The sequence below is a fragment of the Shewanella sp. VB17 genome, from assembly GCF_013248905.1.
In the GTDB taxonomy this organism is placed as follows: Bacteria; Pseudomonadota; Gammaproteobacteria; order Enterobacterales; family Shewanellaceae; genus Shewanella.
On sequence record NZ_JABRVS010000001.1, the window covers coordinates 4322824 to 4438166 of the forward strand.

Annotated in this window: 86 protein-coding genes and 2 pseudogenes (2 of these 88 only partly in view); 37 read left to right on the forward strand and 51 right to left on the reverse strand. The window is 39.2% G+C overall.

The window, feature by feature from the left end:
* Both HQQ94_RS18725 and HQQ94_RS18730 read left to right on the forward strand, forming a co-directional pair.
* Window positions 1–2106: the 3' portion of an acyl-CoA reductase gene (locus tag HQQ94_RS18725; protein ID WP_173295848.1), read on the forward strand. The gene continues 399 nt to the left of window position 1, outside the view; 2106 of the gene's 2505 nt are visible here — the last part of the coding sequence; the start codon falls outside the window, past its left edge; the stop codon is at window positions 2104–2106.
* Window positions 2103–3347 (forward strand): phenylacetate--CoA ligase family protein, encoded by a 1245-nt coding sequence (locus HQQ94_RS18730; RefSeq protein ID WP_173295849.1) that lies wholly within the window; start codon window positions 2103–2105, stop codon window positions 3345–3347. The genes HQQ94_RS18725 and HQQ94_RS18730 overlap by 4 nt, the downstream gene beginning before the upstream one ends.
* Window positions 3348–3358: 11 nt before the next feature.
* Here HQQ94_RS18730 and HQQ94_RS22705 read toward each other — a convergent pair whose 3' ends face one another.
* Window positions 3359–3901 (reverse strand): hypothetical protein, encoded by a 543-nt coding sequence (locus HQQ94_RS22705; RefSeq protein ID WP_254304101.1) that lies wholly within the window; start codon window positions 3899–3901, stop codon window positions 3359–3361.
* A 339-nt stretch (window positions 3902–4240) separates the two neighbouring features.
* On the opposite strand from HQQ94_RS22705, the gene HQQ94_RS18745 reads away from it, so the two are divergent.
* Window positions 4241–4750, forward strand: a complete 510-nt coding sequence (locus HQQ94_RS18745; RefSeq protein ID WP_173295850.1) for a GNAT family N-acetyltransferase — start codon at window positions 4241–4243, stop codon at window positions 4748–4750.
* A gap of 724 nt (window positions 4751–5474) precedes the next feature.
* On the opposite strand, the gene HQQ94_RS18750 is transcribed toward HQQ94_RS18745, so the two are convergent.
* The 6 genes from HQQ94_RS18750 to HQQ94_RS18775 form a co-directional block, all read right to left on the reverse strand.
* Entirely contained in the window at window positions 5475–7631 is a 2157-nt protein-coding gene (locus HQQ94_RS18750) for a S46 family peptidase (protein WP_173295851.1), read from the reverse strand.
* Between the two features lie 218 nt (window positions 7632–7849).
* The gene (locus HQQ94_RS18755; RefSeq protein WP_173295852.1) at window positions 7850–9049 is read right to left on the reverse strand and encodes an aromatic amino acid transport family protein; all 1200 of its coding nucleotides are present in this window, start codon (window positions 9047–9049) and stop codon (window positions 7850–7852) included.
* A gap of 660 nt (window positions 9050–9709) precedes the next feature.
* Window positions 9710–11152, reverse strand: coding sequence for a catalase (locus HQQ94_RS18760; protein WP_173295853.1), 1443 nt, complete (start codon window positions 11150–11152; stop codon window positions 9710–9712).
* Window positions 11153–12087: 935 nt separating this feature from the next.
* Window positions 12088–12525 carry a PaaI family thioesterase gene (locus HQQ94_RS18765; protein WP_173295854.1) on the reverse strand — a complete coding sequence of 146 codons (438 nt, stop codon included), beginning with the start codon at window positions 12523–12525 and terminating at the stop codon, window positions 12088–12090.
* Window positions 12526–13023: 498 nt separating this feature from the next.
* The gene (locus HQQ94_RS18770; protein ID WP_173295855.1) at window positions 13024–13689 is read right to left on the reverse strand and encodes a response regulator transcription factor; all 666 of its coding nucleotides are present in this window, start codon (window positions 13687–13689) and stop codon (window positions 13024–13026) included.
* 233 nt (window positions 13690–13922) lie between these two features.
* Complete coding sequence (locus HQQ94_RS18775; protein WP_375335703.1) at window positions 13923–14534, reverse strand: DUF2238 domain-containing protein; 612 nt, start codon at window positions 14532–14534, stop codon at window positions 13923–13925.
* A 158-nt stretch (window positions 14535–14692) separates the two neighbouring features.
* On the opposite strand from HQQ94_RS18775, the gene serA reads away from it, so the two are divergent.
* The 5 genes from serA (at window position 14693) to treC (ending at window position 21375) form a co-directional block, all read left to right on the forward strand.
* Complete coding sequence (gene serA / locus HQQ94_RS18780) at window positions 14693–15922, forward strand: phosphoglycerate dehydrogenase (protein WP_173295857.1); 1230 nt, start codon at window positions 14693–14695, stop codon at window positions 15920–15922.
* A gap of 122 nt (window positions 15923–16044) precedes the next feature.
* Window positions 16045–17010, forward strand: coding sequence for a tRNA-modifying protein YgfZ (gene ygfZ / locus HQQ94_RS18785; RefSeq protein ID WP_173295858.1), 966 nt, complete (start codon window positions 16045–16047; stop codon window positions 17008–17010).
* 116 nt (window positions 17011–17126) lie between these two features.
* Entirely contained in the window at window positions 17127–18077 is a 951-nt protein-coding gene (gene treR / locus HQQ94_RS18790; RefSeq protein ID WP_173295859.1) for a trehalose operon repressor TreR, read from the forward strand.
* Window positions 18078–18217: 140 nt separating this feature from the next.
* The gene (gene treB, locus HQQ94_RS18795; RefSeq protein WP_173295860.1) at window positions 18218–19660 is read left to right on the forward strand and encodes a PTS trehalose transporter subunit IIBC; all 1443 of its coding nucleotides are present in this window, start codon (window positions 18218–18220) and stop codon (window positions 19658–19660) included.
* Between the two features lie 41 nt (window positions 19661–19701).
* Window positions 19702–21375, forward strand: a complete 1674-nt coding sequence (gene treC, locus HQQ94_RS18800; RefSeq protein WP_173295861.1) for an alpha,alpha-phosphotrehalase — start codon at window positions 19702–19704, stop codon at window positions 21373–21375.
* Between the two features lie 51 nt (window positions 21376–21426).
* On the opposite strand, the gene HQQ94_RS22905 is transcribed toward treC, so the two are convergent.
* The gene (locus HQQ94_RS22905) at window positions 21427–21813 is read right to left on the reverse strand and encodes an L-tyrosine/L-tryptophan isonitrile synthase family protein (protein WP_302051856.1); all 387 of its coding nucleotides are present in this window, start codon (window positions 21811–21813) and stop codon (window positions 21427–21429) included.
* A 475-nt stretch (window positions 21814–22288) separates the two neighbouring features.
* Between HQQ94_RS22905 and HQQ94_RS18810 the strand changes: the two genes are divergently transcribed.
* The 3 genes from HQQ94_RS18810 to HQQ94_RS18820 all read left to right on the forward strand — a co-directional run bounded on the left by HQQ94_RS18810 (window position 22289) and on the right by HQQ94_RS18820 (window position 25161).
* Window positions 22289–23218, forward strand: coding sequence for a LysR family transcriptional regulator (locus HQQ94_RS18810; RefSeq protein WP_173295862.1), 930 nt, complete (start codon window positions 22289–22291; stop codon window positions 23216–23218).
* Between the two features lie 212 nt (window positions 23219–23430).
* Entirely contained in the window at window positions 23431–24210 is a 780-nt protein-coding gene (locus HQQ94_RS18815) for a hypothetical protein (protein ID WP_173295863.1), read from the forward strand.
* Between the two features lie 207 nt (window positions 24211–24417).
* A complete protein-coding gene (locus HQQ94_RS18820; protein ID WP_173295864.1) occupies window positions 24418–25161 on the forward strand; it encodes a copper homeostasis protein CutC in 744 nt (247 codons plus the stop codon).
* A gap of 60 nt (window positions 25162–25221) precedes the next feature.
* On the opposite strand, the gene HQQ94_RS18825 is transcribed toward HQQ94_RS18820, so the two are convergent.
* Window positions 25222–25581, reverse strand: a complete 360-nt coding sequence (locus HQQ94_RS18825) for a YgiW/YdeI family stress tolerance OB fold protein (RefSeq protein WP_173295865.1) — start codon at window positions 25579–25581, stop codon at window positions 25222–25224.
* Between the two features lie 198 nt (window positions 25582–25779).
* Between HQQ94_RS18825 and HQQ94_RS18830 the strand changes: the two genes are divergently transcribed.
* A complete protein-coding gene (locus HQQ94_RS18830; protein WP_173295866.1) occupies window positions 25780–26133 on the forward strand; it encodes a GFA family protein in 354 nt (117 codons plus the stop codon).
* A 130-nt stretch (window positions 26134–26263) separates the two neighbouring features.
* Here HQQ94_RS18830 and dbpA read toward each other — a convergent pair whose 3' ends face one another.
* Window positions 26264–27640 (reverse strand): ATP-dependent RNA helicase DbpA, encoded by a 1377-nt coding sequence (gene dbpA / locus HQQ94_RS18835; RefSeq protein WP_173296722.1) that lies wholly within the window; start codon window positions 27638–27640, stop codon window positions 26264–26266.
* A gap of 376 nt (window positions 27641–28016) precedes the next feature.
* Complete coding sequence (locus tag HQQ94_RS18840; protein ID WP_173295867.1) at window positions 28017–28685, reverse strand: tail fiber domain-containing protein; 669 nt, start codon at window positions 28683–28685, stop codon at window positions 28017–28019.
* Window positions 28686–28868: 183 nt separating this feature from the next.
* Between HQQ94_RS18840 and HQQ94_RS18845 the strand changes: the two genes are divergently transcribed.
* The 3 genes from HQQ94_RS18845 to HQQ94_RS18855 all read left to right on the forward strand — a co-directional run bounded on the left by HQQ94_RS18845 (window position 28869) and on the right by HQQ94_RS18855 (window position 33616).
* On the forward strand, window positions 28869–30716 hold the full coding sequence (locus HQQ94_RS18845) for a carotenoid oxygenase family protein (protein ID WP_173295868.1): 1848 nt from the start codon (window positions 28869–28871) through the stop codon (window positions 30714–30716).
* 89 nt (window positions 30717–30805) lie between these two features.
* On the forward strand, window positions 30806–32419 hold the full coding sequence (locus HQQ94_RS18850; RefSeq protein ID WP_173295869.1) for an FAD-binding protein: 1614 nt from the start codon (window positions 30806–30808) through the stop codon (window positions 32417–32419).
* 165 nt (window positions 32420–32584) lie between these two features.
* On the forward strand, window positions 32585–33616 hold the full coding sequence (locus HQQ94_RS18855) for a hypothetical protein (RefSeq protein ID WP_173295870.1): 1032 nt from the start codon (window positions 32585–32587) through the stop codon (window positions 33614–33616).
* Window positions 33617–33769: 153 nt separating this feature from the next.
* On the opposite strand, the gene HQQ94_RS18860 is transcribed toward HQQ94_RS18855, so the two are convergent.
* On the reverse strand, window positions 33770–34312 hold the full coding sequence (locus HQQ94_RS18860) for a tail fiber domain-containing protein (RefSeq protein WP_173295871.1): 543 nt from the start codon (window positions 34310–34312) through the stop codon (window positions 33770–33772).
* 723 nt (window positions 34313–35035) lie between these two features.
* Between HQQ94_RS18860 and HQQ94_RS22910 the strand changes: the two genes are divergently transcribed.
* Entirely contained in the window at window positions 35036–35164 is a 129-nt protein-coding gene (locus HQQ94_RS22910; RefSeq protein ID WP_302051857.1) for a hypothetical protein, read from the forward strand.
* Window positions 35165–35290: 126 nt separating this feature from the next.
* The gene (locus tag HQQ94_RS22915) at window positions 35291–35422 is read left to right on the forward strand and encodes a hypothetical protein (protein ID WP_302051858.1); all 132 of its coding nucleotides are present in this window, start codon (window positions 35291–35293) and stop codon (window positions 35420–35422) included.
* Between the two features lie 32 nt (window positions 35423–35454).
* Here HQQ94_RS22915 and HQQ94_RS18865 read toward each other — a convergent pair whose 3' ends face one another.
* Window positions 35455–36216, reverse strand: coding sequence for an ABC transporter substrate-binding protein (locus HQQ94_RS18865; RefSeq protein ID WP_173295872.1), 762 nt, complete (start codon window positions 36214–36216; stop codon window positions 35455–35457).
* Between the two features lie 230 nt (window positions 36217–36446).
* On the opposite strand from HQQ94_RS18865, the gene HQQ94_RS18870 reads away from it, so the two are divergent.
* The gene (locus HQQ94_RS18870) at window positions 36447–37256 is read left to right on the forward strand and encodes an ABC transporter substrate-binding protein (RefSeq protein ID WP_254304102.1); all 810 of its coding nucleotides are present in this window, start codon (window positions 36447–36449) and stop codon (window positions 37254–37256) included.
* Between the two features lie 61 nt (window positions 37257–37317).
* Here HQQ94_RS18870 and HQQ94_RS18875 read toward each other — a convergent pair whose 3' ends face one another.
* Together HQQ94_RS18875 and HQQ94_RS18880 are read right to left on the reverse strand one after the other, a co-directional pair.
* A complete protein-coding gene (locus HQQ94_RS18875) occupies window positions 37318–37551 on the reverse strand; it encodes a hypothetical protein (RefSeq protein WP_173295873.1) in 234 nt (77 codons plus the stop codon).
* A 145-nt stretch (window positions 37552–37696) separates the two neighbouring features.
* On the reverse strand, window positions 37697–38728 hold the full coding sequence (locus HQQ94_RS18880; protein ID WP_173295874.1) for a lysozyme inhibitor LprI family protein: 1032 nt from the start codon (window positions 38726–38728) through the stop codon (window positions 37697–37699).
* 164 nt (window positions 38729–38892) lie between these two features.
* On the opposite strand from HQQ94_RS18880, the pseudogene HQQ94_RS23140 reads away from it, so the two are divergent.
* The 3 genes and pseudogenes from HQQ94_RS23140 to HQQ94_RS18890 all read left to right on the forward strand — a co-directional run bounded on the left by HQQ94_RS23140 (window position 38893) and on the right by HQQ94_RS18890 (window position 40299).
* A pseudogene (locus HQQ94_RS23140) lies at window positions 38893–39166 on the forward strand (transposase family protein).
* Window positions 39167–39570: 404 nt separating this feature from the next.
* On the forward strand, window positions 39571–39723 hold the full coding sequence (locus tag HQQ94_RS23145) for a hypothetical protein (protein WP_375335704.1): 153 nt from the start codon (window positions 39571–39573) through the stop codon (window positions 39721–39723).
* Window positions 39724–40014: 291 nt separating this feature from the next.
* Window positions 40015–40299 (forward strand): transposase, encoded by a 285-nt coding sequence (locus tag HQQ94_RS18890; RefSeq protein ID WP_173295875.1) that lies wholly within the window; start codon window positions 40015–40017, stop codon window positions 40297–40299.
* Window positions 40300–40508: 209 nt separating this feature from the next.
* Here HQQ94_RS18890 and HQQ94_RS18895 read toward each other — a convergent pair whose 3' ends face one another.
* The 5 genes from HQQ94_RS18895 to HQQ94_RS18915 form a co-directional block, all read right to left on the reverse strand.
* A complete protein-coding gene (locus HQQ94_RS18895) occupies window positions 40509–42383 on the reverse strand; it encodes a metallophosphoesterase (RefSeq protein ID WP_173295876.1) in 1875 nt (624 codons plus the stop codon).
* 246 nt (window positions 42384–42629) lie between these two features.
* Complete coding sequence (locus HQQ94_RS18900; RefSeq protein WP_173295877.1) at window positions 42630–44138, reverse strand: ricin-type beta-trefoil lectin domain protein; 1509 nt, start codon at window positions 44136–44138, stop codon at window positions 42630–42632.
* 456 nt (window positions 44139–44594) lie between these two features.
* Window positions 44595–45719, reverse strand: a complete 1125-nt coding sequence (locus HQQ94_RS18905; protein ID WP_173295878.1) for an RHS repeat-associated core domain-containing protein — start codon at window positions 45717–45719, stop codon at window positions 44595–44597.
* 112 nt (window positions 45720–45831) lie between these two features.
* Window positions 45832–47139 (reverse strand): hypothetical protein, encoded by a 1308-nt coding sequence (locus HQQ94_RS18910; RefSeq protein WP_173295879.1) that lies wholly within the window; start codon window positions 47137–47139, stop codon window positions 45832–45834.
* The gene (locus HQQ94_RS18915; protein WP_173295880.1) at window positions 47136–51044 is read right to left on the reverse strand and encodes an RHS repeat domain-containing protein; all 3909 of its coding nucleotides are present in this window, start codon (window positions 51042–51044) and stop codon (window positions 47136–47138) included. Before HQQ94_RS18915 ends, HQQ94_RS18910 begins: the two co-directional genes overlap by 4 nt.
* A 208-nt stretch (window positions 51045–51252) precedes the next feature.
* Between HQQ94_RS18915 and HQQ94_RS18920 the strand changes: the two genes are divergently transcribed.
* Complete coding sequence (locus tag HQQ94_RS18920; protein WP_173295881.1) at window positions 51253–52179, forward strand: LysR family transcriptional regulator; 927 nt, start codon at window positions 51253–51255, stop codon at window positions 52177–52179.
* Between the two features lie 42 nt (window positions 52180–52221).
* Here the strand turns inward: HQQ94_RS18920 and bla are convergent, their stop codons facing one another.
* The 6 genes from bla to HQQ94_RS18950 form a co-directional block, all read right to left on the reverse strand.
* Window positions 52222–53043, reverse strand: a complete 822-nt coding sequence (gene bla / locus HQQ94_RS18925) for a subclass B1 metallo-beta-lactamase (protein ID WP_309247260.1) — start codon at window positions 53041–53043, stop codon at window positions 52222–52224.
* Between the two features lie 105 nt (window positions 53044–53148).
* Complete coding sequence (locus HQQ94_RS18930; protein WP_173295882.1) at window positions 53149–54174, reverse strand: nitronate monooxygenase family protein; 1026 nt, start codon at window positions 54172–54174, stop codon at window positions 53149–53151.
* 95 nt (window positions 54175–54269) lie between these two features.
* Window positions 54270–55544, reverse strand: a complete 1275-nt coding sequence (locus tag HQQ94_RS18935; RefSeq protein WP_173295883.1) for a glutamate-5-semialdehyde dehydrogenase — start codon at window positions 55542–55544, stop codon at window positions 54270–54272.
* Window positions 55545–55670: 126 nt separating this feature from the next.
* Window positions 55671–56789: a glutamate 5-kinase gene (gene proB, locus HQQ94_RS18940; RefSeq protein ID WP_173295884.1), complete on the reverse strand. Its 1119-nt coding sequence runs from the start codon at window positions 56787–56789 to the stop codon at window positions 55671–55673.
* A 154-nt stretch (window positions 56790–56943) separates the two neighbouring features.
* Entirely contained in the window at window positions 56944–58233 is a 1290-nt protein-coding gene (locus tag HQQ94_RS18945; RefSeq protein ID WP_173295885.1) for an NCS2 family permease, read from the reverse strand.
* Between the two features lie 713 nt (window positions 58234–58946).
* Entirely contained in the window at window positions 58947–60029 is a 1083-nt protein-coding gene (locus HQQ94_RS18950; protein ID WP_173295886.1) for a hypothetical protein, read from the reverse strand.
* A gap of 830 nt (window positions 60030–60859) precedes the next feature.
* Here HQQ94_RS18950 and HQQ94_RS22715 point away from each other — a divergent pair.
* Window positions 60860–61115: pseudogene (locus tag HQQ94_RS22715) on the forward strand (transposase); the annotation flags it as partial.
* Between the two features lie 166 nt (window positions 61116–61281).
* On the opposite strand, the gene HQQ94_RS18960 reads toward HQQ94_RS22715, so the two are convergent.
* On the reverse strand, window positions 61282–62820 hold the full coding sequence (locus HQQ94_RS18960) for a leucyl aminopeptidase family protein (protein ID WP_173296725.1): 1539 nt from the start codon (window positions 62818–62820) through the stop codon (window positions 61282–61284).
* Between the two features lie 252 nt (window positions 62821–63072).
* On the opposite strand from HQQ94_RS18960, the gene HQQ94_RS18965 reads away from it, so the two are divergent.
* Window positions 63073–64533, forward strand: a complete 1461-nt coding sequence (locus HQQ94_RS18965; protein ID WP_173295888.1) for an aminoacyl-histidine dipeptidase — start codon at window positions 63073–63075, stop codon at window positions 64531–64533.
* 79 nt (window positions 64534–64612) lie between these two features.
* Here the strand turns inward: HQQ94_RS18965 and dinB are convergent, their stop codons facing one another.
* Both dinB and HQQ94_RS18975 read right to left on the reverse strand, forming a co-directional pair.
* On the reverse strand, window positions 64613–65689 hold the full coding sequence (gene dinB, locus HQQ94_RS18970) for a DNA polymerase IV (protein ID WP_173295889.1): 1077 nt from the start codon (window positions 65687–65689) through the stop codon (window positions 64613–64615).
* A gap of 204 nt (window positions 65690–65893) precedes the next feature.
* Window positions 65894–66082 (reverse strand): hypothetical protein, encoded by a 189-nt coding sequence (locus HQQ94_RS18975; RefSeq protein WP_173295890.1) that lies wholly within the window; start codon window positions 66080–66082, stop codon window positions 65894–65896.
* 550 nt (window positions 66083–66632) lie between these two features.
* Here HQQ94_RS18975 and HQQ94_RS18980 point away from each other — a divergent pair.
* Window positions 66633–68207: an ATP-binding cassette domain-containing protein gene (locus HQQ94_RS18980; RefSeq protein WP_173295891.1), complete on the forward strand. Its 1575-nt coding sequence runs from the start codon at window positions 66633–66635 to the stop codon at window positions 68205–68207.
* A gap of 321 nt (window positions 68208–68528) precedes the next feature.
* Window positions 68529–71147: a [protein-PII] uridylyltransferase gene (gene glnD, locus HQQ94_RS18985; RefSeq protein WP_173295892.1), complete on the forward strand. Its 2619-nt coding sequence runs from the start codon at window positions 68529–68531 to the stop codon at window positions 71145–71147.
* Between the two features lie 75 nt (window positions 71148–71222).
* On the opposite strand, the gene HQQ94_RS18990 is transcribed toward glnD, so the two are convergent.
* From HQQ94_RS18990 to HQQ94_RS19000, 3 genes are all read right to left on the reverse strand, one after another.
* Entirely contained in the window at window positions 71223–71690 is a 468-nt protein-coding gene (locus HQQ94_RS18990) for an OsmC family protein (RefSeq protein ID WP_173295893.1), read from the reverse strand.
* A 73-nt stretch (window positions 71691–71763) separates the two neighbouring features.
* Entirely contained in the window at window positions 71764–72384 is a 621-nt protein-coding gene (locus HQQ94_RS18995) for a LysE family translocator (RefSeq protein ID WP_173295894.1), read from the reverse strand.
* A 166-nt stretch (window positions 72385–72550) separates the two neighbouring features.
* Window positions 72551–73069: a hypothetical protein gene (locus tag HQQ94_RS19000; RefSeq protein WP_173295895.1), complete on the reverse strand. Its 519-nt coding sequence runs from the start codon at window positions 73067–73069 to the stop codon at window positions 72551–72553.
* A 474-nt stretch (window positions 73070–73543) separates the two neighbouring features.
* Here HQQ94_RS19000 and HQQ94_RS19005 point away from each other — a divergent pair.
* Window positions 73544–74552 (forward strand): IS630 family transposase gene (locus HQQ94_RS19005; protein WP_173295896.1). Its coding sequence is split into 2 segments (ribosomal slippage): window positions 73544–73924 and window positions 73926–74552, totalling 1008 coding nucleotides; the frame shifts between segments, so codons are not numbered across the junction.
* Here HQQ94_RS19005 and HQQ94_RS19010 read toward each other — a convergent pair.
* Together HQQ94_RS19010 and HQQ94_RS19015 are read right to left on the reverse strand one after the other, a co-directional pair.
* Window positions 74487–75932, reverse strand: a complete 1446-nt coding sequence (locus HQQ94_RS19010) for a hypothetical protein (RefSeq protein WP_173295897.1) — start codon at window positions 75930–75932, stop codon at window positions 74487–74489. The two genes, HQQ94_RS19005 and HQQ94_RS19010, sit on opposite strands and share 66 nt — an antisense overlap.
* A complete protein-coding gene (locus HQQ94_RS19015) occupies window positions 75901–76290 on the reverse strand; it encodes a hypothetical protein (RefSeq protein WP_173295898.1) in 390 nt (129 codons plus the stop codon). The genes HQQ94_RS19010 and HQQ94_RS19015 overlap by 32 nt, the downstream gene beginning before the upstream one ends.
* A 363-nt stretch (window positions 76291–76653) precedes the next feature.
* Between HQQ94_RS19015 and HQQ94_RS19020 the strand changes: the two genes are divergently transcribed.
* Entirely contained in the window at window positions 76654–77820 is a 1167-nt protein-coding gene (locus HQQ94_RS19020; protein WP_173295899.1) for a membrane dipeptidase, read from the forward strand.
* Window positions 77821–78238: 418 nt separating this feature from the next.
* On the opposite strand, the gene HQQ94_RS19025 is transcribed toward HQQ94_RS19020, so the two are convergent.
* The 4 genes from HQQ94_RS19025 to HQQ94_RS19040 form a co-directional block, all read right to left on the reverse strand.
* Entirely contained in the window at window positions 78239–81463 is a 3225-nt protein-coding gene (locus tag HQQ94_RS19025) for a S41 family peptidase (protein WP_173295900.1), read from the reverse strand.
* Window positions 81464–81848: 385 nt separating this feature from the next.
* The gene (locus tag HQQ94_RS19030) at window positions 81849–84443 is read right to left on the reverse strand and encodes a serine hydrolase (protein ID WP_173295901.1); all 2595 of its coding nucleotides are present in this window, start codon (window positions 84441–84443) and stop codon (window positions 81849–81851) included.
* Window positions 84436–84729: a PD40 domain-containing protein gene (locus HQQ94_RS19035; RefSeq protein ID WP_173295902.1), complete on the reverse strand. Its 294-nt coding sequence runs from the start codon at window positions 84727–84729 to the stop codon at window positions 84436–84438. The genes HQQ94_RS19030 and HQQ94_RS19035 overlap by 8 nt, the downstream gene beginning before the upstream one ends.
* Window positions 84730–85330: 601 nt before the next feature.
* Window positions 85331–85882 carry a hemerythrin domain-containing protein gene (locus HQQ94_RS19040; protein ID WP_254304103.1) on the reverse strand — a complete coding sequence of 184 codons (552 nt, stop codon included), beginning with the start codon at window positions 85880–85882 and terminating at the stop codon, window positions 85331–85333.
* Window positions 85883–86599: 717 nt separating this feature from the next.
* Here HQQ94_RS19040 and HQQ94_RS19045 point away from each other — a divergent pair.
* Entirely contained in the window at window positions 86600–88348 is a 1749-nt protein-coding gene (locus HQQ94_RS19045) for a Hint domain-containing protein (RefSeq protein ID WP_173295904.1), read from the forward strand.
* Window positions 88349–88459: 111 nt separating this feature from the next.
* Here HQQ94_RS19045 and HQQ94_RS19050 read toward each other — a convergent pair whose 3' ends face one another.
* A complete protein-coding gene (locus HQQ94_RS19050; RefSeq protein ID WP_173295905.1) occupies window positions 88460–88852 on the reverse strand; it encodes a hypothetical protein in 393 nt (130 codons plus the stop codon).
* Window positions 88853–89051: 199 nt separating this feature from the next.
* Window positions 89052–89885: a PepSY domain-containing protein gene (locus tag HQQ94_RS19055; RefSeq protein WP_173295906.1), complete on the reverse strand. Its 834-nt coding sequence runs from the start codon at window positions 89883–89885 to the stop codon at window positions 89052–89054.
* 571 nt (window positions 89886–90456) lie between these two features.
* Here HQQ94_RS19055 and HQQ94_RS19060 point away from each other — a divergent pair.
* The gene (locus tag HQQ94_RS19060; protein WP_173295907.1) at window positions 90457–91047 is read left to right on the forward strand and encodes a nitrogen fixation protein NifQ; all 591 of its coding nucleotides are present in this window, start codon (window positions 90457–90459) and stop codon (window positions 91045–91047) included.
* Between the two features lie 155 nt (window positions 91048–91202).
* On the opposite strand, the gene HQQ94_RS19065 is transcribed toward HQQ94_RS19060, so the two are convergent.
* The 5 genes from HQQ94_RS19065 to HQQ94_RS19085 all read right to left on the reverse strand — a co-directional run bounded on the left by HQQ94_RS19065 (window position 91203) and on the right by HQQ94_RS19085 (window position 95362).
* Window positions 91203–92201, reverse strand: a complete 999-nt coding sequence (locus tag HQQ94_RS19065; protein WP_173295908.1) for a hypothetical protein — start codon at window positions 92199–92201, stop codon at window positions 91203–91205.
* 351 nt (window positions 92202–92552) lie between these two features.
* Window positions 92553–92948 (reverse strand): hypothetical protein, encoded by a 396-nt coding sequence (locus HQQ94_RS19070; protein WP_173295909.1) that lies wholly within the window; start codon window positions 92946–92948, stop codon window positions 92553–92555.
* Between the two features lie 270 nt (window positions 92949–93218).
* Window positions 93219–93944 (reverse strand): amino acid ABC transporter ATP-binding protein, encoded by a 726-nt coding sequence (locus HQQ94_RS19075; RefSeq protein WP_173295910.1) that lies wholly within the window; start codon window positions 93942–93944, stop codon window positions 93219–93221.
* Entirely contained in the window at window positions 93937–94617 is a 681-nt protein-coding gene (locus tag HQQ94_RS19080; protein WP_173295911.1) for an amino acid ABC transporter permease, read from the reverse strand. The genes HQQ94_RS19075 and HQQ94_RS19080 overlap by 8 nt, the downstream gene beginning before the upstream one ends.
* 7 nt (window positions 94618–94624) lie before the next feature.
* Window positions 94625–95362: a basic amino acid ABC transporter substrate-binding protein gene (locus tag HQQ94_RS19085; RefSeq protein ID WP_173295912.1), complete on the reverse strand. Its 738-nt coding sequence runs from the start codon at window positions 95360–95362 to the stop codon at window positions 94625–94627.
* Between the two features lie 1004 nt (window positions 95363–96366).
* Here HQQ94_RS19085 and HQQ94_RS19090 point away from each other — a divergent pair.
* Window positions 96367–97854, forward strand: coding sequence for a peptidase (locus HQQ94_RS19090; RefSeq protein ID WP_173295913.1), 1488 nt, complete (start codon window positions 96367–96369; stop codon window positions 97852–97854).
* A 90-nt stretch (window positions 97855–97944) separates the two neighbouring features.
* Here the strand turns inward: HQQ94_RS19090 and lgt are convergent, their stop codons facing one another.
* The 4 genes from lgt to HQQ94_RS19110 form a co-directional block, all read right to left on the reverse strand.
* On the reverse strand, window positions 97945–98736 hold the full coding sequence (gene lgt / locus HQQ94_RS19095; protein WP_173295914.1) for a prolipoprotein diacylglyceryl transferase: 792 nt from the start codon (window positions 98734–98736) through the stop codon (window positions 97945–97947).
* A gap of 126 nt (window positions 98737–98862) precedes the next feature.
* A complete protein-coding gene (locus HQQ94_RS19100; RefSeq protein ID WP_173295915.1) occupies window positions 98863–99033 on the reverse strand; it encodes a hypothetical protein in 171 nt (56 codons plus the stop codon).
* A gap of 134 nt (window positions 99034–99167) precedes the next feature.
* Window positions 99168–100625 (reverse strand): NAD-dependent succinate-semialdehyde dehydrogenase, encoded by a 1458-nt coding sequence (locus HQQ94_RS19105; RefSeq protein ID WP_173295916.1) that lies wholly within the window; start codon window positions 100623–100625, stop codon window positions 99168–99170.
* Window positions 100626–101191: 566 nt separating this feature from the next.
* Window positions 101192–101974 (reverse strand): ABC transporter substrate-binding protein, encoded by a 783-nt coding sequence (locus HQQ94_RS19110; RefSeq protein WP_173295917.1) that lies wholly within the window; start codon window positions 101972–101974, stop codon window positions 101192–101194.
* Between the two features lie 195 nt (window positions 101975–102169).
* Between HQQ94_RS19110 and zapE the strand changes: the two genes are divergently transcribed.
* The 3 genes from zapE to HQQ94_RS19125 all read left to right on the forward strand — a co-directional run bounded on the left by zapE (window position 102170) and on the right by HQQ94_RS19125 (window position 107768).
* On the forward strand, window positions 102170–103288 hold the full coding sequence (gene zapE / locus HQQ94_RS19115; RefSeq protein ID WP_173295918.1) for a cell division protein ZapE: 1119 nt from the start codon (window positions 102170–102172) through the stop codon (window positions 103286–103288).
* 240 nt (window positions 103289–103528) lie between these two features.
* The gene (locus HQQ94_RS19120) at window positions 103529–105772 is read left to right on the forward strand and encodes a DUF6351 family protein (protein WP_173295919.1); all 2244 of its coding nucleotides are present in this window, start codon (window positions 103529–103531) and stop codon (window positions 105770–105772) included.
* A gap of 328 nt (window positions 105773–106100) precedes the next feature.
* Window positions 106101–107768 (forward strand): methyl-accepting chemotaxis protein, encoded by a 1668-nt coding sequence (locus HQQ94_RS19125; protein ID WP_173295920.1) that lies wholly within the window; start codon window positions 106101–106103, stop codon window positions 107766–107768.
* A 67-nt stretch (window positions 107769–107835) separates the two neighbouring features.
* Here HQQ94_RS19125 and HQQ94_RS19130 read toward each other — a convergent pair whose 3' ends face one another.
* Both HQQ94_RS19130 and glnE read right to left on the reverse strand, forming a co-directional pair.
* Window positions 107836–108579, reverse strand: coding sequence for an outer membrane beta-barrel protein (locus HQQ94_RS19130; RefSeq protein WP_173295921.1), 744 nt, complete (start codon window positions 108577–108579; stop codon window positions 107836–107838).
* Between the two features lie 185 nt (window positions 108580–108764).
* Window positions 108765–111629 (reverse strand): bifunctional [glutamate--ammonia ligase]-adenylyl-L-tyrosine phosphorylase/[glutamate--ammonia-ligase] adenylyltransferase, encoded by a 2865-nt coding sequence (gene glnE / locus HQQ94_RS19135; RefSeq protein WP_217274072.1) that lies wholly within the window; start codon window positions 111627–111629, stop codon window positions 108765–108767.
* A gap of 245 nt (window positions 111630–111874) precedes the next feature.
* Between glnE and HQQ94_RS19140 the strand changes: the two genes are divergently transcribed.
* The 3 genes from HQQ94_RS19140 to HQQ94_RS19150 all read left to right on the forward strand — a co-directional run.
* Entirely contained in the window at window positions 111875–112834 is a 960-nt protein-coding gene (locus HQQ94_RS19140) for a hypothetical protein (protein WP_173295922.1), read from the forward strand.
* Between the two features lie 13 nt (window positions 112835–112847).
* Entirely contained in the window at window positions 112848–113747 is a 900-nt protein-coding gene (locus HQQ94_RS19145) for a DUF350 domain-containing protein (RefSeq protein ID WP_173295923.1), read from the forward strand.
* A 92-nt stretch (window positions 113748–113839) separates the two neighbouring features.
* A protein-coding gene (locus HQQ94_RS19150) for a polyamine aminopropyltransferase (protein WP_173295924.1) crosses the window boundary here: on the forward strand, window positions 113840–115343 show its 5' portion. It continues 233 nt past the right edge of the window; 1504 of the gene's 1737 nt are visible here — the first part of the coding sequence; its start codon is at window positions 113840–113842; its stop codon lies off the right edge, out of view.

Consider the following 115343-nt stretch of genomic DNA (forward strand, 5'->3'; position numbering starts at 1 on the left):
GCAATAGAAGGCTTACTGACGGGGAATATTAATCTAATTAAAATCAGTCATTCAGACCTACCTTTTGCGGCAAAATTTTTCGAACAAATGATTGAGTTTGATACCGATAATATGATTCGTGATCGCGTCCATGTGCTTCATTTAAGTTCACAGAGCAAAATACTGGACAAAATTCTTAATATGAGTGATGGGATATGTGTTTGGGGTGGAGAAGCCAGTGTGGCTGGGGTTAAAGCCAAAGTCTCAGCGGTTAAAAAAATCATCGATTGGGGCCCTAAAATTTCCTTAGCTTTTGTCTCAAAGGCAAAATACACACAAATAGAGTCAGTTGAACTTAAAGCTCTGGCTAAAGATATCTGCCTATTTGATCAAAAGGCCTGTTCTAGCCCACAAACCCTTTACCTTGAAGTAGACGATTATCAACAGCTACAAGACTTTGGCCAGCGCCTTTTGCCTTATTTAGTTGAAGTTTCCCAGAGCATCCCCTCAACCTTGCCCGATGAGGCAGAGCAGGCAGAAATTACCAATACAGTAGAATTACATGCACTAGAATCCTTACTAACAAATAAAGTCTTATTAAATGATAAAGCCACGGCTGTAAGTCTGTTGTTAGAGCAAGAATCCAGCCTAAGAACGTCACCTCTGTATCGTAATATTTGGCTTAAGCCGTTATTAAGAAAAAATATTCATCAGGAGTTATCTCCTTTTCGAGATTACTTACAAACCGTTGGACTTTGTTGTGATGATAACGAATACAGTGATTTAATGGGATTATTTTTGGATGCTGGAGTGACGCGAATTCGTCGACCCGGTGAGATGTTAGCATCCTATATGGGAGAGCCTCATGATGGGCGTTATGCCTTATTAGCCTACATGCAACGGGTCTCTGTGGCACCGCCAATATCCTTAGGGCATTTGAATCACTTATCAGAACTTGAGCACAAAAATCAGCAAATCTTCCATGACCCTAAATTGCCTGTTATGAGTAAAGACAATTATCAACAATTATCTGACCAAGATATTGCGAAAGATCTGTATTTTAAAAGTGGTGGCAGCAGTGGTAAGACAGCATATAGTTTTTTTACCTATGATGACTATTATACCCAAATGCAAGTGGCTGCTGATGGGCTGCGTGCAGCTGGGCTTGATTGTGAAAATGACCTCTGTATGAATCTATTTTTTTCAGGTGGACTGTATGGTGGATTTCTCAGTTTCTTTACTATCTTAGAATTCTTAAAGACAAAACATTTGCCTATGGCAGCCTATCCAGATTTAGCTTTTGTCAGTCAAAGTATCGTGCAATTTAAAGTAACAACGCTACTGGGTATGCCGTCATATCTGATGCAATTATTTCGTGAAAATGAAGGGATACTGAAAGCCTATGGTGGTATTAAAAAGGTTTTCTATGGTGGTGAGGCTTTTAGCGATGGGCAACGCCGTTATTTACAGCAAACTTTTGGCATAGATATTATCCGCTCAGCCAGTTACGGCTCTGTCGATGCCGGTCCTCTTGGGTTTCAGTGTGAACACTGTGATAACGGAGAACATCACCTTAATCAGGAGTTACAACACCTAGAGATCTTATGTCAAGATGCTGATAGAGCCATTTCGGGCCAAGAGGTTGGTCGTTTAGTCTTTAGCTCAAAAGTCAGAGAAGGTCAGGCAATTCACCGCTATGATGTAGGAGATTTAGGTCATTGGGTATTTGGTAACTGTCCGTGTTTGCGCCAGTCGCCAAAGTTCAAATTATTAGGCCGCAGTGGTGACGTATTTAAAATTTCCGGTAGTTTTTTTAATTATAATAAATTTGTTTCTTTATTTTCGCAATATGGTGAATATCAAGGGGAGTTGCAACTGATGCTGAAAAAGTCCTTGAAAAAAGATCATATTGAACTTCGAGTTGACCAGCAGAATATTGTTCAGGCGAATGTATCGACACAGCAACTAGAGAAAATACTCCTGGAACGATACGCTGATATCAATGAATGCGTTAATGTTGATCAAACCTTAACTGTTTCAGTCAAACCTATTCCGGCTAGCGAGATGATACGCACGACTGCGAGTGGAAAGTTATGTCATATTGTAACTGAGGATTTAGTCGTATGATAGTCAAATATCCACTCAGTTATTTAGCTCAATATGCTAAGGAACATTCTCCTTTTTATCGTGAACAATATAAAGGAATAGTAATAGATGAAAACCTTCTTACCAGAGAGTTACCCCTGATTGATTTAGATAAATTTTGGCAGGCCAATACGTTTGACAATAACCAGTTGCTTACCGGAAGTATGAATAAAGGTGTATTCTTTAAAAGCGGCGGTACATCGGGTAAACCTAAATTTTCTGTTTTTAGCCAAGCTGAATGGGAAAATTTTACCCATTGTTTTGGACTGGGAATGGAATCTATCGGGTTAACGTCAGGGGATCGAGTTGCTAACCTGTTTTACGTTGGTGATTTATACGCTTCTTTCGTGTTTATTATGAAATCTCTCGAATATTGTTCTACCGAAATCATGCATTTTCCTATTACTGGTTTGTGCACTATTGAAGACATGATTTCCAATATAGAAGAATACCAATTAAATGTACTCGCCGGCGTGCCCACCACCTTAATTCAATTACTGGAAGAGCTGTTTAACCGCGGTCAAGGCCAACACATAGAGACATTGCTTTTTGGTGGTGAGTCCTTTTATCCCGATCAACGGCAAAAAATTACCGATATGTTTCCTAATATTCGAATATCTTCTATTGGTTATGCCAGCGTCGATGCAGGACATTTAGGTTACGTTAATCCGAACTTAGGATACAATGAGCATCTTGTTTTTGATAACACCATCATGGAAATCATTGATGATGAGACTGGTGCGGTGATTGTAGAACCTGGACGCCCAGGCGCTCTGTATTATACTAATTTATCTAGAAAATTAATGCCGATCATTCGTTACCCTGTTGGTGATCGAGGAATGTGGCTTGATGTTAACCAACGTTTTAGAATTCTAGGAAGATCCGAGCAAGGGGCAAGAGTAGGCGTTGTTACTCTATATAGACAAGATCTAGAACATTTTGTGGCAAGTCTTGATAGGTCATTAGGTATCATTAGCTTTCAACTTATTATTACTCGGAAGCAATGTTTGGATACCTGTTGTCTAAATTTAGCAACTCTATTTGATCATGATGATAGTATCATACCAGCAGTTAGAGAGCTGTTTTATCAGGCAAGGCCTTTATATCTTAAGGAGGTTGAAAAGGGACATATTTTACCTATTGATATTAAGCTGGTGCCTTTAGAAGGCTTAGAAACAAATTCCCGCACCGGCAAGCTTAAACAAATTATCGATCGGCGTTGAAAAGTAATCGTTTACCACTTTTCGTTTTTGAGATTATTTACACATTTAAGCGAAGAGTCCGATACTAACCTAAAGCGAACACGCGGAATGCCGTCACCATTATCATCTAGCCTCATGTGACCAAAGTGAGGCGCTACAATTGTATTACCTGCTTCATCAGTCAGTTCGTGAAATTGAAAATCAGCTTCAATCCAAAGGGGGCGCTCTTCGGGAATTTCAGTTTCATTATATGGAACGTGGAAGTCAGATTTTTTAATACGACGTAATGAAGGGTCAAGAGCAAACATACGACAAAGAGCCTGCAACCCCGCTGTTTTCCCTGAACCATTCGGGCTGATAAGAAAGTTAAATCGTCGAGAAGGAGTTCTGTTAAAGTGGGTCCAAAACTTTAGAAGTTGGATAGCCACGTTCAACCTAGAAGTGCACAACCTATACTTTTTTAAAATATTAGGAGGTGCTTGTGGGAAAACAATACAACCATTTAACTCAGTGGGAACGGCAAAGGTTGTTTGAGTGGTATCACTACCAAAAGAAGTCAATGCGAGAAATAGCATATGCTATTATCGTGGACTGCCTCACTGATTCAGCACAGACATTCTATATAAAATTTGGCTTTGAAGTATTGTGTGAACATAATGGATGCGTCGCATGCTTCTACCAATGAAAACGGTAGAAAAGCTAATGTGAACAAAGAGGAGTTAGAAAGGCAAAAGATATGGTATTTTAAATGCTGCTCAATAGCATCGTGAGCACTACAGCATATGATAACCAATTGATTCAATGTGATTGTTAATATAAAGTGACAGACAATAAAATTATAGGTGGAAATAATGCATTGAAGAAAAAGTGTGTTTCTCCTCCTAATAAACTGTTAGGCAGCAAAGGTGAGTAGGTTGAATATAAGAGTCATAAATAAGGAAGATTGGGCAATATATAGAGATCTCCGCCTCATGTCTCTTCAAGACTCCCCTGATTCGTTTGGTAGTCGTTTTGAACAAGAGTCTTTATTTTCGAGGGATGAGTGGGTCACTCGTCTTAATCCCGATAATAGGGCGAAATATGCACTGCCACTTATTGCTGAGCTAAATGGTGTCGCAATTGGCCTAGCTTGGGGACTGCTTCATAATCCCCAAGATAAAACTGCTCATATCTATCAAATGTGGGTTTCACCCGATGTTCGCGGTCAGGGAGTTGGTAGTTTATTACTTAAAAATATCATAGCATGGGCAAAAGACTCTGATTTAGATTATATTTCTTTAGCAGTAACAACGATCAATAAACAGGCTGTAAAATTATATGAATCTTATGGATTTGAGCCTTATGGCCCTTTGGAAAAGCTTCGAGAAGCATCAATGATTTCTGTTCAGCCAATGAAATTAAAGCTGTGTGCTACTGCTGCCTAATCAGGTAGCCGGAGGTGTCTAGCCTCTAGCCCCCACACCACCCTACATGCGGCTCCGCACATGACTAAAGAAAAGATAGAGAAAAGATAGAGAAAAGATAGAGAAAAGATAGGCACATCTTTAGTATGCTGGGTACTCCCTCACACATATTGTTGGTGAAAGCAACGTTTGGTCTCTGCGATTCATGGTTAACCCTACGATGATAAAGGGGACGGATCAAATTTGGTTCTACAAAGAATCTAAGATACTTTTTCTAATCTGAACCATCCGCTTTAGAGACAATTAGCTATCTGATTTCTGCCCAAAACCGCGTTAGCAATCACTAAAGCTAAATCGAAGAGATAAATAATCAGGTGTCAGTGAGCTCAAGGACTTGGGTTTAAGGGCGAAGTTCGACATAGTAGAACTCTCTGAGCGAGAGATAGAGATATCGAGCTGGCTATTAACAGGGAATGTTATTGGAAATCGCAGAGCGTATAGGGATATATTCACAGCGTGCCGAGTGATGACTTACACATCAGCTTACTGCCAGCAATAAACACCAATGAGTCTATGGTTATCAATAAGCCAATTGGCGGCATCAAATCAGCCAAAGGAACACGACACTAAAAGATATGTCCAACTTGTTATCCGACAAGTAAAAAATGGGAAGTAAAATTTTCATTTTAATCCCCCATTTAATCTCAAAACCTGCGTTTTTATCACTCATTAAGCGAAATAATAATTAATGCACAATCTCCATTTCGGCTAACAAGTTATCAGCGCCGTCGAGATACTTCATCACCCATAACATGTAGCGGCTATCGACTTGAATAGAACGGTTAAATTGAGGATCGTAAGCCCAATCACCAATAATGCTTTCATACACACAATCAAATAACAACCCCACCAGCTCAGCACGACCATTTAAGGTGGGTGAGCCTGAATTCCCACCAGTAGTATCTAAGGTTGATAAGAAATTAACCGGTACTGAATCAAGTGATTTTACGTAGTAATCGCCATAGCGTTTTTGTTTAATGAGCTCAAGTTGCTTAGACGGTGCATCAAAAGGATCAGCACCAGTATCTTTAGCCAATATGCCTTCTAAACGAGTAAAGGGGACCGCTTTTAAGCCATCTTGAGGTGAGTAACCTTTTACATGCCCGACGGTCACTCGTAAGCTTGAGTTCGCATCAGCATAGACCGCTTTACCTTGTTCGGTATTAAAAGCAATAATAGCCTTCATATACAAGGGACGTACTTTCATTAACTTACCGCTAAGGTCTTTTTCTTTTCTCTCTTTTGCCATATCAGTGTCATACATGGCAACCGCGAACTGAATGAAAGGATCACTTGATGACTTAAAATCAGCAACAGACTTATCTATCCAGCCTAGGCGAGTATCCATGTCCCCAAGTTTGGTCTTGTTGTACATATTATCTAAAACTTGATGTAATTTATGTTCATTTAATGTGTTATCTATGTCGAACACTTTATCCAAAGCTGGAACACGTTCACTTAATGGCAATGCTGCGTAACGCTTTAACATATCAAACAAGAGTGCTTTATCGACACTAGCAGCGTAAAGGCGATCAATGCGTTCTATGCTAGATTTAAAACGGATCATGTCACGCTCTTGATAACCTGGTTCGCGTTCCATATCATCGAGTTGCTTCTCGTTCGCTAATCGATACAGTTTTTTCGCTGTCGGCACCATCGTCGTGTAACGAATATACCCTAAGATAATATCTCGAGCTTGATGCTCTTGACCTTCAGCAATTAAGCTGTCTAATTCAGCCAATGTCTTGCCGTATTGCTGTTGACGCTTGCTGTCCTTATTGATCCAGCTCTCCAACTGAGACTCTCGCTCATTACGATCATCGAGCATAGTCGACTTGGCATAAAACTCAATCATTGAAGTAAAGTTTTTCGCATAGTTAGCTAAACCTGCAATCAAGCTTTTATATTTAATCCGTTCAGCACTTCCTTCTTCCGTGGTCTCTTTGATGACGTCAATAAAGCGCTCGCGCAGCATCTTGCCTTCAGGGTATGACCATTCAAAGGTATTTTCAACTTCATTGGCGGTGCGATAACGGTTGGTGCGGCCTGGATAACCTGCAACCATGACAAAGTCACCGTCGCTCACCCCTTTAGCTGAGACCTTCAAGAAACTCTTTGGCTCATAGGGGACATTATCTTTGCTAAAATCAGCAGGTTTACCCTCTTTCGAAACATAACCACGGTAAAAAGAAAAGTCACCAGTATGACGCGGCCACATCCAATTATCGATATCGCCACCATATTTCCCCACACTACCCGCGGGATTATAAACAAGGCGCACATCACGTATTTCAAGTTGTTTAACTAAATAATATTCAAGACCACCATGAAAGCTATAAACCTGACAACGATAACCATTTTCAGCCTCACATTCAGCCACTAATGATTTTTCTTTGCCTTCTATGCCTTGATAAAAATCATTACCAACTTTGTTTTCTAAGCCCTTTTTAACCTTATCTGTAACATTGGTCACCGCTTCGGTCACATAGATACGAGAACCCGGCGTCGCCTGTAACTCTTCAGCATAAGATTTAGCTAAAAAACCGTCTTTAAGTAAGTTTTTATCTGGTGTCGAATTATATTGAATTGAGCCGTAGGCACAGTGATGGTTAGTCACAACCAGCCCCTTAGGAGAGACAAATGATGCGCTACACCCCCCTAAACTGATCACCGCGTTCATCGGGAATTCTGTCAATTTAGAGATAGCATTAGCATCAATTTCTAATCCTTTTGCTTTTAGTTCTTCGGCCATTGCTGGCAGTTGATATGGTTGCCACATTCCTTCATCGGCCTGTGCCACAAAAGAGGCTACAACGGCGACAGTAAGCAGTAATTTCTTCATTTTGTTAAATCCATTTTTAATTATTTTTGTTTTATTTTGTATGTACTGCAACACATAATTCGCTGTTTTACTAAATGTTATCCAATAAAAAAGCCGAGTTAAATATTGCTATTCAAGCTCGACTTTATCATAAGACGGCATAACTAAAGCCCTCTTTGATGCTTTTCCTTACAAAATGTCACTGCTTAATAAGGAAAAATAGATTTACAGCATCACATTTAGAGTACCACTAGCAACTGGGCAATAATAATCCCCACACCCAATAGGCCTGCTATCCCCAGAGCGACATTACCACCACAAACTTCATAACCACCTAGATTCTGCTTACGCTGTTTAAGTGCCATCACTATTGGTAAAAAGACAATCATCACCACTAAAGGGATGGCGGCTAAACCCAATACCTTAAAGAAACCATTAGGGTAATAAAGCGCGCATAACAGTGGGGGAACAAAAGTAATTAACCAAGTTTTAGTTCTGCCAAAAACATCATCTTTAGCACGAGTCAACTCCGCAACATAATCAAACAAGCTGATGGTCACGCCGAGGAAAGAAGTGATAAGTGCCAAATTAGCAAATAAGTCGATGCACTGCTTAAGCGCTTCTGATTGCGCTAAACTTTGCAGTGAGGTCACAAGCAGTGGCAATGAACCTGCAAAACCATGTACAGTTTCACCACCTAATGTGCCCAGAGTCACCATCAACCATAGTATATAGCACACTAGAGGAATGGTTGAGCCTATAATGAGTACCTTACGTAATGACATGGCATCACCGTCTAAATAACGCACTATGGTCGCAATACACACATGAAAACCGAACGACGTAAACACTATAGGAATAGCCGCTAGCCATAAATTATTCAGCTCACTACCCGTAACGACATCCCCACCAGTGCTCGCTAAAGCTGAAGTAAGATCGACTTCTGGCAGTAAAAAAGTGACAACAATCACTAATAGAACCACCATAGAGGTAAACAGCACCCGAGAAACTTTATCGATCCACTTTACTCCAATGCCAATCATGCCACCAAAAAAGACGGTAAATAATAACACTGCCACTTGGTTATCTATGGTGATGCCGAGAGTGTCGAAGCGTGTTCCAAGTAACTCGGCTCCCCCCATCAAATAAACCATGGTCAGTGCAAACAACAAGCTCATAAAAGAAGCGCCTTGGATTAACTGCCCTCCTCGACCCAGCAACTTACCGGTTATCACATGGACATTATCTCCCACTCCAGTACGTAAGTTAATTTCTAGCATTAATAAGGAGGTATAAATCGAGATCCCCCAAATAACCACCAACAGTAAAAGCGCAGGTAATGTGCCTAATGACGCTGTAGCCAAAGGTAGGGCTAACATGCCGCCACCAATTGCCGTACCTGCAACGATAGAAATGGAACCGAGCATTTTAAAATTCACAAATTTGTCCTGTTAGATATATTTTTATTATTGATTTTAAGTAGGTCTGATTTAGAACGATTTGGTATAAAGTGTTAGTTAGCAAGATATGACATCATGATTAACCGCCCCAATCGAATCTGGTCTATGAACCTTGATTGATCACAATTGGCCTCAATGGCGAGTTAATAGTTGTTTATCCTATCGACAAGGCCATTAAGGCTGAATAAATCGAGCAACCAACATATACACAAATTTCATCACATATTTTCTCTTTGAAAATGACTTGGAAGGACAGTAACAGAGCCAAACCCAGTCGGCAAGCCACTTGTGAACAAATTATGCCAAAAAACAAAAATGAAACAATTCATTATCTAATTTTTAAAAATCACTTTCGAGAACGTATTGTGGCACTAACAACCAAGCATGTGCCTATGCCTATATATACATTCAGCGGGAATTCAAAGCACTATAAGGTAAGGACTTTGAAACCCGTCCTATGGAAGGCGCTCAAACATTCCACTTCAAGATACTTATTTCAGCGTCATTCGTAGGGTAGCTGAACAATACAGTGATTGAGATCGTTTGGGTATATAGGCGATCACATTTAAAAATACACATAAAAAAGCCAGAATAGTTTACCTATTCTGGCTTTATATACATCGAATAACCTAAGGGGTATTACAACTCTTCAGCACCAATATCAAGTATTTTAGCTAAACCTTCACCATAAGCGATATCAGCCTTCATGCAATTCTGAATATGGCGGATCTGAATATGTCGATCCGCGCCGCCAACAGAGGCTGCCGTATTGGCAAACAATCTTTGCTGTTCATCGTGATCCATCAACCTAAACAGATCACCAGCTTGACTGTAATCATCCTCATCCTGATGACTGTAAGCATCTGCATCCCCGTCGATCTGCATCGGTGGCTCACTAAAATCGGCTTGTTCTTGCCATTGACCTTGAGAATTAGGCTCATAGCCGATAGTGCGACCGGCATTGCCATCTGTACGCATCAATCCATCTCTATGGTAAGAGTGAAATGGACATTTAGGCGCATTGACCGGAATATGACTATGGTTAACACCTAGGCGATATCTTTGCGCATCACCGTAAGAGAATAGACGTCCCTGCAACATTTTATCTGGTGAAAAACCGATCCCAGGTACTATCGTAGTCGGGGCAAACGCGACTTGTTCAACATCAGCAAAATAGTTATCTGGATTACGGTTAAGCTCCAATTCACCGACTTGGATCAATGGGTAATCTTTATGTGGCCATACTTTTGTTAAATCAAAAGGATTAAACGGACATTCACCTGCTGCCGTCTCTTCCATTAACTGTACGTAAAACGTCCACTTAGGAAAATCCCCTTGTTCAATTGAATGCAATAGATCCGCTTGATGACTTTCACGATCGTTGGCGATAATGTCTGCCGCTTGTTGATCTGATAAATTTTCAATACCTTGCTGAGTTTTAAAATGAAATTTAACCCAGTAACGTTTATCATCTTTGCTGATAAAGCTGTATGTATGCGAACCAAAACCATCCATATGACGATACGTTTTGGGGATCCCACGATCACCCATGGTGAGCGTTATTTGATGCAAAGCCTCTGGTGATAGCGTCCAAAAATCCCAATTATTATTAGCACTACGCATATTCGTATGAGGATCGCGTTTCACCGCATGATTAAGATCGGGGAATTTAAGCGGATCTTTAAGGAAAAAAACAGGCGTATTATTACCCACCAAGTCCCAATTACCTTGTTCTGTGTAAAACTTAATGGCAAAACCGCGAATATCACGCTCGGCATCAGCTGCGCCACGCTCACCAGCAACGGTTGAAAAACGAACAAAAACTTCTGTTTCTTTTCCCACAGACTCAAATAATTTTGCTTTAGTGAACTCACTAATATCATGGGTCACAGTAAAACGACCAAACGCACCAGACCCCTTGGCATGCATACGACGCTCAGGAATGACTTCCCGATCAAAATGGGCTAACTTCTCTATAAACCAAGCATTTTCGAGCAACATGGGACCACGCTTCCCAGCTGTTTTAACATTTTGATTATCTGCTACGGGTGCGCCAAACGCTGTGGTTAATTTCTTATCCATAATAAACTCCTAGAATTCATATAAATTAATATAACAAAGTTAGTTTTCAGCTTAAAAAATCTTCAATATACCGTTAGATTTATAACATTAGTCTGAAAAACTGGTTTATTCAGTACATCAAGAAAGCAAATCTGTACGCTTATCATTAACCCAATTTTCAATAAGATCATAAATTGTTGTCATGATAGTGCCCTCTAAAAATGCAAATAACGAGTAAATATGTCGATGTATTAAGAATAATCAAAAACAACAAGCCAGTAAAACGATTAAAACAGATTAAACTAACAGTAAAAAGAGATTGTAAATATTCGATAATATTGAGATTAATGAAATACGACATTATTACAACAATAACTAACCTGAACTCGGGATAACGAGTGTCAGATACGTTTAATTTTTTACTTAAAATCAAAAAGTTAAACTTTACTCGACCGTTGTTCACTCACCCACTTGCTTAATGCCGACATTTTTGTCGATATCAAGGCGGGATTTCGTACGTAATAGCTGGCTATGACTAGAAAGCACAACAAAGATAGGGGCCAAAATAGCGATATTAAGCGGCGCTGCTTAACCCGAGCTCAGGTTAACTAGACCATAAACCACAAATAGAGCCTCTTATTAGATCACACTGAGGTGATTTTTTTACGTTAGACATCATCAATGATATGGAAACAACAGAGGTCAGATATCCGACCCATTGCCATATACCCAAGCTACTTCAATATGCTCGTTTCTGAGTCCCCTAGGATGGTTGAAATAAGGCAGAGATGGGAATGTCGTTAATGCAGGAGCAATTAACGCCCTTGAACTCGGTCACTTCTGGACTGGCTGAGTCATGCATCTTGAGGTCGTTTGGGGATAGCCTCTCGACTTCGAATTAAAAGTGATGATGACTAAGATGAATAAACACAAGTCATCAAAATCTAATCATAATGTTAACGCTTAACAACCGCTGCCGTCATTCTAGAGATACAACACAGCTCACCTGCACTATTATGAATAAGTACTTCCCATACAGAACTTCGCTTACCTAAATGAATCGCTTTAGTGGTGGCCGTTAACACTCCATTACGGGATGCTTTTAGGTGGTTAGCATTGATTTCCTGACCGACGCAATAATACTTTTCAAAATCAACGGCAAAATTAGCGGCATAACTCGCTACTGTTTCGGCTAACGCTACATTAGCCCCTCCATGGACAATACCAAGAGGATTATGCACAGCCGGAGACGCCAACATCGTCGCCTTCATATAATCATCACCGATCTCAGAAATTTTTATTCCCATGGTCTGCATCAAAGTTCCCTTTCCATGCATACCTGAGTCCATTTCAGCTAAATCATCTAAGCTTACAGGTCTAAACCAAATACTCATTAGTGCTACCTTTTTATCATCAGAAACTTTCAGTTTACCCACCTACAAAGAAACTTCAAATACATAAAAAGCCTTCACTGCAGAGGAGTATTCAAACATATACAACCTAGACGAGTTTCAAAGCCTCGCATGCCGTGTTGAATAATGTAAATATAACAGGAACTAGGACCAAATACGGCTATATCGAGGTAGGAGTCCATGGATGGGAAAAGGTAGAACAATTATCGAGAGTCACGCAGGAAGCAGTTACCGAGGAAGCCAGAGCCGACAATAACGATTAGCTGCAATCATCAACTAGCCACATGGATCTGATAGATGTCTGTATTGCAGGAGCAAATACAGTCATTGCCTGCAGGGCTTTGAATTCCCGCTAAATGAATTAACGGCATGATCACCGTTAATCATATGACCTTTTATGACGCTCAAGCGCTTTGCTCAACACTATCATGGCATGCAGCAAAAAGTATGCAGAGCTAACGTGAGTATCATGCTATAAAACTAAGAACAAAGTGCTAACTGATCGCCATAATTTTGCGCCCACCGAAGTAATTCAACCCGATTACGGGACTGTGTTTTTCTAAAAATAGAAGAAACATGGGCTTTTACTGTATGTTCACTAATGCACAAATTATCTGCGATTTCTTTATTTCGAGCACCACTAGACACAAACTCAATAATGGTGCGTTCCCGTTTTGTTAAAAGCTGTGATATATTTTCTACCTCAGCACAGTATTCATTACCTGTGTCTAGACGATCGACCAACTGCCGAACTATCTTGCTGATAAGACTACTCTCATACCAAAGTTCATCAGCTACCATCCTTCTTAAACCTGTCAACATTACATCGATACGCTGATCTGAATAAAGTAATCCGCGGATCCCCAACAGCATAGCGGAGGCGGGATCTAACGTATTCCTATCGACCTGATACAGTGCTACTGGTACATGGGAAACTAGACGCATAGCGATTAAGGGAATACCTCGACTGTCTAAGGCCGCCCCTTCTTGACATATAAAGTAAAAACTATTTCCATCACTTTTAGATGCTAGCTCAGACACCTGTTTAACAATACGAGTCTTAATTCCAATGGATTCGGCTAAAATAGCCAAACGACATGGCGTTGACACCTGATGAAGAAATACTAACTCATCAATTTTATTCATTTACTTCCTCCTTGAAAGGGGTTATCCCTTTAAAACACATAAATCATCTCAACAACATACTCATATGTGTATTCTGTCTCCTTTTAGTCAATTTTAATAGCATTATTTGTGACCTTAGGTAATAAAAACATTGATTTAGTGTTAAATAATACTTAAGCACGATGCTTCACCGCTAAAAAGTCCCCAAGTCAAAAAATGCATCATTGAATATAAAATAAAAAGCTGAATTAAGATTAATCAGTAGCCGATTTAAACGCGGATAACTGCTTATCATGAGTTTTTACCAAGACCAATAGCGCGACGATGGCACCTAGCAATGCCATTCCCATATCAGATTGCGTATCCCAGATATAACCTTGGGTGCCTAAAAAAGCTTCTGCATCTTCACCGGTCAATAAAGCCACCCACCACTCTATTAATTCATAAAATGCCGATAAAGCCAGCGCGAAGCAGATACAAATAAAACTACACCAGCCACCTGCTTTCACCACCTCATTACGAATGAAAACCTCTCTAGCAATGAGTACTGGTATAAATCCTTGAGCAAAGTGGCCCAATTTATCGTAATTATTTCTTTCGCTACCAAGCAATTGAGCCAACCAATCAAATAAGGGGACCTCTGCATAAGTATAATGACCACCCACCATTAAAATAAGACTGTGGATCAATATCAATACATACACAAGCGGTGTCAGTGGAAACCTTTTTCGGGTGGCAATGAGCACAGGTACAGCCACTAAAGCAGGGGCAACCTCCAAAAACCAAGTAAATTGATCTTTAGGCTCAATACCAGACCAGATTAACACAAATAGATATATAACTATCCAAATCATATGCTTACTCAAAATTACCACCTCGTATTAGGTCTATATTAGATTGTTCTGTCGTAAGAATAATAACTTTAGCCATCTAGCCCTCCACACACAACAAAAAAGGTGCTAATTTAGTGCCTGTAAAATACCTTAATGACATACTATCAACAATTGAAGAGAGTACCTAAATCATGACTAAGCATTCGCTGGACAAGGATAAGATCAAAATCCTGCTTTTGGAAGGCGTTCACCAATCTGCAGTAGATGTATTCAAACGTGCAGGTTACAGTAATATTGAATACCACAAAGCCTCTCTCGGTGAAGAAGACTTAATGACAGCGATACAAGATGCGCACTTTGTTGGTCTACGATCCCGTACTCAATTAACAGCAACTGTGTTAAAAAAAGCTGAAAAACTGGTCGGGATTGGTTGTTTTTGTATCGGAACGAATCAAGTTGACCTCAAATTTGCAGAGAAGCTCGGTGTGCCTGTATTTAACGCGCCTTTTTCTAACACTCGCAGCGTAGCAGAACTGGTACTCGGTGAAATAATCATGCTATTTCGTGGTATTCCTCAGCGTAATGCCATGGCACATCGTGGTGGATGGCTTAAAAGTGCCAGTGGCAGCTTTGAAGCTCGAGGAAAAACACTGGGTGTGATAGGTTATGGCCATATAGGGACTCAATTAGGTATTTTAGCCGAAACACTGGGTATGCGGGTTGTATTTTTCGATATAGAGGACAAGCTCCCCTTAGGCAACGCTCAACAAATTCACTCTATGCAAGAATTAATGTCTCTTGCTGATGTCGTCAGTTTACATGTACCTGAAACACCACAAACAAAAGAAATGATTGGTGAAACTGAACTGGCTTACATGAAAAAAGGCAGTATCTTAATCAACGCTTCTCGTGGGACTGTTGTCGATATCGATGCGCTAGTTTCAGTACTTAAAGCAGAAAAAATAGCAGGTGCGGCAATCGATGTTTTCCCTGTTGAACCGAAATCTAATAGTGATGAATTTATCAGCCCGCTCCGTGGCTTAGATAATGTCATTTTAACACCTCATGTCGGAGGCAGTACTCAAGAAGCGCAGGAAAATATTGGTATAGAGGTCGCAGGAAAACTGGCTAAGTATTCAGATAATGGTTCAACTGTGACGGCTGTCAATTTTCCTGAAGTTTCACTAGCACAACATAAAGATACGTCTCGCTTACTGCACATACACCATAACCGTCCAGGCGTATTGATCAAAATTAACCAAGCGTTTGCAGAAAAGGGAATTAACATTGCAGCCCAATACCTACAAACCACAGCTGAGATTGGTTATGTGGTCATGGAAGTCAATTCAGATCAGGCTGATGAAGCCTTGGAAGAAATGAAAGCCATTGAAGGCACCATACGTACTCGCCTACTTCACTAAGCGTAAACAGCCAAGCTAATCACGAACGGCGTATTATTATAAAATGATACGCCGTATTTATATCCGTAGCCCCTATTTGGCGTTACAATTCTTCCACTTAACGCCCTATTTTGGATAATGATATGACCCAGTCAGCTTCTCTGCACTCTTTGAATCCCAACACTCCCCACTCTCAGCTTACTTTTGCTAACTTATCTCACATGGGATTAATGAGTGTTACTGGTGAACAAGGCCGCACTTTTATGCATGGCCAGGTTACGACAGATATCAGTTCACTTGAAAGTCATCAGTGGGGCTGGGGCGCACATTGTGATCCTAAAGGTAAGATGTTAGCCAGTTTCAGAACCTTTGTCGTTGAAGACGCGCTCTTTATGATGATGCCATCAGACACCTTAGCGGTAGATCTACCTCAATTGGCTAAATATGCAGTATTCAGTAAAGTTGATCTTGTGGATGTTACCACTGATTGGATTATCTTAGGCGTCGCAGGTGAGCAGGCACCGACTTGGATAGCTGAGCACTTTGGCGAAGTAAACCATCCACTCACGACAATCTCTGGTGGCGTACTGCTTAAAGATGAAGGGCGTTTTATCATCATCATAAAAACGGCTTCATATGAAGCTCTGACAAGTTCAATAACACAACCAATTCAAGATCAAAGTGTTTGGCAAGCACTTGAAATACAAGCGGGATATCCTAACTTAGCCGCATCACACCAAGGGCAATTTGTTCCTCAAATGTGTAACCTACAAGCCATTAATGGTATCAGCTTTAAAAAAGGCTGCTACATGGGCCAAGAAACCATAGCGCGTATGAAGTATCGCGGTGGCAATAAACGTGCACTCTATATTCTTGCAGGCACGAGTTCACAACCTCTGTTAGTAGACAGCCGATTAGAACTCGCTCTTGAAGATGGATTTAAAAAAGTCGGCACGATTATAGAAGTGGTGCAATCGAGTGAGCAGGTTCTATTAACTGCGGTACTGCCTAATGATACCGACAACTCAAGCGTACTTAGAGTCGCAGGTGATGAAAACTCAACCCTGCACATTCAGCCACTGCCTTATTCACTTGAAGATAAAGATTAAGTAAAAAAATAAGATAAAGTCAGTGACGCACTAACGCCTTAGCCAGTGTTGCTCACAATAGTTAACCATGACGACACTGGCACCGCTCATCTCATCATGCTGCTTAAGGAACCTCCATGGCACAAAATCTAACGATCCTTGATATCGCTCGTATGTGTGGTGTAGGTAAATCGACCGTCTCACGTGTTATCAACCAAGATCCAAAAGTCAAACCTGACACTCGGGATAAAGTACAAGCCTTTATCGATGAAGTCGGTTTTGTTCCCAGTCGCTCCGCCAAAGCAATGCGCACCAAACGCTCAATGGTGATAGGCGTGATCCTCACTCGACTCGACTCGGCCTCTGAAAATAAGGTGATCCGCGGTATTCTCAATATTCTCACTCAACATGGCTACGATACCTTATTGATGGAAAGCCAGATGACCACCGAAGGCGTCGAGCATTGCCTAAACACCCTTAAACAACGTGGTGTAGATGGTGTGCTACTATTTGGTTTTTGTGGTATCACTTCGTTTGAGCTAAAAAATTGGCAGCATAATTTGGTTTTACTGGCCTGGCCCACTGATGGGTTTTCATCTGTTTGTTATGATGATGCCCGTGCCATCGAACTCAGTTGTCAGCACCTGTATGATCTTGGTAAGCGACACATTGCTTTCATTGGAGTTGATGACAAGGATGAAACCACGGGATTACGACGCACACGCGCCTACCTCGATTTTTGTCAAAAACATCAACTCACACCTCGCTTCGCTACCGGAGAGCTCAATTATCATAGCGCATTTGATAACACAGCTCACATTCTTGAATCCACCACCCAAGCCATTATTTGTGCCTCAGATACTCTCGCGCTAGGCAGCGCTTACTATGTGCAAAGTCAAGCACGTTCAGAGGTCATCATTTGTGGCGTGGGTCACAGTGAACTCCTTAAATTTCTATTTCCAAACACCATTAGCGTAGAACTCGGATATGAACAAGCTGGCATTCAAGCAGCACGATTATTGTTAGAACACTTACATCAGCAACAAACACCTAAACAAAAAATATGCCAATGTTCACTTATTCAATAGACATTCACTAATCAACTGAATGAGTGTTTTTTACACTTATTATTGTGTGATCTATATCACACTATGACCATTTAATGATTGATAGTTGAACCTTAAAAGTGACAATGGGAACGTTCCCAGTCATTACCAAGGACCTTCTAATGGCAAAAGTAAATTCTCAGGAGCTCACACAACTACTTGAGCTCGTCGGTGGCCGCGACAATATCGTTACCGTCAGTCACTGCATCACTCGTATGCGCTTTGTACTCAATGATCCAGCTAAAGCCGATATTACCGGCATAGATGCGTTACCAACAGTCAAAGGTTGTTTCGCCAACGCCGGTCAGTTTCAAGTCGTGATAGGCACCGAAGTTGAAGAGTTCCATCGGCAATTTGTTAAACTGACCAAGCTCGGTGAAGTCGACAAAGAACAACTCAAACAGATAGCCCGTCAGAACATGAGCTGGTTGGAACGAAGCATCTCTCATTTTGCCGAAATCTTTATTCCACTCATTCCAGCGATTATTGCTGGCGGACTGATCTTGGGCTTTCGCAATCTAATCGGTGATATCAATCTCGTTGATGGTCATCCACTGATGCAAGGAAGTCAGTTCTGGACTGGCATCTACAACTTTTTATGGTTGATAGGTGAAGCCATCTTCTTCTTCCTACCCGTGGGGATCTGCTGGAGTACAGTACGCAAGCTAGGAGGAACGCCTATCCTTGGCATTGTACTTGGCATCACACTCGTGTCACCTCAGCTGATGAACGCCTACGATCTCGGCGCCAAGATCCCTGAGATATGGGATTTTGGCTTTTTCACCATCGATAAAGTGGGCTATCAAGCTCAGGTGATCCCCGCTCTACTGGCAGGTCTACTACTGGCATTTATCGAGACGGGTTTAAAAAAGATTGTCCCAAGTTACCTTACTTTAGTGCTTGTGCCTGTAGTATCACTTATGATCACCGTGTTTATGGCCCACGCAATTATTGGACCTATCGGACGTGAAATCGGCAATGGCGTTGGCTGGGCAGCTAAAATGGCGCTCACTGGCGAATTTGCTCCCATTGGTGCGACCTTATTCGGTTTTTTATATGCACCTTTAGTGATAACCGGTGTCCACCAAATGACCAACGCGGTCGATCTACAACTCATAGGTCAAATGGGAGGTACGCCTATCTGGCCACTGATCGCTTTGAGCAACATAGCACAAGGTTCTGCGGTATTAGGTATTGTGCTTGTGAGTCGTAAATACAATGAACGTGAAATATCCATCCCAGCGGTTATCTCGGCTTACCTAGGGGTCACAGAGCCAGCCATGTATGGCATCAACTTACGTTACAAATTCCCGATGTTATGCGCCATGATAGGCTCAGCGATAGCGGCTTGTATTTGTGGTATTGGCGGCGTACTTGCCAACAGCATCGGCGTCGGCGGCCTACCTGGTATCCTCTCTATACAAACAGCTTACTGGGGCAGTTTCGCCATCGCTATGCTCGTCGCTATCGTGGTCCCCATAGTCCTAACTATGATGGTATATAAGCGTAAAGAGGCAACGAATACCTTACAAGTCAGTGGCATGACAGCACCTAAAATCATCTAAGGGCAAAGGCCCTTTCTTTCTCAATTGAGCGGAACTATTCGATGAACTCACAGCACGAATGGTGGCGTGAAGCCACTATTTATCAAATTTATCCCAAAAGTTTTAACGACTCCGCAGGCAAGGGTCACGGAGACATTAAGGGGATCACTGCCAAACTTGATTACCTCAAGCAGCTCGGTGTCTCGGCGCTATGGCTCTGTCCTGTCTACAGCTCTCCTCAGATTGATAATGGCTATGATATTAGTGATTACTACAGTATCGATCCCGCTTACGGCACCATGGCCGACTTCGAACAGCTGCTAGCAGAATGTCAACGTCGAGACCTACGTATTATTATGGATATCGTCGTTAATCACACCTCCACCGAACATCCTTGGTTTAAGGAAGCAATTGCCGATCCAACCAGTCCTAAGCGTGACTTTTATATCTGGCGCAATGGTCATAAAGACGCGCCACCGACTAACTGGACATCCAAGTTTGGTGGTAATGCTTGGCAAAAAGATCAAACCAGTGGCCAATATTATCTGCACTTGTTTGCCAAAGAACAGGCCGATCTCAACTGGGAAAACCCAGATTTACGTGAGCAAGTATGTGACATCATGCGTTTTTGGGCTAATAAAGGCATGGATGGATTTCGCCTCGATGTGATCAACCTCATCAGCAAAGATCAGAGTTTTCCCAACGAGTGTAGTGAAGATCCACAACAAGATGGTCGCCGTTTTTACACCGATGGTCCAAGGGTTCATGAATACCTGCATGAATTAAATCAAAAAGTATTCAAACCCTTTGATCTTATGACCGTGGGCGAGATGTCTTCCACGACACTGGAGCAATGTCAGCTCTACTCTGCTCCCAAACGTGAAGAGCTGTCTATGGTGTTTAACTTCCACCATCTAAAAGTGGATTACCCTAACGGTAATAAATGGCAGCTAGCAGAGTGTGATTGGCTGGCACTCAAAACATTGTTCACCACCTGGCAGCAAGGACTGCACAAGCGGGGCTGGAATGCGCTGTTTTGGTGTAATCACGATCAACCACGCATCGTATCCCGCTTTGGTAACGACAATACTCACCGTGTGATTTCCGCAAAAATGCTGGCAACAGGTCTGCATCTACTGCAAGGAACACCCTTTATCTATCAAGGCGAGGAGATCGGTATGACCAATCCCCACTTCGATGATATCGCTCAATACCGTGATGTGGAAACCCATAACATCTACCGTCAGCATATCGAACAAGGAAAGAGTCATAAAGAGGTGATGGCTATCATAGTGTCGCGATCCCGTGACAATGGTCGAACCCCTATGCAATGGGATGCCAGTGAATATGCCGGATTTTCAAAGGGAGCACCTTGGCTTGATGTGGCCCAAAACTATAAGCACATCAATGTCGAAGCTGCGCTAAATGATCCCAATTCTATTTTTTATCATTATCAAAAACTTATCGCTATTCGTAAACAGTACCCTATTATCATCGAAGGTAATTATCAGGATTTGCTCCCTCTGCATAATAAACTCTGGTGCTACACTCGAAGCCATCAGGGACAGCGCGTGCTGGTCGCCAATAACGTTAGCCCCGAACCAGTAAATCTCTCGCTTTCAGCTAAATTATTGGACGGAACTTGGCAATTGCTTATCAGTAATTATCAAGACAGTGCATGTCGGCCACAATCGATGACATTGCGCCCTTATGAATCCATTGCTTGGATGCAATAGTCAAAATGCAAAAACATCCAAATGTGGCCGAATCACTACCAATACTCGATTCTATCGCATTTGGATCCTACGTAAATGTCTTACCGTGTGCTCCTCAAAAGCACACCTACCATGAAGTAATGCCAAATTATCAGCCATGTCGGGGATGCTATCATGGGCCTTATTTCTATTCGGTGATTTCGCTGGAAATGCAGGTAATACCATTTTTATGGGTAAATTTTGTTTCAATTGAACTTGTATTTTATTTAAGTATGATTCAAATACTGCAGATTCTTCGCCTTGAATTTTACTTATTAGCTCAGTTTTAGTGATTTTAAAATGACTAAATTGCATGATATTAGCAAAAATATCTAATGCCAACGGATCATATTTAATCTTGCTTTTTATTTTACACTCATCTACAGCATCTACAATCACAACTAGCCAACTTTTTATCATTAAATAATGCTAAATGCAAAGTGAATAGCAACTAGAGATTAACAAATAAAGAACCAAAAATAAACATTTGAAAAACACCAATCCACTTAACCTTACGTCAAATAAGTGAGAAAAATCTAAAAGTGAATAATTAAAGAGTGATTTTTTAATCATTTTAAATATTAATTTTGTTATTATATATTTATTTATAAATTCAATTAGATATCATGAATATACCAAAAAAACCACATTTAAAATTGTTTTTTATGGGTAATAGATTTAATAAATCCACTATGTAATTGATAACGATAAAACCACAAACAATTAAAGTACTTAACTTTAAAAATTAAATCACAACAGTTTAAGTTAACATGTATATAATAAATACATAACCAAATATATTGTAGTCAAGTAATTTTTATGGATAATAACTCTATAAAAAATTTATATTCTATAATGAGTTACACATATTTCAGAGCTTAAATGTGAGGAAGGAATGAACATAAATAATATCTCTAATCTACCATCATATACTTTAGACCAACTGCTCGCCTTTGCTGCAGTTGCTGAAAGTGGCTCATATACTCTTGGTGCTAAAAATTTACGAAAAGATCGTACCACGGTTAGAGAACATATCGACAATTTACAAATATCTTTAGATCTAACGTTATTTGAAAAAGATGGAAATAAGCTTATTCTGACCCCCATTGGTCAAAAGATATTACGCGGAGCATCCAGTGTGCTTTTTTATACGTCAAGCTTAGAGATATTTGCTCAAAATCTTGCAATTAATTCATCAAATAAACTTGAATATACCATCGCATTCAGTAAACTTTTACCAACAACAATGTCTATCGAGATAAATCAAGCTGTACACAAAGAGTTTCCAAGTGTTGTCATAAACTGGTTAACAAAAAATAAAAAAGAATCCCTACAAGCCATTAAAAATGAATCTTGCGATCTCGCAATTATTCCACATAACAACGAAATATTTAGGCTAATTCCACCTGCTGGTTTAGATATCTGTTACCTTGGAAAAATTAATGGTGCTTTTTATGCAAATCATGACTCTCCTTTAGCCAAATTAAATCAAGTCTCATTTCATGATCTAATGAATGAAACTCGATATGTTCTCAGTAGCATTGTAGAAGAGGGTTTAGGGGAAAGAGCCAGCTACTCACTCAAGCAAGTACAATTAAGTTCTCTAGAGCATATATTAGCATTTTTAGAAACCGATGGTTGGTCTTATTTACCCCAACACTATATTAATTCTAAAAAATCACCTCATATAGTAAAACTTAACTTATCGTTTTTAAATCAACCTTGGTGTATCGACCATTCTCTTTTTTTTAAAAAATCAATCAGTGAACCCATATTAGAACTAATAAAGAAAACGATCAAAGAAAGCTATAATATTATTGATTAGCAAATCCAACCTACAATTAATAGATAAAATAAACACTATCCTAATAAAAATTATGACTTGCTATTTTATATTTATAAAACGAGGGAAATCCCCCCGCACAGCGGCTTTACCCATCCACTGAAATTTATTTATCATGACCACGGTGCTTCAAACAAGCATTAATTATCAATACAATAATTATATTTGCATTTAATAAATTTGGGTGACATTTTATGAAAAAAAGATTAATCGTAGCCGCTATCATTTCAACATTTACTTTAAGTAATGCGTTTGCCTTAGATAACAATGACGTTGAGGCTAAAGGTACACGTGGTGATGTAAAAGTTACCCCTTGCATCCAACTCGTGGATACACAAACCTTCGAGCGAACAGCGAATGTGTTAATAAGCACAGTTGATACTAGACAAGGACAATCCCGCAACAGTATTAGCATCCCCATTCCAGCTAATAATGACATCAACCAAAACTATTGTGCTAGTAAACAAGATCTTGGTGATATGAATGCCGATGGACTGGTTAATATCTCCTTTGATGTCAAAGGTGAAAAAGGAGAAACCTTAGATGATATCTCTACCTACTCAACCTTTAATGGTCAAAATGCAAATAATGACTGGGATATTGCAGAGCAGGGTAGATGCGCAGCAGCATCTAATACTGTAGTGGGTGAAGGTATTTTTATGAGTGCAAGGGACGAGAACAATAATTATTACTATAACACCTGTAATAAAATTTATAATGTAGATGATGATGATGGTGTCACTATCACTTTCATCCCAACAGAATATACTCCAGATGAGCCTGAAGAGCCTGGGATCTGTGAAGATGTAGAAGCTTGGGTTGATTATGATCAACCTACCAGCGTAGGTCTCTACCAGAAAGGTGACCGCGTTACTCATGATGGAGGATTATACGAATCTCTAGTCAATAACCTGCATACTATTGAACCAGGTACGAGTGGTGAATATTGGGATTATATAGGACCTTGTTCATAAACTAAAAATACAAACAACCCTCAATAAAAGTTAGCAATGAGCTAGCTTTTTTAATATGTAAAATACCAAGCTTAAAAAACTCTGGTGGGCTGCACTGACTTACAGGAAACCCTTTACTCTACCGCCAATTCTCATGTAATCTCATACATTAAAAGTGAACTTTCCTTTAAACTTAATTCTTCTCAATTCCCTTTTGGCGTAAACATCATGTCTATTCAAATTGAAGTCTGTATCGACAACTTAGAGTCTTTACATAATGCTATTCATGGTGGCGCAGATAGAATTGAGCTTTGCTCTTCTCTTGCTTTAGGGGGCTTAACCCCAAGCTTTGGCTTTATGAAACAAGCGGCTAGCATATCTTCAATTCCAATTTATGCCATGATCCGCCCTCGTCAGGGAGATTTTGTATACGATAATGATGACATATCAGCCATGATTGAAGACATTCATGCTGCTAAATTAGCAGGATTACAGGGCGTTGTTTTTGGCGTATTAACGCCCAATGGTGACATAGATATGCCGCGCTGTGAGCGCTTAATGAAAATAGCCAATAACAACATGTTAGGCGTCACCTTTCATCGCGCAGTCGATCTATGTACTAATTACAAGCAAGCAATTGAAAATATAGCTCAATTAGGTTGTGAGCGAATACTTACCTCAGGTTTAGCGAGAAATGCAGTCGATGGTATTGATGTAATAGCTGATATGGTAAAAATGGCGGATAATCGATTTAACATATTAGCAGGAGCGAGTATTACAGCCGAAAATGTAAATAATATTATTAAAAAGACAGCTGTTACTGAAATCCATTTATCAGGAAAATCGACTCGTCCAAGTAAAATGAAACGAGCTACAAATAATGTGAAAATGGGCTCAGATGATGTGGATGACTCTGTGATTCCCATTACAGATGCTCAAAAAATTGATGCCGTAAGACGACATATAAAATAAAGTACATAGCCCAGCAACAAGAAAGCTAGGGAGCATCCTCAGCTTTTGTTTTTAATGCAATTATTCTGCTAATTTAATTGAATTTACATCAATACTTGTCTGGGTCCATTCTTTGTCGACTTCGCCTTGGAGCGTTAATTTAGTATCAGGCGTCGCTTCAACCCCATTCCAATCACGGCTATCTATTTCAATGACTATCTCACCAGTATCATCCTTAAATGTGTACTCTTCATCACCTAATGCAGCAACGATATGACCAGTTAATATCACTGGTGCATCATCTTTCACTTCTAAGGCAACTTTCACAGTATTAACCGTTACTGCACTTGGACCGACAAACCCACCTTGTTGTTGAATATTTTGAGCCGCTAGTGCTGTTGTTGAAGTCACAGCCATTAGTAAAAATATATATTTTTTCATAGTAAATTCAATCCTATTGTTAAGGTATAACTAAGTTCTTAATGAGCAAGATCGCTAGTGTATAAAAAAGAACGTGAAGCAAACGTGAAGTACCTAAAATCAACAATGATGACGATTTCGATATTGGCTTTACTACTTTACTTCACTACAACACTGTGTTTCTATACAGTTAAATAAATTATTAACAAGGAGTGATAAATGAAATACCAAGGTAGCTGTCACTGTAAAACAATATTGTTCGAATTTGAAAGTGAAATAATAACAGACGCACTTCAATGCAATTGTTCAATCTGTATAAGAAAAAATGCCATCATGACTAAACATTACATTGAGCCTTATGCATTCAATTTACTTAAAGGAGAAGAGCATCTTGCTGTTTATCATTGGGGGGATCATGATGTTAATCATTACTTTTGTAAAAATTGCGGTATCTATCCATTCCATAGCACTACGTACGAGCCAAAGAATTACAGAGTCAATTTAGGTTGTGTGGATAGCGTCGATCCTCGCAATTTAACCATCCTCTATTTCGATGGTAAAAATCAACTTTAGTGGATAAGGCTTAATTCTCATTGATATGGTACAACACCGACAGGCAATAAAAAAGGGAGCGACATTAAGCGCTCCCTTTCAAAAATTATCTTTACTTTCAACTGTCACTTTCAACGGCCAAACTAAAAAACTAGCGCATTTCCCATGCACGATAACGGCGGCCTTTAAGCTTGCCGTTGGTAATTTTATGCAAGGCACGCTTGGCCACTTTTCGGTCAACAGCGACATATGAGCGAAATTCGGTGATCTTGATCATACCCACCTCAGTACCTTGAATACCGTCTTCGCCCGTTAGCGCACCTAAGATATCACCAGGGCGCACCTTGTTTTTCTTACCACCATCAATTTGCAAGGTCACCATTTTTGGCTGAGTCGGTAAGGTATCTAACAAATTTTCTGGGGGTAGTACTTCGCTGACAATATCACGATTCAAATGTTCTTCTAACAGCTTAACCTTGTAATCATCTTCGCTGTTAAAAAAGGTATAAGCAGCGCCTTTACTGCCCGCTCGACCTGTACGGCCAATACGGTGAATATGCACTTCAGTGTCATAGGCAAACTCGTAGTTAATCACCATGTCTAGCGCTTCGATGTCCAAACCTCGCGCGGCAACATCCGTCGCCACCATGACTGAAGCACTCTTATTGGCAAACTGCATCAAGGTGATATCTCTGTCTCTTTGCTCAAGATCGCCATGCAAAGCTACCACGCTAAAGCCATCATTTGCTAAGGTAGCCGCCACATCTTTGGTTTCACGTTTGGTATTACAAAATACTACCGCACTCTCGGGTCGATGCTTAAGTAGCAGTAAACGCAGCGCCTTTTGACGGTCTTTATTGCTTTCTAACTGATAAAAATGTTGATCGATAGTGTTGTCATCATGAGTCGAAGCGACTTTTACGACAACGGGTTCGAACATGATTTCTTCAGCCACTTTTTGGATCTGCTTAGGGAAAGTAGCACTAAACAGTAACGTCTGACGCTCGCGTGGCATTTCAGCCATAATGTAATCGAGATCGGGTAAGAAGCCCATCTCTAACATGCGATCCGCTTCATCAAGTACCAAGGTATTGACATCTTCAAGGTTTAATCGCTCACGCTGCAAGTGATCAATAATTCGCCCTGGCGTACCCACTATAATGTGAGCGCCGTGCTCAAGTGAACCTATCTGCGGCCCCATAGGTACACCGCCACATAAGGTGAGAACCTTAATATTATGGATCCCACGAGCCAGGGTACGAATCTCTTTCGCCACTTGATCTGCAAGCTCACGCGTCGGACACAACACCAAAGATTGAATGCGAAAACGTTTTACATCTAGTTTGTGCAATAGACCTAAGCCAAAAGCAGCGGTTTTACCCGACCCAGTTTTGCCTTGGCCGATAACATCTTCACCATTTAAAATCGCAGGTAAGCTCTGCGCCTGAATAGGCGTCATCGAGTCATAACCCATGGTTTTTAGATTGTCGATTAGTTCAGGTTTTAGCGTTAATGTCGAAAATGACATCTTTGTTTCTACGTTCGGAGTTACTTGGCTCAAGGTCTGTTCCTATTTTTATCACGATGAAACACTCATCATGAAAGCGATAATCAAATATCTTTTGATATACCGCTGAAATCAATCGAATTTATCGAGCCAACTATCACAGTATTATGATTAACAATACAGAGGCAAGATAATAATGGCGGTGATTATAGCAAGTATTGAAATGACTTGCTCAGCTGCTTTACCACAAAAAAAAGCTCTGGTTCAACGGGGCATGAATTCTAAGCTGAGCCATTAACGTGTTGACGCCCTAATATCGATGCGACAACCGTCGCCCTAAAAAATGGTTCAAACTTTGAATCTTAATGTTATCATTTCATATAATCTTAAAAGTTCATTAGTGAGCCTCTAGATCACTAATCCGGCTTTCTAGTTCCTTAATCGCTTCCAAAAGTACAGGGATCATTGCACGGTAATCTACCATTAAATACTCAGAGCCTGTTTTTTGTCTCACCATTTCAGGATAAATCTGTTGTAAATCTTGAGCAATAAACCCTAATTCAGTTTCACCGGAATCAATCATTTCATACTTAACACCCTGTATTTTTTTTATACTCGATATAGGTGGAGAAATATGATGAATGTTTTTCTTTAATCTTCTATCACTAAACCTCAAGAAAACATGATCGATTGAATGATAAAATGATTTTTTACCTGCAGCAAAAAAAGACTCTCCATCACTTTGCTGTACGTTAAATACATTCCAATTAGAGAAACGAGTATAAGCCGGTTGAGGAACACTGCCTGATGGGCAATATTCTACAAAACGAGCATATAAGGATTCATCAATAGACACATAATAAAAATATTCATTTAGCCCCACATTATGGCTCCTTCTTTTTTCGCCATCGAATGATAAATAATCACCACTTTCCATTATTATCCATTCCCATGTATCAGTACTCTCTGAATAACAAAAAACATCCATTTCATCGGCTTGTAACGCACTACTGTAAGTGAGTAGTGCCCAGATAATTGTTTTTATTTCTTTCAAATAAGCATTCATTTAAACAACCTTAAAAATTAAAAAACATAAAAAAATAGAAACCATTCTATTTTTTTAACATAGGATTGATACCACTGGACTTCAAACGCAAAATACTACAACCTATAAAAATAAACAAATTACCAACAAAATAAAAACACAAAAATACTGCGATGACTCTCACAATTTAAAAAGGAGTGGACAATGCAAAGGCGTAAATTCATTAAAGGAATGGCGGTTGTTACTGGAGCCGCAATACTACCAACAACACTTTTTGCCGATCAAATCAATGACACTTCATTCCCAGACAACATCATGGATGGAACTCGTACATCGTCTGGAGGTAGAATGAAATTGCTATACGGACAACTTCCTCATGATATAACAGGTCATGTGTTCGTTGCAGAAGGTATCCCACTTGAAGAAGGTCATTTAACCCCCAATGGACGCGGCGCATTAACACGCTTTGATTTTACTCCCTCAGATGTCGCTTTTAAAAGGAAGATGATCGATACTCCTTCAGCCATTATGCAAGAACACATTCATTATTGGCCTGACAAATTCAGTTTAAAAGGCGGACTGATCTATCAAAGCCCCAGTATGGGCTACATAAATTACTGTAATACAGCACCAAATTACCTAGGTGATAATCGATTTGCATTAAGCTATGAAGGAGGTATTCCCTACGAATTTGATGCTATGTCATTAGATCTCATTACGCCTATCGGCCATTATGATGAATGGAAAAGTAGCTTGCCTCCTTTCATTGATGCATTTACTCCCGCTAAATCATTATTCCCACAAATTCGCACCACTGGTCACCCCTATTTTGACTTACATTCCAATGATTGCTTTACGATTAACTATGGCGGAAATATCGGTAATACCTTTATCAAAGATGGTTTTATACGGTTAATGAAATGGGATAAAGCAACACAATTGCAAGCTTGGAATGTGATCAATAGGCAAGGAAAACCAGCCATCATAACCGCTACTGCACATTCACTTGGGGTCACGCGTAATCACATTTTAATTTTCGACACTGCAGCTCAAGTTGAGCCATTAAGAATGATTGGGATCCGTACTGTTTATCCACAACAGCATCGTACACCAGTGTGGGTGATACGCAAAAAAGATCTTATTGAAGGAAAAGAACAGGTGGTGGCTGACTACCTTACACTTGACTTCGATACCTCTGATGTTATGTGTAACTACGATGATCATGACAATGAAATCACCCTTTACGGTCAATATTTAGGGGCAATGGACAAATCAGAAGCTCAATATATTCGAGACTCATTACTCTTTGGTGGTCGGGTATCGAGCAGATTAGCTGGCTACCCTGTCGCTCCGGTAGACGTGGGAGGGCTGGTTCGTTCACGCCTTCAAGTAACGCCTTATTCTGTACGTGAAATAGAGGATGATTTTCGTCTATTACGTGACGATAAATTATTCTGGGACATGAACGATCCCGCATATAAAGGCCATTTCCAATTCCCTGAAACATTTGAGCACATTTACTGGTCAGCCATCGGGTACCGCGCTAATCACGTCGTTAAACGTGTTGCTGATGTCTATCACGATTATCCAAACCGCTATTTTACCAACGACACCTTACCCCAAGACGATCAACCTTCAGCATTGACTCATCTCGATTGCACCACCATGACTGTCACAGATGCGTATCAATTTCCAGAAGATTGCGTCATGCGTACTCCTCAGTTTATGTCAAAACAAAACAGCACTGCTCAAGATGATGGTTATCTATTTGCAGCAGTGGTGCGTAAGCACCCCACCACAGGCGTCGGTAATGGGAAAGAAATATGGATTTTTGATGCTAAAAACCTAGCCCAAGGTCCACTGACCATACTCGGTCACCCAGACCTTAACTTTGCCACCACAAACCACGCTCTTTGGGTTCCAAGTATCGGCCCAAGGCCCATTAACTGTTACCACGCAAATGTTGGTGATTTCTTTCGCTCACGTGCCAATGCACATCGCCCTCCAGTACAAGGAGTTATCGAACAACAAATCTTACCTAGATTTGGTTAACAATCTAATTTCAGCATCATGCCGTTAATTGATGGCTTTCATAGAGATGGAACAGAACGAATTATTGTGTCCAATCAAAAGGGAAAATGATGAAAAATAAAAGATTAGCGCTTTCAATCATGGCGCTTGGAGCTGCATTAGGAATAACCTTCACTTTGCAATCCAATGAACCAGAAAGCACCATTTCTAACTATCAGGGTACCTATACCTGTCATCCAGAAGCTGTCTATGACCCTAAATCAATCGAAGAAGTGCAGAGTATTGTGCAAGAGGCGGTGGCTCGGGGAAAAACAGTGATGACTGGGAACCGCAAATTTGCAAGTCAAATAGATGCGGCTTGCGCAGGCGATAACCAAATTCAAATCACCTTAAAAGAGATGAATAAGGTACTCCAGTTTGATGCTGATAAAAAAGTAGTCACGGTACAAGCTGGTATGCGTTTTAACGACTTAAATAACTTTCTTAGGCCACAAGCACTGGCTATTAACATGGTCACAGAGCTCGGTATTTTCACCATTGGTGGTATGCTTGGCAGCGGAACACACGGTTCAACACTGCACAAACCAAGTAATATGTTAGCAGATTACATCACCGAACTAAAAATCGTTGATGGTAAAGGAGAGGTGCGTATTCTCAATGACCACCTACTTGATGCCGCAAGGGTAAACTTAGGCGTGTTAGGTGTTGTCGTTGAAGCAACCATTCAACTCGAAGATGCCTTTAAGGTACATGCCGATGTGAAAGGATATCGAAATGATAGTGATTTAGAAGAGGTCATACTCGATGTCGCCCGTCATAACTACTCGGCTAATATAGCCTGGTTTCCAGGTTTAGGCCGTTATACCCGTACACTTTATAATCCAGTACCGCTAGACACTCAAGGAGAAGCCTATAACGCACAAGCAGATGTTTCTAGCATTCAACAATTTTTTTTCGAGTTATTGTTTAATGCATCCCATGAAGTCCTTGGTTCGGGACTGCAATGCCTCGCCGCTTCTGTGCGTTACGACAATCGAGCCAGCTCATACTTTCGAGACATCAACACAGGGAAAAAAGTACGCCAAAACCCAACGGGTTTTTCTGATCAAATGCAGTACTTTCAATGTAAAGATCCCAATAAATGCGTGTGGGATACTCTACCTATTGCACTACAAGAGGTCGCAATAGAGATTGACAGGCTACCAGAATGGATCAGTGATGTACGTGAAATAGTCGCTAAAAACTCAAAAACATGTTTCCCATTGAATGGTATTTACTTTCGATTTGGCAAAGCCTCAAGCAGTTATTTAGGCATGAGTGCAGGACGTGATAGCGCATTTGTGGGCATCGAATACACACTGCGTCAAGCAGGAGAGAAAGAGCCTAAAAACTACTTTGTCAATTTAGAAATAGAACAAATGTCACTGCGTAAGTATAACGCTCGTCCACACTGGGGGAAAAATTCAGTCGCTATTTTTGAAGACATGCCTTCGCGTTTCCCTCAATGGCCAGCATTTTTAGCCGCTAAAGCAGAGCTCGATCCTCATAATGTATTCACTAATCCATTTTGGGAACGTGTCAGTGGAAATATATCACTTGATCAGTATTTAACACCGGGCTGTAGTCTGCGGGGTGAATGCTATTGTCAAAGTGATGAACATTGTGAAGCTGATAAAACCTGCCAAGTAGGCTTGCATTTTGATGATGCAAAAATATGTCGGTAGTCGATGCTAAACATTTGCTAAAAATCTGATAAACATTGGCATCCTATATTATCGGTTATCGATTCAATTGTTTATCAGCATAAAAACAGTCTTAAACAACCACACTAACGCTAGTGTGGGTTTGAGCGCTGCAGTATTTTGATACACTCCATTAAGGGAACACACATGCTTCGCATCATCTTATTGTTAAGTTTAACGTTCATATCAACATTAAGCTGGTCCACCACTCTAGCCGATATAAAAGCTCATGAACCCACTTCAAGGAAAACCTGGGCAGAGCAATGGTTTTATAATATCAACGCACCGGGCGTTGGTTACTTCAAAATCAGTTTCCAAACGTATATTGCACCAGATTCTTTAGATGGAAAAGAAAAATCCTACATGCATTTGGCGTTTACTCCCTTACATGGCAAAACGGTTAAATATGATTTTTTTTATAACGATCTTATTTTACAACACCCTGATGGAAGCGATGCGTTTTACTATGAAGTGCCCGGTATTATTGTTGCCGATGATGAAAAAATCATTATCAATCACCCTGATTTTAATTTTTCCATGAATTACAATGGACCACACAAGTACTATTGGCCTGGAGTCAATCCCGGACAAACCCCGTTCGGCATCATTCCTGAATTGCCCGGCGTAGGAGGAAAGTGGTTTTTATATACTGTCAAAACATCTGTGCTATATAGATTCAATGATGGTGAATACAATTTACAGGGCACTGGATATACACAGGTCGATAAAGGCTGGTATGACAAGGAGTCCAGTGCTGGCATGATCTACACTATGGGATTATCCGATGATGTTGCCTTTATGTTTACCGGGGCACTTTTAGGCAATACGAACATTGAAATGTGGGCCGGCCGCTATGTTTCACAGGATTACGATCTTGTGTTTTATCCCGCTTTTAAAGGCTTATCAGTGAAACGAGAAATAGATGCGTGTGCTGGAACATTACATGTCGAATTAAGTAAACTAGATAAAAAATTAATCATTGATGCTCAAGCTGATCCTGAAAGTTTTTACATACAAAATTTTCCAGCAGTGATTATTTTTGGTGGCGAACAAAACTACATGAAATCGATGCAAGCAAGAATACAATTAAATGTGTATCATTTTGGTCAATTAGAAGAAACCCTTGACTTACCTCAAGCATTACTCGAATTCAGTGGGCCATTCACATGCAATGAGTGAGTAAAAGTAAAAAGCTGTAAACGAGTGGAAATGGACAAAGTTTAAAAGTAATAATTTATTTAATTTGTTGTGTATATATCACTCACAGAGGAGAGATATATACACTCATAAAATCTTAATATTATAGGTAAAATAATCGTAGCTGCACAAATTTTACCTAGTTTCAAGATCGCTAATACGAGTTTCTAGCTCCTTAATCGCTTCAAGTAATACAGGGATCATGGCTCGATAATCTATCATTAAATGACCTGAACCTGGGTCTTGTATCACCATTTCAGGGTAAATCTGTTGTAAATCTTGAGCGATAAACCCTAATTCAGTTTCGCCAGAATCTATCATTTCATATTTAACACCCTGTATTTTTTTTATACTCACTATCGGAGGGGAGATATGACGAATATTTTTCTTTAATGCTCTATCACTCATCCTAGGGATGATATTTCCAGATAAGTTGTAAATATCTTTTCTCCCCTCAGAAAAGAAAGAGTCTCCATTGATTTTTAGTACATTAAAAATACTCCAATGGGTAAAACGGCTATAAGCAGGTTGAGGGACGCTTCCTGTCGGGCAGAGTTCTAAGAAACGAGTATATAAAGACTCATTAATAGCAACATAATAAAAATACCTATCCCGATTATCGTTATAACTTATTATTTCTTCACCATAAAATGATAAATAATCACCACTTTCAGTCATTATCCATTCCCATGATTTTGTATTCTTTGAATAACAAAAAACATTCATTTCATCTGCTTGTGAGGTCTGAATAAAAATAAGCAATGAAATTACAATACACTTGCCAAATTTTGAAATTGAAATCACAACAACACCTTAGTAAATTAACTTCATGGTATATATAATATAGCGTGTATTAAACTACAGGACCAAATTATAAATATTGATCTTTATCATAAAACTGATAACATTTATTCATGCTTAGTAAAACACTACAATTTAACTTTATGGATATAATTATGATAAGAAAAATATTTTTCACTCTCTTTTTTGCTGGAACAATCGGCATTACAGCCGACGCTCGAACTTGTCCTGATGGAGAGACTTTATATTGTGAGAGGTTCGGTACTTGTTTTTGTTGGACTCCACCAAATTAAGGCTTCAATTGAAGTTAAGGAGTGAAAGCTAGATTTAAAACCTGCTTTCTCTCATTGATTACAATCATGTAAGTGGATAATATTAATACAATGACATTATTCACTTATTAATAAGGCTATATGCTTAAACCTGCAATAATTAGCATTGAAAATTTATCTACAAAAAGAATATATTTCGCTCATAATTTGAAAGATTATAAAGCAAGCAGTTTTATATAACAATATTTAAAAATAATTATTGTTATAAAAACACTATTAAAGTAATATTCAGCCTCAACATGTTACCTTAATATTTATGGGTGTAGTTATGATAAAGAAAATAGCTTTGTTTTTGCTTATTGCAGGTTCATTCAGTGTTACAGCTAACGCTGGACTTTGCCCTGCTGGAGAGTATTCATATTGTGATGGCTTTGGCACTTGTTTTTGTTCTGCATAAATTAAATGTCACGGTGGGTACTGACTAGGCGAACAATGTAATGAAAATTTAAATTATTCGCCTAAGATCAGTTATGGTTATAATCAAGCTTATTAAAAATAAAATTTAAGTTTTATAGGTATTACAATGATTAAAAAATTAGTTTTTTTCTTGATTCTTTCAAGCTCTATCAGTGTTACCGCTGATGCTGGAACTTGCCCAGCTGGAGAACGTTTGTATTGTGATGGTTTTTTTGGTAATTGTTTTTGTTTAGCATAAATCTAATATTACTTTGGATTGATAAATAAAATTTAAAAATGAACTTTATCTTCAGTTTGTTTGATCAGTTTATCAACTAACTGTTGATATCTCTGTTCATGATTCATTTCTTCTACTAAGGTTTTTAACTTTATTTTTATAGCTAATGGGAGATTTTTTCTTACGAAGATCCATTGTTCTATATTATCTTGAATAACAATGACATCACCAAAATCATTCTTTGAAAACCCTTCTATATTCAACCAATAATAATATGCGGGCTCTGAAAAAATTGCAGCATCATAAAACACTCTAGAAGTAAGCATTTTTATCATATGCTGATAACTCTCTACTCTTTCGATATGTCCAGGAAGCCCTTCCAGTTTAGGGTAAGATGCTGATTTGTGATACAATAAACTCTTACCTGTAAGATCTTCAATAGTGTGGATATTTGAGCCCTTTTTTGTAACTGCGATCACCTTAACTTTATGCTGAATAGATAGCTTTTCACCCACTTCTAGTGCTGCTTTATGTCCCTGAGAAGATATAAGGTCAATTCGGCCAATTCTGAGTAAATATAACATACGGCTAAAAGGAAGAATGCTATTTTGAAAAGATGAACCATAACGAATACCTAATTCTTGGTGCATATCATACAAAATACCTTTTTTCTCTCCATTTTCATCTATCCATCCATAAGGTGGAAGATCCATCGTTCCTATCTTTAATTCCTCTATTTCACTTCCAGCCGATAGGGTCGCGTCAAAAAGTAGCACTGTAAATAGGGTTAAGGTTAGAATTAAACGAAATTGCATAGTGTATATGACTTCCCTCATTATCTTAAAATGACCTTCTACACCACCAATAGCACATCTCTATGATAGAGTAGTTTTGCCCCTCATGATGCTCAGAATCATTTAATACATAATATTTATTGTTAGCCAAGCCAGATTATTATGGATTGAACTAAACTAGATAGATGACTAGCACTTCTTAGCGACTCTAATGTTACACATATAAAAAATAACAGCTTAAATTGAGAGTAATGATGAAAAATATCTTCTGGTTTATCTTCCTCCTTATTAATCTACATATCACCAAATGGGCCTTTGCTGATGATATTGAAGTGACTATTTATGCTGATGACTCCTACCCTCCTTACTCATATAATGAAAATGGCAAACAAAAAGGAATATATACCAAGATCATTAACAAGGCATTGTCTAGAATGAAAGGTTATCGAGTTAACATTGATGCAATTCCTTGGAAACGAGCCTTATCATATATTGAAAAAGGTAAAGCTTTTGCCATCTACCCCCCTTACCATAGAACTGAAGAGAGGCCCTATATGTGGCCGTATTCCATTCCTATTTTAGATGAAAGAGTGATCGTTGTTTGCCAAGCAAGCGTATTTTCGGATTCAATGAGGCCCATTTGGCCAGATGATTATTATGGTTTAGTCATAGGTCTTAATTCTGGTTTTGCCCTAGGTGGGGATACATTTTGGCAAGCAGTGAAAGATAAAAAAATCACCACTATTGAAGCAAATGGCAATGAAAATAATATTCTTATGCTAGGAATTGGGCGTACCGATTGCTACATGAATGATAGAATTTCAATTTTATGGGAGTTAAAACGATTAAAAAAATCAGGTAAATATGATGAAGGAGGCAAACATGCTGAGCTGATAGAAGGGGCAACGATAAGTATAGAGCAAGGTTTTTTAGCTTTTTCTGCTAAAAACAGTACTAACCACCCCTATATGAACGATTTTATTTTTCAGTTCAACACTCAAATTTACGCGATGAGAAAAAGTGGCGAATTACAAAGGATAATTCATGATTTTATAAAATAATTTATACATAACATCTAAATAATTATCATTAAAAGACATATCAATAAAAAATAACAGATCACTATAAGGAATAAGTGATCCCTGAATTTCTTAATGTATCACCGGCAATACTTTTCTCATTTTCTGTTGGATCTGCACCTGAGATCTTAGAAAAAGACATCAAGATATCTGTATCTAAGCATTTAATATCATTAATAACGGTGTCTACAACTCCATTTAACACCAGAATACTATTTAAAAAGGTAATTAACTCTTGATTCTTCAAGTCAACGGGGATCTTTAAGTATTTTTGCATTTCAACATCTCCATCTGAGACTGTAACGTTATGATGTTACAATCTTTATAGCACAAAAATGGTAAAGACGACGGTCAAATTGATCATTTTACTTTTAAAATTGAAAAGAAAGTAATAGTGACAAAGTTACGCGGAAGAAGACTGTTCACAAAGTCAACATAGAGTGATTTTTGCAATACTTAATCATATTGTCCAACTCTGACTTTTCACCATACAGATTCACCAATTTACGATAATGGTCATTGGCAAGATCTGCGGTGCATTCTTCTCCAGAAAACTTTGGACTGCCTTGTTCATGGTTGAGAACGACAAGGCAATAGGTATCAGAGTATTGTGCGTAACTCCTATTAAAACTCTCAATATTATCCATCCGTTTGAGTAATCGTACAATATAATCATATTTTTCATCGGTTTTACAATTTCGCGCAAGGTCGATCGCAACCTTAATTTGACTTGTTTTTTCAGCTATTTTATTTTTCCAAAAATCACGCAGCATTCCGTAGCATTTATTTATCGACGCAACGTCCCAAATTTGACAGTACTGTTGTGCAGGGTAAATAACTTCAACGTCGATGAGAATGGTATCGACATCACTTATACTGTGTCTATATGCACCTCTATTGACGAGTGAATGACAATGTTGAAGGTTTTCAGCTCGTTCACCGCATTTGAGCTTATGCATCACTAACGGCACGTAAAAACGGCTGTTACTATCACCTTTTTTGTATATGGCTTCAATATTTTGATTAACTAACTTGAGAATACTCTCATCACAAGATGTATGTGCACATTCAATCCTGAACTGAGTACCGCTGTATGCCTGTATTAAAGTCTCTAAATCCCCAATACGATGACGGTAGGCTCTCTCAATACTGTCGTCGTTACCTATCAATCTTACGCTTCTAATCCAGGCTATCTGCGTTTGCTTTAACAATGCGCTTTGCGTCTGGCTGTTTGAGTCATATGGCAAATTTACAGCAGATTTTATAGCCAACTTTACAGAAGAGTACTTTTGAGCCAATTCTTCATCAAGACGACTGAGAACAGCAGAAGAACAAACCGTTTCTTCAAAGCTTCCCATGGGGACACTAGCACAGTCAAAGCTGGCGCTAGAGACATTCTGAGATAACAAAAAAACAGATAGGATGAACCAGTATCGAGCGAACTGATGCGCCATATTTAAATACCTATATCTATAGCTGATCAAAGAGCCACTATAATATACACTTTGGGATCTCACCAGAATAATCGGGGTCAATGAAAATAGAACCCACGGTAAGATCATTATAAATTTAACTTTTGAGTATTCCGTGATCTGATCTTGATATCAAAATAACGAGTATGCCAGCGACTTTCTTACAGCACTTTGACTCTATCCAAGATCCACGTATAGAGCGATGTAAAAAACATAACCTTTTCGATATTCTTTTGTTGGCCATTAGCACTGTTATTTCCGGCGCTGAAGGATGGCAAGAGATTGAGATTTGACCATTCTAAACTAAATTGGTTAAGACAATACCGTCAATTTGAATCGGGGAGCCCAAAGCATGACACGATAGCGCATGTTATTTGTCGACTCAAATCAGAGGAGATTGAAGCATCATTTCAATCTTGAATAGTCGCCTTAATTAAAGACACGGGTTGTGATCTTATTGCCATTGATGGAAAGCGTCAAAGTCAGATAGCAAAACAGATAGTGAGTAAAAAGGGCGACTATGTTCTGGCACCAAATAGGTAATCATTCAGGGATGCAATAAGAATTAGCAGCTTGGTTGCGTAAAACAGAACGTGAAGGATTCTCGATAGATAATGATGAACAAGCCACTGATATAGACTGTAGCCATGGTCGAATAGAAACAAGGATATACGAACACGTCTGGGTAAATTAAAATTATTTATCAAAGGGTTATCGCTGATCTAGCCTCAAAAGTATTATAAAAATCAGCTCAGAAGCTCATGAAAAGACAACAGGTAAATTCATCCATGAAATTAGATGGTACATCACCCCACTGAAGGTTAATGCAGAGCAGCATTAACGGCAATAGGGAGTCACTGGCAAGTGGAGAATATGCATTGGATATTAGAGAAGATGAAACTAAATCAGCCAGCATACCTCGTAAAAAGAAAATGGCGGCACTAGATGATGATTACCACTCAACCTTACTAGAGTAAGGGATTAAAATGCGCTGGCCCAGTTGAAGATGCAGCTTATTCAAACAAAAATCTTGATTAATTTCACTATGAGATCATGATATTCCCATGCAAAAAATATCATTAACAGATCAAGAAAAAGATTCCTTAGAATTACAGCACAAAACATGCCGTGATGGGCATCTGCGTGACAAAATAAAAGTTATTTAACTAAGTTATGAAGGGTGTTCCACATAAGTTTGACGAAGAAAAGCAATCAGTATTTATGAGTCGCTAAAGACCACAATAGCTGATGATGAGCCTACATTGTTTATGGGGGCTGGTAGTCGCACCCGATTGAATATTATAGGGGCAATTAGATTAGGGCTCTTAACAGAGGAAATAACGGCGCAATATCAAACCATTAATGGTGAGTCAGTCATCGCGTTTTTAGAACAAGTCAGAGAACAATATCAAACACGTAGTTCGATTCACTTAATTCTTGATGGAATGGGTTATCATCGCCGTCATGATGTAAAAAAAGCCGTGTCACTCAATATAAAATTGCACTATTTACCCCATTACAGCCCAAATTTGAATCCAATTAGGGTTCTTTGAAAGGTGATGAATGAGCATGGGCGTAACATTCGATATTTTGTGACAAAAAAAGAATTTCGACGACAAATCGACCATTTTTTCAAGTGTACCCTACCGATTATTGGGGATACTTTAAACGGTAGGATTAATGGCAATTTTTAAATACTCAAATACTCACCTTGAGGTCGTTTGAGTATAAAATAAATAGCCGCTTCCATTAAGCCAAGTTTTTAATTCGTTGGCATTTCTATCAGGAGTGTAGTGACCTTACCATCTAGATCCCCATCTTGTTTTTTATGAAAATTCACATCCACAGTTCCATCGTTGAAATCATCCTCAAAAGAATTAATGGTATAGCTAGTAAGTATCTCTTTTAATACCGTAATTTCTGCATAGTCATCATTATAATCATAACTATCGGCATCAAATACTATCACTTCAGTACCCGCTGGCATCTGCTCTAATACTACAGAGCGAGTTTCATTTTCATCGCAACTATAATCATGGTCTTTCATATCTACTTTACCGTTTACCCCCGGCACAGTACAAACGATATTTTGCGTACCATTATTGCCTTCATAAAATACAAATAAAGGTTCTTGCTCATATGTACCAGGCGGGTATACTTCAAAACGGGAGGCTTTACCATTTAAAGGATTATCACCTTCACCATTATGGTTATAGATCATTGATACTGGTTCATCTTCATCGTCGATATTGCTTTCAAGGGAATGTATCCAATAACTCCCCTCAATATCTGTATTTACCTGAATGATAGAATAATCATCGTCCATATTTCCATCTGGAGAATCATACACCTTAATCACTGTGCCTTCTTCCAGGTTTTTCAACTCCACAGAACCGGCGTCGTCATTAAAACACTCTTCATTTGTAATCGTGGCATCTTGTATTTCTACAGCTTCTAGATCTGAAAAGTAACAGCTGAGATCATCTGCATCGTTAACATCTTCACCTGAGTTATTCTCATAAAATATAACCTCGGGTCGACGATAATTAGGGACATCTTCTACATCCATTTTTTTCAAAGGCACATCATCTTCCCAAGGAGTTGGATAATCCTCGGTACTGTCAATAATATCATCCTCACTGAGTGGCTCTGCATCATACATCGTAATATGCATTTGCTCATCAGTAAAGTTTAACAAGGTAAATTCGGCTTTATGTGATGCCCCAGTGCGATAAAAGGGAACACCTTCTATCGAGCCTTGACTCGTATTATGAGTATGCCCAGCGAAAATAGCCGTAACAGGATAATCCGCTAAAATAGCGAGAAATTCATCATTAGTTCCTGGATCCCAATGATCCGAATAATCATGCATGTTCAAGATAATGGTTTCGGCGCCATCATCATGGATAGCTCTACTGAGATCATCTCGCAGCCATTTCATCGAGCGCTTAATTCTCATGATGCTGCCATTATCACCCTTAGAGCTTTCCCACTCTGCCTCGTATTCAGGATAGTTATTTAATTGCACGAAATGAACTTTTTCAATGTCCCATGAATATGACATACTGCCTTTAAACACATCCTCCCCTGAGCCTGGATGATTTTGCCTAATATAATCAAAACGCTTGAGCGTATTTTGAGGAATGGCATCTTGAACTTCACTGATAAGGTAACGCACCATATCGGTGGCACAACCATTATCGCCACAACCATCAGTATCATCATCCCCGACATTGTTCGCATAATCATGATTGCCTAATCCAGAATAAACAGGTGTGTTAAATCTATGATTAAAATCTTCATACGCCCCAAGTTCATCACTTGAACCGAGACCATCGTGATGTCCAAAGGCCGTTAAATCACCGTTAACAATCACCCCCTGCCAATTGTCATCCGAATTATCTCTGACAATATCGTTAATAACATCAACGGTAAAATTATTAAATTTGACGCCTAGCTCTTCATTTAAATCGTCATCATCCATATAATTTTCAGTCCAAAAAAACTGTGGATCGCAGATCACCGCCATGGAAAAATGCCCATCCGAATCACTTTTTTCACTCCCTGCAACAGCAGACATTGCAAAAGGCGATGCTAATGATGCTGCAATTAACATACTTAATATATTTCGTTTCATACATACTCTCTTATTTTTTGTATTTTTTACTTTTTATTTTTTTATTTTTTACTTTTGTATAAACTCACCTATCCATATCGCAACCAAATTAATAACTTTTAAACAACTCATAAATAACATTTTGTGAAAAAACCAATCAAAACACACATGCCAAAAACTTTTAAATATAAACCAAACCAAAACTTAAAAAATAAAAGCATAAATTAGTAAAATACGTATTTATTAAAAGTGATTATTTTAAATTTACTACATATCACTGACGTCAATGTTGTATCTTTCCGTCTGAATTAATGACCAAATTTTGTCACGGTTATTATCATTGCAAGATTCTAATTCTGCTGCATCATCATTACTATTAAAAACCCCAACACAATAACTTCTATTATCTCTTGATTGAATTTCACCAGTGGGTTCGATATACCATTTCTCCGATTTGCCACCATCGCAATCCCAAAGATGTAGTCTTTTCCCATCTTTAGCCTCACCGCCGTCAATATCTAAGCATTTGGAGACATCTGATATCGACCGTATTTGTCCCTCTGCAGTATAAATCCAGTCTTGATGTTGATTATTCTCATCGCACTCTTGTGACTGAATATTGGTTTTATTATCCGTTTTATTGTCCTCTAAACCTAAACACAAACCAGAGAGTGAATCTTGCATGTTAAAAAAACCAGGAACACTACGCCGATAACCGACCTTAGGAATAAACTCATCCCAATCATGTATATCTGTTCCCATATCTGAATTATTTAACGCAGAATCAAATCCCAACGCACTCACACCATGGGATAACGTCATTAAGGTATAAGCATAATCTTGGTTAGTAAAGTCACCTGAATCTCCCCAAATATGGATCAACATATTGTGATCTGCCGCCTCTTCAAGTGACAATTCAGCCTTATCTCCAGCTTCAAGATTGACTGCCACAAAATAATTAGAGTCACTCTTCGGTTCAATACTTTCAATATTACCAAACACTTCATCAGGAGCTCCTGCATCGACATCGGGAGCCATAAACGTATTCGCTGCACCATGAAGTTCATCTACAAGTGCATTTCTCATTCCGTCATTGACATCACCAAGTTGTCCACCCGTTAACACCACGATGATTTTACCCGATAACATTTCAACACTTGGCCAGCCCATTTCGCTAACGGCCTGACGAATATTCGAACTTTGCGTGCCAAGATCCATTACAAGATCATCATGACTATACAGTCTTTCTCCCAAATAATGACCAATCCAAGTATCCAAATCAGCAATCACCTCGTCCTTCCAATCAGATAGCCCTACTGTTTTCATATCCACAAAAACTAATATGGGTTCTCTGGGATTGTTCTCATCCATCCAGTTGACAATATCATCGAAACAATGGCCAAGACGATCATCACCTGATCCAGCATTACAGTTATAATCTCCCTGCTGACTATGTCCCACATAGGGTCCATTTGCATCTATTTGCTCTTCATTATCGAGCACGTCAAGCTCAACGCTACGGTAACCGGCATCAAGCCAATTTGTTAACTTATTACTTGAAGCATAAGTATTGTGAGGTTGTAAATAATACACATCATCCCACGCAATGGAATAATCATTCAGTCCCCCCGTTGAAATGGGCGCTTGTGCAACATAGCCCTTTGGAATATTTGGTTCACTGGTATAATTACCAGCAACAGACGGCATTACCGTTACCAAAACACCGAAAATGACAAGATATATTGCGACCACAGTAAATCGTCGATTTTTTTCCATAGTTAGTGAGCCTTCATTAAAGATAAGTTAAACGTTATATAATGATTTGAATATAATTTGATCTACATTTTAAATATTCCGACCTTACTCCGGTATAGTGAATACTGATGTTCGAACATAGCTTGCTGTATCATTATTTGGTATTTTTTTACTCAAAAAAAGTTAAGATTTGGAACATACCACCATGGAAACATGATAATAAGTACCGTTTTCAGATATTGAGATTCCTCTCAGCTCTTTATGGTCATTTGTGACGGCAAAACTAACTCCTGCTTGAACGAATAGATCCAATATAAAAGTTATTGATAATAAACTTACTTTATTCACTACTACTTCCATTAAATTAATCTAATTCTGCAAACTCTTATTTATATCTACCCCCACTAGAAAATAGCAAGCAAACTCGACAAATTAAAAGATTGTTATTAATATGCTATTTAATTAATACCCGTTTATTTAAGATGACATAGTTAATGCCGACGCTCGAATATCACTTGCTTCATCATCACTGGGCGCGGGTGGAGGGGAGGCTAGAGCATTGGTTAACCCTCCACCAAATGAGAGTAAACCGCCCACGACATTAGTACCTTGCACGGCTGCGGTTGCACGATAACTTGCCCCCGTAGTCGCGCTTCGTGTAGTTTTGGATGAATAACCAGTACTACCAATTGACTGATAGCTCTTTTTAGGCTGACTTACATTTTTCCCCTCAGTAGTAAGACCTTTATACCCTGCACTTTTCTTCCCTGCATAGCTTCCTCGGTCATATTGATTAAAAATAAAATTTGACATGTCCTTGTTATCCATCTTACTGCCACCAAAGAACTCTTCATTGGTCTTCCCTCTTACATCTGCCCTTTGATCTGAATAGCTTTTCTGTGTACCTTTAGTTTTAACGACCTTATGCTCACTCTTATAGCCTTTTTTTCCTACACTGCCCGTCTTTTGAGCTGCCCCCCCAACCGCACCTGCTGCACCTGTCACCGTTTGCGCCAAGCCAAAGGTAGCGCTAGCAATAGCAAGGTTTTTAGAAGTATTTTCATCTTCGATAGCAGAGTCAGCAATTTTTAACGCCCCGGATGTTGCGCCAAATACGCCCGCAGCAACACTCGCCCCAATAGCTAAACTACTACCACCAGTAAAAGGTGCGGCAACCGCACTGCCAACCCCCACAATGACAGCCCCTAGCCCAAGGAGAAAGGTGCCTACGTCCAAGTGCCCGCTGGGATCAAAACGGTTTACCGGGTTATTCGAACTATAGGCATAAGCATTGACGCCAGCTTCACCGAAGGGGCTCCAGCTATCTGGACTCATAAAGCGTTGCAGCGCTGGACGATACGCACGATAACCATTGCCCAGTAAATACCCCCCAGTGCTCCGGTCTTTAAGTTCACCGTTAAAACCGACGATATTGTCCTGTAAAATAGCGAGCGGTAATTCAGCTTTTTTTATCGACAACAATGAAGATAGAAAGGGGCTAGAAAGGGCATTAAAAGGCAGTGAGGCAAGTGCACCTATAGCTGGTGTGGCCATAGCCATTTTTTGAAGCAACTGACGGCGTGATAAATGATAGTTAATCATAATAAATGTCCAACTTATAAAAATAACATGAAGTTTATAATCTAAATTCTTATATCAATACATCATCACTATCAAGTGAAAAAAATTATTCACTTGATAGTATTGATTGATATTAATCATCTAAATTAGTGAGGGTTTCCTTTGTCATATCAATACAACCTTCATCATCATCACCGGTGAAAACATAAGTTATCTTAAAAATATTGCCATAATCGTCAGTAAGTTTACCTGAATCTAGTGTGTAATCACCGCCGCTGCAATTTGAGTCATGATTAGGCTCTTTAATAGTATAACTTTCATCGTCAAAGTCATATTTGGTCATCGCCAGCCCAAAGTAACCCGCTTCTAGACCACTGGGTTCATTTAAAGGAGATTCAATCCGGATTTGGTGCCCATCATCATTGCCATCATCATTTTCTGCTAGCATAACAGCCTCACCATCACCATCGGCAGCACCTCGGATCAAGGTATACAAATGCACGTTATCTTCGCTGTCATCATCATTAGCATCAGTGCAATCATTGCTACCATTATAATTTTGACAAGCCGCATACACACTTTCAACAATAGGTACTTCTGGATAGTAAGCTCTGAATGAGTTTGCTTTTGTAGGCATAGGCTCATAGATCGTTAGCTCATTTTTAATATGATTGACTTGAGTCTCAAAATCTCGGTCGTTTCCTAAATCTGTAATATAATCATCAGAGCAGTCACCACCACTATCGCAAACTTCATCTTCTTCCGTAGTATAAGAAGAAATATCAACATCAAATTCATAATCACCATTGAGTATATAGAGGTTTCTTGCTACAGCTTCTTGATCAGTTTGACTATTACAATTTGATATATCGTCCGTTGCTTCAGAGTAATTGACGTTATATGCACAAAGTTGATATTGACCTAGATCTTTATCAGTGTATGAAACCCAAAATGTTGTGCTATAAGCCTCTTTTAGCTCGTTTTGGCTTCTAATATTTGGTACACCACTCTGAGTGAGATAATGCTCATACTCTTTTCCATCCTTACCAGCAGGGTCCGTATCATAGCTAAAGCCATCAAAATTACTAATATCTATCACATTATCCGGCTCTACTAAACTGTCATCATAGAATCCTAAATGCACATAGTAAGCAAATTGTTCTTCATTAAGATCAAAATTACACACACCTTCACCATAATCATACACTCCTTTTGCAATCACCTTAACGGGTTTAGTCATGCGTCCGTTATTATATAAACCATCTCCCGTATTTGGATTAGTTCCACCGACTGTGATTGAGGTAATGACAGCCTCTATTTTTTCGCTGGGGTAAACCGGTACGACTTGACCTGCATCATCACAGGTGGTGGCAAAGGTATATCCCGTTTGTAGAGATAAAATAACGGCACTTGCTAAGATGGTTTTGGTTTTTTTTATCATTTTGATTGCCTCATTGTGCTGTTAGTAATTTCATATTGCTCACCAAAGGTCGTATAACTGTAAAGATGAGACGTATCCCCTGATATGATGCTTTGTACAGGAGAGCCTTGGGCATTACTTTGGTACCATGCCTGCTGGACTAAGCTATTGTCATCGAGGTTGAACACGCAGTGACTGACCACTTTTTCTCCCACATGGCGCTGGTAGTGACGTAAATAGTCACCTTGCTGCTCAAACAACAAGGCACCACTGCTGTAATGGCGATTTAAGGAAGCTTCATCAGGCGGCGTAATTTGACTCAATCGACCTAGAGCATCATAAAGATAAGCTGTTGCCTCCTCACCCAGTGGCGTGGCTGAACTTAGTAACCCTTGGTTGTTGTACTGATATAGGGTTTCTTTTTCATCATTGGTCATATTACCAAAGTCATCATATTCAGGGATAAACCAGTCGCTTATCGGCCCATCACCGGTTTTAATATCAATTTGGGTTAATAGGCAAGGGTCGCTTTTGTCAGCGTAATGGTGCTCTCGGGTCTCATCATTTTCATCTCCGATAAACGAGGTCACCATTTTTTTCAAGTTATTAAAAGCATCGTGCTCAAAATGTTGGTGGCTTAGCCTCCTTCCTTGCGCATCTATTGGCGCTAATTCTCCCTCAACAGACCATTCGGTTAAGCGACCAAAATTATCATATATATAAGACTCTGTAACATGTTGATTGCCACCTAATGAACTGGTGCGACTTGCCAACAAGCTATTGGGATTAAAGGTTAATAGTTCAGTCAACTCAGCTTGATTAGATAAACTGGTCGTTACCGTCAAAGAAAGCGGGTAATCGTCCCAGTTTATGGTTTTAATCTGGGTTTCATTATTATGAGTTGTAGTTGCCATCTGTGGGCGACCCGTTACATCGTATTCATATTCCGTTGAGGTAACTGGGGTACCAGCAAACTGGGTCTTAACCGTCTCTATTTGACCTTGTGGGTTATATATAGAGGTTTGTACCAAGCCTGAATCACTGACAATGGCAGTGGGCTTACCTAACAGAGAATACCAGTAGGTGAGAGAGTGGTCATTATCTTGCTCTGTTAATGGTAAGCCATCAAAACGATAAGTGAGGGTTGAAGTCTGTCCTCCTTTGGTTGCTTGGGTGCAAAGTCCTGATAAAGCATCAAATTCAAAAGCTTGATCATCTATCGTTTTATAAGATTGAATGGCTGGAACATAGGTTAACGCTTGAATTTGCGCATTAGGCAATTGCCTTTGATAGGCATACATTTCCCCAGTACGGTAGTCATAGCCTAACTGTCTTGCCCCGACTCCCGTTGAAATAAGCCTTCCAAAACCATCGTAGGTTTGGAGGCCTACGGTCCTAAAATTCACTCGAATTTGAGAAATGAGTGCATCGCTAGTTTGCAAGGAATAATCATAGCGCACCTCCTGATCGTTATACCGTTTGAGCACCAAGCGATCAAAGGCGTCATAATATAATTCGCTCTCTCCCCCAAATCTGTCTGCCATATAAATAGCTCGTCCAAAGCTATCAGTACGTTGCACCTCTTGGATTAAATGTGTTCCATCAGCATCGCAATAAGTGATAGTTTGAGTGCGCTGATCATCACTAAGCTGTGTAGTTTCATAGGATTGACCCACCACTCGCTGATAACTGATTTGGGTGACTGGGCTTTCTACTTCTTGTTCCACTCTATCTGGATAAGTAATCGTTTTATTACCCCACCCATCGTAACTCACCGAGGCACTTAGGCTTAGCTCCCCCTGCTCCCCCGATGTAGGATCGTCAGCATGAAGTACATCGTATTGCCTACCGTCCGTACATTGACCTAGACCATTGTATTGACGCTCCTCCATTAAAAAACCATTGATGCTATCCCAAGCGCTACTTGGCAGCGTGAGGTAACGTTTAACCGGCCGAGATAGCGCATCGTAGCGAGATAAAATCTGCGTACCCGCTGCATCGGTGACTGTTCCTGTATGTTCATTATCTTGATAAGTATAGGTTTTACTGCTCTCATAAGCCCCATCTTTGTCAACGGTTTCAGTATGCACACGGCCATCGGGGTAGTAGATCCGAGTGATCCCAAGTGACTGCCGCTCTTGGTGTAAGGTTGCTCCAGTTAATACATCGAGATGAAGATTTGATATAAAAGATTCCCCCGTCTCTCCAGAAGTTGTGAGTACACCCGCTTGCTGTACAGCCTCATCAGCAACAATATAGCGATAACTTGATGTAGTAAGATGACCATTTAAATTAATGACTTGTTCCTGTATTCTACCATCGGCGTCATAGCCATAGGTAATGGTTTGGTTGCCCTCAACAAAGGTTTCACTCAAAGGGAAGACTGTACTATCTGAGCCTACTAGCAATTGATAAGTATAATGAGTTGTCTGTGTCAGCCTGTCAGTCGGGTGCCAAATACGTTCAACCTTAGCAAAATGAACAAACTCGTAGGCTGGGCAGCCCTGCTCACCTTCTGCTGAATAATAGATATAATCTGTTTGTATACTTGTTTGCTCATCAAACTGTGACAGCATATTGCCATAGGTATCATACTCAAAAGTGATGGCTTGACTGCGGGATCCAGCAGTATCCTTGTAACTAACAACTTGTCTTCGAGGTAAGTTACAACGCACATCTTGATCGCTAAAAAGCACATCATAACCACTGTTACCTAAAAAATAATCTGTTGTGGTGGTTTCAACGCAGCCACCACTGCTGACTTCACTGGTGATGAGGTTATGATATTTATCATAGGTATTAATAGTTAACCTATCAGGTGCACTCTTATCTAAGCTTAATTCTGTGGTCGAAACCGCATAATAATATTCCCCTTTAACATTACACAGATAATCTGAATTAGCATCATAGTCTGCATATGAAGAGTCGGCCTGAGCGCCAAGATGATTATGACCATCATTGAGTGGATTATAGTCATAGTTAGTTTGTGAGAGGACTGCATCACCTTGATGAGGGTCTTTAATTTCTATTTTTTCAACCGCGGGAAGACCAACACCATCATCGCCTTCTACAGGCATATCTAATGGTTCATCACGATAAGTTAGCTCATCAACTCTGCCGTAATAATAATTAACCTTCTCTATTCTTAATGGGACACCTTGCTGTTCATCACTTTCAAGCGATGACCATATAATAGAGGCATCAGGTGAGTCAGGCTTAGAAAGCTTAAGCACATCGTCATCATGGATGTGAAATGCTAAACGGCCAGAAGCTAACAACAATTTATGGGTATAGCTAGGGTACTCATTTCGCTCAAACCAGATGATATCGTTACCATCTTTTATTTTTTCAAGATATAAGTAATTGTTATAACTGTAACTTATCTTTCTTTGTTGATTTTTATCTGCAGAGGAAAAACGTTCCTTAATATAAAATATGTCTTCTCCTGACTTTATGGGCTCTAAAACCTCAACCTCTCCGGTTTTATAATGAACTTCAAACTGCTCGCTGCCAGTTTTAATTAAGGTTAAATCGCTCACTCTAGCATCTAATACCGACGCTTCTTCTCCTATGTCTAAGCTATAAAGATCAAATTTGATGCTTTCCCCTGAAAAAAGAGTCAGTAAGTCATGTTCTAAATCAAGACTCGTTAAATTGGGGAACAGGCCTGGGCCAAATCCCACATCAGCGCTAGACTGTTGATTAAAAGTAAGATTAAGTGTTAACTCTGGCCCTAACTGATTGTTTGCCACAGCGTTGAGCAATGAAACTTGAAAAATATATTGCCCTGTTTGTGGATTCACCTCGCCAGTAAAAATTTGATCCACATTGGCAGCATAGGAAAGAACGGAGTTACTGTCCTCTGAATCTCTAGGTTTAGCTTCTTGTTCGATAGAAGGTTGTGAGTCAGTGTTCTTATCGGTCATATAACCTCATTTGTCTTAAATTAACTAAAAAGACAGGTTGCGCTAGTGATAAACTTAATATGCATAAATTCTCAAGGGGAGTCTTCACCTCTATATGGGGGGAAAACCCCTATTATTGATTAACTGGCGCTATTGCAAAGTTTGAGGACTCTGGCATAGTAATAAAAGATATAAATTTTTATGTTTAAGTCATTATATTGGAAGTTTTATGCATCAAAAATTAGACTCATTTACTCTTCTCCAATTACAATCTTTTGTGGCTATAGGACAATGTCAAAACTTAACATCTGCATCAAAACTTATCAGAAAGGACCGTAAAACTCTTAGGGAACATCTCGATCATTTAGAGTCAGAGCTGAATGTTGAACTATTTAATAAAAGAGGAAAAATACTGCATTTAAGCGAAAAGGGACTCGTGTTTTACAAAGCTGCCAACTTATTGCTATATAATGCGAAATGCCTTAACAATTTAGGTAATAGCCTAACAAAAGAGAGAAAAAACACATTAAATATTGCTACCAACTCCTTTTTTCCACAAAACCTTACCTCTGCAATAGATAAAGAACTAAGAAGTAAATTTAAAGACGTTTTAGTTAATTGGTACAGCATTAACAATAACACTGAGTGCTCTTCTGACATAATCAAACATGATGTAGATATTGGACTCATTAGCATCACTGGTGAGATAGCAGCTCCAGTTCCTCCATTTGGCTTGGAGGCTTGCTATTTAGGGCATTCCTATGGCGGAATTTATTCAAGAAAAGACTCGTATCTACACAATAAAAAAAATATAAAGCATCAAGATTTATTTGATAACACTAGATTTTTATTAAAAGGCACAGTCCGAGAAGATTGGTTAAAAGAACACTCACTCTCATACGCAACAAGAGAGTTCGATGATATTCATTTTCTTATAGATTGCTTATGTAATGAAGGATGGACCTATTTACCCCACCACATAGGGAAAAAAATTTCTAAACTAGGGATCATTGAAGTGGACTGTGCACTTTATGCCAAAGCATTCATTACACAACACGCAATGCTTTTCCGAGGAGAAGAACTTGCACCAGCCGTTACCTATGTAAAAGAAAGAGTCATTGATTTTTTTACAGAACACCTATTAACCGAACAATAGTTTAACAAAAAAACATTGCTAGCAAATAGGGTAAATCCAGCGTCATTCGACGCTGGCAAGCCCTTTAGTCAGCGACATGGTATGCTCAAGGATTGACAGCCCTGCTGCACCATCGCCATGTCCGGGGAAAATAAACTCAACTTGAGGAAATGTGGTTTTGACCTTATTAATAGTGTGATACCAATTGGGCAAATCCGCATTCCCAGTCCAACCAAGGTTATTCGCGCTAGTCGATTTCAATAAACAGCCACCGATTAACACTTTCTCTACGGGTAACCAGACAACAAGGTTATCCATGCTATGACCAGAACCGAGATAATAAGCGTCTATTTTGCCTTTAAGCAGCTCTAATTTATCGCCTAAAAAGCGATGATTCGCTTGAGGCTGCTTATCCTTAATTAATAACTGATTGGTCATCTCTGACGCATAAGTTGCAAAACCCTTTTCATCAAGATAACCCAAACCTCCCGCTTTATCCTGATGATAATGAGTGACAATGGTTCCCTTAAGCTGCAGTTTTTGCATCTTCAACCAGCGCATTAAATCTGGCATATCAGTTGCATTCCATGGCGTGTCGATAAGGTAAGCATCCTTATTATCAATATAGATAAACGAGTTTGAATCAAAAGTCATTGCAGGTTTGTCTGAAGACAGTTTGACTTTTTTATAAGACTTAACGAGATATAGTCTAGATGTCACTTCCTTTATGCTGATCACATTTGATGACCAAACCATCACTTTAGATTGATTAGACTCACTAGCAAAAACTAAATTCATCCCGACCAATAGTATAAAAATACTAATGGTCATATTGCCAATAACATCACCACAAACTGAAATACTCGAACCTGCGCATTTAGACACCACAAAACCTCATCAAATTATTCCCAAAAAATATTCAATTGAAGATATCAACCTATTGTGGCGGAAATATAGCACTATAATGGCAATCTAATGTTTTATAGACAATTAACCATTAACTAAGGAAAACATATAATCTTCAAGTAAAGGTAAACTGGTGATACTCACCGCTCCAGAGCCTGCCCACAGTGATTGATATTGAGGCAGATCATGATTTTTTGCATGATCCCTAATCGCTTTAGTCGCATAATGTTGTAATGGGAAAACAGGCAACTGACTGAGCTCCAACATGGCTAACTCATTCACAATGCCCCTTGCTTTCCGACCCGTAATACTCGAGGTTTGCATCAGTTGCTTATCATCACAAAGCCCCAATAATGCCTGTTTATAGGTCTCTGATGCACTACTTTCTTGAGTCATTAAAAAACCAGTACCTATTTGTACGCCATCAAAACCTTGTTCGAGAGCTAAAAGAATATCTTGTTGATTAACAATCCCGCCAGATTTAATCAGTGGAATCTTAGGATAATCCTTTTTAAGCGTTAATATCACCGCATCAATATCATACTCTGCATCATTAAAACCACCTTTGTGGCCTCCGGCAAGTGCATTTTGGTAAACAATCATATCAGCGTGATCTGCACTTAATATTTTATGTGCTTCAGCAAATGAATTAACCGTCACCATGACATGTCCACCCGCCTTTTTATAACGCTGGTACTCTTCATCTCGCAGTACACCAAACGTGGTGCTAATCGCCGTTACTTGATGAGCGATAATTAAATCAATGATGTCACTTGTTGATGGCAGCTTAGGAAGTGAGCAGTCATGAGAAATAAAAATACCTAACGATTTCTCTAGCTCAATCACCTCTACAGGCTTATCAATTTTTTCAGGGTATTCACTATGGTCAACAAAAAGGTTCACTTGAAATGGCCTATCTGTCATCGATTTAACCGCCTCGATTGACGCTTCAAGCTGAGCTAACGATAAGTAGCCCGATGGGATACTGCCCAGTATCCCAAATTCACACACCTTAGCAATAAAATCTGCTGACAAAATACCACCAGCCATTGGTGCTTGAATAATAGGATATTGTGTTTCAAGTAACTGGCATAAAAAACGTGTTTTCATCCATTAAAATCCTTTTATATAAAGTCAACTGTGCCATTAAATTCCATCTCTCACTTCAATAGTAGACCCCTTACTACAAAATCAACACTCAGCTATTATTTTCTAACCGCGTATTCTCCATGTCCTATCCATTTGTAAGTAGTTAAAGCTTCTAATCCCATCGGTCCCCGAGCGTGCAGCTTTTGAGTGCTCACTGCCACTTCGGCACCTAATCCAAATTGGCTACCATCGGTAAAACGGGTGCTTGCATTAACGTACACAGCTGCTGAATCTACCAAATTGATAAAGTGAGCAGATGCATGAATATTATCAGTCAGTATCCCTTCAGAATGTCCGCTTGAATAAGTGCGAATATGACGAATAGCAGCATCGATATCGGCTACAATTTTAATCCCTAAGGTCAATGATAGCCACTCTTGAGCGTAAGTGTCGTCGGTTGCAAGCGCAATCGACATCCCAAGTTTATCAGCCATATCTTTCGTCTGCTCACAGCCATAAACACTCACACCTTGAGCATTAAGTATCGAAAATAGCTGCGGTAATAATGTATCGATAATTGACGCATGTACAAGCAGGGTATCAAGTGCATTACATACTGTTGGGCGCTGCACTTTGGCGTTAAGGATCACATCAATTGATTTAGCAATATTGGCGTCTTTATCAGCATACAAATGACAAATACCAATCCCACCTAAAATGACCGGAATCGTCGCTTGCTCAGCACACAAGCGTTGTAGATGATGACCACCACGTGGCACTATCATATCGACAAATTTATCTAACTTTACTAGCCCTGACACTAATGCTCTATCCGGACGATTAATGAGCTGCACACAGTCAGCTGGCAAACCTTGTTCAACCACAGCAATGCGTATCGCCTCACTTAAGGCCAGATTTGATTGCAACGTCTCTTTACCACCACGCAGAATAACCGCATTGCCCGTTTTCAGAGCAAGCACTGCGATATCCACCGTCACATTAGGCCGTGCCTCATAAATAACCCCAATCACACCTAATGGCACACGACGACGTGATAAACGCAGACCATTATCTAACAATTGGCTTTCTAATTCAGCGCCTACTGGATCGGCAAGATTAATCACATTATTAATATCACTAATCACACCTTTTAAGCGACAAGGATCTAATAGCAATCTGTCTATCATGGTTTCGTTAAGGCCATTTTCACGGGCTTGGGCCACATCGTTGAGATTAGCTGCTAAAATCTCTGTGCTTTTTACCGTTAAGCTTGCCGCAATAGCCGATAATAATGCTTGCTTCTGAATGCCCGTTAATGCGGCTAAAGCGTAACTTGCCTGTTTGGCATTTTTGCCCAAGGTCTGTAGATAAAGCTCATTGTTTTCAATCACGTCACATCACTCAAATGTTAAAAGCCAATAATTAAATCTAAATTAGACAGTGTGGCGTAGAAAATAGTGTCTTCATTTAATATGAAGGAATACGCTATTATCCATGAGCCAATCACTGAATTTAGATCATAGCACCACCATGTCATTACGGTGTATCACAGCATCGCCATAGTTATAACCCAACAAAACTTCGATCTCATTGGAGTGTTTTCCGGCAATTATTTTCAAATCTGCAGCGCTATACCGACTAATGCCACGTCCATACTCACACCCTTTGCAGTCAATCAGTTGTAAAGTTGTGCCCCGTTCAAATTCACCGACAACTGAAGTGATCCCTTTAGGCAGTAAACTGCGGCCTTTTTGTGTGACAGCATTAATTGCCCCCGTATCTAACACCAGTTTTCCCTTGGTTGACTGCCCCGCTAAGATCCACTGTTTTCGACTTTCTAATGGATTTTCCAGCGCAGAAAAATGCGTACCGACATCTTCTTTACACACCGCATTGAGTATCACTTGTCGGCGATGCCCAGAGGCTATCACCACTTCAACACCTGCACGTCTAGCAATATCAGCCGCTTCAAGTTTAGTCGCCATACCGCCAGTGCCTAAACCAGAAACAGCCCCCCCAGCAAGTAAACGTAAACTGTCATCAATATTAATCACTTGCTTAATCAATGTTGCGTGTGGATTTGCACGAGGATCGGCATCGAATAAGCCTTGTTGATCTGTCAGTAATATCAATAAGTCTGCATCACACAGTAACGCAGCACGTGCCGATAAATTATCATTATCGCCCACTTTAATTTCATTAGTCGCCACGGCATCATTTTCATTGATAATAGGAATAATGCCATTTTTTAATAGCGCATTGAGTGAGTCTCGCGCATTTAAATACCGTTCACGATCATGGAGATCTGCACGAGTTAACAGTAACTGGCCAACATGAAGCCCATAAATACTAAAAAACTGTGACCAAGCCAAAATGAGCTGACTCTGCCCTACAGCGGCCAACAGCTGTTTATTGGCTACAGTGTCTGTGAGCGCTGGGTAACCAAGATGATCGCGCCCAGCAGCAATAGCACCTGAGGTACATAATACCACCTCAACTCCCGCCTTCATTAACGTAGACATCTGCCTGGCTAACTCAACCATATGCGCTTTATCCAGCTGTTTACTGCCGGACGTTAGCACACTCGTTCCCAACTTGACCACCACTCGGCGGTAACCTATCTCACTTGAGTTCATTTTCAAAATAGTCAATAAAGCCGAACTTAGCGTTATACCCAATCTTGAGCCGAAATGGTAGCAAGGAGTGCAAAAGAAGGCTTTTTTTATCAAAACAATCGCAATACATGCCTAAAAGACCACATAGAGGCATATTTTTAACATTGAGGCAGAGTTAATCATAAATAAATTTAGCCACAAACAAAACGGCAAGTATCACGATCCCTAGACTCAGATCTTTATAACGGCCGCTCATCAACTTGATCATCACATACGAAATAAAACCTAGCGCAATACCAGTAGCAATAGAAAAGGTCAGTGGCATTAAAATGCAGATCACCACAACAGGCGCAGCCTCAGTCAAATCTTCCCAAGCAACATGGACTAATCCCGACATCATCAAAATAGCCACATAAAATAACGTACCAGCGGTGGCATAAACGGGAACTGTCCCAGCTAAAGGGGAAATAAACAAGGACAACAGAAACAAGCAGCCGACAACAACTGCGGTCAGTCCAGTTCGCCCACCAGCACTGACCCCAGCTGTACTTTCAATATAGCTTGTGGTGGTCGATGTCCCAAGCATTGCACCAGCAATCGTCGCAGTACTGTCCGCCATTAAAGCGCGATTCAATCTAGGTAACCTGCCTCTATCATCCAAAAAACCTCCCATTTGTGCTACCGCCACTAAAGTGCCTGATGTATCAAACAAGTCAACAAAAAGAAAAGCAAACACTACTGAAAGCATACTGATCTCAAGCACGCTTGAAAGATCCATCTGCATAAACGTAGGTAACACTGAAGGGGGCAATGACACCATACCTTGATAATGCACGTCACCAAACAAGATCCCGAGCAATGTCACCACCAAAATACTCATGATGACTGCCGATTTCATTCCTCTGTGTACCATAGCAATGATCAAGAAGAAACCTAACATCGACATCACAGCAGGAAACGCGGTGATATCGCCTATGGTCACTAAAGTCGCTGAACTTGCCACCACAATGCCCGCATTCTTCAAGCCAATCAAAGCCAAAAATAAACCGATCCCAGCACCAATTCCCAAACGTAATGACATCGGAATACTATTGACTATCCATTCTCTTATTCTCACTAAAGACAAGATAAAGAAACAGCCACCAGATAGAAATACCGCCCCCAGTGCGGTCTCCCAGCTATAGCCCATTTCGCCCACGACCGTATAGGTAAAAAAAGCATTTAATCCCATTCCAGGAGCCAAGGCTATGGGGTAATTCGCTATTACCCCCATGATCAAACAACCTATAGCAGCAGCTAAACAGGTCGCGACAAACACAGCACCATGATCCATTCCAGCATCGGCTAGCATCATGGGATTGACAAAAATAATATAAGCCATGCTTAAGAAAGTCGTCACACCAGCTATGACTTCCTGCTTAATGTTCGTTTGATTTTGTTTAAGTTTGAATAGTCTTTCCAACATAAAACTGAATCCTTGTTTTTTTATCACATCAAAGGAAGATAAGTAATAAGGAGAATTGTTCAGTATTGATACCGACAATGCACCTTAACGTACCATAAAATCTCATCTTTTATAATTTCAAACAAAAAAACCTACTTAAATTAAGCAGGAAAAGACTCATTTCAAGTATTCCAGAAGGAAGAGTTTCCGCGCTAGCAGTTACACAAGCATGATGGTTAGCGAACTAAACATCATGGGACTTGAATCTACACATCCAAAATGGGATAGGGGTCTAATGGATAATTGAACTAACTTACTAACGCTCATAAAGCGAATAGTAAGGGCAGGAGCAAACGACCCTGTAGCAGATTCTATTTAACTACCTAATTTATTATCTATCCTACAATCTAATTGCAACCATAATGAAGCTTTATAAAAAGACTTTATTATTCGATGACTGATTTGCCACTAAATAAAGCCATCGGGGTAATTTAATAGCCATTATTTAGTATATTTTTATCCATAAAGATTTTTAGAAAAAAACATATTTGTTACTATTTTAACCTGCAGAATAATTAGGGAACCGATAACTCAGAAATGACACCTTAATCTCATAGCTGGTTGTAAAATTTCTGACAAGACAATAACTTGCCAGTATAGTTAGCCTGAAATAAGTTCAGGTTTGTGCTTTTATGTAAACTTTCATTCAGGTGTTTAAATATATATTGTTTCGTCTAGAGCACCTTATCTATCGCGTATGACATGAGGTTATGTAAAAATATTTCCTGCTTTGTGTCTATGTTACCTGTAACACTACTATGTCTAAACAAACCCTCATCCCAAATAAATATAGCATCGCGATTATTTCCTGTAATCCATACTCCTGCTTTTGATGTAGTTGATGTAGTTGATCCTTCTGTCACAACAATTAATGAACCATTCGGTGTATTTGCAATACTTAATCGACCAAAAGTCCCAGCACCAGACAAAGCGGAGCTTCTTGCATCCCCAAACACACCAGTATTGATAGTCGGCTCTGCATTGGTTCTAGCAGACACCGAACCTGATGATACAGAACCAGTTCCTCCAAAAGCTTTATTAATTGCTGTACCTTTACTACTATCGAAAGCTACAATAACAACACCACCCAAATCATTATATGCTTTTATCAAAGTAGCTTGAGCAGTTGTCATTTCCTGATATCCTGTACTTATAATATCAAAGTTTTCTTTCAGTTGAGCTGCTGTATACGTATTCAAGTTTATTGGTAAATTTGTAAAATCAAATCCAACCACTTTATTGTTGGTGCCTAAGATGCCATAATTTGCCTGATCATCCAATTGATCATTATAACGAACCTGTTGAGTACTTCCTATCGAATAACTAGCCCAATAGCCAACACGAATAGTTACATCAGCTACACAAACCTCATCGACGGGATTAGAGTCCAAGTCATCATTAATGCCATCGCAATCAGTATCCTCTTTTTCTGGGTTGGTACCCATTAAAAAGACTTCAAGACCTTTGGACAAGTTATCATGATCATTATCTGAAGCACCGTTGAGAACGGGTTTATTAGCATCGTATATATTGGTAAAAGCTTTAAATTCAGTTAAATCGGTAAGACCATCGCCATCATAATCTGCCTCACCAGGAGAATTTTCATCATAGGGGTTCCAACCATACATTCTTTCGATACTGTCACCTACTCCATCTCCGTCTGAATCAGCCGCCATCGCGATGCTAGAAAAAGATAAGGCCGTTATTAATGTGACGGACATCATTGATAAATTAAGCTCTGTTGCGTATAGCTTCATTGGAACCTCTTTATAAAGTTACATATAAATATTAAATTGAAAGATCATTAATATTAAAAACGAAAAAAACACATTTAGTTAAAAAATAAAGCCTTAAATGTTAAAGGGGAGGGTAATGTATTTCATGTAAGAATTAATTGAAAATCAACTTCTGTGGGGATTTCCCACTCTCATCTAGCAAGATTAAGTAACATATACTGTCATATAACAAGTAGACCAAGCCTGTTAATATGACTTTAGTCAGGGCTAACGCATTTTAATTCCTGACTCTAACAAAGCTGAGTGGTGGTAATCATCTAGTGCCACCTTTTCTTTTTACGCAACGTACTGGCTGATTTAATTTCATCTTGTTTGAATAAACTCAGCGCTATTTTTGCATGGCACTAAAAGCCAATGCCCCATTCCCCTTTCGAATCCTCGATTCATCTTCTCTAAACATCCAATGTATAATTTCCACTTGCCGGTACCACTCACTGTCGTTAATGATTGCTCTGTAGTGAGCTTATTAACCATCTAATTTCATGGGTGATTTTAGCGGTTGTCGTTTCATGAATTTCTGAACTGATTTTGATCATACTTTTGAGTCCTTACCAGCGGTAATCTTTTGATAACCAATTTGAATTGACCCAGACTTGTCGCATATCCTTGCCCCTATTTAACCATTTCCATTGTCTATATCTCTGGCTTGTTCATAATTATCTATCGAAAAACCTTCTCGTTCTGTTTTCTCTTAACCTATGCTGATATTTTATGTGAGCTTATAATGTCGCTTTATTTCTAACTCTTTTATTTTATAATTCTACTATGACAAGTTATGGTTGAAACAACAGTTCACTTACTCTGATGTCGCTAGTGAAACAGCGCTGGTAATTAAAGATTACCAGCGCTTGAGGGATTCAACTCTGTATTTCAACTTATGGATGTGCCACAGACCTCACCAAGTTATAGCTGTATAAGCAAAAAAGCTAAGACTATTGAGATTAACTACCGAGCACCAAATCATATCTCTGCGGCCCATGTTGAGGTTGATTCAACAGGCCTGTAAGTTTAGGGTGGAACACGCGTAAGCATGGTAAAGAAAGCCAATGAAAAGCTTGAAACCTAGCTATATCAAACATTCCAAGAGCTCCCCCTATGTATAATGAACAAAAATATTTCACCGATACAATGAACATGAACACTCAAATCTGCAGGTCTCAATAAAAACAGTCAGAGTAGTCAGTGCTCACCTACTAATGTAATCTTTAATTGATTATAACTTGTTAGTCATATGCTGATATAACCCCACTAACGGCGTTGCAGTTGGCTTACCGTATTGTGGATGGCCTTCTGTGGCGCTGCCAGCAATATCGATATGGGTATAACACATAGGTTTAGCCGATTGAATACCATGATCACTCAAACCTGAGGCTCTCAATAAAAAAGCCGCTGGGTATTGATGTCCACGAGCGGTCACTGAAGAAGGTGCATTATTAGAAGACATGATATCTGCCGCGCCCGATGGGTCGACTATTTTGGCATAATCTTCACGTCGCAGTACTGACTGTTCAATCGGCTCTCCCCACGCTTGCCCCTGATGGGCAATATTGGCAGCCACACCTGCTTGCTTGGCGACGCTGTTTTCAACCGTCGCGCTATACCCACCAAAGCAGCGCACGACGTGACCGGTTAATGTCGCCACAGAGAAAAGTTCAGGCTTAACCGCTTTCTCGGCCTTAATACGTAAATGTGACAACAGATCGGCTAACACTAAGCGCCCTTCAGCATCCGTGTTACCTATGCGTACGCGTACACCTGCATGGCTGGTAATTATCTCATCGGTCACAAAGGCTTCACAGCCGATGCTATTACGCACTAAGCCGAGTTCAGAGACAACACGAATACCTTTAGGTTTCAGCATCGATAAGGTTTTCATCAAGCCCGCTACCGCAGCGGCGCCGCCTTTATCCCGACTCATCCCCGCCATACCACCAGCCACCTTAATATCAGCGCCGCCAGTATCATAAATCACTCCTTTGCCAGCAAAGAAGTAAGTACGTTCGACTACACCCTCTCCAACATATTCAAGTTTAACCACCCGTGGTTGATGCCGAGCAACAGCAAAAGATGAGCGTCCTACCGCACTTAGTAACGGATAGTCACGCTCCAATACGTCTCTATCTTCGATCACGTCCACTTTAAGGCCTGAGCCTTGGTATGCTGCTAAACAATGATCGGTAAATGCCGCTGCTGACATACGCTCAGGCTCAGTACCGCAAAGATCTCTAGCCAGATCCCGCCCCGCTTCAAGGGCATTCAAACTTTGGCTCAGCTCTGATGAATGCAATAAACCTATCGCCTCAAAAGTGGCACTGTCCCCTTTAGCTTCACGCGCCTCAAGTGCCTGCCACAACTCTTGACCACAGGCGAGTGCGGCAACCTCACATCCAAATTCATATCTAGGGTCCTTGTCTTTACCCACCAATAACAGTGGCCGCTTAGCTCCTATCTGGCTGGCTAATTTAATTCCTGCTCTGGCAGCATCAGCAAAGACTCTGACATCCTCGACATCGTCTTGGCTGTTTAACACCGGCGACAAGATCAAACGTCCTCCCGCAAGCCCAGGTGCAAACAGTAAGGTGGCAGATTTCCCCACTCGATTATCGACTTTAGAACCGTGCTCAGCCAACAAGGTGATCTCATCCAACCCCGTTTGAGTAATATCAGTGGCTACAACCACAACAGCATCCCAGCCACTGCCTTCAAAAATAGCATCTGTATCGCGTACATCAATAAGATTAACCTGAGCCATGTCCCCTCTCTCCTGCTGGTAAAGTTTTCCTAAATCCCCATCATAAAAAGAGGATATAAGATTATTATCTGTTGTTTGGTATTCAATATGCACTCAAATTCCTTCAATGCCAATACCCTTTGTCGATATTCAGTCCATTGGCAACTTTCAATGACACCTTGTATTTTTTCTGTTGTCATCAAGTGCAAACAGTCACAAAAAGTAGAACACACTCTGTGATAGACTAACCCCATAATAAAAAGGAGAACGCCAATGACAGCAATAAGCCAATTACAACCTCAAGCCCTATGGCAGTGGTTTGAACAAATTTGTGCCATCCCACATCCTTCGAAGCATGAACAAGCCCTAAGTGCACATATTCAAGCTTGGGCTAAAGATAAACAGCTCGATATCATTGAAGACAAGGTCGGCAATCTCATCATCAAAAAGCCAGCCACGGCCGGTATGGAAAATCGTAAAGTGGTTGTGCTGCAGGCCCATATTGACATGGTGCCCCAGAAAAACTCAGACAAAATCCATGATTTTGAAAAAGATCCCATCATCCCATACATAGAGGGAGATTGGGTTAAAGCAACAGGCACCACCTTAGGGGCCGATAACGGCATAGGCATGGCGTCAGCATTAGCGGTACTTGGCTCAGATGATATCCCCCATGGACCACTTGAAGTCTTGCTAACCATAGATGAAGAAGCTGGCATGACGGGCGCTTTTGGCCTTGAAGCAGGTTACTTAGATGCCGAAATCTTAATTAATACCGATTCCGAGCAAGAAGGTGAAATTTACATGGGCTGCGCCGGTGGCGTTGATGCACAAATCAGTGTGCCTATGGTGTGGCAATCTCCAGAGCAGTCAAACGCCACTTATACCCTCACCCTTTCCGGTTTAAAAGGTGGTCACTCAGGTGTCAACATTCACCTTGGACGCGGTAACGCCAATAAACTGCTTGCCCGTTTCCTATTCAACCACGCCGATGAATTGGCAATAGAGTTAACCCAGTTAACGGGTGGATCGCTACGTAATGCGATACCACGTGAAGCCAATGTCAGCTTTATGCTACCCGGCGAGAATGTGCCTCAACTAGAAACCTTAATGGCTGAATTTCAAACATTAATTAATCAAGAGTTAGCCATCGCCGATCCACAAATGCGACTCGAGCTCACTGAAGCCCCTGCCGCCACTCAAGTAATGAGCGAAGACACCCAAAACAGGTTGATCGATCTGCTTCATGCTTGTCCAAATGGCGTGATCCGCATGAGTGATGAAGTCGAAGGAGTAACCGAAACCTCACTGAATGTGGGGGTTATCAGCACAAAAACTGAAAGTGTTGAAATTCTTTGCTTAATTCGTTCATTGCTCGACTCTGGCCGTGAAGAGGTTGAAGGTGTATTAACGGCTCTGACTAACCTTGCAGGCGTTGAAGTCTCTTTCAGCGGTGCTTATCCCGGTTGGAAGCCTGACAACAGCTCTCCTGTTATGGCCCTTGTGCGTGAAACCTATGATGACATCTATAACAAAGCGCCAGTCATTATGGTGATCCATGCAGGTCTCGAATGCGGCCTATTCAAAAAGCCATATCCAGAAATGGACATGGTATCCATTGGCCCCACCATACGTTACCCACACAGCCCAGATGAGAAAGTATTAATTGAAACCGTAGGGCAATATTATCAACTGTTACTGGCTGTTCTCGCGCGCATTCCAGAAAAAATTTAAGTTTGCCAGACCTTAGGTGTTAGCTCCTAAGGTCTATTTTAAAACCCTACAATCTATTCACTCATAGCTAAGTCCTGGCCTAAAACCCTAAGTCCATTTGCGACTCAGCTAGCTCTGTGGACTCTTGAGCATCGGCTTGACTGGCTAAGCCTACCGAGACCCCCAATAAGCGTATCCCTCTTCCCTGCTGACGCGCCAAGGCTTGCGTGAGCAGATCGTAAAAAAGTTTTACCGACACTTCATCGCTTCTGTGTTCTATGGTCGTCTGTTTAAAATCATTAAACTTCAGCTTCACCACTTGTTTATGTATCTTCCTCTCTTTAGCACTTCGATTAATGCGCATTGAAAGCTCTTGCAGTAATTGCGGCATTACGCCTCGGCATTGCGCTAACGTATAAATATCCTTCGCTAATGTCGTCTCGACCCCCACAGATTTTCTTTCTCTATGATTGATAATCTCCCGCAGATCGATACCTTGAGCTCGCTCGATTAATATCGAGCCAAACTTACCAAAACGTGCAATCAAATCATTTTGCGGATAGCCCTGTAAATCGCCACAAGTAATCAAATCAATATCAGCAAGCTTCTTGCCTGTCACCTTGCCAACACCAGGGATTTTAGTCAACGGCAAGGTGTGCACAAACGGGCTAATCATCTTTGGGGTGATAACATATTGTCCATTGGGTTTATTCAGATCTGAGGCCACTTTGGCGAGAAATTTCACCGGGGCAATCCCCGCTGACGCCGTCAGCCCTGTTAGCTCGAATATCTCTTGGCGTATTGCCTCAGCAATGCGTGTCGCCGATCCCTGACAAAAAGTACTGTCACTCACATCCAAATAGGCTTCGTCCAAGGATAAAGGTTCGATCAAATCGGTATAGCGAGCAAAAACGTCACGGATCTGAATCGATATCTTTTTATAAACCGACATTCGCCCAGGCACTAATACCAACTGCGGGCACAATGTTAATGCATGGCCTGAAGCCATCGCCGAACGCACCCCAAAAGCGCGCGCCTCATAATTACACGTGCTTATCACACCACGGCGATCACTACGTCCTCCCACCGCAATCGGCTTGCCTCTTAACTCGGGGAAATCACGCATCTCTACCGCGGCAAAATAACAATCCATATCGATATGAATAATTTTTTTCACTGACTAATGGCTTTCATCGTTGCAGTGTAATGGCTTACTTCTTACACTGAGTTATCTCTACCAATTAAGATACTGTATATTTAAACAGTACTCAAGTCTGCAATCATAAAAAAACGAAAATCGCTCAGTGAAAGTAAGCCACAGTAATGGTGAAAGATTGGTTGACGTTAGCCAAATAAACTCACTCTAGCTAGACTCATTTATTTAAAACTGAGAATAAATCATTTTAATCTCATCCTCAGTCAACTTTATAGTCTCTTTATTATCATTTACTAACAAAGCTTTATTCGCTTTAGCCAGTTCAAACTCTAAAGACTCAATACGCAGCTGCAGGTTAGCGATCTGTTCTCCAAAACCGTCGAGTATTGTTTCTATCTTCTTCGTCGCATCCATATTCATACCTTTAACTTCTGTCTTCGTTCAGGATAAAGAATTTTATGCTCATGATAAAGACATTTACTGAACCTAAGCTGTATCAGCAGCCCTTAGCTAACCGCCACAACTTCTCATACTTTCCATCCTGTAGGAAAAACCACACCTTCCATTATAAAATCACTCAAGTAGGCAAAATACCTCAGTCTATGAATACGATTCTCTTGAGATCTCACCGTATTCATGATTATAATTAGTTGAATTTATCAATCAGAGCTAACGCCATAATGAACAACTAATTTCCTGACATCCAATTTATATCAATCATTTGGACATTCAGGGGTTAGTGGGCGTTACTTTTGTCATTTCTTAATGTGCAAAAGACACAAATTGTCGCAGTAACATTGAGTTTATCGCTCTTTATACGGCAACGGCACCTAATGTCACGCCTTAGGCAATCTTTCCATACCCAAGCTACTGAAACATACTGGTGACAGCATGTTGGCAAATAACTTGGCAAGATAGAAAGATGCGGCCCCTTTATATTTTATTAAGTAAAATAGGGGGCTTAATGCCTACATTAATCACACATCAACTGTCATTCCAGCTCGATACCGGAGAGTGGCTATTTAACAACATATGCTTCAATTTAAACAGTGGCATCTCAGGGCTAATCGGTCGTAATGGAGTGGGCAAGTCAGTCTTCATCTCAGTACTGAACGGAAAACTTGCTCCAACTCAAGGTCATGTCACTTGCCAAGGTCACATAGCTTATTACTCACAGCTGCCTGCTGATTTATTAGAAAAAGACGTACGTATTGCTGACTTCTTAGGCATTACCAATAAGTTATTGGCATTGAGAGCTCTCGAGCAGGGTCGCTGTGAACTGAAATATTTCGATGATATTGGTGATGATTGGGATATAGAAACTCAAACAAAACACACGTTACGCACACTTCAAATTGATGTTGATTTAAATGACTATTGTCATACTTTAAGTGGTGGCCAGTTAGCGATGCTACAGTTGCATCAATTATTCCAAGCCAATTCCGACATATTATTGCTTGATGAGCCTTCTAATCACTTAGATACTCAAGGGAAGCATTGGTTAATAAGCCAGCTGCAACAATATAAAGGTAAAGTACTCTTGATAAGTCACGATAAACACTTACTTAGGCATGTTGATCATATTTACTCACTCACAAGTCTAGGACTCGATTTATTCAAAGGGCATTACGATGACTATATAACACATTCTTGTTATCAAGCTAATGCACTGAATAGACAAATATCTCATGTAAAGTCACAACAGAAGAAAATAGCACGCCAAGCACAAGCCAATAAAGAAAAGTCCCAACAACGTGAAGTGCAAGGTAATCGCATAAGAAAGTCTGGCAGCCAAGCTAAGGTCATAATGGGTTCAATGAAAGATAAAGCAGGCCAAAGCCTCTCTAGACTCGCCACCAATCAACAAAATCAGTCAGCACGTAATCAACATAAATTACATGCTTTACAAGCAATGCAAGAAATATTGCAACCGCAAGCTTTTCATCTACAAACACCTGAGCAAGTGAAGAAAAAAACCTTACTAACAATCGAAAATTATCGGCTTAATAAACATACTAAAAAAACACTTACCTTTAGCTTATCCTACGGGGCTCGATGCCACTTAAGTGGCGCCAATGGGTGTGGGAAATCTACTTTATTAAAAACAATCCATCATAAAGATAATCCCTATAGTGGCGTCATTAAACACAATACGAAAACGGTATATCTAGATCAACACTTTGGCTTACTTAAAGTTGAAGGGGCAATATTAGACAGCCTCATGAAACGCAGTAAAAACCTGACCGAAAGTGATGCGCGTACTCTACTTGCAAGGATTGGTTTCAGGAAAGATTCTGTCTATCGACAAGTGGGACATTTAAGTGGCGGTGAAAAAATGAAATTATCAATGCTGATAATTAGCCAGATCAGTGATTCGCCTTTATTACTATTAGATGAACCAGATAATCATTTAGATATTGAGTCTACACAGATACTCGCCGCTGCATTAAGTGCTTATCAAGGTGCATTCATCTTAGTCAGTCACGATGAGGATTTTGTCAACGAGGTCAGAATCAGTGAACGTATTATAATGAATTAAATCTGTATAGGGAGGGGCTTCTGAATACGCTAAAGTCACTATTTTACTTTATCCATGCTCAAGGCAGTCAGTAGTAAAAGAATACGCATTTACATTCGGACCTATAACGCTGTAACTAGCTTAAAGTTTAGAAACAATTGAAAAATAGCATATTCAACTGTTGTTTCTGCTGTATTTTCATTGACTAACCACTTAAAAATTCTGTTGTCGATTTGTAATTTACACTTGGATCATTTACCTTATTTGTCTATGTTTAGGTCATTGTAAAATGACTTTTCTTATTCACATAAATCTTAATAACCAGCAAAAAACCGGAGACCCATGTCAGCCTCTGATATAACATCTCAATTTAATTCCAAAATGAGCATTGCAGATTATAAAAAAGTCATCCAAGATGCTGACGCCTACCTTAATGATCATTTTACCCATATTGCTATCAAGGAAATTGTCAAGCTACGCGCTGATTTTTTTGACTCTTTACTGATCCACCTCTGGAATTGTGCTGATCTCGCTAACGAAGATATTTCTCTTAATGCCGTCGGCGGGTATGGTCGACAAACATTGCATTTACACTCTGACATTGATATGTGTGTTTTATTTACCCAAGAACTGAGTTCTCATCAATCGACACAAATTAGCTTCTTTTTTACCCAACTATGGGATTTAGGCTTAGAACTCGGCCATCATGTTTTCGCACTAAATGACATTAATAAAGCCTGTAAAGACGATATCACCATAGCAACATCATTATTTGAAATTCGCCATTTAACCGGCTCTGAATCTCATGCTGAGCAAGTGCTCGATAAACTTTATGGGGATACGTTCTGGAACAGTGAAAACTTCTTTAAAGCAAAAGTCAGTGAACAAAATGAACGTCACCAAAAGGCTCAAGGTAGTGCTTTTAGCCTAGAGCCAAACCTAAAAAATAGCCCTGGTGGTATGCGTGATATTCAAACGCTAATTTGGGTCACCCGTAAATATTTTGCTGCAAAAGACATGGCCGCTTTAAGAAGATTTGGCTTCTTTACCGCTGATGAATATTCAGAATTATTAGAGTCACAACATTTTATCTGGCGCGTACGTTGGGCATTACACGCAGCTGCACAGCGTGCAGAAAACCGATTGCTGATTAGCTTACAAAGTGATGTGGCACGGCTCATGGGTTTTGGAGACAACAGTCACATTGCTATCGAAAAAATGATGCGGCAGTTATACCGTGCGATGAGGAGAATTAGCGAACTGAATCAAATGCTATTGCAGTATTTTAAAGATCAAATTCTTGCGCAAACAGATAAGAAGTCCATCCCGTTAAACGAACATTTTGAAATAAATGATCGACTGATTAACGCATGTCATGATGATGTTTTTGTTGATCGTAGGCAACTTATCGCTCTTTTTATCCACATTGCAGAAAACAGCAATGACATTGATGGTATTACCCCACTAACAATTAGGTTAATACGACAGGTTAGGCGTAGATTATTGGGTGATCTGCAAGACTTTCATCGCTGCCGTAAAGAATTCGTCGCCCTATTTCGCCACCCTCAAGGCATGGGATTAGCCCTATCCTTAATGCATAAACATGGGATCTTAGCGTCATACCTTCCACAATGGCGCGAAATTGTTGGTCAGATGCAATTCGATCTGTATCATGTTTACCCCGTTGATGAGCATACTCATAAGCTACTAAAAAATTTATATTCACTAAATAATAAACCTGAAGATCCTTCTCTTACAAAAGCTTATTCGATTTACAAAGTAATGGAAAATAAAGAGACATTGTTGTTTGCAGCCTTATTCCATGACTTAGGCAAAGGACGTGGTGGTGATCACAGTGAGTTGGGCGCTGTTGATGCGCTACAATTTGCTCAATTTCATGAGTTAAAACCTTCACAAGCTAAAGTCATCACTTGGTTAGTGAAACACCATTTATTGTTATCTCTATCCTCCCAGCGATTAGATATATATGACCCTTCAGAAGTGCATAATCTCGCTAAAATCATAGGAACTAAAACCAGACTTGATGCTTTATACTGTTTAACCGTTGCTGATATTAAAGCAACAAATGATGAACTATGGACTGACTGGAAGGCCACCTTACTCGGAGATCTTTACATATCGATAAGTTACGCCCTGCGTAATGGTCTAGAAAACGTACTAGAACAGCGAACGATCGTCCGTGAACACAAAAATGAAGCCTTAGAACTGATGGACATGAATGAAATCTCGGATAACATAAAGCAGCTTTGGAAACGCTTACCACTATCATTTTTCAGTAATGCTCAACCCAGAGAGATCGCTCGTTACTCTCAAGCCATGATTCTATATCCAGCTGAACATGCACTTATTTTGCTAGATGAAGGTAGTATTAAAGGATGCAGCGAGCTATTTGTCTACATGAAGGACAAACCGGGACTGTTTGTGACGCTATTTAATACCTTAGCATCACTACAGATCTCTGTTCAACAAGCAAATATCTCCAAGACTAAAGATGGATATGTTGTAGAATCTTTAAAAATATTAGATTATGACCATCTGCCAATAAAAACCTCAGGACGACGTGCCCGTATCAAACAAAAACTTGAACAAGTGTTATTTAACAACAAAAAAACACCAAAACAAAGACTTAACAGTAATATCAGCTCATTCGTTAGCGAACCAAGAGTAGAGTTTTTATATTCTCGTAAAAAAGATAGAACACTTATCAGCGTAACAGCACTTGATAACCCGCAATTTATGAGTCACTTCTGTAATGGCTTTAGACTTTTTGAACTTAACATTCACTCCGCCAAAATAACCACCGTAGGTGAGCAAGTTGATAATGTATTTCTTGTTTCAGACAAAGAAGGTCGATCATTAGACGACAAAAGTAAGCAAGCACTAAAATCCTTCTTTGTCGATAGGATTAAAGAGCAGCCTTTATTAAATTCAAATACGTAATCAGACGTCCGATAGCATGTAAAATATGACGAAGAGTAAACTAGAAAATGAGTTAAGGTCACTCTTCGATGATGATTAAACCACTATTTCAGTCACAATTTTAGTTTTCACTGAATTAGCGATAAAACACTGCTCATGTGATTGATGGTGCATTTTTTCAAGCTGTTCTATTGTTGGTTTTCTATCACCAGAGAATTTGACTTTAGGCCTAAGTGTCACTAACGTCATTGATATGACGTCATCATTGTCTTTTTCCATTATCCCTATAGCATCATCTATATATGAATCAACAATATATTGTCTTTTAGCGGCAATAGATAAAAAGAACAACATGTGGCAACTTGATAGTGATGCGACAAAGGCTTCTTCGGGATCAACATTAGCTTCGACAGAATAAGGTAAAGGAACCACATGTGGCGAAGATGAAGCTTGAACGCTTACCCCGCCATCAAAAATCCATTCATGTCCTCGGCTGTATTTGTTATCAACATAACTTTCATTACTGCCTCTTACCCAGTTGATTTTAGCAAAATACTCTGACATGTTAACTCCAATAATATACCTAGCATGCAAACACTATAAGTAACAGTAAATTAATGTTTATGATAGGAAATTATTAACTCGTGATCAATTTAATCCCCATGACCCCCATCAATCCACTCGAAGCTCTACAAATGTATTTTTTGAATTTTATGTATGTATTTTGAGCTTTTGAAGTGGACAACAAAGTCGCCACCAAAATATACCAAATTGAATCAATCATAAAAACTGAGATGCTAATAAGATAATATGAATACTCAGGTACGTCTTTTGGCATGAAAGCAGCAAATGCACTACCAAAAACAATCGCTGTTTTGGGATTGCTTAACTGAGTAATTAAACCGGTGAGGAACATTTTTGCTATGCCACGCTTAGATTTAGCCTGGGTAGAGTTATCCACCATAGGTTCAGTTGAGTTCTTCCATATTCTAACAGCTAACAAGCAAAGGTAAGCTCCGCCTAACACCTTTAATCCAAGATAAAGCCAAGGGGCACTATCAAGTAAAACAAATAAACCTACTGATGCTATCAGCGCAAAAATGACCGCCCCGACCCCCATCCCGACAGAAACCGCTATTGCTTCTGAGCGAGAGCCTCTCATCGCCGTATGTGCTACTAATATAAAGCTAGGCCCCGGACTCATCACACCCAACAACAAAAAAATAAAAATGGGTAAAAGAAATATATATTCATGCATAAATGTAAATCCTAAACTGATCCTACAATAAGACCATTGAGTTAATGCCTAGGGTCAAGATTTACTGAGCCCTTATACTTAATTATTAATTACTTGTGTAAAAAACGAGGCTGTTTTTCTAAAAAGTCATTAATCAGTAATTCAAAGCAAGGTGATTATATACTCCCTATTTTAGGGTTTCTCTTAGTTTATTTAACGCTGCTAAGGAAAAACCTTTATCGTAAAAATACAATACAGTGCCTGTTTCATCTAATAAAACGACTCTAGCATTATTAGGTTTATCGTTACCAGTATATAATTGAACCTTTTCACCATCCTCATAGATAGTAATCACACCTTTCCAAAGAGACTTGGGAATACCTGATCGCATTCCATTATTAATCATGGTGCTGAACATTCGAGGAAATACCCCCTGTATAGTAGGTAGTTCATACACATCTAGCCGCGTTTCAGTCATGTCCAACCCGATTAGCCACCTATCGATATCAAATTGTGAATCTTGTTTATAGCCTATTAATAGAAGAGACATCTTACCGTTAAAATCATTAGGGATAGTGACTAAATTTCGTTCTAATGTCTCACCACTAACCGTAGGAAACACCTTGCCCATAATCAACTGATTAGGGTAAAAACTACTACATCCTGAAATCAATAAAACCAGTAAACCTAAAAAAATAGCGCGCATTTTACTTATCCATCGAGTTAATAACTTCTTGACTACCCTGTACGTATAATAATGAATTATGGATCATACATTCAATAAATTTCAACTTTTTCATGCTAGTCAACAGCTGTAAATAACATGCCCACGTCATAGAGCACACAGGTTATAATATGGCATTAACTCATGGATTTGGAACTCACAATATTATCAATATTGAGAAAATCAGAGCTTAGATTTCAAAGATGAATTCTATAGAAGGCAGCCAGCTAAGCTTTATCACTTCAAGTCCAAAATCAATATCAAATTCAATACCTGTGTATGTCGATTGATCTAATAATTCTTTCAATTCATCTAAATGCTCATGAATAAGTACCTGAGTATAAAATTACCACTAATTAGAACGTTATTTAAACACTGATTTTTTATACTTTTAATCTTGCATCAAAATTACGATTTACGTATAACTACTGACTGAATTTACTCATTATTTTTTATATGAAACAAGTTAGATCACTGTTAGAACATGAGTTCACTACGCTGGAAGAAGCATTCAAAAATCATCCTAAACATCGCTGTAGAACGCGTGCTCATGCAATATTGAGTAGTTATCATGGATTCAGTCTCAAGCAAATTGCACAAATATTATTGGTAAAACCCAGCACCGTATCTGGATGGATAGATCTATGGTTTGATTTGGGGATCAGCTTTCTTTATGACGGTAAGCGAACTGGACGACCAGAAATCTATAATGAAGCTGAAAACTTACAGTTAAAAGAGTGGGTCGATGATGAGCCTTATCAACTTAAACGAGCTCAGGCGATAATGGCATCAGAAACAGGCAAGAATGTCAGTAAATCAACGATAAAAAGAACATTAAAAAAAATTCAATTATAGCTATAAACGTGCCAGACATAGCCTAAAAAATCAACGTTATGAATCAGACTTTTTAGATTGTCAGCAAACATTAGCAGACCTCATTACAGCTGAAGAGGCTGGGAGAATTGAGCTCTTTTATTTTGATGAGTCTGGCTTTAGCCAGAAGTCAAACTTACCCAGCGCTTGGTCTCCAAAAGGAGAGCCGTTAGTGATGCCTTCATACTCTCATAGCAAGAGGCTTAATGTACTTGGTTTTTTAAGTAGAAAAGGAACACTTGTTTACCATACCACTGAAAGTAAAGTGAATACCGAGGTTGTTATAGAAGCTTTTGAGCACTTCATATCGACTAAACGTCTTGATAAATTAACGATTATCTACCTTGATAATGCTTCATTTCATCGCGCTAAGCGTTTTAAAGAAAAGTGCTATGAATGGTTACTAAAAGGGCTTGTCATTATGTATTTACCTGCTTATTCTCCCGAACTCAATATCATTGAAATACTCTGGAAAAAGATCAAATATGAATGGCTATCTTGCCATGCTTTTATCACGTTTGAGACGCTAAAAAATAGTGTGAAAGACATACTGGATAATTATCAGTCTAAATATTCGATAACTTTTAGTTAAGCACTTATCAACCTTACCTTTCCCACTAATCTCTTGCAGTAACGTGAAGTAATGATCAATTCTGTCAGCATCAATGCTATCAATATAATCAGAGTAGCCATTAATTATCCAATCGCGATATTGAGTAATATAGGCAAGATCTGAATTATCCTCCCAGTCAATCAATAAATCTGTTAGCCTGTATCGACTTAGCTCATGCTCTGCCCTTCCCGTAATGATGTCATAAACAGTGAAATTCTTGACCGTCGGCGGATGAACTTGTATAAATTTATTTCGTTCCTTTATGTTTCCTCTCAGCCTATCAGGTGGACGATTAATAATCGACACACTGAAAGTTTGCTCAGGATTTAATGACGAGTACCTTGTTATCTGGTTACGAATGTATTCTTCTGGAGATTTTATATTCTTTATTATGTCTTCCGTTTCTTTAATGTATTCATCAATTTCTTTTATTCTTTGAGTCTGAAGCCGATATTCTTCTTGTATATTTGTATACAATTCACCCGTTAACATTGCCTCCCATATTTCATGACTTAGACCATGAGGCTGTTCGATTCTATCGATGATAAATGCAGGAATATCACCTTTAATCAACGCCATGAGAGACACTTCCACATGGCTCCCTGTCACAGCTAAGGTATCTGTTGCCGATAATTGCATGCCAATGCTCATTGATGAAGCCTTGAGCCCTTCAAAATATCTCACTAAGTTTCTCTCAATGCCGATCTCTTGCTCAGTTTTTGAGTAAATTAGCTCAAAAGGGAATTTCTCATATAAATAAGACAGTGCTACAAATGCATTAAAATCAACATATCCTTCCCCTTGATTGTCATTGAAGAAAGCGGAGATTTCGTAAGCTGTGACTAACTCATCTAAATTGAAACGATTTAAGTCACTATCTACTTGTAAAAATGCACTAAAATAGGGTTGAGATTCTCTTTTATTCAGTTTACTGTCTGCGTCATAATCTTGATAAGCATGGTTAAATATCGCTTTAGAAAAAATGGCCTCGGTCGACAATACTCTAAAAATATCTGGCTTATTTTTTTGTGAATATAGAGTTTCAAAAGGCCCCATAGACTGAAAAGATGCGATAGATAAAATAGTATAGCTATCAAATATATTGTGGACAGGACGAGGTTCTCTTCCATAATGATAGATAATGTCCAAAGTCCAAACTTGGTGATTGATAAAGCGTTGTAACGTAAATAAAATATCATCAAATACTTGTTCTGTATGACGACTTTTTACATCATTAATAGTGTCAACTCTATTGTTCTCAAAATTCAATGATGTAAAAAACTGCAACATGGCATCCTTATTTCCCGGCGAAATATCAGGCATCACTTCAACACGCGAAAAAGATGTGCCGTCTACCACCTGATAATTGCACCATTAATATGTTAGGTATTTTTTGATCTTGGCGTTCCAGCAACAAGTCTTTCAGGGCATCTCTCTCTCGCTGTGCTTGTTGCTTTTTTCCTAATTCTGAATTTGCAGCCCCGTCATTTCCTAAATCTTCATACCGCTCAAACCTGTCATCATACTCACTTATTGCCTCCTCTTTAGATGTGATATCCCTCCTCAAGCTTAATATTGCTGCATCGAGATGATCTATCTTATTCTTGTCTAGAGCTTCATGTTCTCTGGATATGCCACTCTTAATTGTACAAAAAATTAATACAATGCCGATTGTAGCCATGTTAACAAGCAGTCTTGTTAACCACTTTAATACCACTTTACTGTCCTTTCTCAAAATAAATAGGTTACGATCATTAAAAAGCAGCACTTGTCCTCGCCCACCGACCCCTTTCGTTTTCTGATACCAATAGTCATTGTTATTGCTCTTTAATTAATTCATTTTATTCAGAATATTAATCATAAATAATTTGACAATATTATACTCAAGCAAGGTTAAAATGCTGAAACTGTATGTTGAGATGTGACTTAACTTTACATTTTTGATGAATAAATTGATCTAAATCTAATTTGAAGTAAAGGTTGTGAAAACTAAGCATGCCTGTACCATGAACTAATTGATGATAAACACTATTATTTCAAATCTAACCTAAACACTGATGCAGGCACTAAGGGAAACACTATGACCAATAAAGCTTGTGATCGCACTCGGCGTCACCTATTAAAAGGATTAGCCGCCACCTCATTATTAGGCCCACTAGGATTGTCACAGGCATTAGCAGTCACCAATAAACGTCTTTATATTGATGGACTTTCCTTTCTTCCTAACAACCTAACAGATATTCGAGCCTCAAAACTTGATGCCTACCTTTGCGATATTTCAGCCATTGAAACCATCGAACAAACTGACGGCACCATAAATTACAAGCGTACTTTCGACGCGTGTATGGCCAGTATAAAAAAAGCGAACAACATCGTTAACGCCAATCCAAGCATATTAATGCCAGGCGGAAATGGCCAAGACATCGCGCAGGCTGTAGAACAAGCCCGCACCGCAGTATACTTCCAAATTCAAGGGGCTGATTGCATAGAAGCTGATAGTGATGGCAACTCATGGTCACATCTTGATCAATTTCACCAACAAGGTTTGCGAGTACTGCAATTGACCCACCATTACGGCAATCGATTTGCCGGAGGTGCATTAGATAATGACGGTCATAAAAGCTTAAATAAGCCATTAATGGGTTTAGGTCATAAACTGATCGCAGCACTTAATCAGCGCAATATGCTCATTGATGTGAGCCATTCAAGCCCTCAGACAGCACTCGACACAGTCAAAGCAAGTACTAGCCCTATCATACAAAGCCACGGCGCTGCTCGCTCTATCGTTAATAATGCCCGTTGCTCACCCGATGAAGTCATCCGCGCCATAGGTGACAGCGGCGGTGTCTTTGGGGTGTTTATGATGAGTTTTTGGCTGACAAATAACCCTGTACCGACAATTGAAGATTATATTAAACAACTTAGCAAAGTCGCCCACATCGGCGGCGTCGATTGCGCAGCCATCGCTAACGACTACCCACTGCGTGGCCAAGAAAACTTACTTGCATTGAGTAACAATAATGCTGAAGGTATCAAAGAATATTTGCTTTGGTGGCACAGTTTAGCCGCAAAAAATGTATTAGGATTTGACCATGAACCGACCCATGCCGTGATCCCCGAACTCAACACTATCGACCGCATGAGCCGCATTGACGATGCGCTCGCTAAGGCGCGCTACAAATCCACCGACAGAGATAGATTCCTCGGGAAAAACTGGCAACGAGTGCTCAAAAAAGTGTTAGTGTAAACTGAGGAGCTAACAAGATGAAAGCACGGGTTACTTTATCTTGTTTCTTCACTGGTATGTTATCGTTCAAAGCATTCTTTGCTCCTTCGACAAAACAAAAGAGGTGGTGGCTATACTATCTTTTTGCTCCCTTTATTCTCTTTGGTTAACTGTAATAAATCCCACAAATTACCATAGAGATCTTCGAAAACAGCGACCAGAGCATCATCTTCGATTTTTTTAAGGTACTTGGCACTCTAAAAAATTTATACTCATAGAAAAACCATTGGTAATTCAAATAAAAATGCTGGGATTTATATGAAAAAAACGCAGATAACCATATTGTTTACACAGTAAAACCTATGCGTCCAACCAGTAAAAAAGGTCGTTCGCATAGGCTGTTAGCTAATAATCACTCACAAAAAATATTCAGTTCAACTCACTTACCAAGTTCGGTCGGATAAGCTGGTGCATCTTGATGTACCACAGGCTGATAGTCTTTAAGTTGGTTTTGTACTTCAACAATTGAACGATCTAACTGTGGATCTTTACCTTGATTGACTGCAACAGGATCCAGTTCAACCTCAATATCAGGTGATACACCTTCATTTTCAACACGCCATTGTAAATCAGGAGTGAAAAAACGAAAGTTAGGCACTGTTACCTGCCCCCCATCAACAAATGCTCGATTAGCATAAATACCAATTAAGCCTCCCCAGGTCGTCTTACCCACTAAAGAGCCTAATTTTAACCGTTTAAAGGCGTAAGGTAAGAAATCACCACCCGACCCCGCGTCTTGATCAACGATCATCACTTTAGGGCCATGTATTGCGCCAGCTGGAGTGCTGAACATCATCTCATCGGAACGGTATTTCCAACCTGATAAATACTCACGGCTCAATACATCCGTAATATAATTAGCAGCTTGACCACCACCATTACTGCGTTCATCTAAAATAATGCCTTGCTTATCAATTTGAGCAAAAAACATCCGGTTAAAAGAAGAATAGCCAGCGGTTGTGGTATTGGGTAAATACACATAGCCAATCTTACCCTTAGAGGCTTTTTCAACATATTTACGATTATTTTCAACCCAATTCCAATGCCGTAATCCAAACTCTGATCCAATAGGCTCAACCACTATAGTGCGACTATCTTCCACTGTCCCCTCTTTGCTAACGGTTAATCGTACCTGTTTATTGGCTTTACCTACGAATAATGAAAATAAATTGACTTTATCATTCGCCGTCTCACCATCTACCGCTAAAATATAATCCCCTTCATTCACATTAATGCCAGGTACCGCCAGCGGGGCCTTTAAATGCGGATTCCATAACTCACCAGTATAGATTTTATTTATGCGGTACAGACCATTTTCAAGCCTTATATCAGCGCCGAGTAAACCCACACTAACGGTTTTTTCTTGGTGAATATCACCACCAACAATGTAGTTATGACCCACTTGCATTTCAGAAATCATTTCACGCATCAACATACTTAAATCTTCACGGCGACCAACATGCTTAAGTAAAGGCTGATATTTGTTATAAATACTCTGCCAATCTAAACCATGCATATTGGCGTCATAAAAATAATCACGTTCATTACGCCATGCTTCATCAAATATTTGTCCCCATTCTTTAACGGGATCGATTAACGCTTTAACATCATCAGTATTCAGTATTTCAGCTTTAATGGTTTCGGCCACAGCAGCAGTAGAAAGTACGTTGCCTTCACCCACCAATAATAATTGCTTACCATCGGCTGAAACCGTCACAGCATTGATGTCGGTAGCCACATTTTCAACTTTGCGATCGTTGAAGTTATAACGCTTTAAATCGGATGTATCTAGTGGTTGACCGTTCACTTCAACACTCGCCCCCACTTGGACACCTTCGATAAAATACAGATTATTATCGTCTGCCGTGGTTAAGTTCCAATAATTACGCTGCGCTACCGGTAGCGCAACAATACGCTGCTGGATATTATCGAGATTAATGCTTGGGATTGCAGTGTCTTTGTCCTCTTTTTCTTTTTTATCATCGTCGTTATTGGCCATTTCATCTGCCAACTTAGGCATTAATGGTGATTTGCCATCTTGTTGCAGTACAAGTGCATATAAACCATAACGACGAGGCTTTTCTTGGCTCGAAAGATCAAGACCAAACGCTGAAGGGCCATGATTAGTAGAAGAGGCAAAGTACAAGTATTGACCATCAGCACTAAATACAGGTTCTGCATTATCACTCATGCCATCGGTAATTTTGTAATGTTTAGCCAACTTAATATTATACAAATATAAATCACTAAAATAATTCGCATTTATTTTAGTGTAAGCCAGCCATTCACCATCAGCAGAACCAGCAACATTATCTGCATTCACAGCAAAGCTTTTGCTGACTAATTCACTCTTACCAGAACCAAGATTTAATAGCCATAAGCCTCCAGCAGAGTCTCCATAAACAATATGTTGACCGTCTTTAAGCCATTCAAACAAAAAGAAATCAGCAGTGTCTTTGCCTAAATTGACCGTTTTAGTCACTTTGCCATATTGATCGGCCAGTGCTAGCTTATAACGACCCTCTCTATCGGTGATATAAGCAAGTTGCTCACCTTTTGGCGACCATAATCCATCACGCTCATGAGCCGCGGCATTATTGGTTAAATTATATGTACTGCCATCCTTAACTGGCACGCTATAAATATCACCACGAGCACTTAATAATACCCGTTTTCCCGAGGTTGACATTTGACTACTGGTTAATGCCGTCATCGCGTCTTTCCACTGAATCCGACGCTGTGGTAAGTCTGATTGAATCGTAATACTTAATGCTTTCGTTGCACCAGATAATGTATTTAACGTATACAGGGCTCCGCCTTTTTCAAACACAATGGTCGTGCCGTCAGCATCTGCATTAGCAATATCCCAATCCGTAAAATGAGTGACTTGTTCTACTTGATCGTTTTTATAACGATAAATATTCTTATGTTTGTCACGATCAGAAATAAAGTACACATCATCGCCCACCCACATAGGTGAGCTGTCGGTAAAATTGCCGTGGGGAATTTCGAGATAGCTATTTTGTGTTAAATCATAAATCCAGATGGGAGGAGTGGTACCACCGCGATGATTACGCCAACCATTTTTACCACCGTGAGCGAGTCGCTCGGGGTTATAGGCAAGTTTGACTCCGTCGGATGATAACTCACCATCAAAGACTACCGCTTGCATGATCTTATTGGGCATACCACCTTCAGTGGACACTTCGAATAATTGGCCAGTTCGATTGTGAGCAATATCTCGAAATGATGTAAATAGTACATGTTTACCGTCTGGCGACCAGCCTTTGACTGCATCAATACCAGGATGCCAAGTTAAACGACGTGGTTGCCCACCTTCGCTGGCCATAATATAAACATCTTGATTGCCCTCATAACCCGCAGTAAACGCGAGCCATTTACCATCAGGCGACAGGTGCGGGCTGTACTCGCTCGCGGCATGGGAGGTCATTCGCTTAACGTGTTGACCTTGCTGATCTGCGACATAAATATCACCAGCATAAACGAATGCCAATTTATCTTTGGCAATACTCGGCTGTTGTAATAACAAGGTTTCAGCATTGACTGTCGCGGTCATCATACTGGCTGCTGCCACTGCACTCATTATAAAGCTCTTATTGAACAACATATCTTCCCTTATTTTGGTCAAGAACAATCGGTTACCTGACGCTGTGATTCCATACTTGATTGGTGTTAAGTCAAGATTAACGCATCTTATTTTCATGCCATGTTAATTTTATTACTTCTGTTAGGCAATTTTTTATTGTAATGACTAAGACTTATCAATAAAACCAAATGAGCAACTCAACCTTATATTCAAAGTCGCTAATGCTGTGAGATGTCTTGTTTAAGAGGGAAAGTAATGCAATGGAGGCTATCTTATGCAACTCGTTTTACCCCATCTGGATAATAAGAGCGGCAAGGATTAAATTAACAATTATAATGCCAGAGAAATAATCTGGCATTATTTCAACTTTTTATAAATTCAATTATTGTCCTAAGCCATAACGATAAAGCATAGACATTAACGGTAACAATTGCCCTTCAACCTCTCCCTTACCTAAAGAAGAATCTTCACCATTCATTAGAACAACAATACCGGTGTTAGTCGTGCTATTGTATTGCATTCTTGCGCTGGCTCCCGGATCATCGCCATTGTGTCCTACAAATGCCCCGTTCCAAACCCAAAATACTCCTTGAACGTCTCCATCACTCGGTACGTCGGTTTGAGACGATAACATTGTATCAACGCTAGCTTGATTCAATATACGGTTACCTTGATATTCTCCACCATTAATAATGGTGATTAAAAACTTAGCTAAATCATTAGCACTGGCATTTAAATCACCCTCGTAAACCGTCGGATAGCTATACTCTGGCAATTCGATTGGCTCTAAATCTTCATCAAGTGTATATTGCACTGCTTTAGGATTAGTTGCACTTAATTGACTATATCGCCACGCGGTATTGTTCATATTTAACGGCATAAAGATGCTTTGCTTCATCGCATCGGCAAAATCAATATTCAACTTCTGCTCAACCGCATAGCCCGCAAGCCCACTAGCAATATTGCTATACAAAAATGTCGTATCAGGCAAACCTTTTTCATCATCGCCATGTACGCCGTCCATCACATAACGGCCATTTTTATTAAAATAGTCATTGGCAAAAAAGATAGTGGGATCAGTTGTTGTATTCTCGGGGCAACCTTCTCCAATAAAAAGCTGAGATAAAGACACTCCACTTTCATGAACAAAGTAACTACAATAATACCCTTCACTGTCTCGAATCCCTGAGGTATGAGTCACTAAATGGCGCAAGGTAATTCCGTCATTTTGATTTAATGGATTATTAGGATCAAATGATAAATTCATTTCCGTCAATTCATCCATTAAGCTTATTTCTCCTTTTTCAACTTTTTGCATAATACCGGTGGCTAAAATCGTTTTACTTATTGATGCTATGTTAAAAGGCGTATCCATAGTAACGGCAATCTCTTGCGCTATATTAGCAAAACCATACGCTTGTTGATAAACAATACGATCGTCTTTAATAACGGCAACGGCAATGCCTGGGATCTTGGTCGGTTTAAAATATTGTTCAAAGGCTGCATCAACCTCAATTTTACTTGGTATGGTATGAGATGGTGCGCCAACGGTTTGCAGAACATAATCAATAGGTGTATCAGAGCCGTACACTACATCTGCTAACCCATAAACCGACATTTCCACATCAGGCGTTACACCAATACTTTCTACCTTTGTGCCTTCGCTGTCGGTATAGACTTCATTACTTAAGGTCAGTTGCCAGCCATTAGGTAAAGAATGCTCAAGAGCGTCTGACACGCTACCATTAGTAGCTTCGCCAATTAACGTTACTTGTGGTAATGCTTTCAATGCCATAGATAAGGTTTCACCAGCACTAATAGTAGCGCGCCCAGTGATCACATAAACAGGCTTGGTATAAGCATCGATAGGAGACTTAGCAAGATTGAGTACATAATCATTACTTTCAAAATTGTTATTTTTGATGCTTTTGCTGCCAATAGCTTGCGCTAGATCATTGAAGTAACTTGCAATTTTAAGGGATACATTATCAAACCCACCGAAATTAAATCTTAAGTCAATAATGAGTGCATCAGTATTATCCATGCCAGATAAGGCCGCCTGCATAATCGTATCAGTATCCTCTAGATCTTGTTCAGTAAGTGCTAATTGCTCTAAAAAGTTATCCGCCTCTTCACCTACAGGATTCATAGAAGCTTCTCGAACAATACGAATGTAGCCGATATTATCTGACAGCTTACCCCATCGAATGGCATTATTGTTTTGGTAACGGTGTAGTTGACTATCTTGCAATAACGACAGAATAACTTGATCGTTATACCTTTCTAATTCATCCAGCGCTTTACCAAAGTCCTCGTTTGCATCAACAGTAACACTGCGTACGAATTCAATAACTTTGCTCCCCCTGACCTCAAGTTCTTCGCCATCAGACAAGGACAAATGCGTATCACCAAACTCACTAAACATATCATCCACGATTTCAAAAAATTCATCCTTTGTTGTCGTCGAAGTTATTTGTGGACGATATTCGTCATAAACACCTTGCCAGTCAATATCACGTAATGCAAAGAAGGCGTAATAATCATTGATGCTATGCCAGAGAAATTCGAAGTTCGTTGGCAAATCAGTCTGTGTTAATAAGTTCACGGATTTACAACTTTCAGGTAGCTTAGCTATCGCCTTATAAGATGCTTTGCTTGACGCCAAACTGTCTAGGGTCATTTGAGTTTTATCATGGTTAATCGATAAATACTTTATAAACCCTTCTATATCACTTAAATCTACTTCCGTATCTTTAATACAGCCAAAGCTATTAAAGGAGTAGCGGGTGAATTTTTCATCATCAAACGTCCAGAGATCACCAGTGCCTCTACGTTCCCAAACACCTTTATAGTGACTAAATACTGATGCTGAAACCTTGTCTACTTTCGTTGTTTGCGTTGTTTTTTTGTCGTCGGAGCTACCACAGGCAGATAATAATACTGTTGCCATTAAAGTAGAGATAGCAAATTTATTCATCACATATATCCCTAATGCAATTAAATGCGGAATAACCCGCAGTAAACGCGAGCCATTTACCATCAGGTGACAAATGCGGGCTATACTCACTCGCCGCATGCGAGGTAATGCGTTCAACTTGCTGACCTTGCTGATCTGCGACATAAATATCACCGGCATAAACAAATGCCAGTTTATCTTTGGCAATACTCGGCTGTTGTAATAACAAGGTTTCAGCATTAACTGTCTGTGTCATCATACAAGCTGCCGCCACAGCTCCCATTATAAAGCGTTTTTTGAGTAACATTTCTTCCCTTATTTTAGTCAAGCAGTAGTCGACCACATAACTTTTGTTATTTTCCATAATTATTTTGTATTACATTATTTTTTCATATTTTTATATCGCCTCAGTAAGGTAATGATAATAGCACTAGAAATCAAACCTAAAGTCGTAATTATAATTCATTCCGATGAATTATAATTAAACAAAACTCTCCAATTAAACAGTAGGATACTAGCCATTATTGGAAGAAGTGGCATTAACACAAGGTGAGGGCAAAGCATGAGTGTATGAATTAGATACAGAATATTCAATAAACACTCTTTACTCTATATGTAGAACGGTATATTTGAGTATAAATAGAGCAATACCAGATCGATTATCACTCGAAATCAGTTATAATTATCAACATCTAATTAATATGGCTATCGATGTAAAAATAGTGATACTACTGATATTTACGGTAACATTATCATAGTCAAAGAAATGAAAACTATTATGACACAGAGGGAAAGTAGGAACTCTAGTCAGGATTTACCGATTAACACAGACATCACTAGCAACCAGTTAGCTAGTTGCTAGTGACAATAGTGTTGAATATTCTTACTGATCACACAGTGAATATTCCCTAAGCAGCACTAAGCGCATCTTTACTCTCTGTTATATATTCTCTTAATTCTTCGAACAAGCTATCATCACTGTTAAATAGAGGATCATCAATCAACTTAAACGAGCACTGTTGTTGTATATTCTGCCAGTCTTTATCAGTCATTGTAGACCACATAGGGAAAATAATACTATTCTCATAAAGTATATGTTTTTTCTGCTCAGTTACATATAATTTAAGATCAATGGCTAAACGCTCTCTAGACACAACTGCATCATTTAAAATTAGGTTCAATTTCGTCATCAAAGAGGATGTAGAGTCAATCAATTTCTGGTGATCTATGGCTAACTCTTTACTATATTTTTCATATGGATATGTTGCAGTGTAGTAACTATCAATAATGTCTTCTAAAGGATCGTGGCTATTCTCTGCATAAGTTTTCATATACTCAATAATATCCCTAATTAGGGTATAGCTGACAGCTTCACCATTCTTTAATTTCTCATATTTCACCTCTAAAATATGAAGTAAATTCACGATATTTTTATGGTCATTATTTAGTCTTGTAAGCATAGTGACGTCCATATTTCGAATACCTTATATCAAGATAAAAGATTTTTATTACCTAAGACAATTCATGCAAAATCTTTGGATTCAAGTCGTGAAAACAAAAATTACCCATCGATATTTTTATTGCCTTACTCTGTTATACCAAGAGCCTCAGACTGGCTACCGCCTTGGGTGTCGCTACCATAAATGTTCATATAACCTTACTTTATAAATGGTTAATATATCGTTCTGTATAAAACTTGTCCATCATACTTATGGACTGTCTTTCATATTGTGCTTAGCAACTCACAAAATGCAATAAAATATAGGTGTTAATTTTCCAATAAATACCTAAACATAAAATCCGACATAAATAGTTAATATCGTAATGTACATTATTAAATTTTAAATAATTATAACTAGCTTAATTAAATATTAATGCTAAATTTAGCTCCCAACATCATGTTACTCAGTAAGAATCAGTTAACGTTATACACATTAATATAAAAAAGTAATGATAAAGAGTTAAAACTCTTTATTTAATACCTATAAATCACTCTACGATTCGTTTAATAACTATTGACAAGTCAATGTTTTTAATATAAAAATAGAACTGCATTCTTCTGAATTGTTGAAATCCAATTAATTTCACCTGCCTTATTCAAGTAGTCTGGATGTTGATATTGTAAAATAACTTTATTTCCATTTACTACATTCTTTTAATACAAAGGAGCGATTACAATGAATACGAAAGGTAATATACACACTGTTTTTTTAAGTGTATTATCGTCAATTTTTTTATTGTTATCATGGGTATCAAATGTTGCTGCCCAAGAACAATATTCTAACGTTAATCTTAATAAATATATGCAAGATATCGCTGATAAGAGCCCAACAGGTGCTTTTGAAATTGACTTGTCAGATCCCGAGCAATATGCTTTTTTATTAGCTAGATTCAAACAAACAGGCAAAAATGCGATTGAATCTCCTCATTTTTTCAGAGTGCTTGAGAATACACGCCAAGAACATATTTCTAAATCACTATCTCAACCTGATGTATTTGAAATTCTAGGTGGTTTTAAAAATCAAGATCACTTAATTGCCACCTTCAAAATTGAAAAAGATCAGGGTAAATTTTTTGTCTCGGCATTTTCTACCGTTCATGGTGGGAGTAATTTTACCTTCTTAGATGTCTCAGTCTTTGATGAAAATAATTCAGTTCAATTGACCCCTATTGGAACCGCTGAAGAGTATAATGAAGGTGCTCAGGTCGTCGCAACAACATCAGGTGATCTACCTAATGAGCCTAAGGTGGTTACCGTTAATTCACTGGAAAAAACAGAAATTAATGGCGTAACGAAATATCATTTTATATCACACAAAATGCTACTAAAGAGGGGAATTGACTATGATTTTGTTATCGATGCCCCAAAAGATAAAAACTTAGATGATGTAGTACAAGTATGCTTATCAAGAAATCACTCTGATTGTGATTATAGTGTTTTTGGCCAAAATTACATGAAAGTACCTTTTAAAGGCGCTGTGAGACTTCCTTATAAAATTAATAAAGAAGATATTGTTGCTGCTGGGACATATATCAAACTGAGTGCAGCAAAGTCAGGCGCTGATCAAAATGGCGGTAATGTAGGTATTACTGGTGGAACTGGTGAGCTAGTTTGGGATGATGGTCGCGGTGAAAAAACCTTTACTTCTCGTCTCGAAGTCAGTGAATCTCCAGGAGACAGCACCTTAATAACTTGGGATATTCCTCAAGAATTAGCTTGGTTTAAGAGTGAACAACTTTATGGCAACTTAGCCGAAGTTAACTGGTATTTACAGATCACAGTGAATGCAAAGGTCTACCCTACTATTCCATTGACCTACACTATCCGTACTGTAGCCACTAGCGACCAATTAGCCAACGAAAGTACCGAGTACAAAGAACTATTTCCTCCATTAACATTTCGCTGGTCATGCCTAGCTGAAGGTACGCAAGTAAGAATGGCCAATGGAGAAACCAAACAGATTGAAAACATCAATTATGGTGAAAAAGTACGCGCTAATGGTATGGATCTTACCGTAGTAGATCTGTCCATTGGTGAGGAATCTAAGCCAATGATCCGCATTATTGACGATAAGCAAAATAGCTTACTACTTACTCGCACTCATCCTATCATGACGAAAGATCAGGGTATGCTTTGGGCTAGTGAATTATCAGTTGGTGATCAAGTTTTTACAGAAAAAGGACTCTCTACTTTAGTCGTGGTAAGCCAAGAAATATTTGCTGGTAAAGTATATAACTTGAAGTTAGGTAACCAAACTGAACAAAAGACCATGAAGTTAAATTCAAATATGGTATTTGCTGATGGTTTCTTAGTTGGTGATCTTGCTATGCAATCTGACTTTACCTTTAGAGAAAAGAAAATTAACATTCTAGAACAGTTACCTAAAGAATGGCACATTGACTATCTTAACTCTTTAAAACATTAACTAATAATTGGTTATTGGATAGTATTCATGACCGAGTCTAATGGCTCGGTTTATGTTAACGTATTTTAGATATCTACTCTCAGCTAACTCATACCATCTTTACCCTAATGCTCAACGATTACGCCACGTAATTGCATTCTCTATAGCCTGTGATTTTCCATACTTGTTAACTGACCAAGATTTGTTCTTTGGTATTGTTCCCGATTTCCCTTGCGCCACCACAGTAACATAAACCGCCTCACACCCATCAGCTAATGTTACAGTCCGCCTACAGTAACTAATACCAACGGGTAGATCATTGGTCTTATCACTATGTGGTCTAATATGCTTACGACCAGCCTGGTGAGCCTTATCGTTAGCAGCACGACCAACCAAAGCACACAATTCATCTCTGCGTATCATGGCTGTACTAAACTCAGCCTTCTTGTAATTCTCTTGCCGAAACTCAGGTACTCTAACCATTAAGGTGCTTCTATTTGCAGATATATAACGTCCATACTTCATTCTATGCCTCCTAAAAATACCTTTATTCACTTTTATAAAGCTATTCGATGAATTTATAGCTCAACATTTTTAATGTTTTTTATGTCGATAAAATGTCCAACATTGAAAATAAACACTCAATAACACAGCCCTACTATTTAACGTAGAACTGTGAAAATATTGAATAGAAAATGATACTATTCATTAAGTAAGCAATGAATCAATCTTGGTATTGCATCAAATTAACAACACATTGATGCGCTTTACTATAACGGTCTAAAATAACACCATAACGAATCCTACTTTTTTCATAATAAATACGATTGGCTTCATTACGATCATTTTCAAAGCGATGGGTTGCTTCTAGTAATACAGGATAGTAATTCATTGACTCTTCAAAAAATGCATTTAATACCGCAGAGCTTCTAGAATAAAGCTTACTTAATCCCCCTGCTTGCTTAGTTTCTACATCACAAGATGTTATATATGCTATGCCATCCCAACTATCTAGAACTTTGCCAGTATCGGCGTTAATAGAGAAGAACGGGCGACTAGGACCATCAATATCAAGAAAAAAACTAACTTGATAAGCTAGATAAGCAGATAGATCACTGTCAATATCAATAATAAGTTGATTATGTTTATTCTCAACCGCTACATTCATATCATCGGTGATACCTAGATGACGTAAAGCAATATCAAACGCATCATCTGGCAACAGAAAAGCATCAGTATCTGCTAAATCCTGCTCTATATTCTGATAATAATTCCCAGAAATACTGACAACATTACCTCCTGTTGCTTTTTTTGATACGATATTCGTCGCATAAACAGGAATGTTTTTATAAAATTCTTGATGACGATTTATTTCCACATTATTGATATCAAGTTTAACTGTTGAAATGAAAGAATAATTTTCACCCAAACTCAATAAGGACTTAATACTCATTTCATCGCTGTATTCATACTGTGAATTATCAACCTCGACTCTCGTTGCAGCTGATACTGAACACACAAAACTTACATAGAACATAATAAAAAGTATTAATTTCATATTACTATTTTCACTCCAATAGTATAAAAGATATTAAAATATATTTCCTGAGAGATCACACAGAAAATACCATAAAAAGTGATCATAAAAACTTCTAATACTTATATAACTTTACATTTTATCTTTGTTAGTCAATAACATAAAAAACCAACATGGTTGAATGATAAGCATACACCTGTATACTTGCTTATAGTTAATACTCATAAAATTCTAGCATTTATTAATGCCTAAAAAGTATTCGAAGATACTTTATCCAGCTAAAATCCTCTTCATATTATCTTTAGCACTCTGCTTTTATAATCGAGTGAAACATACCGTTCTGTATAAACGATGTCTATAACACTTTTGGGGGGTTTTCACCTTCATAGCTTAAATAACAAGCTTTTAAAACATTTATGTATAAAAAGTGAAAATAAACTTAATGAACATGTCTATTATTTATTCTTAAACAAAAAAACTATAAGTATTCCTTGAATTATATTGGTCATCATTAATATATAATCACTGTCAATCATAGTTACATCCCATTAGTATGACTGTATTGACATTTTAATATTTTATTGAGTAATACATGGATCAAGCCGCAGCGATTATTTTTTATCTTGAAGGATTAACAGAAGATCCATTTGATGAATATATAATAAAAAATCATCTATCATCAGAATTTATAACGATGCTAAGCTCGAAATGTTGGCATCAAACACTAGAGAACAAACAGGACACCTTACTCGATACATTGAGACACGTTAGTAGCTACTGGAAAAATAAAACACTGATGAATGCAATAGCTGAAATTCATCAATTTAGTCAGCTCATTGTGATTAATCCTAGGCCATTAGAATTTTATGAAGATCTGACTGAGCTACTAATACAATATGCTACTGAAAATGATCAACAAGCTAAGTGGTGGGCCCATAAAATTATCATCGCTTGCTGTGGAAAAACACACCTATATAGTGATATGGGATTTAAAAATAGAAAAATGATCTCCGCTTTATTTAGACAACATTTTCCATTACTTGCCAATAAAAATATAGGCAATAAAATGCGTTGGAAAAAATTTATCTACCGACAATTTTGTTTAGCAGAGCAACTACCTTTATGTCCTACAGCTTCTTGTAGTGAGTGTCCATCTAAACAAGAGTGTTACACCGAAAACTGACTTATGGTACAACTTAAATTTATCAATATTGATAGCTGAATAATTAAGCTATCAATATTATACTCTATAATTATTCCTGTTATCGATTCAACGCTAACATAAAATAAATCCGCTAATTTACATTACATTAAATATCCATAATAACCAATATATCTTTATAAATTAGAAGAAGCTATATTTGTTTGTACGATTGCATCTAACTGGGCAGTCAGATCTAGCTTCCATTGATTTTCATATAAAATTAATGGTACGACCTCCACTCTCGTAATTTCAATCCGATTAACAACACTTGCTATTTTTACTAATGCATAACGTTTATCTTGATCATCAATTTCTCCAAGATAATGAAAACTTTTCATTATTAATGTATTAGAACCAGAGGTGTTTTTTATAATATTTAAAAATCTATTCATAAAATCTTCAGGTGATAATGTATTAATCACATCAAGAGGAACATCCATACCAAATGTCATCATTCTAAGCACAGAGAAACTTGATCCATTTTCAAACAACGCCATTATACTGTCTTTAAAATCCTCTAACGTATCAGGGTGAAAAAAAATGGCTGAGCCATTAAAACCTGTTGTTTGTAAGCTATTAAAGTAATCAGTCACAACCTGCTCAGTACTCGCTATTGGCTTAGATATATCGCCTGTTATCAGTAAAGATACATTCGCTATAGCCATAGTGTTATTGGTATAAGGAGTAAAATTTATCGATCTATCTGTGAGAATATGGCTATAAATCCATGATGATTCATCCAAACAATGAGTATTTATTTTCTGTAAATTTTCTCGACTACCAATAGCGGTATTCAATGTTTTATTACCTAATTGATCAGTTCGATATGTAAATATTTTAACACCTGATTTGTCTTGGTAATCTATATTATCGTTTATATTATGTTCAACTTTAATGCAAATTCTTTTTATAGATGAAAAATAGTCTGGTATAGATACGGTTGTAAATGCATAAAAAGGAAGATAGCCATTAGATAAATTATTAATATCAAAAATAGGCTCTGAAAATAAATCAGGTTCTTGTATATTAATAGGAGTGTAAAAATTCAAAGAAGAGCTAACTTCAACAGTTTCTATCTCTGCAGTAGTTGTAAATGACAGCAATACCAATATAAATGGTAATAATTTACGCATGATTATCCTTAATTTATTTTTTAACTTTAAATAATTGTTTTAATTATATATTCTATAATACTCATTAGATTTACAATCATGTGAATATTAAAAATAACACATCAACAATATCATACTTACAAAGTTAGAAACACAACCTAAAAGGATTACTCATAAAATACTACACTGAACGATTACACCTACAAACTCAATAAAAAAATAATATATTGCAAAGGTAATCACATTAAAAATTAAACTTACTGATGACTTTTATAAAAATGCCGCTAATAATAAAAAATTAGCGACATGACATGACATGACATGATATTTTGTTAGCAATTTAATCCAACAAAATCAATACTTGATCTAACATCATACTCGTAATTGAAAATTATTTTCTGCACTATTACCACCAAGGATCGTTTTTTGACCATTAGATATACGACTTCCATTAGCGTTTTGAATCTTGAAAACTTCCCAATAAGAAGAACTACGATCTCCAGGTTGAGCCACTTCACCTGATGGACATTGCGCATTTAAAGATTCATATTTCGCTTCTGAAATACTAAAGTAATTAAAATACTTTCTATTAGACAATCGCTCTCTTCCCCATGAGCCTTCAACCGTAACGTAATTATCTGAACTGTCGATAAGCCAATTCCAATGACTACCATCAGGTGCAGCACAATAGACATACGTTGTCTCTGCCTGAACTTTTGATACAGTAAAAAATGTGAATAATGCAACCAATAGCAATGTTAATTTCATTTTAAAACCTTGTTAATTGTTAGTTGTTAAATGGTTTTTACATGATGAAAAATACCCTAAAGGTTGATCTATATCAATATAAAAACAAAATAAACACCATCAACAAATATTTAAAACACTAAAAAATAACATTCACCAAGTGCTTTAGAAACTAAATAGACTCAAAATAAAACGCCAAAAGTTGCTCTCGATGTTAGAACAATGAACGATCCTAAAGTCTATTACAGCTCGGCATACCTAATTCAGCCTCCTAAAGCTGGTTTAAAAATACTATCTAAGTACTTTACTCAAAAACTCTTGAGTTCTAGCCTCTTTGGGAACAGTAAACAGCGACTCTGGCTTGTCGCTTTCAACGATGACACCACCATCCATAAAAATCACTCTATCAGACACATCTTTTGCAAAACCCATTTCATGAGTCACTATCACCATTGTCATCCCCTTATGAGCAAGTGACTTCATTACATCCAGTACATCCCCCACCATTTCAGGATCCAGTGCAGAGGTTGGCTCATCGAATAGCATCAGTTCAGGTTTCATGGCTAAAGCCCGAGCAATAGCAACTCGCTGTTTTTGTCCACCAGATAAACTCGCAGGATACGCGTTAACCTTCTCCTTTAATCCCACTTGCTCAAGTAACATTTCGGCTTCTACATCAGCTTGTTTAGAGGTCATCAAGCCAAGCTTTATGGGAGCAAGTGTAATGTTTTGTCTTACTGTTTTATGAGGAAAAAGATTAAAATTTTGAAATACCATCCCCACTTTTTGCCTTAATTTATCAACACATGCATTTGATGCTGTAATTGATTCGCCATCGATAAGAATGTCTCCTTTACTCGGTTGTTCAAGCAAATTAATACACCGTAAGAAAGTGCTCTTACCGCTACCAGATGGTCCTATTATGCTAACGACTTCTCCACGATTAATATGCTCATCGATGCCTTTAAGCACTTGGTTATCACCAAAACTCTTATGCAAACCATTAATTCTAATCACTTTTCTTTAACCTCATTTCAAATTTAGACAGCAAGAAAGTGAAGCTATATGTCAGTAACAGATAAATCAATGCACAGGTAAATAGCGGTACACTATCCTCGAAAGTACGGCTACGAATAATTTCACCCGCCCGCATCAAGTCAACACCACCAATAAAACCAATCACTGAAGTTTCCTTTAATAATACGATAAACTCATTACCTAAAGAAGGAAGGATATTTTTAATCGCTTGAGGCAAGATAACCTCTTTCATGGTTGCCCAATGAGGTAGACCTAACGAACGTGCAGCTTCCATCTGGCCTTTATCAACAGCTTGGATCCCCGCACGAATAATTTCAGAGATATAAGCCCCGCTGTTGAGACCAAATGCAATAATTGCAGCGGTGATTTTATCAATATCGAAGGACGCTAGCACGATAAAGTAAAGGATCACTAACTGTACAACAATTGGTGTACCACGTATAACGCTAACATAAAGATTAGCAGGCCAACGTAAATACCATTTCGATGACATCTTCATCAACGTACTAGTTACACCTAATATAGCTCCCATGATCATGGCAAAAAAAGTGACAATGAGGGTAACCTTAAGGCCATTTAAAATAAGATATATACCGATTAAACCATCTTGGCCAATAGGGTTAAATAATGAAGTATAAATTGCATCAATCATGGTTACTTCACTTCATATATTGGTTAACAAGCGCTTCATATTGGCCATTACTTTTCATCGTGCTCAAGGTATTATTAATGCTTTTTATTAATTCAACTTTTTCCTTAGCAACAGCAAATCCATAAAATTCGGGAGCAAAATCAAGTTTAATTAATTTAAGCTCAGGATTTTTATCCAAAAAACTTGCCGCAGGCTCACTGTCAAATAACACTAAATCAACCTTGCCATTTTTTAGTTCCATAATGGCCTCGAAACCAGTATTAAAAGCAGTGACATCTTCACTGTAATTTTTCGCCATAATATCGCCAGTTGAACCAAGCTGCACTCCAATATGCTTACCGGTTAAATCATCAACATTATGAATACTGTTGTTTTCCTTGCTCATCAAAACAACCTGTGTTGCTTCGTAATATGGGTCAGAAAAATTGACACTCGCCTGACGATCAGGCGTAATCGTCATTCCAGATGCAATGACATCAATTTTGCCTGCATTAAGTGCTACTATCAGTGAATCAAACTTCATATTTTCTATTTTAAGCGTCTTACCAGCATCCTCAGCAATCTGGCGAGCTAAATCAATATCGAAGCCATTAATTTCGTCGCCACTTACTCCACCTACGTATTCAAATGGAGGAAACGAAGCATTTGTACCAACGACAAGTACATCGCTAGGCTTACTACACCCAGCTAACATCAAAATACTGACTAAGCTTAATCCCCCTAAAAACAACACTGACTTCTTCATTTTTCACACTCTCTTTAGCTAAAATATTTTATTGGCAAAGACTATAGGCTGATATAGCTCAAAGTCAATAATTATGCGAATTAAATGATTCTGAATGCAAGCAGAAAGTATGTTTCACGGTAATCATTAAACGAAAAAAAAGCTTTACTGACCTAACTCTACAGCGTTATCAAATCTATTGATTTTTAAAATTAAGCATAAAAAACAACATGCGAAATGTGAATAAATAGTTAAATCATAAGGTGATATACACCTACATCAGCATGCAGATATATGTCGTCATCAGATGTCATACTAAGCTGCTTTGATATGTATTGAATTGAATCGAACCAATAAAACAATCTTGCAACCAAAGGTAACCATAAAACCAATATGACAACACTTAAAGGCGATAAGTTACACTTAGTTATACCCAACTACATTTAACAATAAATATAGACCTTAACTGCCAAGCAACTGATTTAATGATGACTACTTAGTCCCCCAGAAAAATAATCGCTGATATATAGGACACAAGTATCTCACCTCTTTATGGAAAATCGAAACGGCATCAAGTTTCAATTACCATAAAAAGACCTGAGAATTAAACTGTTATATTTTAGGTGATGTTAATGTCGATAAGTTAAAGCAACATAATGAATATAGAAATATAACACCTTGATTATGTACTTATCAGTGATTAAAAACCTGGATCATATTTAATCACCTATTATAAGCAAACAATCGGTAATAACGAATTTAAAAAACTAAAATCAACATCGACTATATTGAATTTTTAGTAGAGCCATCTATTAAGATAGATCCTCTTCATCTTTTATTCAACATAATGACGCTTATCAAACTAAATACTGATTGCCTTAATAGTAACATTTAACTAACATGCCGCTCGTCAAAAGAAATTAAACATAACAGCAACAAATTATAAACACAAAAGTAACTTAAAATAGCTTTAATTAGTTTTATATAATGCTGACATACACAAACATTAATATGGAAATAAGTAATTGAGTAATAAACAACACATTATCGGTGCATTAATAATAGCAAGCAGTCAACCTGTCGTCGCCGAAACAAGATCACAAGACATATATGATTTTATGCAAGCGTTTCATCAAAACCCTAAAGAGGTTATGGAGATACTGCCGACACATAGCCAACCATCTACATGGTTTACTGATGATGAGATAGCGTCAGGTCATTTCATTGAAATCAAAGATAAGTATCGTCAAGAATTGATACAAAAAATGCCTAGAACAGGATTTTCGAGTATACAAAGTAATGATAATCCTAAGTATGTGATCGACAATCCAAATACTTATCTAAATAATATATATGAAATAGATCAACAAATTCCTCGGCGACATCGTTTACCTGTTCAACCTTGGTCTGATTCATATTGGCCTATTTATTCTGGTGGATTAGCATATCGCTATGCAGACAGTGATTTAAGGCAAACATCACCACAGAATTGGCAAGAGTATGCTGATTTTTCAAAAATAACTAAACCAGTAGAAGACTATGTAGGTTATGCAAAAAGAGATTTATCGCCTGCAGAAAAGTATGACTTACTGATGGGAGACAATCAATCTACCTTAGCAAATAAGAATTGGAATGTCGGCCAATCTTACTATGAAAGAAATGGCTCTGTAGAACGCTGGATGGGTTATTGTCACGGTTGGGCAGCGGCAGCATATACCTTATCAAGACCAAGTAAAACAGTAACAGTAAAAGATGCAGCAGGAGAAAACTTGACATTTTATCCTGCAGATATAAAAGCACTTGGAACCTTGTTATGGTCAAGTGCATCATTTGACATGGGCTTTATTGGCGGGCGATGCAATACTAAGAACCCACAAAAAGATGAGAATGGTAGAACACTTGATCAGAACTGTTTCGATAATAACCCCGGTAGCTGGCATATCACTATACTTAACCAAATTGGTTTAAATGAACGTAGTGTGATCATGGATGCAACCTATGATTATCAAGTTTGGAATCAACCTATTCTTAGCTATAACGTAACCTATTTCAACCCTCAAACAGGCTATAATTACGCCAACTTAGATGATGCCATCATCGCTCGTGCTGATTATACTTCTGATAAGTTCGTTGATTATCGCAGTCCATCATACAACCAAATCGTTGGTGTTAAGATGAACGTACAGTATATTGTTGAGACGAATCCTACACACAGAAATAATGATTCGTCACGATATGATTCTATTTCCCAAGTTAGTTACCATTACGATTTAGAACTTGATCGAAATGGAAAGATTATTGGCGGTGAGTGGTATGGTAACAAGCACCCAGACTTTTTATGGGCTGCTAAAAAAGGTACTAAAGCTCGTTCACGCTACAATGGAACTGGTGTATGGGCTGAAGGTCAAAGCGTACCAGCATCTTGGCATTCACCTGCAGTCCAAGCGTCAAGATACAACCAACCACTATCTTCAGTCGTTGAAGAACTCTTTAGACGTTCATCTGGTAAGTAATTTATTCTAAGTTAACCTATAATATGTTCTAGCCATTGGCTAGAACATATTATTATGCGACTAAACACCGATTAGTGCACAAGATAAACATTAAATTCTCGTCTTAGCTCCTATCAGATAAGGCTTTAATAGTAGGCATATCCCCACGATAAGAAAAGGAATACTTAACATCTGGCCCGCGTTTAATATAAAACCATCGGCATAGGCAGCTTGAGTCACCTTGATAAATTCAATCATAAACCTGGCACTGAAGACCAAACAAAGAAACAGACCAAAAATAGCTCCTTGTTTCAATTTCATCTTAGTGTATTTAAAAATAACAGATAAACTAATGAAAATAGTCAAATAGGCGAAGGCTTCATACAATTGCGCAGGATGGCGTGGCAACATATCAATTCGTTCGAAAATAATCGCCCAAGGCACAGAAGTAGGGATACCTAAAATTTCCGAATTCATAAAATTGGCTACGCGCACAAAAAAACCAAATATAGCAGTGGCGATGGCCAATCTATCAAGCAAAAACAAAAAAGGCATTTTGGTCTTTTTATGGTAATAGAAGAGAGCCAAAATTGCGCCGACACCACCACCATGACTCGCAAGCCCTCCTTCCCAAATAGCAAATATTTTAAGTGGATGACTAAAATAGTAAGCTGGGTCGTAAAAAATACAGTGAGCAAGACGTGCACCAACAATTATCCCAACAACACAATAGATAAGTAAATTATCTAATGATTCTACATCATGCCCCTCTTTGATATAGATACGCTTCATCACCTGAAAGCCACATCCAATAGCAGTGGCAAAAAGTGCACCATACCAGTGTATTGTAAGTCCCATGAATGAGATTAAAACAGGGTCGATATTCCAAATAAAGTGATCCAAAATAAGCCTTCCAAAGGTTATGATTTAATAATTACCGAACAAACTTCCAGTTAACTTGGAGTTTTACCCTGATGGGAGCCAATAGGCAAGACCTAGGCTCATTCTTATGTTAAGAAGTGATCAATATCAACCCCAGATGTTTTTGTAGACAATGCCTGTCGACTCACATTCACCAGTGTAACTCAGGATCAAAAAGGGAATAATAACCCCAAGATAATCCCCCATGTTCGACACCAGTATCACCAATGCCATCAGGCTATTTTTTATGTTGTTATCTTCAAAGCTTAAAAGATCCATTGCCATTACCTGCATCTTCGCCACATAAGTTTAATTTTCTTCCATCTAAACAACACAATACCCTAGATCTTTACCATTGAATTGTTTAGATTTATTTATATAAAATATTAAGTTGAAGACTCTTAGGCGAAACGTTAGTTATGTAAGCCCCCCATACAAATATATTTAATTTCCATGTAATCATCTAAACCATATTTTGACCCTTCACGACCATTACCAGAATGTTTAACTCCTCCAAACGGAGCGGCGGCATTAGAAATCAGCCCTTCATTTATACCAACCACGCCATATTCAAGCGCTTCTGCCATACGCCAAACACGGCCAATGTCACGAGAGTAAAAGTAAGCCGCTAAACCATATTCGGTATCATTAGCGATCTCAATCGCCTCAGCTTCGGTATTAAACATTATAATAGGCGTCACAGGACCAAAAATTTCATTACTCGCCAATGGCATATCATTGGTCACTTCGGTTAGTATTGTAGGTTCATAAAAGTTTTCCCCCTCAATACTGCGTTGACCACCAGCAACCAACTTAGCCCCTGCGGCTATCGTCTCTTCAACAAGTCGATGAACACGATCAACAGCCTGTGAAGTGATCATAGGTCCCAGATTCACGCCCTCTTTAAAACCATTCCCCATCTTTAAATTGGCGACCGCTGTAATAAACTTATCGGTGAATGCTTGTGCAATGTCTTGCTGTACTAATATTCGATTGGTACAAATACAGGTTTGGCCTGTATTGCGGTATTTAGAAGCAACAGCCCCCTGTACTGCCGCATCGAGATCGGCATCATTAAACACAATAAAAGGGGCATTTCCACCAAGCTCCATGGAGATCTTTTTCACAGTTGTTGTCGTCTGACTCATCAATATTTTGCCTACCGCTGTCGATCCTGTGAAAGTAAACTTGGACACAGCGGGATGTTGAGTAAGCACTTTCCCCATATTGACTGCATCTTCACCGACCACCACATTAAATACCCCCGCAGGCACACCTGCACGTTCGGCTAACTCTGCCATAGCTAATGCAGATAAAGGCGTCAAAGGCGATGGTCGCACCACAAAAGTACAACCTGCAGCTAATGCCGCCGCCGCTTTACGAGCAATCATGGCATTAGGGAAATTCCATGGTGTGATCGAAGCCACAACCCCAACAGGTTGTTTAATTAGGAGCATACGCTTATCACTTGATGGGGCAGGAACCGTATCACCATAGACGCGCTTGCCCTCTTCGGCAAACCAGTCAATAAAGCTGGCACCGTAAGCAATTTCACCTTTAGCTTCAGTCAAAGGTTTACCTTGCTCAAGGGTTAAAATACGGCCAAGGTCATCTTGATGCGCCATCATTAAATCAAACCAGTTTCTTAATATCACCGCGCGCTCGTTGGCCGACAGTTTTGACCAAGCAACTAGGGCTTTTTTTGCCGCCAGTACTGCAATTTCAGTCTCATCGACTCCAGCATTAAACACTTGAGCGACCACTTCACCATTAGCAGGATTTGTGACATCGAATGTGGTTCCGCTATTACACCATTGACCATCAATATAGGAACTGATCTTAATCAATCCTCTGTCTTTCACCGCTTGCATACCGACTCCTATCATATTTATCATTGAATGACGTTAATCATGTTTTATCATGGTAAAACGCCTGAGTAAACATGACATTAAATCGACAGATATACCCAAACGACCTCAAGATGCAGGATTCAGTCTGTCGAGAAGTGACCGAGTTCAAGGCATGAAATTGATGGACGAGTTATTCTAATTCGCTATTTCATAATGAAGAAATAGGTTGCTTCTCGACAGGCCCTGCGGGAGTTTTCATGAAATAACGGCACTGCGTTAGTGCGATATAACAAGGGAGCAAGCATTGTCTCAGTCACTGCCTTATTCAACTATCCTATGAGGGGTCTGAAACAAGCATCTTGAAATGGCTTGGGTAAATAAACTAGACTTCTATCCTAAACCAAATGAGTCTTTGTCATGAACACTAAACCTGTTAACTCCTATATTTATCAATATAATTAAGTGATTAGCGAATGATGATAACTGTATTATTAAGCTATCCTGCTTGGCTTATCAACCTAAAAACTATCACTGATATACTCAAAAAGAAGTCAATAGTACAGTCAACTTGAGACACACTCTGACTATTATTGACTCTTGTTCCAAGTCTCTATAATTTTCTTATACCGCCCATCTTGCTGCATTTCTGCCAGCACCAGATCAAATTTATCCCGAATATGACTGAGTTGACGCTTTTTAGAAAAAGCCATATAAGCTGGCATCGATTGTACATTAGGGGATAAATGTCTAATCTTTTTACAACGTTTAACCTCGCTCATTTTTATAAGCATTTTCTGATTAAATAAATGATAAATGGCGTATTGGTCACCTATCACAATATCCAACTCTCCGGTGCATAACTTACGAATTAAATGCTCTGTCTCTACATCTATTGTCAGCTTAGTGATCACTTTATCCTCAACAGCTCCATCATAAATAGTGCCGTAACTAAAGTCTTTTCGTGCACCAAAACGATATTGACTTAACGCTGAAAAATCCCCATTAAAACTTATTATTGAATCCTCAACGACAAACAAACTCACCAGCTCATCGATTAACACTACCTGACTGTAATCTATATACTCATGTCTTTCAGGACGCACTAATACCTGAAAAAAACCATCAATTTGGCCTTCCTTAAGAAACTTAAGCCCTCTTGACCAAGGGAGTAAACTTAAATTGATTGGTTGTTTCATTTCTTCAAAAATGGCTTTAACAAGTTTAACCGATATACCTTCAAACTCATTATTTTGGGAGAACTCATAGGGAGGATAGTCAGCAAGTGCAATATCGATGGCATCAATAGCCCGAGTTTGCAGACTTATGCAGAGCAGGATCCACAAAATAAAAATATTGGTAACCGATCTCATGATTTCTCCTGCTACCTTAAACACACACTTTATATATAAAAGTGTAGCTTACATTCGAATATGGTAAGACGCATAACTGGGCTTTATAAATATTAACATCAGTATCTTCAGACAAGCACACTGCTTATTAAGTGCCGGACACCAAATGGGGTATACTGGCAAGATACACGCATCTAATAAGATCAATCTCAGGCTATGAGCTTTTCTCCACTTGAACGTTATCATCACAAATTATCGCTATCTGGCTTTAACCATGATCCCATTCAGTTACTAGCAGTTACTCAACTGGAAGTTCTCTACCAACAACTCAAGCAACCAACTCAAAAAACATGTTTAGGCGTATATCTTTGGGGAGATGTAGGCCGAGGTAAGACCATGCTCATGGATCTTTTCTGCGAATCAACAACGAACATTGCAGTGCCAACTTTAAGGCTACACTTTCATCGTTTTATGGCTAAAATTCATCAAGAAATAATGCAAGAGTCAGGTCATAGAGATCCGTTAAAAAGGATAGCCAAACGCATAGCTACTGAGTGTAAAGTGATCTGTTTTGATGAATTTTTTGTCTCTGATATTGGTGATGCTATGATTTTAGGGACACTCTTTGCCGCGCTATTCGACCTTGGCATTATTCTGGTTGCCACCTCTAATATTCCCGTTACCCGCCTGTACGAGAATGGCTTGCAACGACAAAGATTTACACCAACAATTAAATTACTGGAACACTACACAACCCAAATACATTTAAATGGCCTTCAAGATCATCGACTTCGGCGTTTGAACTACTACCAAACCTACTTTGTTGAACCTCAAGCTGATTTTATTTATTTATTTGAGCAACTTGATGTAGACCCAAATAGCCATGATCAGTCATTAATGATATTAGGCAGACCTATAGATGTCATTAAAGTCAGCCAAAAGCATGCTTGGTTTAATTTTAACGCCCTGTGTAACGGCCCTCGTTCACAACTTGATTATATCGAACTTGCCAGTCGTTTCGACGTTATCTTACTCAGTCATATTCCACCTCTTGGTGGCGAACCTAGAGGTTGGATCCGCGCTCGCGGAACTGAAGATGGTTCATTAGCAACTCAAACTGGTGAGCGACAGTTATACTATGCCGTTAATGACGATCCTGCCAGACGTTTCATCAGCTTAGTGGATGAGCTTTATGATCAAAAGGTAAAGCTTTACCTTAGCGCTGCAGTCACACTAGAAGATCTCTATATCGGTGGTGCACTCAGCTTTGAATTTAAACGAACCTATAGCCGTTTAATTGAAATGCAGTCATTGGAATATTTAGCTCCAAATTAATTTTATCAACATATTTTAACACTATGTAATTAAGGGAGTATTTACCTTTACTCCCCTCAATGCCAACGAATACACTCAGCCAAGAAAAACAAATAAAATCAATTAAAACAAAGAAATAAAAAGCCACAACACTCACTTCATTCATATTGATTAATAATCCTACCTCTTTAAAAAAACATTTGCGTTTTCATTGAAGCGAACAAGACTTAACAAATAAAGAGTCTTTTTTAGGAGGGTAAAATGATTAAACAACGCCTCATTTTTATTTTGTTAATCAGCACATTATTAACCGCATGCGAACCTGACCCTCTTGAGCGACATCAGGTCAAAGGTATTGCACAAATGGGTAATGAAAAGCCGATTTTAGCCGTTGAAAAACACATCAGTTTAACCCAGAGACCCGAAGAAACCTTCACATTTCCAATCCCATTGGGAGAAGTTGGTCCCATAGATGCTCTGTATGCCGGAGAGCGGCAATATCCATTCTATTGTATGACACTAGACACCGGATTAGGCCAACCTATTGTGGATAATCAAATAGGCGAAGGTGTGACGGTTTATGACAAAGATAATCATCCAATCGGATACAGTAAAGATTGCCTTATCACATCCAGAATAGATTACTTTTATACCAAAACTGGCACAGACATTATTGAACATTATGATATTGATAATCCACCAGCTGGATCAGCCATAGCGACCACCACCATTAAAGGCAAACAGGTTCCTGAAATTTTCAGACTAGAAAGAGGCAGTATTAATCGCTACATCTACTACATGGTGATGCTAGTACCTCAAGATAGCCTAGGCGACAGAAATAATAATGAGTATTGGAATAAAAAACTTATCTATCAGTTTAAAGGAGGAGCCAGTATAGGTTTCCGACAAGGAAGTATGGGCGCCAATCGGTTTATTAATCGTCGACATTCACTATTAAGACAAGGATACGCAGTCGTGGGATCTAGTGGTAATAATACTAGCTACAGCTACAACATGCTGCTTTCTGAGGACACTGCTAGGCGAGTAAAAAAACAGTTTACCTCACTTTATGGTGATCCCCTTTATACCTTAGGATTAGGTGGGTCTGGTGGAGCATTAGCGCAATATTTGATAGCACAAAATAGCACGGGCATTCTCGATGGATTGATGCCTATTTACAGCTTTCCCGATATGGTATCTCAATCAATATTTCTACTCGACTGTGATCTCCTTCAACATTATTTCAATGTAACTGATAACAGTAATGAAAAATGGCGTGACTGGGAACAAAGGGAAAAAATAGAAGGGATGAATGGGATCAATGATTTTGAACATCCCTATACCTTTCTAGTCCCGCTAAATCAAATGATCGCAGGCGCTTGGCCATCGATGCCTAACGGTAGCAGCGAGTGTGTTTATTCTTGGTTTATTGCTGCCACTTTTTTCTATAACCCTAAACAAGGTTTTGTAAAACCGTATTTCTCAGATGAAGTCAAAGAAAATGTAAACTGGACCTATTGGCAAGACCTTGCTCAAATCTATGGTACCGACAAAAATGGCTTCGCTCGTACCACATGGGGTAACGAAGGAGTGCAATACGGCTTACTTGCTTTACAAAAAGGGGATATTAACATCGAAGAGTTCATTAACCTTAATCAATATATCGGATCTTGGGTTCCACAGGATAAAATGAAAAAAGAAAGTGCTATCACGCCATTTGGCATGAAATTTCCGCTGTGGCTCAGTCTGTGGAGTCGAAATAATATCACTGCCCCTTCTCCCCAAATCGCCCAAAGAAAACCTGCCGATCCCAAAGCAATCGATAATGGCTATCGATACGGACAGGTATTTATCGGTAAGGCTGAACTGCCTATTTTAGAGATCCGTCACTATCTGGAAGATGAACTTAATATGCATCACACCTCAGCTTCGTTCGAAAGTCGTTTAAGAATGCAAGATTACCAAGGTCACAACGATAATCAAGTGATCTGGGTTTCCCATAAAGATCACACCCCAATAGAAAAGGGAGTTGAGTACTTAGATAGCTGGCTTATGGCAAGCATCGCTTCTGCGGACAAGAATCCCATTAGCTCAAAACCTGAATCACTTAAAGATACTTGCTTAGATAGCGATGGAAGAGTCCTCTTCGAAGGAGAAAATGTATGGGATGGTGAGTGGAACGGCCGTCCAGCTGGCCCTTGCAGCAAAATCTACCCTATTTACAGTAATATCAGAGTTCAGGCAGGTGGCCCATGGGCTGGCAGTATTTTTAAATGCGGACAAATCCCAGTGTCAGAAGCAATAGCACAAGGTCTGTATGGTACTGTTTCGATTGAAAACTATCAAACACGCTTAGAAAATATTTTCCCTAACGGCGTCTGTGACTACTCACAAGGGGACATCGCTAAACCAGATTTAGGATTAAGTCCAACTCTACAAGTTCAAAAAAGCTCAGAGATAGACAGTAAACAAGCGACTTCTGAATTACTCATGATTAAACAGTAATCAGGTATACCAAGCAACCTCAAGGTGCTAATGCTGCCGTCCTACGTGCTTAGATAAAAGTGCCCTGAGGTTGAATTTAGCCTCTGGGTTTTACTCAGCCATACTGCATCTTAACATTTTCATATGAAGGAAGAAGAATCATTATTCTTTCTTCATACTTATGCATTTTTTAGGCATAAATAGAATAAAAACATCGTTAACAACAATCAGCCTCTGTGCATGCTTATCGCCAACTATACTCTGACTAAATTCAACTATACTGTTAAATCATAAATTAACACTTTATCTTGAATCAATCGCTAAGGTATAGAGACAAAAGGAAATATTGATGAATAACCTTTCATTAAAAGCAAAGTTAATGGGCAGTGCAGGACTACTGTTATTACTGCTTATATTAAGCTCAACGTTTGCTATCTATTCGATGTACAAAATAGGTGCTGAACTCGAATCCATTGCAGACATAGATATTCCCCTGACTGAAAAATTAGCGGACATTACCGCCCACCAACTTCAACAGAGCGTTGAATTTGAGCGCGCCATGCATTACGGAAATATTCAGCAAACAGAAAAGGGAGCCACTGCTAAGCTACAGACTGCCATAAAGCATTTTGATCATGGCACCGAGCAAATAGAAACAGAAATACTCGAGGCAGAACATATTGCTCAGCAAGGCATCGAACATTCGTCAGGCGCCGCATTAGATGCATTCACCATGTTAAATCAAGGATTAAAACAAGTCGAAAAAGAACATAAAAGCTTTGAGCAGCATGCCCATGAGGTATTTAGTTTATTAACCCAAAATCACCTCCATGAAGCCGAAGTGTTAGCTGAAAAAGTTGAACATGAAATCGATAAGATGAATAAAGAGCTCGAGGATTTACTCCATCAAATAGGTAAATTTACCGAAGAAAGTGCCCATATTGCTACAGCCCATGAAAAACAAGCTCTTGCCGTACTGAGCATGATGGCCATCTTCGGTGTATTGTTTGGTAGCATCAGCAGCTGGTACATCACCAATAACATTGTTAGCGGGATCCGCTCAGCCATTAGCACAGCATCTGGCGATCTGAGTCAAAGCATAGAGGTCAATAGCACAGATGAAATAGGTGAGCTGTTAACCGCGATGAATAACATGCGTCAAAAACTGCTAACCTTATTTTCGAATGTCGCTGAAATGACGGAGCAGCTTTCTACCGCTGCAGAAGAAGTCTCTGTGGTCACAGCACAAACCTGTTCCACTATCGAAATACAAAGAGATGAAACCGCCCAAGTCGCCACCGCAATGAATGAGTTCACGACCACCAGTCGCGATGTGGCTACTAATATCGTACAAACAGCGAACTCGTCAGCGCAAGTATTAGAACAAACACACAAGGGCACCAAAGTCGTCGAGCAGGTTATTATTCAAATAGCTGAGCTTGCAGAGCAACTTGAAATTTCATCCCAAGCAATTAGTGAAGTCGAAAGTCAAAGCGGCGCAATAGCCTCAATGCTAGAAGTCATTAAAGCAATAGCCGAACAAACCAATCTTTTAGCACTCAATGCTGCTATTGAAGCTGCCAGAGCTGGAGAGCAGGGGCGAGGCTTTGCCGTGGTGGCAGATGAAGTTCGCACCCTTGCTAGCCGCACCCAACAATCCACCGAAGAGATTAATAACATTATTGACAAACTACAGTCAGGCTCAAATAATGCCGTATCGGTCATGGAAAAAAGTAAAGTCCAATCTAAGTTAGCTGTCGACTTAGCCAGCCGCTCAGGCGACGCGCTTAAGTTAATCGCGACAGAAATGGAAAGTATTAATCAGATGAGCGACCAAATAGCCTCTGCTTCAGAGGAACAATGCGCCGTATCTGAAGAGGTTAATCGCAATATTGATAAAATTCATAATATGTCAATTGAACTGTCTACTGGCGCGACTCAAACGGCTCAAGCAGGGCAAGAACTCGCTGAAATAAGCATACGTTTACAATCTCAAATAACTCAGTTTAAAAGCTGATTATGCCAGTATTGAATCCAAGTTCGGGTTAAATTCAGCAAACCTTAACAATGTTTGCAACTGGCTATCAAAATCGATAATCAACCTTGATGGCAAGACTATCAAGGTTGCCATTACTCAGTTCAAAGTGTAGCCAGTTAAGCCTCACACTCGCTTCATCACTGAAACGATATGCTAATCCCAAACCGGCATAAGGTGAGATCCCGGTTCGCTCTTCATCCCATCGAGTCGAATTAGTAGTCTGATGAATCAAGGTGTGTCGCCAATTAAATCCTCCAAGTTGAACAGAGCTAAATAAGCGCTCACTTAACGCAACACGATATCCCACCTTCGCTCCCCACCCTGAATATTGCCCCACCTCTTGAAGCACATTTTCTTGATACACCTCACTCACAGCTGATAAACCAACGAGCAAAATATTCTCAGCACCAAATTCCAATGGCTCAAAAGCCAACAACCAGCCAGTTCTGCTTGCAGAACTGACTTGCAATTGCTCCCTCCCTTCTTTGACAATAAGTGCCAAATTGCTGCTATTAACCGGGTCAGACAAAAGATGATGTTGGCCGTAAGCTAATTGTTGAAGATAATGATGACTCACCTCCCACCTAACATCATCAGCCATGGTACTATTACATGCCAATAGGCAGCATAAAACAAGCAACCAAAGAATGGGCAGTTCTGTTCTTTTTTTCACTGGTTTAAGCAGGCAATAGGGAGCCTTAACCACTTTATTTGAGAGACTTATCACACTCAAGGCGACTTTATTTGGCGCCACGGCTCCGCAGTAAGAACGATCGGTTGTGCACTTCATAGGTCACTCCAAAACGACATTAACATACCAAACAGGTAGCAAGAGTCGAGCCAGAAAGTACACCCTCTTTATTTTCAACAAGTTAAATAGTTAGTCATTAACAACAGACAATAATTTGCCGCAAAATGCAAAGCGACATTACCGCTAACCTCCGCTCACGGTTAGTTGGAACGCTTGAGCTTTACCTAGATGTCTAATACCCTATGATAAATATCCAATACTCGAGCGGCATGCTTTTCCATTAAATTTTGTGATTTTTCAGCTACTTTTTGCTGTAACGTCTGCCTGTGGCTTTCATCTCGAAGAAAGAAATACGCTTGAATCAATGCATCGACATCATGATTAGACAGTAAATTTAACTCACCTAAACTGGCAAAAATACGAATATTATCGGACCAAAATGATAATTCATCATATTCATTAGCATTCGCTAATACCAAATATTGCGCAATAAACTCAATGTCTAAAATGCCACCTGGACTTTGCTTCAAATCAAACACTCCAGCTTTACGTTTAAGCAAATGGTCGCGCATTTTAATGCGCATATCGCTAACCTCTTTTGCCAGCGCAGACTTATCTCTTGGCATCTCAATAATTTGACTTCTTAATTCATTGAAACGACTTGATAATCCATTACAACCAAACATAAAACGGGCTCGAACTAAGGCTTGATGCTCCCATGTCCAGGCTTCCTCACGCTGATATTGGCCAAAATATTCTATTTCGCTCACCAGCAAGCCTGAAGCGCCAGACGGACGTAAGCGCATGTCCACTTCATACAGTTCACCCGATGTCGTGCGAGTGGAAAATAGATGCAGGATCCTTTGTGCCAATTTAAGGTAAAAATGCCCAACTTCAATGGGACGCTCGCCATTGGTCTCTCCCTGATTTGGGTATTTTTCACGAGAAAAATTATGTAGGAAGACCAAATCCAAATCTGAGCCATAACCTAATTCTATTCCTCCCGCTTTACCGTAACCAATAACCGCAAAACCTGTCATTCCACCCTCTAAATAAGCCGGAACACCATGGCGGGCACTCACTTGTTGCCAAGCTTGCATCACAACCTGATCAATAATGGCTTCGGCCAATAACGTTAAATGATCACTCACCTGACTCACAGGTAGGACACCTGTGACATCAGCTGCGGCTATTTTTAGCTGTTGTGATAGTTTAAATTGACGTAATGCTTCCATTTGCTGCTCCATATCTTCTTCGGGAACACGCAGCAGGTATTGTCTCAACTCACTGACATAATCATCTAAAGATGTCGTGTCATAGAGCTGAGTAGGATCAATCAATTCATCAAGTAGCATAGGAAATTTAGCAAGCTGAGTGGCTATCCAAGGACTGGCACAGCAAAGGCTTACCAGCTGTTGACGTGCCCCAGGATTTTCATAAAGTAATTCTAAATAGGTGGTTCTCGTTAATATTTTATCAATCACCTTTGAAACCGATGACAAGGCAATTGAAGGCATGGAAAAATTAGTTAATTCCTTTAACATCCAAGGCATTAGTTTATCTAACGTATCTCGTCCTCTCGGCCCAATGCTACGATTAACAATCGTCTCACGCCATAATTTCAGTTGTGGCCACAGTGTTAAATCTTCGATCATTTGCTCTTTAATAAGCGCTTGAGCATGATCATCTTCTTGTACATTCCACAATTGTTGGGTCCATGATTCTCCACCATCATCGTGTGTTTGACCGCCTACGGTATCGATAAAATGACGATGAATTTTACTCATCGCGGATTCAATATGAGTGCGAAGTTCCGCTTCTGATGCCATGCCCATGCTGTGACATAACCGATACCAATTGATACTATTATCCGGTAAAGTTTGCGTTTGCTGATCACCAATGGCCTGAAGTAAATTTTCCACCCGCCTTAGCATGAGGTAACTTTGCTTAAGCTCATCGACAGCCAAATATTCTAATTGGCCTAAATGGTACAAGGTATCAATTACCGCAAACAAACTTTGCTGACGTAACGAAGGCTCACGCCCACCACGGATCAATTGAAAGCTTTGAACCACAAACTCAACTTCACGGATCCCACCAGCCCCAAGTTTAATATTATCGGTCAATTGTCTCCGCCTGACTTCTTGGGTGATCAGTTGTTTCATTTTGCGTAAAGATTCAATGGCTGAAAAATCAATATAACGACGATAAACAAACGGTCTCAACATTGAATGAAGCTTATCGGAAAAACCAGACCAAGGACCTAATGCGCGTGCCTTGACCATGGCATAACGCTCCCAATCCCTTCCTTGTTCTTGATAGTAATCTTCAAGACCGCTAAAACTTACCACTAAAGGGCCACTCTCACCATAAGGACGCAGGCGCATATCAACCCGATAAACAAAGCCATTCATGGTCACTTGGTGTAATAGATTAACTAAATGCTGGCCCATACGGATAAAAAACTGTTGATTATCAATAGCACGACGGCCGCCTCTGGTTTCACCATGTTCAGGGAAAGTAAAAATCAAATCAATATCAGAAGAGAAGTTAAGCTCACGCCCACCCAGTTTACCCATACCAATAATAATAAGAGGCTGCGGATTGCCTTCTCCATCACAAGGCGTACCATATTGTTTGCAAACTTGGATATATAACCAATCACGAGCTGAAATAATCAAGGCTTCTGCTAACGCTGAGAGATCCAATAATGAATCTTCCAAAGAAACATAGCTGAAAAAATCTCGCCAAGCTAAACGCACCATCTGCCGATTACGGTAATCCCTTAAAACGGCTTTCGCTTCATCTTCATCAACACATTGACACAATAGTTCATGCAGATCTTTATCAAAATCTGATCGAGATACACTTTCAAGCTGACCATCAAACAAAGCAGGCAGCCATTCAGGATGACGACATAATTGCTCTGCGATAAAATCACTTAACCCCATAATGCGATAAAGTTCTTGCCCTTGCTCAATGGTTAATTCATTGATGAGTTCTGGCCAAGCTTGATTTATTCTCTGCCAGTAACGATCTGCAACTTCAGACATAATGGCAGATAATGGTTTGTTACTGATGTTTTCCATGATAATCATAATTCCTAGCAATAATGGTAATCGACTTATTAGCATTTAAGACATAATATGTCTTTGTGATAAGATAAATCAGGCGCTTACAGGCTTTGTTTATCATCAGGCACAAATTAACACAAAAAAATTATTTTTAATTCAATCTAGAGGTTACTATAACTTAATTAAAATTGTATGCAGTTATGTACAACATAGCTAACATCATCATTTAGCCTCTTCTACCCTATGAAAATGGAGAAAACATGGCAGCAATGCTTATACGTGTTCTCACTTTAACATTACTATTGACCTTAGTCGGTTGTGGTGATGACAGGCCTGAACGAATTGCTCAATTTCAGCAATTAGTCGGGCAGAGAATCGATTCCCTTAGCAAAATGCTCGATAACGGTCAGATCCGCAATGCCACTTTGCTAAAACAATACACCAGTATTTTAGCTAACCAGCAAACCGATATGGCTCCGTTACTTAATGAACTCGCTAAAGATGCAACCACTAAAGGACCCATGTTTACATCTTTACTGACTCGCTATAAAGAGGCTATGGATAGCAAGAACTATGTCGACTTAGATCAACAATTAGCTGAAATTGAAAATATTTATCAGGCTGCCGATCCTAGTTTATATAACGATATGCTCTCAGATCCATTAAATGTGGTTGCAGACATGTCAAAAGGCGCCTTGGGACGTGTCAATTCAATTAGCCGAGAAGCCGCAACTCTCGCCAATGGCGCTGAAGATTTTGGTGCAGGTAGTCAGCTGGTAGGCAATCCAGGCTATGGTAATTGGCAAACGGGGTCAAATGGCACTTCTTTTTGGGCATGGTATGGCATGTATTCCATGTTTTCCAATGTAATGCGTGGCCCCATTGGTTATGATCGTTGGTCTAGTCGCAGAAACTACAGCTACTACAACGATGTTGGCCGTTATCGTTATACTTCACCTAAGCAAGCAAAGGCACAAAAACAAACCTATGAGAGAACCAAGAAACAGTTTAATTCTCAAGGGAAAAAATTCGATAGCCCCTATGCTAAATCACGCTCTGGCTCGACAAGTTTATCACGTCAAAGTAGCAGCGCACCTAAAGCAAGTTCAACAGGTAGCGCCAGTAAAGGTGGCAGTAAGTTTCGTTCTAACTACTCTAAGAGCAGTGGCTTACGTAATTCTAATAGTCGCACCACTCGCGGTGTACGCCGAGGCAAATAGGTAAGGAACCCACATGACATTATTTCAACACTTCGGTATCACCCAAGACTTAATCATTATCTTGGCCATTGATCTAACTATCGCCATTATTTTGCTCACCTTAATGCGCTACCTTCAAGGATGGAGTATTAAGATTGATAGTCGAGCAGAACTGGCTGAAAGAGATAATTTTGCTTTCGGTATTAGTACCGCTGGCGCCATTGCAGGGCTCGGTATCGTACTGACAGGCGCTATTACAGGAGAAGCGGCTCACTCATTTCTAGCCGAAGCTATAGGCATGAGTGCTTACGGCTTATTTGGCCTTATCTTAATCAAGTTAGGCAGATATATACACGACAAAATTGCACTTAACGAGTTCAATAAAAGTGAATATATTCTTAAAGGTAATATCTCTGTTGCGATTGTCGATGCCAGTGCAGCCATTGCCACCGCGATCATCATTCGCTCTGTGTTAATGTGGGCTGAAGATATGACGCTAGACACCTTTATCGCCATCTTCAGTGCCTTTGCTATCTCACAATTGATGCTAGTATTACTCACTCGTTTTCGTGAACATCGTTATGCTAAACGCAATCAAAATGCCTCGATGCAAGCAGCACTGCTTCAAGGACATACAGCCATTGCCATTCGTCACAGTGGTAATATGATCGCCATGGCATTAAGCTTCAATGCTGCTAGCCATTTCATTGTTTATAGTCCACAGGCCTATATTGCTAATTTAATTGGTTGGTTAGTCTTTTCGATGATCATGCTAATAGTGCTCACGATATTAATGAAGATCGTTAAAAAGATTGTACTCGTAAACATTAATTTGTCCGAGGAAGTAGAGCAACAGCACAACATTGGTATTGCCACTGTTGAGCTGGCTCTCAGCGTCGCAATCGCCTTAATTCTCACCAGTTTAATGGCATAATCAATCCTGACATTAAGATCGATTAATCATAATGAACGGCTATTAAGCCGTTTATTTTTACACCTACCAAATTAATAAGTCATGAGAGTACTGTGAGTGAAGTAACTGAACCAGCTATAGCTGGGAACACCAAAGAAAGACAATTAAGTTGGTTTGACGACACCCTACTCCTTGGCATCATGGCCGTACTAGCAGGATGTGGGTTAATTTACGAATACCTACTTTCTCATTATGCAGGTAGGATCCTAGGGGCATTAGAAGCTGCCATTTACACCATGATAGGACTGATGATCGTCTCCATGGGCATTGGCGCTTTTGCTGCACGAAAAATACGCTGTGCTTTTACTGGCTTCGCAGTATTAGAGCTGGCTGTTGCTCTATGTGGCTCGCTTGCGATTTTGATCACTGCCGCCATTATCGGCTTCAGTCAACAACTTCCTCTTATCATTGCCAATACCTTAGGCTTACCTCCTGATCTGCTTCCTGAAGGAGGCGCGATCGGATTATTACAACACCTAAGTGAATACCTTCCTTACGCTTGGGGGGTGCTACTGGGCTTGATGATTGGCATGGAAATTCCTCTTATTGCCCGCGTACGTCAATCTCTGTGCGATGAACATTTAATGCACAATGCAGGGACAATTTATGGCGCTGACTATATCGGAGCAGGCATAGGAGCTGCTATTTGGGTCAGCTTTATGCTTGCACTCGATATTCAACTTGCTGCAGCATTAACTGCCAGCTTTAATTTATTGGCAGGTTTCATTTTTATTTGGCGTTTTTGGGATCGCATACGTTTCGTCAACATATTACTTTTAGGCCACTTTATAGCATCTGTAATATTACTCATACTTGCCTGGCATGGTCCAAGTTGGGAGCAAGGTTTTAATAATTTACTGTATAAAGATAATGTTATTTATGCCAAATCAACCCGTTTTCAGCAACTCACTTTTACTGAGCGCTTAAGAGGTAATCTTATGCCACCTGTCTACTCGCTGTATATTAACGGACGATTACAATTTTCCAGCGAAGATGAGCATATTTATCATGCCTTTTTGGTGCATCCGACCATGGAAGCAAGCGCTCGTCACGACAACATATTGATCATAGGCGGTGGCGATGGCCTAGCGGTAAAACAAGTGCTTAAATGGCAGCCAAAATCCGTTACCTTGATCGATCTCGATCACGATCTTTTGAATATATTTACCTATCATGATACTGATATGCCAGCACGTTTGAGCCAAGTATTACGTAAACTAAACGGAGATTCACTCAATGATGCTAGAGTCAATGTCATTATCGATGACGCGTTCAATGGCGTCGATAAACTGCTAAAGAAACATCAACATTACGATACGATCATTGTCGATCTGCCCGATCCAAGCCATCCAGATTTAAATAAACTCTATTCCGATCTCTTTTATAAAAAACTAAAGGAACTATTAAGTGCAGATGGGGCTCTAACCGTACAATCTACATCACCTTATCATGCACCTAAGGCCTTTATATCGGTAGGAAAAACCCTATCTTTGGCTGGTTTCAATGTTAATCAATATCATCACAATGTACCCAGTTTTGGTGAATGGGGTTGGAGCA

What these genes read in the sequence shown, in the direction of transcription:
- treR (WP_173295859.1), top strand. Translation starts at nt 17,127, where the DNA reads ATGGCACAAAATCTAACGATCCTTGATATCGCTCGTATGTGTGGTGTA.
- HQQ94_RS19125 (WP_173295920.1), top strand. Translation starts at nt 106,101, where the DNA reads ATGAATAACCTTTCATTAAAAGCAAAGTTAATGGGCAGTGCAGGACTA.
- HQQ94_RS18865 (WP_173295872.1), bottom strand. Translation starts at nt 36,216, where the DNA reads ATGCAATTTCGTTTAATTCTAACCTTAACCCTATTTACAGTGCTACTT.
- HQQ94_RS18905 (WP_173295878.1), bottom strand. Translation starts at nt 45,719, where the DNA reads ATGATTAACTATCATTTATCACGCCGTCAGTTGCTTCAAAAAATGGCT.
- HQQ94_RS18770 (WP_173295855.1), bottom strand. Translation starts at nt 13,689, where the DNA reads ATGAATAAAATTGATGAGTTAGTATTTCTTCATCAGGTGTCAACGCCA.
- dbpA (WP_173296722.1), bottom strand. Translation starts at nt 27,640, where the DNA reads ATGTCATTTTCGACATTAACGCTAAAACCTGAACTAATCGACAATCTA.
- HQQ94_RS22915 (WP_302051858.1), top strand. Translation starts at nt 35,291, where the DNA reads ATGATTAAAAAATTAGTTTTTTTCTTGATTCTTTCAAGCTCTATCAGT.
- HQQ94_RS18960 (WP_173296725.1), bottom strand. Translation starts at nt 62,820, where the DNA reads ATGGCTCAGGTTAATCTTATTGATGTACGCGATACAGATGCTATTTTT.
- zapE (WP_173295918.1), top strand. Translation starts at nt 102,170, where the DNA reads ATGAGCTTTTCTCCACTTGAACGTTATCATCACAAATTATCGCTATCT.
- HQQ94_RS19040 (WP_254304103.1), bottom strand. Translation starts at nt 85,882, where the DNA reads ATGCTTACAAGACTAAATAATGACCATAAAAATATCGTGAATTTACTT.
- HQQ94_RS18920 (WP_173295881.1), top strand. Translation starts at nt 51,253, where the DNA reads ATGCATCAAAAATTAGACTCATTTACTCTTCTCCAATTACAATCTTTT.
- HQQ94_RS19140 (WP_173295922.1), top strand. Translation starts at nt 111,875, where the DNA reads ATGGCAGCAATGCTTATACGTGTTCTCACTTTAACATTACTATTGACC.
- HQQ94_RS18830 (WP_173295866.1), top strand. Translation starts at nt 25,780, where the DNA reads ATGAAATACCAAGGTAGCTGTCACTGTAAAACAATATTGTTCGAATTT.
- HQQ94_RS18900 (WP_173295877.1), bottom strand. Translation starts at nt 44,138, where the DNA reads ATGGAAAAAAATCGACGATTTACTGTGGTCGCAATATATCTTGTCATT.
- HQQ94_RS22705 (WP_254304101.1), bottom strand. Translation starts at nt 3,901, where the DNA reads ATGCTATTTCTCGCATTGACTTCTTTTGGTAGTGATACCACTCAAACA.
- HQQ94_RS18855 (WP_173295870.1), top strand. Translation starts at nt 32,585, where the DNA reads ATGCTTCGCATCATCTTATTGTTAAGTTTAACGTTCATATCAACATTA.
- HQQ94_RS18815 (WP_173295863.1), top strand. Translation starts at nt 23,431, where the DNA reads ATGAAAAAAAGATTAATCGTAGCCGCTATCATTTCAACATTTACTTTA.
- HQQ94_RS18870 (WP_254304102.1), top strand. Translation starts at nt 36,447, where the DNA reads ATGATGAAAAATATCTTCTGGTTTATCTTCCTCCTTATTAATCTACAT.
- HQQ94_RS19100 (WP_173295915.1), bottom strand. Translation starts at nt 99,033, where the DNA reads ATGGATCTTTTAAGCTTTGAAGATAACAACATAAAAAATAGCCTGATG.
- HQQ94_RS23145 (WP_375335704.1), top strand. Translation starts at nt 39,571, where the DNA reads ATGCAGAGCAGCATTAACGGCAATAGGGAGTCACTGGCAAGTGGAGAA.
- HQQ94_RS22910 (WP_302051857.1), top strand. Translation starts at nt 35,036, where the DNA reads ATGATAAAGAAAATAGCTTTGTTTTTGCTTATTGCAGGTTCATTCAGT.
- HQQ94_RS18810 (WP_173295862.1), top strand. Translation starts at nt 22,289, where the DNA reads ATGAACATAAATAATATCTCTAATCTACCATCATATACTTTAGACCAA.
- glnD (WP_173295892.1), top strand. Translation starts at nt 68,529, where the DNA reads ATGTCAGCCTCTGATATAACATCTCAATTTAATTCCAAAATGAGCATT.
- HQQ94_RS19080 (WP_173295911.1), bottom strand. Translation starts at nt 94,617, where the DNA reads ATGATTGATGCAATTTATACTTCATTATTTAACCCTATTGGCCAAGAT.
- HQQ94_RS18875 (WP_173295873.1), bottom strand. Translation starts at nt 37,551, where the DNA reads ATGCAAAAATACTTAAAGATCCCCGTTGACTTGAAGAATCAAGAGTTA.
- HQQ94_RS19035 (WP_173295902.1), bottom strand. Translation starts at nt 84,729, where the DNA reads ATGTTACTCAAAAAACGCTTTATAATGGGAGCTGTGGCGGCAGCTTGT.
- HQQ94_RS18845 (WP_173295868.1), top strand. Translation starts at nt 28,869, where the DNA reads ATGCAAAGGCGTAAATTCATTAAAGGAATGGCGGTTGTTACTGGAGCC.
- HQQ94_RS19105 (WP_173295916.1), bottom strand. Translation starts at nt 100,625, where the DNA reads ATGCAAGCGGTGAAAGACAGAGGATTGATTAAGATCAGTTCCTATATT.
- HQQ94_RS19065 (WP_173295908.1), bottom strand. Translation starts at nt 92,201, where the DNA reads ATGCGTAAATTATTACCATTTATATTGGTATTGCTGTCATTTACAACT.
- HQQ94_RS18930 (WP_173295882.1), bottom strand. Translation starts at nt 54,174, where the DNA reads ATGAAAACACGTTTTTTATGCCAGTTACTTGAAACACAATATCCTATT.
- HQQ94_RS18750 (WP_173295851.1), bottom strand. Translation starts at nt 7,631, where the DNA reads ATGAAGAAATTACTGCTTACTGTCGCCGTTGTAGCCTCTTTTGTGGCA.
- HQQ94_RS18730 (WP_173295849.1), top strand. Translation starts at nt 2,103, where the DNA reads ATGATAGTCAAATATCCACTCAGTTATTTAGCTCAATATGCTAAGGAA.
- HQQ94_RS19025 (WP_173295900.1), bottom strand. Translation starts at nt 81,463, where the DNA reads ATGAGTGCAGTGGCAGCAGCCAGTATGATGACCGCGACAGTCAATGCT.
- HQQ94_RS22905 (WP_302051856.1), bottom strand. Translation starts at nt 21,813, where the DNA reads ATGATAAAAAGTTGGCTAGTTGTGATTGTAGATGCTGTAGATGAGTGT.
- HQQ94_RS18825 (WP_173295865.1), bottom strand. Translation starts at nt 25,581, where the DNA reads ATGAAAAAATATATATTTTTACTAATGGCTGTGACTTCAACAACAGCA.
- treC (WP_173295861.1), top strand. Translation starts at nt 19,702, where the DNA reads ATGAACTCACAGCACGAATGGTGGCGTGAAGCCACTATTTATCAAATT.
- HQQ94_RS18840 (WP_173295867.1), bottom strand. Translation starts at nt 28,685, where the DNA reads ATGAATGCTTATTTGAAAGAAATAAAAACAATTATCTGGGCACTACTC.
- HQQ94_RS19055 (WP_173295906.1), bottom strand. Translation starts at nt 89,885, where the DNA reads ATGAAATTAATACTTTTTATTATGTTCTATGTAAGTTTTGTGTGTTCA.
- HQQ94_RS18975 (WP_173295890.1), bottom strand. Translation starts at nt 66,082, where the DNA reads ATGGATGCGACGAAGAAGATAGAAACAATACTCGACGGTTTTGGAGAA.
- HQQ94_RS19085 (WP_173295912.1), bottom strand. Translation starts at nt 95,362, where the DNA reads ATGAAGAAGTCAGTGTTGTTTTTAGGGGGATTAAGCTTAGTCAGTATT.
- ygfZ (WP_173295858.1), top strand. Translation starts at nt 16,045, where the DNA reads ATGACCCAGTCAGCTTCTCTGCACTCTTTGAATCCCAACACTCCCCAC.
- HQQ94_RS19120 (WP_173295919.1), top strand. Translation starts at nt 103,529, where the DNA reads ATGATTAAACAACGCCTCATTTTTATTTTGTTAATCAGCACATTATTA.
- glnE (WP_217274072.1), bottom strand. Translation starts at nt 111,629, where the DNA reads ATGGAAAACATCAGTAACAAACCATTATCTGCCATTATGTCTGAAGTT.
- HQQ94_RS18880 (WP_173295874.1), bottom strand. Translation starts at nt 38,728, where the DNA reads ATGGCGCATCAGTTCGCTCGATACTGGTTCATCCTATCTGTTTTTTTG.
- HQQ94_RS18820 (WP_173295864.1), top strand. Translation starts at nt 24,418, where the DNA reads ATGTCTATTCAAATTGAAGTCTGTATCGACAACTTAGAGTCTTTACAT.
- HQQ94_RS18760 (WP_173295853.1), bottom strand. Translation starts at nt 11,152, where the DNA reads ATGGATAAGAAATTAACCACAGCGTTTGGCGCACCCGTAGCAGATAAT.
- proB (WP_173295884.1), bottom strand. Translation starts at nt 56,789, where the DNA reads ATGAACTCAAGTGAGATAGGTTACCGCCGAGTGGTGGTCAAGTTGGGA.
- HQQ94_RS19050 (WP_173295905.1), bottom strand. Translation starts at nt 88,852, where the DNA reads ATGAAGTATGGACGTTATATATCTGCAAATAGAAGCACCTTAATGGTT.
- HQQ94_RS18850 (WP_173295869.1), top strand. Translation starts at nt 30,806, where the DNA reads ATGAAAAATAAAAGATTAGCGCTTTCAATCATGGCGCTTGGAGCTGCA.
- HQQ94_RS18995 (WP_173295894.1), bottom strand. Translation starts at nt 72,384, where the DNA reads ATGCATGAATATATATTTCTTTTACCCATTTTTATTTTTTTGTTGTTG.
- HQQ94_RS18895 (WP_173295876.1), bottom strand. Translation starts at nt 42,383, where the DNA reads ATGAAACGAAATATATTAAGTATGTTAATTGCAGCATCATTAGCATCG.
- serA (WP_173295857.1), top strand. Translation starts at nt 14,693, where the DNA reads ATGACTAAGCATTCGCTGGACAAGGATAAGATCAAAATCCTGCTTTTG.
- treB (WP_173295860.1), top strand. Translation starts at nt 18,218, where the DNA reads ATGGCAAAAGTAAATTCTCAGGAGCTCACACAACTACTTGAGCTCGTC.
- HQQ94_RS19130 (WP_173295921.1), bottom strand. Translation starts at nt 108,579, where the DNA reads ATGAAGTGCACAACCGATCGTTCTTACTGCGGAGCCGTGGCGCCAAAT.
- HQQ94_RS19020 (WP_173295899.1), top strand. Translation starts at nt 76,654, where the DNA reads ATGACCAATAAAGCTTGTGATCGCACTCGGCGTCACCTATTAAAAGGA.
- HQQ94_RS18860 (WP_173295871.1), bottom strand. Translation starts at nt 34,312, where the DNA reads ATGACTGAAAGTGGTGATTATTTATCATTTTATGGTGAAGAAATAATA.
- HQQ94_RS18765 (WP_173295854.1), bottom strand. Translation starts at nt 12,525, where the DNA reads ATGAGTATTTGGTTTAGACCTGTAAGCTTAGATGATTTAGCTGAAATG.
- HQQ94_RS19145 (WP_173295923.1), top strand. Translation starts at nt 112,848, where the DNA reads ATGACATTATTTCAACACTTCGGTATCACCCAAGACTTAATCATTATC.
- HQQ94_RS19110 (WP_173295917.1), bottom strand. Translation starts at nt 101,974, where the DNA reads ATGAGATCGGTTACCAATATTTTTATTTTGTGGATCCTGCTCTGCATA.
- HQQ94_RS19030 (WP_173295901.1), bottom strand. Translation starts at nt 84,443, where the DNA reads ATGAATAAATTTGCTATCTCTACTTTAATGGCAACAGTATTATTATCT.
- HQQ94_RS18945 (WP_173295885.1), bottom strand. Translation starts at nt 58,233, where the DNA reads ATGTTGGAAAGACTATTCAAACTTAAACAAAATCAAACGAACATTAAG.
- HQQ94_RS19070 (WP_173295909.1), bottom strand. Translation starts at nt 92,948, where the DNA reads ATGAAATTAACATTGCTATTGGTTGCATTATTCACATTTTTTACTGTA.
- HQQ94_RS18910 (WP_173295879.1), bottom strand. Translation starts at nt 47,139, where the DNA reads ATGATAAAAAAAACCAAAACCATCTTAGCAAGTGCCGTTATTTTATCT.
- HQQ94_RS18950 (WP_173295886.1), bottom strand. Translation starts at nt 60,029, where the DNA reads ATGAAGCTATACGCAACAGAGCTTAATTTATCAATGATGTCCGTCACA.
- HQQ94_RS19045 (WP_173295904.1), top strand. Translation starts at nt 86,600, where the DNA reads ATGAATACGAAAGGTAATATACACACTGTTTTTTTAAGTGTATTATCG.
- HQQ94_RS18965 (WP_173295888.1), top strand. Translation starts at nt 63,073, where the DNA reads ATGACAGCAATAAGCCAATTACAACCTCAAGCCCTATGGCAGTGGTTT.
- HQQ94_RS19000 (WP_173295895.1), bottom strand. Translation starts at nt 73,069, where the DNA reads ATGCGCGCTATTTTTTTAGGTTTACTGGTTTTATTGATTTCAGGATGT.
- HQQ94_RS18890 (WP_173295875.1), top strand. Translation starts at nt 40,015, where the DNA reads ATGGGGGCTGGTAGTCGCACCCGATTGAATATTATAGGGGCAATTAGA.
- HQQ94_RS18915 (WP_173295880.1), bottom strand. Translation starts at nt 51,044, where the DNA reads ATGACCGATAAGAACACTGACTCACAACCTTCTATCGAACAAGAAGCT.
- HQQ94_RS18980 (WP_173295891.1), top strand. Translation starts at nt 66,633, where the DNA reads ATGCCTACATTAATCACACATCAACTGTCATTCCAGCTCGATACCGGA.
- HQQ94_RS18990 (WP_173295893.1), bottom strand. Translation starts at nt 71,690, where the DNA reads ATGTCAGAGTATTTTGCTAAAATCAACTGGGTAAGAGGCAGTAATGAA.
- HQQ94_RS19060 (WP_173295907.1), top strand. Translation starts at nt 90,457, where the DNA reads ATGGATCAAGCCGCAGCGATTATTTTTTATCTTGAAGGATTAACAGAA.